Source organism: Paraburkholderia acidipaludis NBRC 101816 (assembly GCF_000684975.1).
GTDB classification, from domain to species: Bacteria; Pseudomonadota; Gammaproteobacteria; order Burkholderiales; family Burkholderiaceae; genus Paraburkholderia; species Paraburkholderia acidipaludis.
The window spans coordinates 1-87,932 of the sequence record NZ_BAXZ01000011.1 but is presented as its reverse complement, the minus strand read 5'-3'; the positions used below and the strand labels follow the sequence as shown (position 1 = coordinate 87,932).

The 87,932-nt window shown below is 65.4% G+C and carries 88 protein-coding genes, 1 tRNA gene and 1 pseudogene; 57 read left to right on the top strand and 33 right to left on the bottom strand.

What is annotated here, in order from left to right; all coding sequences use genetic code 11:
- Positions 1-537 (bottom strand): annotated as a pseudogene (locus BAC01S_RS15080) (glycosyltransferase family 9 protein); the annotation flags it as partial.
- A gap of 288 nt (positions 538-825) precedes the next feature.
- On the opposite strand from BAC01S_RS15080, the gene BAC01S_RS31375 reads away from it, so the two are divergent.
- From BAC01S_RS31375 to BAC01S_RS15065, 3 genes are all read left to right on the top strand, one after another.
- Positions 826-2,106: an O-antigen ligase family protein gene (locus BAC01S_RS31375; protein WP_084168590.1), complete on the top strand. Its 1,281-nt coding sequence runs from the start codon at positions 826-828 to the stop codon at positions 2,104-2,106.
- Between the two features lie 11 nt (positions 2,107-2,117).
- Positions 2,118-3,044, top strand: a complete 927-nt coding sequence (locus BAC01S_RS15070) for a glycosyltransferase family 2 protein (protein ID WP_027795519.1) — start codon at positions 2,118-2,120, stop codon at positions 3,042-3,044.
- Positions 3,045-3,269: 225 nt separating this feature from the next.
- Positions 3,270-3,581: a DUF4148 domain-containing protein gene (locus BAC01S_RS15065; RefSeq protein WP_027795518.1), complete on the top strand. Its 312-nt coding sequence runs from the start codon at positions 3,270-3,272 to the stop codon at positions 3,579-3,581.
- Between the two features lie 66 nt (positions 3,582-3,647).
- Here BAC01S_RS15065 and mnmH read toward each other — a convergent pair whose 3' ends face one another.
- From mnmH to upp, 10 genes are all read right to left on the bottom strand, one after another.
- The gene (gene mnmH / locus BAC01S_RS15060) at positions 3,648-4,697 is read right to left on the bottom strand and encodes a tRNA 2-selenouridine(34) synthase MnmH (protein ID WP_027795517.1); all 1,050 of its coding nucleotides are present in this window, start codon (positions 4,695-4,697) and stop codon (positions 3,648-3,650) included.
- Between the two features lie 86 nt (positions 4,698-4,783).
- Positions 4,784-6,253: a ribonuclease G gene (rng, locus tag BAC01S_RS15055; RefSeq protein ID WP_027795516.1), complete on the bottom strand. Its 1,470-nt coding sequence runs from the start codon at positions 6,251-6,253 to the stop codon at positions 4,784-4,786.
- 9 nt (positions 6,254-6,262) lie between these two features.
- Positions 6,263-6,886: a Maf family protein gene (locus BAC01S_RS15050; RefSeq protein ID WP_027795515.1), complete on the bottom strand. Its 624-nt coding sequence runs from the start codon at positions 6,884-6,886 to the stop codon at positions 6,263-6,265.
- Positions 6,887-7,033: 147 nt separating this feature from the next.
- Positions 7,034-7,504 (bottom strand): 23S rRNA (pseudouridine(1915)-N(3))-methyltransferase RlmH, encoded by a 471-nt coding sequence (gene rlmH, locus BAC01S_RS15045; RefSeq protein ID WP_027795514.1) that lies wholly within the window; start codon positions 7,502-7,504, stop codon positions 7,034-7,036.
- 19 nt (positions 7,505-7,523) lie between these two features.
- Positions 7,524-8,105: a ribosome silencing factor gene (gene rsfS / locus BAC01S_RS31370; protein ID WP_043202342.1), complete on the bottom strand. Its 582-nt coding sequence runs from the start codon at positions 8,103-8,105 to the stop codon at positions 7,524-7,526.
- A gap of 2 nt (positions 8,106-8,107) precedes the next feature.
- Positions 8,108-8,830, bottom strand: a complete 723-nt coding sequence (locus tag BAC01S_RS15035; RefSeq protein WP_027795513.1) for a nicotinate-nucleotide adenylyltransferase — start codon at positions 8,828-8,830, stop codon at positions 8,108-8,110.
- A gap of 18 nt (positions 8,831-8,848) precedes the next feature.
- Entirely contained in the window at positions 8,849-9,820 is a 972-nt protein-coding gene (gene hemF / locus BAC01S_RS31365; protein WP_043202341.1) for an oxygen-dependent coproporphyrinogen oxidase, read from the bottom strand.
- Between the two features lie 295 nt (positions 9,821-10,115).
- Positions 10,116-11,390 (bottom strand): phosphoribosylamine--glycine ligase, encoded by a 1,275-nt coding sequence (gene purD, locus BAC01S_RS15025; RefSeq protein WP_027795512.1) that lies wholly within the window; start codon positions 11,388-11,390, stop codon positions 10,116-10,118.
- Between the two features lie 106 nt (positions 11,391-11,496).
- On the bottom strand, positions 11,497-12,225 hold the full coding sequence (locus tag BAC01S_RS15020) for a YebC/PmpR family DNA-binding transcriptional regulator (protein WP_027795511.1): 729 nt from the start codon (positions 12,223-12,225) through the stop codon (positions 11,497-11,499).
- 450 nt (positions 12,226-12,675) lie between these two features.
- The gene (gene upp / locus BAC01S_RS15015) at positions 12,676-13,326 is read right to left on the bottom strand and encodes a uracil phosphoribosyltransferase (RefSeq protein WP_027795510.1); all 651 of its coding nucleotides are present in this window, start codon (positions 13,324-13,326) and stop codon (positions 12,676-12,678) included.
- A 250-nt stretch (positions 13,327-13,576) separates the two neighbouring features.
- Here upp and BAC01S_RS15010 point away from each other — a divergent pair, with 250 nt between their 5' ends.
- The 16 genes from BAC01S_RS15010 (at position 13,577) to BAC01S_RS14935 (ending at position 30,484) form a co-directional block, all read left to right on the top strand.
- Positions 13,577-14,356, top strand: coding sequence for an SDR family oxidoreductase (locus tag BAC01S_RS15010; protein WP_027795509.1), 780 nt, complete (start codon positions 13,577-13,579; stop codon positions 14,354-14,356).
- A gap of 82 nt (positions 14,357-14,438) precedes the next feature.
- Positions 14,439-14,828 (top strand): methylglyoxal synthase, encoded by a 390-nt coding sequence (locus tag BAC01S_RS15005; RefSeq protein ID WP_027795508.1) that lies wholly within the window; start codon positions 14,439-14,441, stop codon positions 14,826-14,828.
- 49 nt (positions 14,829-14,877) lie between these two features.
- The gene (locus BAC01S_RS15000; protein WP_027795507.1) at positions 14,878-15,852 is read left to right on the top strand and encodes a quinone oxidoreductase family protein; all 975 of its coding nucleotides are present in this window, start codon (positions 14,878-14,880) and stop codon (positions 15,850-15,852) included.
- Positions 15,853-16,040: 188 nt separating this feature from the next.
- A complete protein-coding gene (locus BAC01S_RS35580) occupies positions 16,041-16,166 on the top strand; it encodes a hypothetical protein (protein ID WP_027795506.1) in 126 nt (41 codons plus the stop codon).
- Positions 16,163-16,255: a K(+)-transporting ATPase subunit F gene (kdpF, locus tag BAC01S_RS14990; RefSeq protein WP_027795505.1), complete on the top strand. Its 93-nt coding sequence runs from the start codon at positions 16,163-16,165 to the stop codon at positions 16,253-16,255. The genes BAC01S_RS35580 and kdpF overlap by 4 nt, the downstream gene beginning before the upstream one ends.
- Positions 16,252-18,057: a potassium-transporting ATPase subunit KdpA gene (gene kdpA / locus BAC01S_RS14985; RefSeq protein ID WP_027795504.1), complete on the top strand. Its 1,806-nt coding sequence runs from the start codon at positions 16,252-16,254 to the stop codon at positions 18,055-18,057. Before kdpF ends, kdpA begins: the two co-directional genes overlap by 4 nt.
- Before the next feature lie 16 nt (positions 18,058-18,073).
- Positions 18,074-20,161 (top strand): potassium-transporting ATPase subunit KdpB, encoded by a 2,088-nt coding sequence (gene kdpB, locus BAC01S_RS14980; protein WP_027795503.1) that lies wholly within the window; start codon positions 18,074-18,076, stop codon positions 20,159-20,161.
- Between the two features lie 29 nt (positions 20,162-20,190).
- Positions 20,191-20,781 carry a potassium-transporting ATPase subunit KdpC gene (gene kdpC, locus BAC01S_RS14975; RefSeq protein ID WP_027795502.1) on the top strand — a complete coding sequence of 197 codons (591 nt, stop codon included), beginning with the start codon at positions 20,191-20,193 and terminating at the stop codon, positions 20,779-20,781.
- A 156-nt stretch (positions 20,782-20,937) separates the two neighbouring features.
- Positions 20,938-23,796, top strand: coding sequence for a DUF4118 domain-containing protein (locus BAC01S_RS14970; protein ID WP_027795501.1), 2,859 nt, complete (start codon positions 20,938-20,940; stop codon positions 23,794-23,796).
- Positions 23,789-24,487, top strand: coding sequence for a two-component system response regulator KdpE (kdpE, locus tag BAC01S_RS14965; RefSeq protein ID WP_027795500.1), 699 nt, complete (start codon positions 23,789-23,791; stop codon positions 24,485-24,487). Before BAC01S_RS14970 ends, kdpE begins: the two co-directional genes overlap by 8 nt.
- A 104-nt stretch (positions 24,488-24,591) precedes the next feature.
- Positions 24,592-24,912, top strand: coding sequence for a quaternary ammonium compound efflux SMR transporter SugE (gene sugE, locus BAC01S_RS14960; RefSeq protein WP_027795499.1), 321 nt, complete (start codon positions 24,592-24,594; stop codon positions 24,910-24,912).
- A gap of 165 nt (positions 24,913-25,077) precedes the next feature.
- Positions 25,078-25,692 carry a DUF4126 domain-containing protein gene (locus tag BAC01S_RS14955; protein WP_027795498.1) on the top strand — a complete coding sequence of 205 codons (615 nt, stop codon included), beginning with the start codon at positions 25,078-25,080 and terminating at the stop codon, positions 25,690-25,692.
- Between the two features lie 149 nt (positions 25,693-25,841).
- The gene (locus BAC01S_RS14950) at positions 25,842-28,349 is read left to right on the top strand and encodes an ABC transporter permease (protein ID WP_027795497.1); all 2,508 of its coding nucleotides are present in this window, start codon (positions 25,842-25,844) and stop codon (positions 28,347-28,349) included.
- A gap of 133 nt (positions 28,350-28,482) precedes the next feature.
- Positions 28,483-28,893, top strand: coding sequence for a group II truncated hemoglobin (locus tag BAC01S_RS14945; RefSeq protein WP_027795496.1), 411 nt, complete (start codon positions 28,483-28,485; stop codon positions 28,891-28,893).
- A 254-nt stretch (positions 28,894-29,147) separates the two neighbouring features.
- Positions 29,148-29,879, top strand: coding sequence for an alanyl-tRNA editing protein (locus BAC01S_RS14940; protein ID WP_027795495.1), 732 nt, complete (start codon positions 29,148-29,150; stop codon positions 29,877-29,879).
- The gene (locus BAC01S_RS14935) at positions 29,876-30,484 is read left to right on the top strand and encodes a DUF924 family protein (RefSeq protein ID WP_027795494.1); all 609 of its coding nucleotides are present in this window, start codon (positions 29,876-29,878) and stop codon (positions 30,482-30,484) included. The genes BAC01S_RS14940 and BAC01S_RS14935 overlap by 4 nt, the downstream gene beginning before the upstream one ends.
- Before the next feature lie 26 nt (positions 30,485-30,510).
- Here the strand turns inward: BAC01S_RS14935 and BAC01S_RS14930 are convergent, their stop codons facing one another.
- The 10 genes from BAC01S_RS14930 to BAC01S_RS14885 all read right to left on the bottom strand — a co-directional run bounded on the left by BAC01S_RS14930 (position 30,511) and on the right by BAC01S_RS14885 (position 38,220).
- Entirely contained in the window at positions 30,511-31,257 is a 747-nt protein-coding gene (locus tag BAC01S_RS14930) for an SDR family oxidoreductase (protein WP_027795493.1), read from the bottom strand.
- Positions 31,258-31,303: 46 nt separating this feature from the next.
- Positions 31,304-31,888 carry an LOG family protein gene (locus tag BAC01S_RS14925; protein ID WP_027795492.1) on the bottom strand — a complete coding sequence of 195 codons (585 nt, stop codon included), beginning with the start codon at positions 31,886-31,888 and terminating at the stop codon, positions 31,304-31,306.
- Complete coding sequence (locus BAC01S_RS14920; protein ID WP_027795491.1) at positions 31,885-32,610, bottom strand: TetR/AcrR family transcriptional regulator; 726 nt, start codon at positions 32,608-32,610, stop codon at positions 31,885-31,887. The genes BAC01S_RS14925 and BAC01S_RS14920 overlap by 4 nt, the downstream gene beginning before the upstream one ends.
- A gap of 183 nt (positions 32,611-32,793) precedes the next feature.
- Entirely contained in the window at positions 32,794-33,414 is a 621-nt protein-coding gene (locus tag BAC01S_RS31360; protein WP_084168593.1) for a diacylglycerol kinase, read from the bottom strand.
- Between the two features lie 163 nt (positions 33,415-33,577).
- Positions 33,578-34,609 (bottom strand): glycosyltransferase family 4 protein, encoded by a 1,032-nt coding sequence (locus BAC01S_RS14910; RefSeq protein ID WP_027795490.1) that lies wholly within the window; start codon positions 34,607-34,609, stop codon positions 33,578-33,580.
- A 118-nt stretch (positions 34,610-34,727) separates the two neighbouring features.
- Complete coding sequence (locus BAC01S_RS14905) at positions 34,728-35,675, bottom strand: UDP-2,3-diacylglucosamine diphosphatase (protein ID WP_027795489.1); 948 nt, start codon at positions 35,673-35,675, stop codon at positions 34,728-34,730.
- Between the two features lie 114 nt (positions 35,676-35,789).
- Positions 35,790-36,296: an RDD family protein gene (locus BAC01S_RS14900; RefSeq protein WP_084168592.1), complete on the bottom strand. Its 507-nt coding sequence runs from the start codon at positions 36,294-36,296 to the stop codon at positions 35,790-35,792.
- Between the two features lie 124 nt (positions 36,297-36,420).
- On the bottom strand, positions 36,421-37,194 hold the full coding sequence (locus BAC01S_RS14895) for a DUF3106 domain-containing protein (RefSeq protein WP_027795487.1): 774 nt from the start codon (positions 37,192-37,194) through the stop codon (positions 36,421-36,423).
- 16 nt (positions 37,195-37,210) lie between these two features.
- The gene (locus BAC01S_RS14890; protein WP_027795486.1) at positions 37,211-37,660 is read right to left on the bottom strand and encodes a DUF3619 family protein; all 450 of its coding nucleotides are present in this window, start codon (positions 37,658-37,660) and stop codon (positions 37,211-37,213) included.
- Positions 37,657-38,220 carry an RNA polymerase sigma factor gene (locus tag BAC01S_RS14885; RefSeq protein WP_027795485.1) on the bottom strand — a complete coding sequence of 188 codons (564 nt, stop codon included), beginning with the start codon at positions 38,218-38,220 and terminating at the stop codon, positions 37,657-37,659. The genes BAC01S_RS14890 and BAC01S_RS14885 overlap by 4 nt, the downstream gene beginning before the upstream one ends.
- 345 nt (positions 38,221-38,565) lie before the next feature.
- On the opposite strand from BAC01S_RS14885, the gene BAC01S_RS14880 reads away from it, so the two are divergent.
- The 6 genes from BAC01S_RS14880 to BAC01S_RS14855 all read left to right on the top strand — a co-directional run bounded on the left by BAC01S_RS14880 (position 38,566) and on the right by BAC01S_RS14855 (position 45,661).
- A complete protein-coding gene (locus BAC01S_RS14880; RefSeq protein ID WP_027795484.1) occupies positions 38,566-40,350 on the top strand; it encodes an acetolactate synthase 3 catalytic subunit in 1,785 nt (594 codons plus the stop codon).
- Between the two features lie 113 nt (positions 40,351-40,463).
- The gene (ilvN, locus tag BAC01S_RS14875; RefSeq protein WP_027795483.1) at positions 40,464-40,955 is read left to right on the top strand and encodes an acetolactate synthase small subunit; all 492 of its coding nucleotides are present in this window, start codon (positions 40,464-40,466) and stop codon (positions 40,953-40,955) included.
- Between the two features lie 90 nt (positions 40,956-41,045).
- Entirely contained in the window at positions 41,046-42,062 is a 1,017-nt protein-coding gene (gene ilvC, locus BAC01S_RS14870; RefSeq protein WP_027795482.1) for a ketol-acid reductoisomerase, read from the top strand.
- 148 nt (positions 42,063-42,210) lie between these two features.
- Entirely contained in the window at positions 42,211-42,864 is a 654-nt protein-coding gene (locus BAC01S_RS14865) for a phosphatidylserine decarboxylase (protein ID WP_027795481.1), read from the top strand.
- 11 nt (positions 42,865-42,875) lie between these two features.
- The gene (gene pssA / locus BAC01S_RS14860; protein WP_027795480.1) at positions 42,876-43,754 is read left to right on the top strand and encodes a CDP-diacylglycerol--serine O-phosphatidyltransferase; all 879 of its coding nucleotides are present in this window, start codon (positions 42,876-42,878) and stop codon (positions 43,752-43,754) included.
- A 362-nt stretch (positions 43,755-44,116) separates the two neighbouring features.
- The gene (locus BAC01S_RS14855; protein WP_027795479.1) at positions 44,117-45,661 is read left to right on the top strand and encodes a 2-isopropylmalate synthase; all 1,545 of its coding nucleotides are present in this window, start codon (positions 44,117-44,119) and stop codon (positions 45,659-45,661) included.
- Between the two features lie 102 nt (positions 45,662-45,763).
- Here BAC01S_RS14855 and BAC01S_RS14850 read toward each other — a convergent pair whose 3' ends face one another.
- On the bottom strand, positions 45,764-46,273 hold the full coding sequence (locus tag BAC01S_RS14850) for a hypothetical protein (RefSeq protein ID WP_043202340.1): 510 nt from the start codon (positions 46,271-46,273) through the stop codon (positions 45,764-45,766).
- Positions 46,274-46,510: 237 nt separating this feature from the next.
- On the opposite strand from BAC01S_RS14850, the gene BAC01S_RS14845 reads away from it, so the two are divergent.
- The 28 genes from BAC01S_RS14845 to BAC01S_RS14715 all read left to right on the top strand — a co-directional run bounded on the left by BAC01S_RS14845 (position 46,511) and on the right by BAC01S_RS14715 (position 73,713).
- Positions 46,511-47,821 (top strand): branched-chain amino acid ABC transporter substrate-binding protein, encoded by a 1,311-nt coding sequence (locus BAC01S_RS14845; RefSeq protein ID WP_084168591.1) that lies wholly within the window; start codon positions 46,511-46,513, stop codon positions 47,819-47,821.
- A 152-nt stretch (positions 47,822-47,973) separates the two neighbouring features.
- On the top strand, positions 47,974-48,243 hold the full coding sequence (gene rpsO / locus BAC01S_RS14840) for a 30S ribosomal protein S15 (protein WP_027795476.1): 270 nt from the start codon (positions 47,974-47,976) through the stop codon (positions 48,241-48,243).
- A 364-nt stretch (positions 48,244-48,607) separates the two neighbouring features.
- Positions 48,608-50,770: a polyribonucleotide nucleotidyltransferase gene (gene pnp / locus BAC01S_RS14835; RefSeq protein ID WP_027795475.1), complete on the top strand. Its 2,163-nt coding sequence runs from the start codon at positions 48,608-48,610 to the stop codon at positions 50,768-50,770.
- Positions 50,771-50,903: 133 nt separating this feature from the next.
- Positions 50,904-51,929 (top strand): NAD(P)H-quinone oxidoreductase, encoded by a 1,026-nt coding sequence (locus tag BAC01S_RS14830; RefSeq protein WP_027795474.1) that lies wholly within the window; start codon positions 50,904-50,906, stop codon positions 51,927-51,929.
- Positions 51,930-52,046: 117 nt separating this feature from the next.
- Positions 52,047-52,829: a triose-phosphate isomerase gene (gene tpiA, locus BAC01S_RS14825; protein WP_043202337.1), complete on the top strand. Its 783-nt coding sequence runs from the start codon at positions 52,047-52,049 to the stop codon at positions 52,827-52,829.
- A gap of 100 nt (positions 52,830-52,929) precedes the next feature.
- The gene (gene secG, locus BAC01S_RS33850) at positions 52,930-53,352 is read left to right on the top strand and encodes a preprotein translocase subunit SecG (protein ID WP_084168589.1); all 423 of its coding nucleotides are present in this window, start codon (positions 52,930-52,932) and stop codon (positions 53,350-53,352) included.
- Positions 53,353-53,465: 113 nt separating this feature from the next.
- Positions 53,466-53,550: transfer RNA gene (locus tag BAC01S_RS14820), tRNA-Leu, on the top strand.
- Between the two features lie 158 nt (positions 53,551-53,708).
- Positions 53,709-54,068: an NADH-quinone oxidoreductase subunit A gene (gene ndhC, locus BAC01S_RS14815; RefSeq protein WP_027795472.1), complete on the top strand. Its 360-nt coding sequence runs from the start codon at positions 53,709-53,711 to the stop codon at positions 54,066-54,068.
- A gap of 74 nt (positions 54,069-54,142) precedes the next feature.
- Positions 54,143-54,622: a NuoB/complex I 20 kDa subunit family protein gene (locus tag BAC01S_RS14810; RefSeq protein ID WP_006052903.1), complete on the top strand. Its 480-nt coding sequence runs from the start codon at positions 54,143-54,145 to the stop codon at positions 54,620-54,622.
- A 21-nt stretch (positions 54,623-54,643) separates the two neighbouring features.
- A complete protein-coding gene (locus BAC01S_RS14805; RefSeq protein ID WP_027795471.1) occupies positions 54,644-55,249 on the top strand; it encodes an NADH-quinone oxidoreductase subunit C in 606 nt (201 codons plus the stop codon).
- A 9-nt stretch (positions 55,250-55,258) separates the two neighbouring features.
- Positions 55,259-56,512, top strand: coding sequence for an NADH-quinone oxidoreductase subunit D (locus BAC01S_RS14800; RefSeq protein ID WP_027795470.1), 1,254 nt, complete (start codon positions 55,259-55,261; stop codon positions 56,510-56,512).
- Positions 56,513-56,665: 153 nt separating this feature from the next.
- A complete protein-coding gene (gene nuoE, locus BAC01S_RS14795) occupies positions 56,666-57,151 on the top strand; it encodes an NADH-quinone oxidoreductase subunit NuoE (protein WP_027795469.1) in 486 nt (161 codons plus the stop codon).
- Positions 57,148-58,476, top strand: a complete 1,329-nt coding sequence (gene nuoF / locus BAC01S_RS14790) for an NADH-quinone oxidoreductase subunit NuoF (RefSeq protein ID WP_027795468.1) — start codon at positions 57,148-57,150, stop codon at positions 58,474-58,476. The genes nuoE and nuoF overlap by 4 nt, the downstream gene beginning before the upstream one ends.
- 149 nt (positions 58,477-58,625) lie before the next feature.
- A complete protein-coding gene (nuoG, locus tag BAC01S_RS14785; RefSeq protein ID WP_027795467.1) occupies positions 58,626-60,959 on the top strand; it encodes an NADH-quinone oxidoreductase subunit NuoG in 2,334 nt (777 codons plus the stop codon).
- Positions 60,960-62,024, top strand: a complete 1,065-nt coding sequence (gene nuoH, locus BAC01S_RS14780) for an NADH-quinone oxidoreductase subunit NuoH (RefSeq protein WP_027795466.1) — start codon at positions 60,960-60,962, stop codon at positions 62,022-62,024.
- Positions 62,025-62,035: 11 nt separating this feature from the next.
- Positions 62,036-62,524: an NADH-quinone oxidoreductase subunit NuoI gene (gene nuoI, locus BAC01S_RS14775; protein WP_027795465.1), complete on the top strand. Its 489-nt coding sequence runs from the start codon at positions 62,036-62,038 to the stop codon at positions 62,522-62,524.
- Positions 62,525-62,698: 174 nt separating this feature from the next.
- Positions 62,699-63,373: an NADH-quinone oxidoreductase subunit J gene (locus BAC01S_RS14770; RefSeq protein ID WP_027795464.1), complete on the top strand. Its 675-nt coding sequence runs from the start codon at positions 62,699-62,701 to the stop codon at positions 63,371-63,373.
- Positions 63,374-63,390: 17 nt separating this feature from the next.
- Positions 63,391-63,696, top strand: a complete 306-nt coding sequence (nuoK, locus tag BAC01S_RS14765) for an NADH-quinone oxidoreductase subunit NuoK (RefSeq protein ID WP_027795463.1) — start codon at positions 63,391-63,393, stop codon at positions 63,694-63,696.
- A gap of 11 nt (positions 63,697-63,707) precedes the next feature.
- Positions 63,708-65,765: an NADH-quinone oxidoreductase subunit L gene (nuoL, locus tag BAC01S_RS14760; protein ID WP_027795462.1), complete on the top strand. Its 2,058-nt coding sequence runs from the start codon at positions 63,708-63,710 to the stop codon at positions 65,763-65,765.
- A gap of 15 nt (positions 65,766-65,780) precedes the next feature.
- Complete coding sequence (locus tag BAC01S_RS14755; RefSeq protein WP_027795461.1) at positions 65,781-67,280, top strand: NADH-quinone oxidoreductase subunit M; 1,500 nt, start codon at positions 65,781-65,783, stop codon at positions 67,278-67,280.
- Positions 67,281-67,304: 24 nt separating this feature from the next.
- Positions 67,305-68,777 (top strand): NADH-quinone oxidoreductase subunit NuoN, encoded by a 1,473-nt coding sequence (gene nuoN, locus BAC01S_RS14750; RefSeq protein ID WP_043202329.1) that lies wholly within the window; start codon positions 67,305-67,307, stop codon positions 68,775-68,777.
- The gene (locus BAC01S_RS14745; RefSeq protein WP_027795459.1) at positions 68,777-69,079 is read left to right on the top strand and encodes a DUF2818 family protein; all 303 of its coding nucleotides are present in this window, start codon (positions 68,777-68,779) and stop codon (positions 69,077-69,079) included. Before nuoN ends, BAC01S_RS14745 begins: the two co-directional genes overlap by 1 nt.
- 85 nt (positions 69,080-69,164) lie before the next feature.
- Positions 69,165-69,755 (top strand): NUDIX domain-containing protein, encoded by a 591-nt coding sequence (locus BAC01S_RS14740; protein WP_027795458.1) that lies wholly within the window; start codon positions 69,165-69,167, stop codon positions 69,753-69,755.
- A gap of 132 nt (positions 69,756-69,887) precedes the next feature.
- Complete coding sequence (locus tag BAC01S_RS14735) at positions 69,888-70,322, top strand: DUF1178 family protein (protein WP_027795457.1); 435 nt, start codon at positions 69,888-69,890, stop codon at positions 70,320-70,322.
- Between the two features lie 62 nt (positions 70,323-70,384).
- Entirely contained in the window at positions 70,385-71,593 is a 1,209-nt protein-coding gene (locus tag BAC01S_RS14730; RefSeq protein ID WP_027795456.1) for an acyl-CoA dehydrogenase family protein, read from the top strand.
- A gap of 10 nt (positions 71,594-71,603) precedes the next feature.
- The gene (locus BAC01S_RS14725; protein WP_027795455.1) at positions 71,604-72,743 is read left to right on the top strand and encodes an acyl-CoA dehydrogenase family protein; all 1,140 of its coding nucleotides are present in this window, start codon (positions 71,604-71,606) and stop codon (positions 72,741-72,743) included.
- A gap of 29 nt (positions 72,744-72,772) precedes the next feature.
- Complete coding sequence (locus tag BAC01S_RS14720) at positions 72,773-73,246, top strand: MaoC family dehydratase (protein ID WP_027795454.1); 474 nt, start codon at positions 72,773-72,775, stop codon at positions 73,244-73,246.
- On the top strand, positions 73,243-73,713 hold the full coding sequence (locus BAC01S_RS14715) for a MaoC family dehydratase (RefSeq protein WP_027795453.1): 471 nt from the start codon (positions 73,243-73,245) through the stop codon (positions 73,711-73,713). Before BAC01S_RS14720 ends, BAC01S_RS14715 begins: the two co-directional genes overlap by 4 nt.
- A gap of 88 nt (positions 73,714-73,801) precedes the next feature.
- Here the strand turns inward: BAC01S_RS14715 and BAC01S_RS14710 are convergent, their stop codons facing one another.
- The gene (locus tag BAC01S_RS14710) at positions 73,802-74,503 is read right to left on the bottom strand and encodes a glutathione binding-like protein (RefSeq protein WP_027795452.1); all 702 of its coding nucleotides are present in this window, start codon (positions 74,501-74,503) and stop codon (positions 73,802-73,804) included.
- Between the two features lie 39 nt (positions 74,504-74,542).
- On the opposite strand from BAC01S_RS14710, the gene BAC01S_RS31355 reads away from it, so the two are divergent.
- Complete coding sequence (locus BAC01S_RS31355) at positions 74,543-74,914, top strand: hypothetical protein (RefSeq protein WP_052408753.1); 372 nt, start codon at positions 74,543-74,545, stop codon at positions 74,912-74,914.
- 74 nt (positions 74,915-74,988) lie between these two features.
- Here the strand turns inward: BAC01S_RS31355 and BAC01S_RS14700 are convergent, their stop codons facing one another.
- The 4 genes from BAC01S_RS14700 to BAC01S_RS14685 are packed head-to-tail and all read right to left on the bottom strand — an operon-like array spanning position 74,989 to position 78,962.
- Complete coding sequence (locus tag BAC01S_RS14700) at positions 74,989-76,248, bottom strand: acyl-CoA dehydrogenase family protein (protein ID WP_027795451.1); 1,260 nt, start codon at positions 76,246-76,248, stop codon at positions 74,989-74,991.
- 51 nt (positions 76,249-76,299) lie between these two features.
- Positions 76,300-77,406, bottom strand: coding sequence for a phosphotransferase (locus BAC01S_RS14695; protein ID WP_027795450.1), 1,107 nt, complete (start codon positions 77,404-77,406; stop codon positions 76,300-76,302).
- Positions 77,407-77,422: 16 nt separating this feature from the next.
- Positions 77,423-78,160 (bottom strand): histidine phosphatase family protein, encoded by a 738-nt coding sequence (locus BAC01S_RS14690; protein WP_027795449.1) that lies wholly within the window; start codon positions 78,158-78,160, stop codon positions 77,423-77,425.
- Positions 78,161-78,173: 13 nt separating this feature from the next.
- Entirely contained in the window at positions 78,174-78,962 is a 789-nt protein-coding gene (locus BAC01S_RS14685) for an oxepin-CoA hydrolase, alternative type (RefSeq protein WP_027795448.1), read from the bottom strand.
- Between the two features lie 172 nt (positions 78,963-79,134).
- Between BAC01S_RS14685 and BAC01S_RS14680 the strand changes: the two genes are divergently transcribed.
- Positions 79,135-79,776, top strand: a complete 642-nt coding sequence (locus BAC01S_RS14680; RefSeq protein ID WP_027795447.1) for a glutathione S-transferase family protein — start codon at positions 79,135-79,137, stop codon at positions 79,774-79,776.
- Positions 79,777-79,893: 117 nt separating this feature from the next.
- Here the strand turns inward: BAC01S_RS14680 and BAC01S_RS14675 are convergent, their stop codons facing one another.
- Both BAC01S_RS14675 and BAC01S_RS14670 read right to left on the bottom strand, forming a co-directional pair.
- Entirely contained in the window at positions 79,894-81,084 is a 1,191-nt protein-coding gene (locus BAC01S_RS14675; protein WP_027795446.1) for a pyridoxal phosphate-dependent aminotransferase, read from the bottom strand.
- 124 nt (positions 81,085-81,208) lie between these two features.
- The gene (locus tag BAC01S_RS14670; protein WP_027795445.1) at positions 81,209-81,715 is read right to left on the bottom strand and encodes a putative toxin-antitoxin system toxin component, PIN family; all 507 of its coding nucleotides are present in this window, start codon (positions 81,713-81,715) and stop codon (positions 81,209-81,211) included.
- A gap of 52 nt (positions 81,716-81,767) precedes the next feature.
- Between BAC01S_RS14670 and yaaA the strand changes: the two genes are divergently transcribed.
- Both yaaA and BAC01S_RS14660 read left to right on the top strand, forming a co-directional pair.
- Positions 81,768-82,559, top strand: a complete 792-nt coding sequence (gene yaaA, locus BAC01S_RS14665) for a peroxide stress protein YaaA (RefSeq protein WP_027795444.1) — start codon at positions 81,768-81,770, stop codon at positions 82,557-82,559.
- Between the two features lie 15 nt (positions 82,560-82,574).
- Positions 82,575-83,738, top strand: a complete 1,164-nt coding sequence (locus BAC01S_RS14660; RefSeq protein ID WP_027795443.1) for a M14 family metallopeptidase — start codon at positions 82,575-82,577, stop codon at positions 83,736-83,738.
- A 79-nt stretch (positions 83,739-83,817) separates the two neighbouring features.
- Here BAC01S_RS14660 and BAC01S_RS14655 read toward each other — a convergent pair whose 3' ends face one another.
- The 4 genes from BAC01S_RS14655 to BAC01S_RS14640 all read right to left on the bottom strand — a co-directional run bounded on the left by BAC01S_RS14655 (position 83,818) and on the right by BAC01S_RS14640 (position 87,718).
- Positions 83,818-84,480, bottom strand: a complete 663-nt coding sequence (locus tag BAC01S_RS14655) for a BspC domain-containing protein (RefSeq protein ID WP_027795442.1) — start codon at positions 84,478-84,480, stop codon at positions 83,818-83,820.
- 211 nt (positions 84,481-84,691) lie between these two features.
- Entirely contained in the window at positions 84,692-85,366 is a 675-nt protein-coding gene (locus BAC01S_RS14650) for an energy-coupling factor ABC transporter permease (RefSeq protein ID WP_027795441.1), read from the bottom strand.
- 9 nt (positions 85,367-85,375) lie between these two features.
- Complete coding sequence (locus tag BAC01S_RS31350; protein ID WP_043202326.1) at positions 85,376-86,305, bottom strand: helix-turn-helix transcriptional regulator; 930 nt, start codon at positions 86,303-86,305, stop codon at positions 85,376-85,378.
- Positions 86,306-86,503: 198 nt separating this feature from the next.
- Entirely contained in the window at positions 86,504-87,718 is a 1,215-nt protein-coding gene (locus tag BAC01S_RS14640) for a DUF2863 family protein (protein WP_027795440.1), read from the bottom strand.
- Between the last annotated feature and the right edge of the window lie 214 nt (positions 87,719-87,932).

The window sequence follows — 87,932 nt, the reverse complement described above, 5'->3', positions numbered from 1 at the left end:
CGTGTCCGCGCTGTGGCCGAGCGAAAATACGTCGTTGACGCTCGCGTAGCTGAAGCGGATCTGATTGCGATCGGGGCCGTTGAAGTGCTGGTACAGGCACGCGTAAGGCAGCTTGCCGAAGTACTGCGTCTTCAGGCGGATCGACGGCAGGTTGTACTCGGATAGCAGGACGGCGTCGTAGCGGCTCGCATCGACTTCGAGCGGGTCGCCGTAGACGTGGCCGAATATGTCGTCTTCCCTGAAGAGCGGCACGTGCGGCGGCAGCGCGAGAAGATCCAGACGAATACCGCTGTCCTTGAGCAGTGCACGGCCGGCCAGGTCCATGGTTGCGTCGCCGAAGTTGCGTTTGGCGTAGATCCATAGCACGCGCTGCGAGCGGTCGAGATGCGGCCGTTCGAGCCGCAGTTGCCGATGCGTTTTCAGCAGCAGTTGCTTGTGCAGGTACTTCTTCGCGATCTTGAACCGGCTGTTGCGGCTGAGAAACACGTCCGGTTCGTGCGGCACGCCCGCATACGGAATGACGGTGGAACGGGCCACGACGTCGTCCAGCCAGCGGGCCGGCGAAAACCATGAAGTGTTCGGACGGGACGGCTGCAACACGGGGCCTTGACGTTATCCACGGGAAGCTGCGAAGTTTAACATGGTGCTGGCCGCGGCACGGGTGCCGCCGCGGGGAGCTTTCGGCGCGCGGCGGCCGGCGCTGCGAACTGGGTGAAGATGAAGGCGCGAGTGCACTATGGGTACAATAACGGGTTTCTCATCCGGCTTCCCACGCATACAGTTTGCGGCGTGAGGTACCACTATTATTGATAATCGCAGTGCGCAATGCCGACACCTGTTACGAATGACTCCCGACGCACGGTGCCCGGCGACTGGCTGACTGCGTTCCTGCTGCTGACTTATCCGGCTTTTGCCATGCTGGTGCATGGCGGTGCGAGCGCCATGACGATCGGCGTGGCGGTGCTTTCGATTGCGACGCTGCTTTTGCGGCCCGCCGGCACGCCTTACGGTTATGCGCGTCCCGAAGGACTCGGGCTGTCCGTCTGCATCGCGCTGATCGCGCCGGTTGCAGCCGTGGCGCTTAGCACGCTGTCGCATGGGCATCCGCTGCTCCGTACCTGGGATTCGCCATCGCGGTTTTTGCTGGCCGTTCCGGTTTTCCTTGTGCTGCGCCGCGCGCCGCAGCAGGTTCTCTCGTGGGCGGATCTATCTTTCACGCTCGGCGCCCTGGCGGCGCTGGCGATTGCGCTCGTGATGCCGCGCGACTGGGGTGACGGCCGGGTTGGCAGCGCTTTCCTGAATCCGATTCATTTCGGGGATCTCTCGCTTGCGCTCGGCGTGCTGTCGACGGTTGCGCTGAACTGGTGGCGCAAGGACAAAGCGTTCGTGCGCGTGCTCAAGATCGCCGGGATTTTTGCGGGCCTTGCGGCCTCGCTGGTTTCGGGGGCGCGCGGCGGCTGGCTCGCGATTCCCATCGTGGCCGTGCTGATCCTGTGGGAGCGCGGCCGCGGCAAGTCCGTCCACTGGAAAGTGCTAATGCCGGTTGCCATTGCCGCGCTGCTCGCGCTCGTCTACGGCAGCTCGGGCACGGTGCGCGACCGCATCGACATGATATCGTCCGACCTGACGCAGTACACGCACGGCAACCGGGACACCTCGGTCGGCGTGCGCCTTCAGCTGTATGACGCGGCGTGCGAGCTGATTCGCCAGCATCCGGTGCTGGGCCTCGGCGGCGACGGCTTTCGCGACGCCATGAACTCGCTTGCCCGGCAAGGTGCGCTGACGCCGCTCGCGGCCCAGTTCGGCGAGGGCGAAACGCACAATCAGTTGCTGGCCTATCTCGTCAATTACGGCGTGGTGGGGGGGATCGCGCTGCTCGCCATCTACATCGTGCCCGCGGCCTTTTTCGCGAGCCGGCTCAAATCGGCGTCGGCTACGGCGCGCCGCACGGCGCTGATGGGGCTTGCGTTCGTCGTCATGTTCTTTGTTTTCGGCTTGACGGTGGAGACTTTCGACCTGAAAAGCACGGTGTCCTTCTATGCGGGCATGCTGGCCGTTCTGGCGGCGATAGTCGATCGCATGGATATCCTGTCGGACCCTACATAATTCGAAATGCCATGTTCAGCATCCTGATTCCGACCTGGAACAACCTGCCGTACCTGAAGCTGTGCGTGGACAGCATCCGGCGCCATTCCGCCTTCGAGCACGAAATTCTGGTGCACGTCAACGACGGCAGCGACGGCACGCTCGATTGGGTTCGCGAGCAGGGGATTCGCCATACCTGGAGCCTCGGCAACGTCGGCGTGTGCCTCGCGGTCAACGACGTTGCGCGTCTTGCCACGACCGAGTGGATCCTGTTCATGAACGACGACATGTTCTGCACGCCGGGCTGGGACACGGCCTTCGTCGAAACATTGCGCGGGCTCGGCCAGGTGCCGGCTTATCTGGCGTCGCAGATCATCGAGCCCACCGATACCGGTAACGCCCTCGTGACCGTCGCCAACTTCGGCGCTGGTCCGGACGATTTCAACGAAGCGGGACTGCTGGATTTCGCGGCGAAGATGAACACGGCCGACCGGGACGGCATCGCACTGCAGCCGACCTTGGTGAGCCGCGAACTCTGGCTGCGCGTGGGCGGCTACAGCATCGAGTTCGGACCCGGCATGAGCAGCGACGACGACTTCCTGATGAAGCTCTGGCTGGTCGGCTGCCGGGTGTTTCGCTCGGTTGGCGCGAGCCGCGTCTACCATTTCGGAACCCGTACGACCGGGCGCATTCGCCGCAATCGCGGCGGGCGCGAATTCCTGATGAAGTGGGGCGTCACGCAGCGCGATTTCAAGCGCAACTACCTGAGCCGCACGGCGAGTTCCGCCGCGGCCGCGCTCCCGAACGTGCCGCGCCCCGGTTTCGTCAGCCGCCTCAAGCGGGTGCTCTATGCGTTCGGCCTTTATCCCACCGAGGACCTCGAAGCCTGGGAGCCGAACCTGCCGGCGCAGTTGCAGCATACCGCCTCGTTGACGGAGCGCGGCGAGCCTCGCCGCTGACGGTTGCGCCGGCAACGACGAGCGGCAAGTCGGCTGGCGGGCTGGCGGCAGCGGCAGTGTGTCTCCCGTGCGGCGTGCCGATTGTGTCGATTCTTCGGCGAACTGGAACGGTATTTTAGATGGATAGGGGTTAACCCTCGAATTCGATCCTCCTAGACTGCATACATCGGTCGCATGCACATACCCGTCGCATCGCGGCCGGATCAGTCAAATGGAGGTCGTACCGTGAAGTCCCTGATTCAAGCCGTTGCTGTTGCCGCCGCCCTCGTGGTTCCCGCCGCTTCGTTCGCGCAGTCGAATTCGTCCGCTGGTTCGTCCGCTGGTTCGTCCGTTACGCGCGAGCAGGTTCGTGCCGAAATCGTGCAGCTCGCCCAGGTGGGTTACCGTGTTGGCCACGACGACAACGTCCACTATCCCGAGAACATTCAGGCAGCCGAAGCGCGCGTGGCGTCGCTGAACGGCAGCGGCGGCTACGGCGGCGTGGCCAGCGGCACCTCTCAGGCCGGCGGCTGTGCAGCCGGAGCCGTTAGCCGGTAACGCACTATCGAGCCACCGGGCGCATCGGTGGCCTCTCGCTATGCGCTTCGCGCCGGCTCCAGGTGATTACGCCTTGCCCAGTTCTTCGAGCAGCGCTTTCGCCTGCGTGACGAGGTTGGCCTGCATCGGGTGGAATGAAAAGCGCGGCGCCTTCTCCAGCTTCTCGAAGTTACGCCGGCTGCTGCGCGTATAGGCGGGGTCGTAGTGCTCGACGACGAGCGTTTCGGTGAGCGTCTCGCGCTGTCCTGCTTCGAGCAAGCCGCACCATGACTCGATCCTGTCGCGCCCGTGGAGCGGCACGAGCTTGAGCAACTGCTCGCGGAAGTAGCCGGGTTCGTCCAGCAGATGGCCGTACTCGTTCAGAAGGAGTGCGCAACGTTCCTCGCGCGTCACTTCCACCACGACGCAGGGGGCCGCATGGATGCCCGCGATGAACGCTTCCGGCAGCGTGATCGTGCCGATGCGCCGGCTTTCCGCTTCCACGAACACGGGCTGCGCGGAATCGAACGTGCGCAGCGTTTGCACGAGCACCGTATCGAACGCCTTTTGCGAGGGCTGCGCCCGTTCGGGCAATGCGCCGAGCAGCGAGCCGCGATGTGCCGCGAGCCCTTCCAGATCGAGCGTTTGCGCGCCGGCCGCGCCGAGCGCCTGCAGCAGGCGCGTCTTGCCGCTGCCGGTGGGCCCTGCGAGCACGATGTAGCGGAACCGGTCGGGCAGCGTGCCGAGCGCCTCGATGACGGTATGGCGGTAGGCCTTGTAGCCGCCTTCGAGCTGGCGGGCGCGCCAGCCGATCATGTTGAACATCGCCGTCATCGAGCCCGACCGCTTGCCGCCGCGCCAGCAGTAGATGAGCGGCCGCCAGTTGCGCGGCCGGTCGGCGAAGATCGTGTCGAGATGGTGCGCGATGTTGCGCGCGGCGATGGCCGCACCCACGCGCGTAGCGTCGAACGGCGACGCCTTGTAGAGCGTGCCGACGATCACGCGCTCCTCGTTGCTCATCACAGGCGCGTTGACGGCGCCGGGGACGTGATCTTCGGCGTATTCGAGCGGCGTTCTCACGTCGATGATTTCGTCGAACTCGCCGATTTGCTCGATGGTGACGCGCTGGTGATTCAAACTGCGGGACTCCGTGGGACGTTGGGGCAGCGCGGTGGGGGCGTACGCGCGACGAGCGCAGGTCTAAACGGCCGGTGACATGAGTTCTACATCAGCACGATGTCGTACTGTTCCTGACTCAAATTCGACTCCACCTGCAGCGACACCGGCTTGCCGATGAAATCGATCAGCATGGCCAAATGTTGCGACTCCTCTTCGAGAAACAGGTCGATCACCTGCTGCGAAGCGACCACGCGGAACTCGCGCGGATTGAACTGGCGCGACTCGCGCAGGATCTCGCGCAGCACGTCGTAGCAGACCGTGCGCGAGGTTTTCACCTGGCCTTTGCCGAGGCAGGTGGGGCACGGCTCGCACAGCACGTGTGCCAGCGATTCGCGCGTGCGCTTGCGCGTCATCTCGACGAGCCCCAACTGCGAGAAGCCGTTCACCGTCACGCGCGTGCGGTCGCGCGCCAGTGCCTTCTTCAGCTCGCCCAGCACCTGCTCGCGGTGCTCGAGGTTCTCCATGTCGATGAAGTCGATGATGATCACGCCGCCCAGGTTGCGCAGCCGCAGCTGCCGGGCGATCGTGTGCGCCGCTTCGAGGTTGGTCTTGAAGATCGTGTCGTCGAAGTTGCGTGCGCCGACGTAGCCGCCCGTGTTCACGTCGATCGTCGTCATCGCCTCGGTCTGGTCGATCACGAGGTAGCCGCCCGACTTCAGGTCCACGCGCCTCGACAACGCACGCTGGATCTCGGCTTCGATGTTGTAGAGGTCGAAGAGCGGCCGCTCGCCGGTGTAGTGGTGCAGCTTCGGCGAAACGGCCGGCGTGAATTCCCGCGCGAATTCCGTGAGCTTCTGGAAGGTCTCGCGCGAATCCACCTGCACGCGCGTCGTCTCTTCGTTCACGAAGTCGCGCAGCACGCGCTGCGCGAGGCTCAGGTCCTGATAGAGCAGGCTCGTTGCGGGCAGGCGCTGCGCCTGCGCGACGATGGTCGCCCAGGTCTTGCGCAGGTAGGCGACGTCGGCGGCGAGCTCTTCGCTCGTGGCATCTTCGGCGATGGTGCGGACGATGTAGCCGCCTTTCTCGTCGGCGGGCAGCACGGCGGTCAGGCGCGCGCGCACGGCTTCGCGCTCGGCCTCGCTCTCGATCTTCTGCGAAATGCCGATGTGCGGCTCCTGCGGCAGATACACGAGCGTGCGCCCGGCAATGCTCACCTGTGTCGAGAGGCGCGCGCCCTTCGTGCCGATCGGGTCCTTCACGACCTGCACCATGAGCGTCTGTCCTTCGAAGACGGTCTTTTCGATCGGCTGATGATGAACGGCCTGGTGCGCTTCGCCGGCAATGCGCGGATGCCAGATATCGGCGACGTGAAGGAAGGCGGCGCGCTCGAGGCCGATGTCGATGAAGGCCGACTGCATGCCCGGCAGCACGCGCACGACCTTGCCGAGATAGACGTTGCCGACGCGCCCGCGCGAGAGCGTGCGCTCGACATGAAGCTCCTGTACTGCGCCTTGCTGGACCAGCGCGACGCGCGTCTCCTGGGGAGTGACGTTGATCAGGATTTCTTCGTTCATGATGTTGTTCTAGAAGTCGATGCGCGCCGCGCGCAGCAGCGCGGCTGTTTCGAATAATGGCAAACCCATGATACCCGAATAGGACCCGTCGATTCGCTCGACGAACTCGGCCGCGCGCCCCTGGATGCCATAGGCGCCGGCCTTGCCGAACGGTTCGCCGCTCGCGACATAGCGGGCGATCGCGGCCGCTTCGGCGGGGGCGAAGCGCACGTGCGAGCGCGAGAGCGCGACGGGCAGACAGGTGCCTTCGGCATTGACGACGGCCACCGCCGTGAGCACTTCATGCTCGCGGCCGGCAAGCCGTTCGAGCATCGCGAACGCTTCGGCGGCGTCGTGAGGTTTGCCGAGGATGTGTCCGTCGATCGTGACCGTGGTGTCGGCGGTGAGGATGGGCGCGTGCGCATGCGCGCCGGCCACGAGGCGGGCGCGGGCTGCGTCGGCCTTCGCCGCGCACACGCGCGTCACGTAGTCGGTTGCCGCTTCGCCGGGCAGCACGGCTTCTAGCGCTTCGGCGTCCTCGTCGGGGCGCGGCAGGAGAAGCTCGAAACGCACGCCGAGCTGCGCGAGCAGCTCCTGGCGGCGTGGGCTTTGCGAGGCGAGATAGACGTACGGATAAGTCGCGGTAGAGGACATCGGAGCGTCTCTGGCGGTGGCGAAAACCGGATGGGTCGGGCACCGGCGTCGCGCGGCGGATGCCGCGCAACGGCGGGCTGCGTCAAGACGGCGTGCGGCGGACGGCAACGGCGTGTCATGTCGCAGTGCAATATACCGCCGCCGCAATTACACGCGATGATAGGGGTGATTCTGCGTAATGGTCCAGGCGCGGTAAAGCTGCTCGGCCAGCAGCACCCGCACCATCGCGTGGGGCAGCGTGAGGCTCGAGAGGCGCAGCAGCAGGTCGGCGCGCGCCTTCAGTTGCGGGTCGAGCCCGTCCGCGCCGCCGATCAGGAACGCCACGTCGCGCCCGTCCTGCTGCCACCCGGGCAATGCTTCTGCGAGCTGCATCGTGGTCCAGTCGCGCCCGCGTTCGTCGAGCGCGACAATGCGCGCGCTCTTCGGCAGCGCCGCTTCGATCCGCGTGCGCTCCGCGGCCATCACGCTTTCGGCGGAGCGGCCCGACGAACGCTGCTCGGGCTTCACTTCGCGCAACTCGATGCGCAGCTCGGGCGGCATGCGCTTCGTGTATTCCTCGAAGCCCTCGGCGATCCAGTCCGGCATCTTGTGGCCGACGGCGACGATATGCAGTTTCATCGGGCAGACGCGGCGGGGTTCACTTGCCGGCGCTGCGGCGCGCGGCCGTCTTGCGCGCGGGGGCGCGGGCGGGCGTTGCGGCCGATTTTGCCGCCGGCTTCGCGGCGCTCTTCTTTGCCGCAGGCCGGGCTGCGGACTTTGCGGCGGCTTTCTTCGCGGGCGCCTTTTTCTTGGCGGCGACCGGCGCTTCGTCCTCGATGTCCTCTTCGTCTTCGTCCATCGGCTCGCTCGGGCGCGCGCCCGAGAATCCGGTGTTGTTCGAGAGCTTGATGCGCACCGGCTTGTCGCCCCAGATTTCTTCGAGGTTGTAGTACTGGCGCAGTGCGGGCTGCAGGATGTGGACGATGGCGTCGCCGCAATCGACGAGCACCCATTCGCCAGTGTCCTCGCCTTCCGTGCTGACGATATCGCCGCCGGCTTCCTTGACCTTCTCGCGCACGCTGTTGGCGAGCGCCTTGGTCTGGCGGTTCGAGGTGCCGCTCGCGACGATCACGCGGTCGAACAGCTCGGTCAGATGGCTGGTGTTGAACACCTTGATGTCCTGTGCCTTGACGTCTTCGAGGCCGTCAATGATGACGCGTTGCAGTTTGCGGATGTCCATGTTTACCCGTGGTACAGATGATGTTGAAGAATATAGTCCCACACGGCCGCGGGAACGGGCGCGGCCGTGTGCGTGCCGCTGGCGCCTTCGCGGGCGCCATCCTGGCGTGCCTCGCGGCATGCGCGGATGCGCTGGCGGATTTCGGTGGCCGAAACGTCGTAGGCGAGCTGTTCGTCGATCACGACGTGGCCGTGCGGCGTGGCCGCGAGCGCGGCGGGCGCTGCACGGCGCGCTGCGACTTCTGCGGCCACTTCGCGCGGCAGCGTCGCGAAATCGAAGCCGGGGCGGCTCGCCACGCCCAGGTGAGCAAGCTCGAAGAGCTCGCGCCACGCCTGCCAGGAGTCGAGATGCAGCAATTGATCGGCGCCCATCAGCAGCGTGAGCGAGCAGTCCGCGTTGCCTTCGCGCGCGCGAAAGCGCCGCAGCGTCTCGACCGTGTAGGTGGGGCCGTCGTGCTCGATCTCGTCGGTGTCGACCGTGACCGTGACGCCCGGCAGCACGAGCGAGCCGGCGGCGGCGCGCGTCATCGCGAGCCGGTGGACGGCTGCGCTCACCTCCGGTTTCTGCCACGGCTGGCCGGCCGGCAGCAGAACCAGCTCCGTGAGGTCGAGCAGTTCGGCAAAGCGCCGCGCGAGCGCGAGATGGCCCTCGTGGATCGGGTCGAAGGTGCCGCCGAAGAGACCCACGCGGCGCGCGAGCGGGCGGGGCGGGGAGGCTGGCTTCACAGTGCAGGCATCACGGTGTCAGATCCAGTCGCGCGCCGGCAGGAAGTCGGCGTAGAGCCGCGCCTCGGGCGTGCCCGGCTGCGGCTGCCAGTCGTAGCGCCAGTTCGCCGTGGGCGGCATCGACATCAGGATCGATTCGGTGCGTCCGCCGCTTTGCAGACCGAAATGCGTGCCGCGGTCCCAGACCAGATTGAATTCGACGTAGCGGCCGCGCCGGTACGCCTGGAAATCGCGCTCGGCTTCCCCGTATGGCAGGGTGCGGCGCTTTTCGATGATCGGCAGGTAGGCCGCGAGGAAGGCTTCGCCGACGCTCCTCGTGAGCGCGAACGCTGGCTCGAAGCCGTCCTCGGCGTAGTCGTCGAAGAAGATGCCGCCCACGCCGCGCGCTTCGTTGCGGTGCTTCAGGAAGAAGTAGTCGTCGCACCAGCGCTTGAAGCGCGGGTACAGATCCCCGCCCCACGGGGCGACCGCGTCGCGGCAGACGCGGTGGAAGTGCTGCGCGTCCTCCTCGAAGCCGTAGTACGGCGTGAGGTCCATGCCGCCGCCGAACCAGAATACCGGGGCCTCGCCGGCCTTCGTGGCGAGCAGCATGCGCACGTTCATGTGCACGGTCGGGCAGTACGGATTGCGCGGGTGCAGCACGAGCGAGACGCCCATCGCCTCGAAGCCGCGTCCGTTGAGTTCGGGGCGTGCCGCCGTGGCCGAGGGCGGCAGGGCGTCGCCCGCGACGTCGGAGAAGCCGATGCCGGCGCGCTCGAAGAACCGGCCGCCTTCGAGGATGCGCGTGCAGCCGCCGCCGCGCAGCTTTTCGCCCGGCGCGCGCTGCCAGCGGTCGGTGGCGAACGGCGTACCGTCGAAGGCGCCGAGCGCGTCGGCGATCTGCGTCTGCAGGCCCGAGAGCCACGCGCGAACAGCCGCGCTGTCGGCGCGGCCGGCGCTATCGGGAGTGGCGCGCTCATCTTGTGCGCCGGGGCGGGTCGAATCGGTCATCGGTGAAAAGGCGGGCGGCGTGCCCTGATCGTACGGGCGGCGTCGCGGGTTGGTCGCGGGTTGCTTCCGGGGCCGGCATCGCGCGTTCCTGCGAGCCTGGCGGGGCCGACAGCGGCAGTGTAGCGCCGATCGGGCCGGTGCCGGATCGCGGCACGGCGGTCTCCGTGGTGCCCGCGATACGACGGGGCCGGGTGCGGCCAGCGTACCCCGGGAACTGCGTGCTAAAGCGACGGCGGGAAAGCGGCGGCGCTCGTGCCGGCGCTCTCCCGCGCGGCACGATCCCGGCCGGTTGCGCTTACTGCTTGCGGCCCACCGCGCGGTAGCCGATGTCGTGGCGATACTGCATGCCGTCGAAGGAGATCCGGTTGACGGTCTCGTAGGCCACCGACTGGGCGCTGCGCACCGAATCCGCGAGGCCCACGACGCACAGCACGCGGCCGCCCGAGGTGACGAGCTTGCCGTCCGTGAGCTGCGTGCCCGCGTGGAAAGTCACCGAGTCGGCGGTTTCGGCCGGGATGTCGCTGATGCGGTCGCCCTTGCGCGGCGTATCCGGGTAATTGTGCGCGGCCAGCACGACGCCGAGCGCTGTGCGCCGGTCCCATTCCAGCTCGACCTGGTCGAGCGTGCCGGCAATGGCGTGTTCGAAGACCTTCGGGAAGTCGCCCTTCAGGCGCGCCATGATCGGCTGCGTTTCCGGGTCGCCCATGCGGCAGTTGAATTCGAGCGTCTTCGGGTTGCCCTGCGCGTCGATCATGAGGCCGGCGTAGAGGAAGCCCGTGAAACGGTTGCCTTCCTTCTCCATGCCGGCCACGGTCGGCAGGATGATTTCGCGCATCACGCGCGCGTGCAGCTGCGGCGTGACGATGGGCGCGGGCGAGTAGGCGCCCATGCCGCCCGTGTTCGGGCCCTGGTCGCCGTCCTGCAGGCGCTTGTGGTCCTGGCTCGAAGCGAGCGCCAGCACGTGCTTGCCGTCCACCATGACGATGAAGCTCGCTTCCTCGCCCGCGAGGAATTCCTCGATCACGACGCGCGCGCCGGCGTCGCCGAGCTTGTTGTCGGCGAGCATCGAGTCGATGGCCTGGTGCGCCTCTTCCAGCGTCATCGCCACGACCACGCCCTTGCCCGCGGCGAGGCCGTCGGCCTTGATCACGATCGGCGCCCCGTTTTTGTCGACATAGGCGTGCGCGGCCGTCGCGTCCGAGAAGGTCTCGTAGGCGGCGGTGGGAATGTGGTGGCGCTTCATGAACGCCTTGGCGAAGTCCTTCGAGCTTTCGAGCTGCGCGGCTTCCTTCGTCGGGCCGAACACCTTCAGGCCGCGCGCGCGGAACACATTGACGATGCCGGCCGCGAGCGGCGCTTCCGGCCCGACCACGGTGAACGCGACCTGCTCGCGCTCGGCGAAGTCGGCGAGCGCGTGGATGTCCGTGATGTCGACGTTGGCGAGCCGCTCGTCCTGCGCGGTGCCGCCGTTGCCCGGTGCGACGTAGACGAGCTGCACGCGCGGCGCCTGGGCGAGTTTCCACGCCAGCGCATGTTCGCGGCCGCCAGAACCGACGACGAGTAACTTCATGTGTATCCCCGAAAGACCAGAACCAGAAACAGTTGCGGCCGGCGCTTGGCGTGCCGGCCGTGGAAAACGCGGGCGGGGCGCATGCCCTTGCGCGTCGGCGCGCTGATTACTCCTCGGCGATCGACGCGTTGGTGTACACCTCCTGGACGTCGTCCAGGTTCTCGAGCGCGTCGAGGAGCTTCTGCATTTTCACGGCGTCGTCGCCCGTGAATTCGACTTCCGTCTGCGGCTTCATGGTCACTTCGGCCATTTCCGCCTTGAAGCCCGCGGCTTCGAGCGCGGCCTTCACCTTCGGGAATTCGAACGGCGGGCACACCACCTCGATGCTGCCGTCGTCGTTGGTCACGACGTCGTCGGCGCCGGCTTCGAGCGCGGCGTCCATCAGCTTGTCCTCGGCCGTGCCGGGCGCGAACACGAACTGGCCGACGTGATCGAACATGAACGCCACCGAGCCGTCCGTGCCCATGTTGCCGCCGAACTTCGAGAAGGCATGGCGCACTTCGGCGACGGTGCGGGTGCGGTTGTCGGTCATCGTGTCGACGATGATGGCCGCGCCGCCGATGCCGTAGCCCTCGTAGCGGATTTCCTCGTAGTTCGCGCCGTCCACGCCGCCCACACCGCGCTGGATCGCGCGGTTGATGTTGTCCTTGGGCATGTTGGCGTCGTAGGCCTTGTCGACGGCCAGCCGCAGGCGCGGGTTCGTATCGGCATCGCCGCCGCCCATGCGCGCCGCCACCTGGATTTCCTTGATGAGCCGCGTCCAGACCTTGCCGCGCTTGGCGTCAGCAGCGGCTTTCTTGTGCTTGATGTTGGCCCATTTCGAATGACCCGCCATACCTTTCTCCGTCGCATGCGCCGGCGCGGGCGCGTGCAGTGTGCAATATGCAGTTGTCGATGCGTGTTCGCGGGCGCGGCCCTCGCGCGCAACGCCCGCGCAATACGGTTGCGCGGCGCGCGGCCGGGGTGCCCAGGAGTGTCTTGTCCGCCGGTTAGCCCACCCGTGCGCGGCGCGGCCCCGCGCGAAACCCCGCCGGCGGCGCGTCCCGGCCGGCTTCGTCTCGCCTCGTTCGGCTTTGTCCTGCTTTGTCCGCTTTGTCCTGTTCCGTAGCGCCAGGGCCGATTGGCTCGCGAAAGCGCGGCGAACGCCCCGGATGCCCGTTCAGGTGGATCTGAATTTTATCACGCCGCGACCGTCCGGCCTTGCCCCCGGATGCGGGAAAAGCCGGATTGCGGGGCTGCGTGCGGGTGCGTGAGTGGGGGCGCTGGTGGCGGTGCCGCGCCGTTCCTAGTTCTTCGTGCCGAACAGGCGGTCGCCGGCGTCGCCCAGGCCGGGCACGATGTAGGCGTGTTCGTTGAGGTGCGAGTCGAGCGACGCCACGTAGAGCTTCACGTCCGGGTGGGCCTTCTGGAACACCTCGACGCCTTCGGGCGCCGCCACGAGCGCGAGGAACGAGATGCGCTCGCCCGTCACGCCGCGGCGCTTGAGCACGTCGATGGCGTGCGCCGCCGAATAGCCGGTCGCGACCATCGGGTCGCACAGGATGAAGTTGCGGTCTTCGAGGTCCGGCAGGCGCACGAGGTATTCCACGGGGCGGTGGTCGTCCGCGCGGTACACGCCGATGTGCCCGACACGCGCCGACGGAATCAGCTCCAGCAGCCCGTCGGACATGCCCACGCCCGCGCGCAGCACGGGCACGATGGCGAGCTTCTTGCCCGCGATCACGGGGGCGTCCACCTCCACGAGCGGCGTCTGCACGCGGCGCGTCGTCATGGGCAGCTCGCGCGTGATCTCGTAGCCCATCAGGAGCGTGATTTCGCGCAGCAGCTCACGGAACGTCCGTGTGGACGTGTCCTTGTCGCGCATATGGGTCAGCTTGTGCTGGATCAGCGGGTGGTCGAGGATGAAGAGATTGGGGAAGCGGCTGTCCTGTTTCATGGCGGGCGCGCGAGGCTGCAAGAGGAATCGGGGGAACAGCCGCAAGTATACGGGAACTGCCTTCTTTCGGACACGCGCGGGACGTCCGCCGGGCCTTGCTCTCGCATGCCCGGCATGCGCGGACGGGACAGGCGCGCGGGCCGCGATTCTTCTAGAATCCCGAAAAGGCGGGGCGGCCGCTTGCGGTGGCCGCTTACGCGTTTTTACGCAATTCGCAATTGTCACGTTTTCCGGATCAGGACCGAATCCTATGGACATGGGCATCGCAGGACGCAGCGCGCTGGTATGCGCGGCGAGCAAGGGCCTCGGCCGCGGCTGCGCCGAGGCGCTGGCGGCCGAGGGCGTCAACGTCACGATCGTCGCGCGCACGCGGGAGACGCTGGAGGAAACCGCCGCGCAGATTCGCGCCAGCACGGGCGTCCGCGTGAACGCCGTGGCGTGCGACATCACGACGGCCGAAGGCCGTGCCGCCGCGCTTGCGGCGTGCGGCGAGCCGGACATCCTCGTCAACAACGCGGGCGGTCCGCCGCCGGGCGACTTTCGCAGCTTCACGCACGAGGCCTGGACGGCCGCGCTCGAAGCCAACATGCTTACGCCGATCGCGCTGATCCAGACGACCATCGACGGCATGATCGCGCGCGGTTTCGGGCGCATCGTCAACATCACCAGCTCTTCCGTGAAGGCGCCGATCGACGTGCTCGGTCTCTCCAACGGCGCGCGCTCGGGCCTGACCGGTTTTGTCGCGGGCATCGCGCGCCAGGTGGCGGCCACCGGCGTGACGATCAACAATCTGCTGCCGGGCGCCTTCGACACCGACCGCATCCAGGCAACGATCGTCGCCCAGGCGAAGGCCAGCAACCGCCCGGTGGAGGAAGTGCGCGAGCGCCGCATCGCGACGATTCCCGCGCGCCGCTTCGGCACGCCCGACGAGTTCGGGCGCGCCTGCGCGTTCCTGTGCAGCGTGCACGCGGGCTACATTACCGGACAGAACTGGCTGATCGACGGCGGCGCTTATCCGGGAACATTCTGAGCCGGCAAGTTTCCGGGCGCCCCCCAACCCTCCCAACCCGACTTCAACGCCACACCACCTGAAACGAAGGAGCATCGAAGCCATGCCAACCCGCGTCGCGCTCATCGCGCACGACCACAAGAAGGACGACATCGTCAAACTGGCGGGCGAATACGCCGATGCCCTGCGCCAATGCGACATCATTGCGACGGGGACGACCGGCTCGCGCATCGAGGCGGCGCATGGCCTGAAGGTCGAGCGCATGCTCTCCGGCCCGCACGGCGGCGACCTGCAGATCGGCGCGCAGCTGGCCGAGGGCCGCGTGGACATGGTGATCTTCCTGCGCGACCCCATGACGCCGCAGCCGCACGAGCCCGACATCAACGCGCTCGTGCGCGCATGCGACGTGCACAACGTACCGTGCGCCACCAATATCTCGACGGCGCGCATGGTGCTCGAGGTGCTGCGGCTGCGTCTCGCCGGCGCGGTTTGAGCGCCGTCAGCCCGCCACCGCCTCAACACTCCACAGTGGAGAAGACACAATGAGCAAAGCGATCCGTATCGAGAAGACCGGCGGCCCCGAGGTCATGCAGTGGGTGGACGTCGAAGCGGGCGAGCCGGGCGAGGGCCAGATTCGCCTGAAGCAGACAGCCTGCGGCCTGAACTACATCGACGTGTACTTTCGCACCGGCCTCTATCCGCAGCCGCTGCCCGCGGGGCTCGGCATGGAGGCGGCGGGCGAGGTGAGCGCGGTGGGGCCGGGCGTGAGCGACCTCAAGGTGGGCGACCGCGTGGCTTACGTCGCGCGGCCGCCGGGCGCCTATGCGCAGGAGCGCGTGTTGCGCGCCGACCAGGTGATTCGTCTGCCCGACGCGATCAGCGACGAGGCCGCCGCTTCGATCATGCTGCAGGGCCTGACCGCGCAATATCTGCTGCGCCGCACGTATCGCGTGAAGGCCGGCGACACGATCCTCATTCAGGCCGCGGCGGGCGGTGTGGGCCTCCTCGTGTGCCAGTGGGCGAAGGCGCTCGGCGCGACGGTGATCGGCACCGTAGGCTCCGACGAGAAAGCGCAGATCGCGAAAGCGCATGGTTGCGACTATCCCATCGTCTATACGCGCGAGGACTTCACGGCGCGCGTGCGCGAGATCACGAATGGCGCGGGCGTGCCGGTGGTGTACGACTCGATTGGCAAGGACACCTTCACGAAGTCGCTCGACTGCCTCGCGCCGCTGGGGTTGTTCGTGAGCTTCGGCAACGCGTCGGGGCCGCTGCCGCCGATCGATTCGTCGGAGTTCGCCGGACGCGGGTCGCTTTTCTTCACGCGTCCCACGCTCTTTAGCTATATCGCCAAACGCAGCGACTACGAGTCGATGGCCGCCGAACTGTTCGAGGTCGTGAGCTCGGGCAAGGTGAAAACGTCGATCAATCAGCGCTACGCGCTCAAGGATGTGGGCCAGGCGCACGCCGATCTCGAAGCGCGCCGCACGACCGGCTCGACGATCCTGATTCCCTGAGTTTTCCTGAGCAACCACCGTTAAGCGATTCGCCGACTCGAGGCGCGCTGGCCTGGCCAGCGCGCCTTTTCGTTATGGCGCCATTTCCGCATGTTTACGAGATTTTTATACCACCCCCTCCACCTTTAATCCGTTCTTGACGTGTAAACCCTTACTGTTCCGGGCATCCGTCAATGGAGAACACGACAATGGATGTGCTGTACATCGGGGGGCTAGCGGTATTCGCGGGGCTCACATATGCGTTGATCGCCGGCTGCGAGAAGCTCATGCAGTACCGGCGCGCCGATCAAGGCGCTACGGGAGCTCGTTCATGACCTGGATTCTGTGGTTGTCGGGGGCAGCAACGCTCTTGCTGTTCGTCTATCTGGTCCATGCGCTGCTGCGCGCGGAGGATATCGAATGAACGGCAACAATCTGCTGCAAGCCGGGATTTTCATCGTCGTTCTGCTCGCGCTTGCCGTGCCGGTCGCGGGCTATATCACGCGCGTGCTCGACGGACGCTCGCGTGTCGTGCGGCTCTTCGCACCCGTCGAGAATCTCCTCTACCGCCTGGCCGGTGTCGATCGCGAGTCCGAGATGGACTGGAAGCGTTATGCGCTCGCCACCGTCTCGTTCAACGCGCTCGGTGCGCTGTTCCTCTACGTATTGCTGCGCGTCCAGGGCTGGCTGCCGGGCAATCCGCAACAGTTCGGTCCGATGACGGTGGACGGTGCGTTCAATACGGCAGTCTCGTTCGTCACCAACACGAACTGGCAGGACTACACGCCCGAGCAGACCGTGAGCTATCTCACGCAGATGCTCGGCCTCACCGTGCAGAACTTCCTTTCGGCGGCGACGGGCATCGTGGTCGTGATCGCACTGATCCGTGGTTTCGCGCGCCACTCCATGAAGACGATCGGCAACTTCTGGGTCGACCTCACGCGCACGACGCTCTACGTTCTCGTGCCGATGGCGGCGATCATCGCTGCGCTCCTGATGAGCCAGGGCATGATCCAGAACTTCAAGTCGTATCAGGACGTGCCGACACTGCAGACCACGACCTACGCCGCGCCCAGGCTTGACGCCCAGGGCAACCCGGTGAAGGACGCGCAAGGCAACGCCGTGACGGTCGACACGAAGGTCACGACGCAAACGCTCGCCATGGGCCCGGTGGCTTCGCAGGTCGCCATCAAGATGCTCGGCACCAACGGCGGCGGCTTCTTCAATGCGAACTCGGCGCATCCGTACGAGAACCCCACGCCGTTCTCGAACTTCGTGGAAATGATCGCCATCCTGATCATTCCGGCCGCGCTCTGTCTCGTGTTCGGCAATGTGATCGCCGACCGGCGCCAGGGGATTGCCGTGCTCGCGGTCATGACGATTGCGTTCGCGGTGGCGGTGGGCTTCGAGCTGAACGCCGAGCAGGCCGGCAACCCCATGCTGACCTCGCTGAACGTCGATCAGCACGCGAGCGCGCTGCAGGCCGGCGGCAACATGGAAGGCAAGGAAACGCGCTTCGGCATCGCGCAGACCGGCATCTTCGTCGTGGCGACGACAGCGGCCTCGTGCGGCGCGGTGAACGCGGCGCACGACTCGCTCACGCCGCTCGGCGGCCTGGTTCCGATGCTGCTCATCCAGCTCGGCGAAGTGATCTTCGGCGGCGTTGGCTCGGGGCTCTACGGCATGCTCGTATTCGCGCTGCTCGCGGTGTTCGTGGCGGGTCTCATGATCGGACGTACTCCTGAGTATGTGGGCAAGAAGATCGAGTCCTTCGAGATGAAGATGGTGGCGATCGTCGTGCTGCTCACGCCGATGCTCGTGCTCGTGGGCACCTCGATCGCCGTGCTGACCGACGCGGGCAAGGCGGGCATCGCCAACCCCGGCGCGCACGGCTTCTCGGAAATCCTGTATGCGTTCAGCTCGGCCGCGAACAACAACGGCAGCGCCTTCGCAGGGCTTTCGGTGAACACGCCGTTCTATAACTGGCTGCTCGCCATCGCCATGTGGTTCGGTCGCTTCGGCACCATCGTTCCGGTGCTCGCCATCGCCGGCTCGCTCGCCGGCAAGAAGCGCATAGCCGTTACCGGCGGCACGCTGCCCACGCATGGCCCGCTCTTCGTCGTGCTGCTGCTCGGCACCGTGCTGCTCGTCGGCGCGCTGACCTACGTGCCCGCGCTCGCCCTCGGCCCCGGCGTCGAGCATCTGATCATGATGGGCGTGCACTGAACAGGACTACTTCAAAATGAATCAGCATAGTGCAACACGGTCCATGTTCGATCCGGCGCTCGTGCGTCCGGCCATCGTGGACTCGTTCCGCAAGCTAAAACCGCGCACCCAGTTGCGCAACCCCGTGATGTTCTGCGTGTACGTGGGCAGCATCCTCACGACGATCCTCTGGGTCGCGGCGCTCATGGGGCAGGCCGAAGCGCCCGCGGGCTTCATTCTCGCCGTCGCGCTGTGGCTGTGGTTCACGGTGCTCTTCGCGAACTTCGCCGAAGCGCTCGCCGAAGGCCGTTCGAAGGCGCAGGCCGCATCGCTGCGCCAGGCCAAGCGCGACGTGATGGCGAAGAAGCTCAACGAGCCGCATCCGAAGGCGCCCATCCGCATCATGACCGCTTCGGACCTGCGCCGCGGCGACGTGGTGCTCGTCGAAACCGGCGACACGATCCCGGCCGACGGCGAAGTGATCGAAGGCGTGGCCTCGGTCGATGAGTCGGCGATCACGGGCGAATCCGCGCCGGTGATCCGCGAGTCGGGCGGCGACTTTTCTTCGGTGACGGGCGGTACGCGCGTGCTCTCCGACTGGATCGTCGTGCGCGTCACGGCGAACCCGGGCGAGGCGTTCCTCGACCGCATGATCGCGATGGTGGAAGGCGCGAAGCGTCAGAAGACGCCGAACGAGATTGCCCTCACGATCCTGCTCGTCGCGCTGACCATCGTGCTGCTGCTCGCTACCGCGACGCTGCTGCCGTTCTCGATCTTCTCGGTCGAAGCCGCGAAGATGGGGCACGTCGTGACGATCACCGCGCTCGTCGCGCTGCTCGTGTGCCTGATTCCGACGACGATCGGCGGTCTGCTTTCGGCGATCGGCGTGGCGGGCATGAGCCGCATGATGCAGGCCAACGTGATCGCCACTTCGGGCCGCGCCGTGGAAGCCGCCGGCGACGTGGACGTGCTGCTGCTCGACAAGACCGGCACGATCACGCTCGGCAACCGCCAGGCGTCGGCGTTCGTTGCCGCGCCGGGTGTCCAGGAAGAAGCGCTCGCGGACGCCGCGCAACTCGCTTCGTTGTCCGACGAAACGCCGGAAGGCCGCAGCATCGTCGTGCTCGCGAAGCAGCGCTTCAACATTCGCCAGCGCGACATGGCGACGCTGCATCCGGTGTTCCTCGCGTTCAGCGCGCAGACGCGCATGAGCGGCGTGGACCTCCAGGGCCGCGAGATCCGCAAGGGCGCGGCCGACGCGATCAAGAACTACGTCGAAGCGAACGGCGGCCGTTTCCCGGCCGAAGTCGAGACGGCGGTGGACGACGTCGCGCGCCGCGGCAGCACGCCGCTCGTCGTGGCGCAGCGCGCGGAAGGCGCGAGCGCCCAGGTGCTCGGCGTGATCGAGCTGAAGGACGTGGTGAAGGGCGGCATCAAGGAACGCTTCGCCGAACTGCGCAAGATGGGCATCAAGACCGTGATGGTGACGGGCGACAACCGCCTGACCGCCGCCGCGATCGCCGCCGAAGCCGGTGTGGACGACTTCCTCGCGCAAGCGACGCCGGAAACGAAGCTCGCGACCATTCGCGAACACCAGGCGCAGGGCAAGCTCGTGGCGATGACCGGCGACGGCACCAACGACGCTCCGGCGCTCGCGCAGGCCGACGTCGCGGTGGCGATGAACACCGGCACGCAGGCCGCGAAGGAAGCGGGCAACATGGTCGACCTCGACTCGAACCCGACCAAGCTCATCGAGATCGTCGAGATCGGCAAGCAGATGCTCATGACGCGCGGTTCGCTGACGACGTTTTCGATTGCCAACGACGTCGCGAAGTACTTCGCGATCATCCCGGCAGCGTTCGCGACCACGTATCCGCAACTGCGCGTGCTCGACGTCATGCATCTGACTTCGCCGGCGTCGGCGATCCTTTCGGCGGTGATCTTCAATGCGCTCATCATCGTGATGCTGATTCCGCTGGCGCTCAAGGGCGTGAAGTATCGGCCGCTCGGCGCGGCGTCGCTGTTGCGCCGCAACCTGCTGGTGTACGGCCTCGGCGGCATTCTCCTGCCGTTTCCGTGCATCAAGCTGATCGACATGGTTCTGGCCGCGTTCGGCTGGGTCTGACCGGCACACATGCACATTCGGGAAAGAACATGAAATCGTTGCAGTTTCCACTAATACGCCCTCTCATCGTGATCTTCGCCGTGCTCACGGCACTCACGGGTCTCGCCTATCCGGCCGTGATGACCGCGTTCGGCCAGGCGGTGTTCCACCGCCAGGCCAACGGCAGCCTCGTCGAATCCGACGGCAAGGTCGTGGGCTCCGAGCTGATCGGTCAGCAGTTCGACGCGCCGCAGTACTTCTGGGGCCGCCTCTCGGCCACCTCGCCGAATCCGTACAACGCGACGAGCTCGGGCGGCTCGAACCTCGGCCCGACCAACCCGGCGCTAGCCGACGAAATCAAAGGCCGCATCGCCGCGCTCAAGGCGGCGGGCACCGATGTTTCGCAGCCGATCCCGGCGGACCTCGTGACCTCGTCGGGCAGCGGCCTCGATCCTGAGATTTCGCCTGCCGCGGCGGCGTATCAGATCGAGCGCGTAGCGAAGGCGCGTCACCTGAATCCGTCGGATGTGCAGGCGCTCGTGGATCACTACACGAAGGGCCGCCAGTTCGGCATTCTCGGCGAGCCGCGCGTGAACGTGCTCGAATTGAACCTCGCGCTCGACGGCAAGCAGGTCGGCTGAGCGTCGCGGTCGCCCCAACCGCACGCCGCGGCAAGCGCGGCGTGCGGTTTGCCGTTTTGTTTGCCATTCAGGCGCCGCGGTGAGACGATCAGCATGACTCATCATGGCACACGCGACTCGCGTGGTCAGAAGCGCACAACCCGAACTCCGATCCGCATGAACCGTCCCGATCCCGACGAACTGCTCGACCGACTCCAGCGCGACGAGGAAAAAGCGCGCCGCGGCAAGCTGAAGATCTTCTTCGGCGCGTCGGCGGGCGTGGGCAAGACCTACGCGATGCTGCAGGCCGCGCGCCGGCGCGCGGAAGAGGGTGTCGATGTCGTCGTGGGCATCGTCGAGACGCATGGGCGCAGCGAGACCGCCGCGCTTACGAGCGGGCTCGACGTGCTGCCGCGTTCGCAGATCGTCTATCGCGGCCGCACGCTCGAAGAGTTCGATCTCGATGCCGCGCTCGCGAGGAAGCCGCAGCTCGTGCTTGTCGACGAACTCGCGCATTCGAACGTGCCCGGCGCGCGCCACATGAAGCGCTGGCAGGACGTCTACGAATTGCTCGATGCGGGCATCGACGTTTATACGACGGTCAATGTTCAGCACCTCGAAAGTTTGAACGACGTGGTCGGGCAGATCACCGGCATCCGCGTCTGGGAAACCGTGCCCGACCGCGTGTTCGACCATGCCGACGAAGTGACGCTCGTCGACCTGCCGGCCGAGGAACTGCTCGACCGCATGCGCGACGGCAAGGTCTATATGCCCGCGCAGGCCGAGCGCGCGGTGCGCAACTTCTTCCGCAAGGGCAACCTCATCGCGCTGCGCGAACTCGCGCTGCGCCGCACGGCCGATCGCGTCGACGCGCAGATGCGCGAGTACCGCGCCGACCGCTCGATCCAGCACGTCTGGCAGGCGCGCGAGCGGCTGCTCGTCTGTGTCGGCCCCGGCGCCGAAGCCAACGCGCTCGTGCGCGCGGCGGCGCGCCTCGCGGCGAGCCTGAAGGCCGACTGGATCGCCGTCTATGTCGAAACGCCGAAGCTCCAGCGCTTGCCCGACGCCACGCGCGAACGCACGCTCGGCGCGCTGAAGCTCGCCTCGGAGATGGGCGCGGAAACGGCCACGCTCGCGGGCGAGGACGCGGCCACGACACTCGCGGGCTATGCGCGGCTGCGCAACGTCTCGAAGCTGGTGGCGGGCGCTTCGCTGCGCACCGGTGTCTCGCGCTGGCTGCGCCGGCCGTTTGGCGAGCGTCTCGCGGAAAAAGCCGGCGACGTCGATCTCACGCTCGTGCGTGCGGCGGCGGGCGACACCACGCTCGCGCGCGAGCCCTCCGGCGCCGGCGCGGCGACGCGCGCGGCGAATGCGTGGCGCGACGCCTTCGCGCCGGGCGGCGGCCATCGCTCGCCGCCGCGCGCGTATGCGGCTGCGCTCGTGATCTGTGCCTGCATCACGCTGGTATCGAGCCAGCTGATCGACCGCATCGACCTCGCGAACCTTGTGATGCTCTACCTGCTCGGCGTGATCTTCACGGCGACGCGGCTCGGGCGCGGGCCCGGCGTGCTGCTTTCCTTCGCGAGCGTGGCGGCGTTCGACTTCTTCTTCGTGCCGCCGCGCATGTCGTTTTCGGTGAGCGACACGCAATATCTGCTGACCTTCATGGGTATGCTGCTGACCTCGCTCGTCATCAGCCACCTCACGTCGAGCCTGCGCCGCGAGGCGAGCATCGCCCAGCGCCGCGAGCAGCGCACGGGGGCGATGTACGCGATGGCGCGCGAGCTGGCGGCGGCGCTGACCACCGAGCAGATCGTCGGCATCGGCAGCCGTCATGTGAGCGAGGTGTTCGGCGCGCGCGTGGCGCTCCTGCTGCCCGACAGCGCCGACAAGGTCCAGCAGAAGATCGAGGAGCCCGATCCGCAGATCATGCTCGACGCCGCGAGCCTCGATACCGACGTAGGGCAGTGGGTGTACGACCAGCAGAAGCCCGCCGGCCGCGGCACCGACACGCTGCCGGCCGCGTTGGCGCGCTACCAGCCGCTCAAGGCGCCCATGCGCACGCGCGGCGTGCTCGCGGTCGTCACGCGCGATCCGCACGAATTGCAGGTGCCCGAGCAGCAGCGCATGTTCGACGCGTTCGCCGCCCAGATCGCGCTCGCGCTCGAACGCGTGCACTACGTCGACATCGCGCGCGACGCGCTCGTGAACATGGAGTCGGAGCGGCTGCGCAACTCGCTGCTCTCGGCCATCTCGCACGACCTGCGCACGCCGCTCACGACGATCGTGGGCTTCTCGTCGATGCTCGCGCAGACCTGGGAGGCGACCGGCGCGCCCGAGGATCCCCGTTCGGGAGAACTGATCGAAGCGATTCACGACGAGGCGCTGCGCATGACCGGCATCGTCACGAACCTGCTCGACATGGCGCGCCTGCAGGCCGGCAGCCTGAAGCTGAACCGCCAATGGACGCTGCTCGAAGAGACCGTGGGCGCGGCGCTCGCTGCGTGCCGGCGCGTGCTCGCGCGCCATCCTCTCCAGGTCAGGCTGGAGGAAGGTCTGCCGCTCCTGCAGCTCGACGCCGTGCTGATGGAGCGGCTCTTCTCGAACCTGCTGGAGAATGCGGCGAAGTACACGCCGCCCGACACGCCGCTCGCCATCGGCGCGCGGCGCGTCGACATCGGCGGCGCGCCGTTCGTGCGCGTGACGATCGACGACAGCGGGCCGGGCCTGCCGGCCGGCATGGGCGAGCGCATCTTCGAAAAATTCACGCGCGGCGAGAAGGAATCCGCCAAGCCCGGCATCGGGCTCGGGCTCGCGATCTGCCGCGCGATCGTCGAGGCGCACGGCGGTACAATCGGCGCGGGCAACCGGGTCGACGACGACGGACGCGTGCTCGGCGCCTCGTTCTGGTTCGCGCTGCCCGTCGAGTCGCCGCCGCCGCTGCCCGCGGACACGGAAGAGGGCGAGCCGGCCGCCGCGTCCCCCGCTCCTGCCGAACTCAAACCCGTAGCCGATTCGAAGCCCTCCCATGAGTGATCCGAACATTGCCGTCGTCCTGATCGAGGACGAGAAGCAGATCCGACGTTTCGTGCGCGCGTCGCTGGAAGGCGAGGGGATCGTCGTCCACGATGCCGAGACGGGCAAGCAGGGCCTCGTCGAGGCCGCCACGCGCAAGCCCGACCTCGTGATCGTCGATCTCGGCCTGCCCGATACCGACGGCCTCGACGTGATCCGCGAGCTGCGCGGCTGGAGCGATCTGCCCGTGATCGTGCTTTCGGCGCGCACCCAGGAAAGCGAGAAGGTGGCGGCGCTCGACGCCGGCGCCGACGACTATCTGACCAAGCCGTTCGGCGTCTCGGAACTGCTCGCGCGGATCCGTGCGCATCTGCGCCGGCGCAACCGCGGCGGCGCGAACGAGGCGCCGCAGGTGAGCTTCGGCGAGGTGACCGTCGACCTGGGCCTGCGCCAGGTGACGCGAGCGGGCGCGCCGGTTCATCTGACCCCCATCGAGTACCGCCTGCTCGCTACGCTCGTGCGCGACGCGGGCCGCGTTCTCACGCACCGGCAACTGCTGCGCGAGGTGTGGGGGCCGTCGCACGTGGAGAGCAGCCACTATCTGCGCATCTATATGGCGCATCTGCGCCAGAAGCTCGAGCGCGACCCGGCGCAGCCTGAACATATCGTCACCGAAACGGGCGTGGGTTATCGGCTGGTGGGCGTGCAATGAGCAGGGAAGGACGACCGGCGTTATAATTACAATTCTGTAAGGACGACCTTGCAGTTTTTTATTCCGTTCGGGGACGACCCCATTTTCAACAGGGAGCGTCCCGTATGTCCTGGTTCCTTCTCCTCATTGCCGGCCTGCTCGAAGTGGCATGGGCCGCGGGTCTCAAGTCGTCCGACGGCTTCACGCGGCTGTGGCCGTCCGTATTCACCATCGTCACCGCGCTCGGCAGCTTCGGGCTGCTGGCCATGGCCATGCGGCAATTGCCGCTCGGCACGGCCTACGCCGTGTGGACCGGCATTGGCGCGGTGGGCGCCTTCCTATTCGGCATTGTCGCCATGGGCGAGACGGTTTCCGTCGCGCGTATCGCGAGCGCCGCGCTCATCGTGCTCGGGCTCGTGGGACTCAAGCTGTCGTCGTCGGCCTGAAAGCGGGGCGACTGGCGAGGTATGCGGCGCCGCGCCTGTTGCTTCTGCGGCAAACCGACCTGCGGTGCAGCAAAATGCGTAGCTATAATGGAATGGTCATAGCCCCATAACATTGCTGCGCGCCGCAGGCGCGATGGCTCTCCGTGCCACGCGAGGAGACAAGCCATGCTGGAACCACTTTCGCTTGCCGCGGGCCTGTCGTGGGGCAGCGGCCTGCGCCTCTATCTCACGGTGTTCATGGCCGGGGTGATGGAGCGCCTCGGCCTGATCCATTTGCCCGACACCTTGGCCGTTCTCGGTTCGCCGTGGGTGATCGGCGTCGCCGCCGCGCTCACCATCCTCGAATTCCTCGCTGACAAGATTCCCGCGTTCGATTCGCTCTGGGACGCGCTCCACACCTTCATTCGCATTCCCGCCGGCGCCGTGCTCGCCGCGGGCGCGATGGGGCACGCGGATCCGACCGTGCTCGCGATCGCCGCGCTGGCGGGCGGCACGCTCGCCGGCACCGCGCATCTCGCCAAGGCCGGCACGCGCGCGCTCATCAACCTCTCGCCGGAGCCGGTCTCGAACGTCGTCACGTCGAGCACCGAGGATGGCATTACCTTCGTTGGCCTGTTGCTGGCGTTCTTCGTGCCGCTCCTGTTTCTCGTGCTGCTCGCCGGCTTCCTCGTGCTTGCCGCATGGGCGCTGCCGCGCCTGTGGCGCGGTGTGCAAGGCGGCTTTCGCGGCATGGCGGCGCATATGGTCTCGCGCTTTTCCCTGCGGAGCCGTCACGATTGAGCGGTACTGCTCATTCTTCGTCCTCCGCGAAGCTCCCGCTTAGCGAGGGCGGCCCCGGGTTGCCGCGGCCGCAGGCGCCTCGTCCGGGTGCTACCCCGCAGACGCAGGCGGCTCCCGGCGTCCTCGATATCCTGCGTCTGGCTGCCCGCATGACCGCGCGCGACTGGCGCGCGGGTGAGCTGACGATGCTGCTCCTCGCGCTGGTGCTGGCGGTGGCGGCGCTCGCCAGCGTGGGCTTTCTCGCCGACCGGCTCGATCGCGGGCTCGAACGCGACGCGCGCCGTATGATCGCCGCCGATTTCATCGTCCGCGCCGATCATCCCGTCGATCCGATGTTTCTGCGCGAGGCCCGGTCGCTCGCGCTGCGCACCGCGACCACGGCGATTTTTCCGAGCATGGTGAGCGCCGACGCGGCCAACGGTCAGCCGCTCTCGCGCCTCGCGGCGATCAAGGCGGTATCGCCGGAGTATCCGCTGCGGGGGGCGCTGCGGATCGAGACCGAGCCCGGCATCCCCGATCGCGAGGCCGAGGGCATCCCGCCGCCCGGTACGGTCTGGGTGGACGACGAATTGCTCGACGCGCTCAAGCTGCATATCGGCAGCACCGTGAAGGTGGGCAACCGCAACTTCATCGTGGGTGCGGTCATCACGCGCGAACTGGACCGCGGTTTCTCGTTCGTCAACTTCTCGCCGCGCCTCATGATGCGGGCCGACGAGCTGGCTTCCACAGGCCTCGTCACCTATGGCAGCCGTGTCGTGTACCGGCTGCTCGTCGCGGGCGTCGATCCTGCCGTCGCGCAGTTCGCCGCGTGGGCGCATGCGCGCGCGGACGGCGGCAAGATGCGCGGTGTGGGCCTCGAATCACTGCACGACGGCCAGCCGCAGGTGCGCGAGACGCTGGACCGCGCGCGCCACTTCCTCACGCTCGTCTCGCTGCTCACCGCGCTGCTCGCCGCCGTGGCCATCGCGATGGCCGCACACCGTTACACGCGGCGGCATCTCGACAGTTGCGCCGCCATGCGGTGCCTCGGCGCGAGCCAGCGCACGCTGCGCGTGCTCTTCGTCCTCGAATTTCTCGGCCTTGGCCTGCTGGGCGGGGCCGTCGGCGTCGCGCTGGGCTATGCGGGCCACTACGCGCTGCTGATCTGGCTCGGCAATCTGATCAGTGTCCAGTTGCCGTATCCAGGGCCGTTGCCGGCGCTGGAAGGTGTTGCGGCCGGCCTCGTGCTGCTGCTCGGCTTTGCGTTGCCGCCGCTGTTGCCGCTCACCCGCGTGCCGCCCGTGCGCGTGCTGCGCCGCGAGTGGGGCGAGGCGGGGCGCACCGCGTGGGCCGCCTATGGCGTGGGCATCGTGCTTTTCGCGGGACTCCTCGTGATCGCGGCGGGCGAGCTCAAGCTCGGCGGCATCGTGGCGGGCGGTTTCGCGATCGGGCTCGTCGTTTTCGCGGGCGTCGCGCGGCTCGCGCTGTGGTGCGCGGCGCGCCTCGCGCGCAGCGAGCGCCTCTCCGGCCAAGTGCGCGCCGGCCTCGGCTGGCGGTACGCGCTGGCTTCGCTCGAGCGGCGCCCCGGCGCGAGCGCGCTGCAAATCACCGCGCTTGCCATCGGCCTCATGTGCCTCCTGCTGATTGCGATGACACGCAACGACCTGATCGACGGCTGGCGCAAATCGACCCCGCCCGATGCACCGAACGAATTCCTCATCGACATCCAGCCCGATCAGCACGACGCCGTGGCGGCCTGGCTGAGCGCGCACGGCTTTGCGGATGCCGCGCTCGAGCCGATGGTGCGCGGCCGGCTCATCTCGATCAACGGCAAGCCCGTGGATCCCGAGCACTACAAGAGCGAGGACGCGAAGCGTCTTGTGGACCGCGAGTTCAATCTCTCGTACACGACCCACCTGCCCGACGACAATCGCATTACCGCCGGCAACTGGTACGGCGAAACGAGCGCGCCGCAGCTTTCGATCGAGGCGGGACTCGCGAAGCTGCTGGACGTGAAGCCGGGCGACGTGCTCAAGTTCGACGTGACGGGGCTCGAAGTGACGGCGCCCGTGACGAGCGTGCGCAAGCTCGACTGGGGTTCGTTCAAGGTCAACTTCTTCGTGCTGATGCCGCCCGCGCTGCTGCGCGACTTTCCGGCCACCTACATCACGAGCTTCCATCTGCCGGATACGCGGCGCAGTGTCGTGGATTCTCTCGTGGCGCAGTATCCGAATGTCACGGCCATCGACATCGCCCCGATCCTCGCGCAGATTCAGCGCATGCTCGAGCAGGTGATCGGCGCCGTGCAGTTCCTCTTTCTCTTCACGCTGGCGGCCGGCGTGCTGGTGCTGTGTGCCGCGCTGGCCGGCACGCGCGACGAGCGCATGCGCGAGTCGGCGCTGCTGCGCGCGCTGGGGGCGTCGCATCAGCAGGTGCGCGCGGTGCAGGTGGCGGAATTCGTCGCGGTGGGCGCGCTGGCGGGACTCATGGCGGCCGTCGGTGCCCAGATCGTGGGCTCCCAGCTCGCCACGCACGTGTTCCAGTTCTACCTGCCGTTCGATCCGTGGCTCGTGCCCGCGGGCATCGCGGCGGGCGTGGCCTGTGCGGGCGTGGGCGGCTGGATCAGCCTGCGCCACGTGCTCGCCCGGCCCGCGCTGCAATCGTTGCGCGACGCGTGAGCAGCGGCTTGAGCGTCGCGCCTGCGCCAGAGCGGCGCGCCGCTGTCGCCGCGTCGCTATGCGAAAATCGTCGTTTCGGCCGGCGTATCGCTACGCCGGCATCGCTCTCAACGTTTTTGCATCGATTTTCCGTATGACCGATCCAGCCGACGAAGCGCCGCAGCAGCCTGCGGCCTTCGAACTCGTCGGCGGCGAGGCGCGTGTGCGCGAGCTCGTCGACCGCTTCTACGACCTGATGGACCTCGAAGCCGATTTCGCGGGCATTCGGGCCTTGCATCCACCGACGCTCGACGGCTCGCGCGACAAGCTGTTCTGGTTCTTGTGCGGCTGGCTTGGCGGCCCCGATCACTACATCGAGCGCTTCGGCCATCCGCGTTTGCGCGCGCGGCATCTGCCGTTTGCGATCGCCTCGTCGGAACGTGACCAGTGGCTGCGCTGCATGGCCTGGGCGATGGAGGACGTCGGCTTGCCCGAGCCGCTGCGCGAACGCCTGCTACATTCGTTTTTCGACACGGCCGACTGGATGCGTAACCGCCCGGGTTGACGTCCGGGGGGATGTCATTCGCCGGGGCCATTCCGGCGCGATTGGCCCGGCTTGCCCGCCGGTACAGTCCGGCAGGGCACGCGGCAACTGCATTTCGGCACGCCTCGCGGGCGGCTCATAATGTGGCGCTGGTGCGATAAACAGCTTTGCATGGGACCGCACCAAGCGCTAAAGCGCCAAGTGCGGTCTACAGCTTTGCATGGGACCGCACTAAGCGCTAAAACGCCAAGTGCGGTCGACAGGAGACTTGAAGCATGACTACCCGCGCATTGTTTCGCGAAGATGCCTATCTGACGCACTGCGACGCAACGGTCGTCGCCGTGGGAGAGGACGGCGTGCGTCTGGATCAGACCGTGTTCTATCCGCTCGGCGGCGGCCAGGCCGGCGACACCGGGGCGCTCGTGCTCGGCGACGGCTCGCGCATCGAGATTGCCGACACGCGCAAGGCGAAGTTCGAGGGCGCCACCCCGGACGACGCCCTGCACGTGCCCGCGCCGGGCCAGGAGGCCTTGCTTGCGCGTCTTGCCGCGGGCGAGGCGGTGCGTGCCGAGATCGACTGGGCGCGCCGTCATCGCCACATGCGGCTGCATACGGCGAGCCATCTGATGTGCGCGGTGCTGCCGTATTCCGTAGACGGCTGCAGCATCACGACCGACTATGCGCGCCTCGATTTCGCGACGATCGAGCCGATCGAGCGCGAGAGGGTGGAGGCACGGCTGGCGGAGCTGGTGGCGGGCGCGCATCCGGTCGCGACCGAGTGGATCACCGACGAGGAAATGGCGGCGCGTCCCGAACTCGTGCGCACGATGAGCGTGAAGCCGCCGATGGGCCTCGGGCGCGTGCGGCTGTTGCGTATCGAGAGCGTGGATCTGCAGCCCTGCGGGGGCACGCATGTGCGCAACACGAGCGAGATCGGTGCGCTGCGCGTGGCGAAGCTCGAGAAGAAGAGCGCACGCACGCGGCGTCTCGTGCTGGAGCTCGCATGACGCAAGGCGAGGCCTTGCCCGATGCGCGAGACGTGCTGGACTTCTGGTTCGGCGCGCCGGGGTCGCCCGAATACGGCACGGCGCGCAAGATGTGGTTTCGGAAGAGCGAAGCGTTCGATGCGCGGCTGCGCGAGCGCTTCGGCGTTTTGCTGGATGCAGCGTGCGCGGGCGAGCTCGACGCGTGGGCCGCGACGCCTGAAGGCACGCTCGCGCTCGTAATCGTGCTCGACCAGTTCTCGCGCAACTGCCATCGCGGCACGCCGCGCGCGTTCGCCGCCGACGGCCGTGCCCTTGCCATGGCCCGGCGCCTCGTGGCAAGCGGGGAAGACCGCAGGCTTCCTACGCTCTATCACCGCGTGTTCGCCTATCTGCCGTTCGAGCATGCCGAATCGATGGATGCGCAGCGCGAGTCGCTGCGCCTCTTCGGGGAACTGCGCGGCGAGCTGCGGCACGACCCGCAAGGCAAGAGCTACTACGACTATGCCGCGCGCCACGCAAGCGTTGTCGAGCGCTTCGGACGCTTTCCGCACCGCAATGCGCAACTCGGGCGCGCGTCGAGCGAAGCCGAGCTGGCTTTCCTGCGCGAGCCCGGTTCGTCGTTCTAGCGTTCTACGGAGAGGGGCGCACGGGCTCAGCGCCCGCCGCTCACGTCGATGAGCGCGCCGCTCACGTACGACGCGGCATCGCTCAGCAGCCATACGATCGCTTCGGCCACTTCGTCGGCGCTGCCGGGACGGCCGAGCGGCGTTTGCGCCCCGAGCACGGCCGCGCGCTCGGGGCGTCCGCCGCTCGCGTGGATCTCGGTGTCGATGAGGCCGGGGCGCACCGCGTTCACGCGCACGCCCTGCGGGCCGAGTTCCTTGGCAAGGCCGATCGTCATCGTGTCGATGGCGCCTTTGGAGGCGGCGTAGTCGACGTACTCGCCGGGCGAGCCGAGCCGGGCCGCCGCCGACGACACGTTCACGATGACACCGCCGTCGCCGCCGCGATCCTTCGACATGCGCCGCGCCGCTTCGCGGGCGCACAGGAACGCGCCGTAGACGTTCACGTCGAACACGCGCTTCATGCGCTCGGCGCTCATGTCGGCGAGCGGCGTGGACGGCGCCACGATGCCCGCGTTGTTGACGAGCGCGTCGATGCGCCCGTAGGCGCGCTCGAGCGTCTCGAACATCGCGACCACGTCGGCCTCGTTCGACACGTCGCCGTGCAGCACGCGCGCATGGCCGCCCGCGCGGCCGACTTCGGCAGCGGTTTCGTCGGCGGCCGGTTCGTTATGCTGATAGTTGACGCCCACGGCCCAGCCGCGCGCGCCAAGGAGCCGTGCGGTCGCGCGGCCAATGCCGCGGCTCGCGCCGGTGATCAGGACGACCTTGCTCATCGGTGTGTCCCCATCGTATGCAGGGTTGGAATACGATCGGGTCGGCCTAGACCTTCTCGCGCATATCGGACCACTTGTCCTGCGCGGGCGCGCGGTAGCGTTCCAGCTTCTCGATGAGCACGGCGGGATCGCTGTCCACCTGCAGCAGGTCGAAGTAGGTCTGGCGCATGAAGCCCTCGCGCACCGTATGCTGGAGCAGCGCGATGAGCGGATCGTAGAAGCCGTCGATGTTGAGCACGGCGACCGGCTTGTGGTGATAGCCGAGCTGCGCCCACGTGTAGACCTCGAACAGCTCTTCGAGCGTGCCCGCGCCGCCGGGCATGGCCACGAACGCATCCGCGAGATCGGCCATCATCTTCTTGCGATGATGCATGTCGGGTACGACGTGCAGCTCGGAGAGGCCCTCGTGGCCCACTTCCTTGTTCACGAGCAGCTCGGGTATCACGCCGATCGCGCGGCCGCCTTCGGCCATCACGGTGTCGGCGATCACGCCCATCAGGCCCACCTTGCCGCCGCCATAGACTAGGCCGAGGTCCGCCGCGACGAGCGCCCGGCCGAAGGCGCGGGCCGCTTCGGTGTAAACGGGGCTGGCTCCGTGCGAGGAGCCGCAATAGACACAGACCGCTTTCATTCGCGCACGTCCTTGTTGTCGCGCGCCGCGCCGTCGCGCGGCGGCAGATAGTCGTAGAACTCGCGCTTTTCCAGCTTGCCGGAGACGAGGTCGTCGAAGAGCTGGCGCGCGCGTCCGCGCAGGTACGGCGCCATCAGCGAAACGATCTGCACGCTCACCTGGTGGAGCTCGTCGCGGATCGCTTCCTGGTCGTTGTACTTGCGCGGGTTCATCACGAACTGGTAGGAGAGCCAGTAGGTGGCGATCACGCCGATGTTGGTCGCCGTCACGTCGATCTCGGCGGGCGTGGCCACCATTTCGCCGTCGGCCACGAGCTGCTCGCAGAACTGCTTCGCGAAGTGCACCTTGTGGCTGATGATCTGCTTGAAATGCATCTCCAGCGTGCGGTTGCGCGCAAGCAGGTCGTTCAGGTCGCGGTAGAGGAAGCGGTAGCGCCACGTGAAGTCCACCATGTACTGCAGATAGGCCCACATCTCGTCGATGGTGGCGCGATGGTCCTCGGGAAAGCGCAGACGCTTTTCGATCTCCTGCTCGAACTGGCCGAAGATGCTGTTGATGATGTCGTCTTTGTTGCGGAAGTGGTAGTACAGGTTGCCTGGACTGATTTCCATTTCCTCGGCGATGGTCGTCGTGGTGACGTTCGGCTCGCCGATCTCGTTGAACAGCTTCAACGAGAGTTCGAGTATCCGTTCGCGTGTGCGGCGGGGAGTTTTGGCTTCCATGTCGTCCGGCCCAGAAAGTGCCGGGCTCGCGCGCCGCCGCAGGGTTGCTGCCGCGCGAACCGCCCGGACACGGTTGGTCTTTTTAAGACTATCGAACGATTATAAACCGACGATTCGGCCTGTAAGGAACCGCAACGGGGGCGGGGCGCGGGCGCCGATGCGCCCGGCATCCCAGGGCGGGGTTTACAGCGAGGCGAGCCAGTGCACGAACGGTGGGCCGAAGAGCGGTACGAGGATCAGCCCCCATGTCATCACGCACAGGACGAGCGCCACCGTGACGGCCGCACTGCCGAGATCCTTGGCGCGTTTCGAGAGCTCGTTGCGCTCGAGGCCGATGCGGTCGATGGCGTTTTCGATGCTCGAATTGATGAGCTCGACGATCAGGACGAGCATCACCGAGCCGAGCAGCAGCACGCGGGCCACGGGTTCCACCGGGATGACGAGGCCGATCGGCAGGAGAATGGCCGCGAGCGTGAGCTCCTGGCGGAATGCGCTTTCCTCCTCGATCGCCACGCGAAAGCCCGCAATCGAGTTCTTGAGCGCATGCCAGGCGCGCGTGACGCCGCGATTGCCCTTGTACGGATTGAACGGCGGCGGCGCGAGCGGATCGTCCGGGCCGAGCGGTTCGTGGGGTTCGTGCGGATCGGCGGGCTCGGCCGCGTCGTGGTGCGAGAGCGGCGGTTGGGGCGCCTCGTCCACGGCCGTGTCTGCCGCGTGGTCTGGATGAGCGGACGCGGCGCGCCGCTGCACCGCGACGGCGGCGGGCTGGGCGGATCCCTGCGGTAACGGCGAGCGTGGCGGCATGGCGGTGCGGGCGGGCGCACCAGTATCGCACGCCGCCCGGGTCGTTGCGCCGGACGCATCCGCCGCGGCAACCGCTTTGGGCGCGTTCGTGGGCGGATCCTGCGTGCCCTCGTCGGTGGGCACGCGCGCTATCGAGGGCCGGGTCATGGCGAACCTCCCGGCTTCAGGCCGTGGCGCTCGATTCCTGCATCGTCGTGCGCGGCCGCGGCTTGAGGTGCGAGGCGAACTGCTCGGACGCGGCGCGCCACGAGAAGCGTTCGGCCCATTCGCGCGCCGTCGCGCGGTCGATCTTGAGCGCTTCGAGGCAAGCCTCGCGCAGATCCTCGTTCATCGCGCCCGCATGGCCGTTGCCGAGCACGTCGATCGGGCCCGTCACCGGATAGGCGGCGACCGGCGTGCCGCACGCGAGCGCCTCGAGCAGCACGAGCCCGAAGGTGTCGGTGCGGCTCGGGAACACGAACACGTCGGCGGCGGCATAGACCTTCGCCAGTTCGGGCTGGCTCAGCACGCCGAGGTAGTTCGCCTGCGGGTAGCGCGACTTAAGCTCGGCGAGCGCCGGGCCTTCGCCGCAGACCCATTTCGAGCCCGGCAGATCGAGCTTGAGGAACGCCTCGACGTTCTTCTCCACGGCCACGCGGCCCACATAGAGAAAGATCGGGCGCGCGGTGTTGAGCACCTTCGAATCCATCGGCTCGAAGATGTCGAGATCGACGCCGCGCGTCCACAGCACGACGTTCGTGAAGCCGAACTTCTCCAGGTCGGCCTTTACGACCGGCGTGGGCGCCATCACCGCGAGCGAAGGCTTGTGGAACCAGCGCAGGAAGCGATAGGTGGCCGAAAGCGGAATGCCGAAGCGCGCCTGCACGTACTCGGGAAAGCGCGTGTGATAGGCGGTCGTGTACGGCAGGTCGTGCTCGATGGCGTAGGCGCGCGCGGCGAGGCCGAGCGGGCCTTCGGTGGCGATGTGCAGCGCGTCGGGGCCGAACTCGTCGATGCGCTTGCGCAGATGGCGCTTCGGAAACAGCGAGAGGCGAATTTCGGGGTAAGTCGGGCACGGGATCGTGCGGAATTCCAGCGGCGTAAGCAGGTCGACCTGATGCCCGAGCGCGATCAACTCGCGCGTCGTGTTCTTGAGCGTCCGTACTACGCCGTTGACCTGCGGCTCCCATGCATCGGTCACGATCATTACTTTCATCGGTCCTCGGCCCTCTCGTATTGCGGTGTTGCGGTTGTTCTGGCCCGGCCAGGTCGGTCCGGCTATGGGCACGGGGCGATCCGCGTTCTGGCGGATCGCCGGGCGCGCGTTCAGGCGCTCATGCGCTTACGCGTGCCTTACGCGAGGCGCCTTGCGCCTCGGGGGCCTGCATTACCGTCCAGTAGACGATGCGCAGTTCGCCCTCGACGGTTTCGACGAGCGCCGAGAGGCTTTCCACCCAGTCGCCGTCGTTGCAGTACAGCACGCCGTCGATGTCGCGAATCTCGGCTTTGTGGATGTGGCCGCAGACCACGCCGTCGCAGCCGCGGCGGCGCGCTTCGTCGGTCATCACGCGCTCGAACGACGAGATGAAGTTCACGGCGTTCTTCACCTGGTGCTTGAGGTACTGCGAGAGCGACCAGTACTGGAAGCCCAGCTTCGCGCGGATGCGGTTGAACCAGCGGTTCAGCACGAGGATCAGCGTATACGCCGAGTCGCCGAGGTAGGCGAGCCACTTGGCGTGCTGGATCACGCCGTCGAACAGATCGCCGTGCACGACCCACAGGCGCTTGCCGGCGAGCGTCGTGTGAAATGCTTCGTCGCGCACGTGGATGTCACCGAACGCGAGGTTGCAGAACTGGCGCGCCGCTTCGTCGTGATTGCCCGGGATGTACACGACCTGGGTGCCCTTGCGCGCCTTGCGCAGCACCTTCTGCACCACGTCGTTGTGCGCCTGCGGCCAGTACCAGCCCTTTTTCAACTGCCAGCCGTCGATGATGTCGCCGACGAGGTACAGGTATTCCGACTCGTTGTGACGGAGAAAATCGAGGAGGTAGTTCGCCTGGCAGCCGTTCGATCCGAGGTGGATGTCGGAGAGCCAGATGGTGCGGTAGCGATGCGGGGCGGGATGGTCGTCGTCGTGGGGGCCGGTGGCGGTGTCGCTGGAGAGCGGCGGCGGCGGTGGAGAAAAGGTGGCGCCGCCAGAGCCGGAGTGGAAAGCGGCGGGGTCGGTGGCCGGTCCGGTGGTCTGCCGGAACAGCGTGGTCGCGGTCGGGTTCTGGGCCATGGCTCGCGCTGCGGGTTTGCAATACGCGCATTGCGCCATGCGGGCGTGACGGTGCCGTGACAGTCACAAGATGTTCTTGTTACGCGGTCCTGCGGTGTGGCGAAATGGCCAGAGCTAGCGGGGCACGGCGGCGATGCGCGTGCCCGCGATACGGTCGTGCAGAAATTGGCGGCTGGCGCCGAAGCGTGCGCTCGCGACCCAGAGTGCGAACCAGACGACCTCGAGCAGGAGCGTGCGCGGAATCGAGAGGTTGATGAGCGGATGCAGCGCAAGCGGCGGCAGGAACCAGAGCCAGGCAGCGAGGTAGCGCAGCGTTGCGCGTGGGAGCGAGGGCGGCGTGCCGTGCGGGCCGACCACGCGCAGGCGCCAGGTCTTCATCGGCAGTGTCTGCCCGCCGCGGTGCCAGCAGCCGACGAAGTAGACACCCGCCACGATCGCGATCCAGACCGACAGCAGGTGATGATAAGTGAGGCCGTTGCGCTGGCGCAGGGCGAGGCTGAACGCGAGCCCGGCGATGAAGACCACGCCGAACAGCAGCACGCTTTCGTACAGAAGCGCGGCCAGGCGCCGGCGGATGGACGGAGGCGCCCCGGCGCTCGTGGCGGCGGGGGACGCTTGCATCTCGGCGATGGCGGGTTCGGTCACGGTGGCGCCGGAAATCGGAACAGGGACGGAGACAGGACGCCCCAAGCATACCTGCGAACGCCCCCAGTGCGGCACCCAGGGGAAAGCAGCGGAAGGGGACTTACGAACCTTTGTACGCAGCGGGCGCTTCGGCCGGCGAAACCGGAACGGGCGTGGCCGGTGCGAAGCTCGCGGCCGGCGGGATTGCCGCCGTGGCCGCTGGCGCGTTCATGGCGCCCGGCGCCGAGCCCGGGACCATGCCCGGCGGCGCCGAAGCGGGCGAGTGCGGCTGGTTGCGGCGGTCGCGTTCGTCGACAAGGCGGTCGATGTCGCGGACCTCGCTCTTGGTGCCGCTCGGCGGTGCGCTGACGACCGTGCGGCGCTTGCGCTCGGTCGCGGCAAGCCTGGCCTTCTGCTCGGGCGAAAGCTGCTGATAGTCTTTCCAGGCGCGCTGGCGCGCCTGCGCCGGCAACTCCTTGGACACCTGATAGTTTTCGCGCGCGACGCGCCGCTGCTCGGGGGTCATGCGGACCCACTCGGTCATGCGGTCATGCAATCGCTTTTGCGCATCTGGCGTCAACTTCGGGTAACGACTGGCGATTTTCAGCCATTTCTTGCGGCGCTCGTCGCTGAACTTGTCCCATTCGACGGCGAACGGCGCGAGTGCCGTGCGCTGCGCGTCGGTAAGATTGATCCAGGCGAGCGGACCCTTGCGGCCCGGCAGGGGCGCAAATGCGGTGGCGATCGAGGTTTCTACCGAGGCTCCGCTGGCCGGCGCGCTGGCCGCGACACCGGGCGCGGGCTCGGGGTGAAAGCGCGGATAGGTGGCCACATACGACACGAGTGCCGCGACTACCGATCCGATCGCTACGGCCAGGCCGCGCTTGTAGCTCACCCCGTGCGTCTCCCCGTTAATGCGATCGCGACAGGTAGGCGTTGAAGCCGTGATCGAGATACGCCGTGAGCGGCAGGTCGTCGCTCAGCATGGCGGCGTCGATATCGGCAAGCTCGGCCGTGCGCTGCTGGTCCTCGAAGTACGCGATGGCGAAGAGGCCCGCCACGAGCACGACGAGCGGCCACGCGAGCACGAGGCGCGCGAGCGGCGAGCGGCGGCGCGGTGCGGCAAGACCACCGGGTATTCCAGTGGAAGCGCCAGCAAGAGCGCCGACAGCGGCACCGGCAGGCGCGAGCGCCGGCACGCGCACGAACACCAGCTCGGCCTTCTTGTGGGCGAGCGCGGTACGGCGGGCGGCGGCGAGACGATCCGTAGCGGAGGCGGGCAGGCTGGCGGCACTCTCGTCGAGGGCACGGCGCAGCTCCCGCACGAACTCTAGTTCTTTGTTTTCGAGAGTGGAGCTCATAGCGTGATTCCTTTCGCCTTGAGCGCTTGTGCCAGCGTGTGGGTGGCCCGGGAGCAGTGCGTTTTCACACTGCCTTCGGAGCAGCCCATCGCGGCGGCAGTCTCGGCGACATCCATATCTTCCCAATAACGCATGAGAAACGCCTCCCGTTGACGTGCCGGTAATTTCTGGATTTCTTGATCGATCAGGTTGAGCACCTGTTCCCGTTCCAGCTGCTGCTCGCTGCTTTCTGCGCCCGCGGATCCCTGCTCGGCCTCGAAGGTTTCGAGGGGGTCGAAGTCCTCGTCGTCGGCGTTGCCGAGCGAAGAGAACAGGCTTACCCAAGTATTGCGTACTTTTTGCCGGCGAAAAAAATCATGTGTCGCATTTTGCAGGATGCGCTGAAACAGCAGCGGGAGTTCTGCTGCGGGTCGGTCTCCGTATTTTTCCGCGAGCTTGATCATCGCGTCCTGCACGATGTCGAGCGAGGCGTCGTCGTCCCGCACGGCGTAGACCGTCTGCTTGAACGCGCGTCTCTCGACGCCCGCCAGAAAATCGGCGAGTTCTTTGTCTGATGCCATCCGTTGCGGGGCGCCGCCACCAGAGCGTGCGCGTAATCGTTCGAAAAATGTCGTAAAACTCGCGGATCCTAGCAAATTTTCGCGCTCGCGGGGTAATGGCGCGGCCAAACACCCAGGGTTGCGTCAGCCTTCCGTCAGTCTCGGGTCCTGCACAGGCTGCAAGAATTGCTTGACCAGTGGGGCACGAGCCGCTATCTTCGACGGTTCGCAACATAAGTGACTTGTCTCAATTCGGATGTGGCCCAAGAGGCTCATCTGTCAACTGGACGCGCCGCTTGAACCCGAGCCACAAGCCCGGCAGAGAGCACCCGATCAATTTTTTGCCGAAAATTCGAAAGGTGAATGATGAATATGCCCAGCGCGGAATTCTCCACGTCGGTCCCCCCCGTTTCAAACGAATCTGACCCTCATGGCCAGCAAGGCCAGTCCATCGGCGGAACCGTGCTGATGAAGGCGCTCGCCGACGAGCAGGTCGAATTCATCTGGGGTTATCCCGGCGGCTCGGTACTCTACATCTACGACGAGCTGTACAAGCAGGACAAGATTCAGCACGTGCTCGTGCGCCACGAACAGGCAGCCGTGCATGCGGCCGACGCCTACTCCCGCTCGACCGGCAAGGTCGGCGTGTGTCTCGTGACTTCGGGCCCTGGCGTCACCAATGCGGTGACGGGCATCGCGACGGCCTATATGGATTCGATCCCGATGGTGATCATCAGCGGCCAGGTGCCTACCGCCGCGATTGGTCAGGACGCCTTCCAGGAGTGCGACACGGTCGGCATCACGCGTCCCTGCGTCAAGCACAACTTCCTCGTGAAGGACGTGCGCGACCTCGCCGCCACCGTCAAGAAAGCTTTCTACATTGCGCGCACCGGCCGTCCCGGCCCCGTGCTGATCGACATTCCGAAGGACGTGTCGAAGATGCCGTGCGCCTATGAGCCGATCAAGAACATCGCGCTGCGCTCGTATAACCCGGTCACGAAGGGCCACTCGGGGCAGATCCGCAAGGCGGTTTCGCTGCTGCTGACGGCCAAACGCCCGTATATCTACACCGGCGGCGGCATCATCCTCGCGGATGCGGCGCGCGAACTGAACCAGTTCGCAGACCTGCTCGGCTACCCGGTCACGAACACGCTGATGGGGCTGGGCGGCTATCGCGCGAGCGACCGCAAGTTCCTCGGCATGCTCGGCATGCACGGTACGTTCGAAGCCAACATGGCGATGCAGCACTGCGACGTGCTGATCGCGATCGGCGCGCGCTTCGACGACCGCGTGATCGGCGACCCGGCGCACTTCGCGTCGCGTCCGCGCAAGATCATTCACATCGACATCGACCCGTCTTCGATCAGCAAGCGCGTGAAGGTCGACATTCCTATCGTCGGCGACGTGAAGGAAGTGCTCAAGGAGCTCATCGAGCAGCTTCAGCACGCCGAGCACGGCCCCGATACGGCCGCGCTCGCCGACTGGTGGAAGGACATCGAAGGCTGGCGCGAGAAGAACTGCCTGAAGTTCGATCGCAGCAGCGAGATCATCAAGCCGCAGTACGTGGTGGAAAAGGCGTGGGAGCTCACGGGCGGCAACGCGTTCGTATGTTCGGACGTGGGCCAGCACCAGATGTGGGCCGCGCAGTTCTACCGCTTCAACCAGCCGCGCCGCTGGATCAACTCGGGCGGCCTCGGTACGATGGGCTTCGGCCTGCCGGCGGCGATGGGCGTGAAGATGGCGCACCCGGACGACGACGTGCTGTGCATCACGGGCGAAGGCTCGATCCAGATGTGCATTCAGGAGCTGTCGACCTGCAAGCAGTACGACACGCCCGTGAAGATCATCTCGCTGAACAACCGCTACCTCGGCATGGTCCGCCAGTGGCAGCAGATCGAATACAGCAAGCGCTATTCGCATTCGTACATGGATGCGCTGCCCGACTTCGTGAAGCTCGCCGAAGCATACGGCCACGTCGGCATGCGGATCGAAAAGACCGCTGATGTGGAGCCGGCGCTCAAGGAAGCGCTGCGCCTGAAGGACCGCACGGTGTTCCTCGATTTCCAGACCGACCCTTCCGAAAACGTCTGGCCGATGGTTCAGGCCGGCAAGGGCATCACCGAGATGCTGCTCGGTTCGGAAGACCTGTAACGGTATTTGCACGGCGCCGTGACCATTCCGCGCGGCGCGCGCCCACACAACGGGCGCGCGGGTTCGCGGGAACGCACGGCATCACGCTAACTGGATAAATCGCGGAACCCATCATGAGACACATCATTTCCGTTTTGCTGGAAAACGAGCCGGGCGCGCTCTCGCGCGTGGTCGGACTCTTCTCCGCACGCGGCTACAACATTGAAACCTTGACGGTGGCGCCGACCGAAGACCGTTCGCTGTCGCGCATGACCATCGTTTCCATTGGCTCGGACGACGTGATCGAACAGATCACGAAGCATCTGAACCGCCTGATCGAGGTGGTGAAAGTGGTCGACCTGACCGAGGGCGCCCACATCGAGCGCGAGCTGATGCTGATCAAGGTCAGGGCGGTCGGCAAGGAGCGTGAGGAAATGAAGCGGATGGCGGACATTTTCCGCGGCCGCATCATCGACGTCACCGAAAAGACTTACACGATCGAGCTGACGGGGGCGAGCGACAAGCTCGACGCGTTCATCGAAGCGATCGACGCCACCGCGATTCTCGAAACCGTTCGCACGGGCGGCTCGGGCATCGGGCGCGGGGAGCGCATTCTGAAGGTGTGACGACACCGCGCCATTCGTCGGATTCACCTACTGCAGTACCGGATTTCTCAATTTTTTCGCTTATTTTTGTACTCTCGCCAGGGAACAGACATGAAAGTTTTTTACGACAAGGACGCCGACCTCTCCCTCATCAAAGGCAAGCAGGTCACCATCATCGGTTACGGCTCGCAGGGCCACGCGCACGCGCTGAACCTCAAGGACAGCGGCGTGAACGTGACGGTCGGCCTGCGTAAGGGCGGCGCTTCGTGGAGCAAGGCCGAGAACGCCGGCCTCGCGGTCAAGGAAGTCGCCGAGGCCGTCAAGAACGCCGACGTCGTGATGATGCTCCTGCCCGACGAGCAGATCGCCGACGTGTACGCGAAGGAAGTGCACGCCAACATCAAGAACGGCGCTGCGCTGGCGTTCGCGCACGGCTTCAACGTCCACTACGGCCAGGTGATCCCGCGCGCCGATCTGGACGTCATCATGATCGCCCCGAAGGCGCCGGGCCACACGGTTCGCGGCACCTACTCGCAAGGCGGCGGCGTGCCCCACCTGATCGCTGTCCATCAGGACAAGTCGGGCGCGGCGCGTGACGTCGCCCTGTCGTACGCGGCAGCGAACGGCGGCGGCCGTGCCGGCATCATCGAAACGAACTTCCGCGAAGAAACCGAAACCGATCTGTTCGGCGAGCAAGCCGTGCTGTGCGGCGGTACGGTCGACCTGATCAAGGCTGGCTTCGAAACGCTGGTGGAAGCGGGCTACGCGCCGGAAATGGCGTACTTCGAGTGCCTGCACGAGTTGAAGCTGATCGTCGACCTGATCTACGAAGGCGGCATCGCGAACATGAACTACTCGATCTCGAACAACGCCGAATACGGCGAGTACGTGACGGGTCCGAAGATCGTGACGGCCGAGACGAAGAAGGCAATGAAGCAGGTGCTGACCGACATTCAAACGGGCGAGTACGCGAAGAGCTTCATCATCGAAAACCGCGCTGGCGCCCCGACGCTGCAGTCGCGTCGCCGCCTGACGGCCGAGCACCAGATCGAGCAGGTCGGTGCGAAGCTGCGCGCGATGATGCCGTGGATCGCCGCGAACAAGCTCGTCGACCAGTCGAAGAACTGATCTGACGTTGCCCGGGTGGCCCGGCGGCCAGCGAATATTTCGTAACGCCGCCGCGCTGCCGTCAGTTCCGACAAAAAGCCGCCCAGGTGGGATGAAGCCTGGGCGGCTTTTGCTATCCTACGGTTTTTAAAAAAACACCGAAGCCACCATGAATTACCCTCACCCGATCATCGCCCGCGAAGGCTGGCCGTTCATCGCCATTGCGGCCGTCGTGGCGCTCTTGATCCACGCAGTCGCAGGGTTCGGCCTCGCGTGGCCGTTCTGGCTGATCCTCATTTTCGTCGTGCAGTTCTTCCGCGATCCGCCGCGCCCGATCCCGACCCAGGCCAACGCCGTGTTGTGCCCGGCCGACGGCCGCATCGTCGCCGTCGAAACTGCGCACGACCCGTATGCGAACCGCGAGGCGCTCAAGATCAGCGTGTTCATGAACGTGTTCAACGTGCACTCGCAACGTTCGCCGGTCGATGGGGCCGTTGCGAAGGTCGAGTATTTCCCCGGCGCGTACCTGAACGCGGCCATCGACAAGGCTTCGACGGAAAACGAGCGCAACGCCGTCGTGCTGACGATGGCCGACGGCACCGTCGTCACCTCGGTGCAGATCGCGGGCCTCATCGCGCGCCGCATTCTTTGCTACGTGCGCTCGGGCGAGCCGCTCTCGCGCGGCCAGCGCTATGGCTTCATCCGCTTCGGCTCGCGTGTCGACGTTTATCTGCCCGTGGGCAGCCGTCCGCGCGTGTCGATTGGCGAGAAGGTGTCCGCGTCGTCGACGATCCTCGCTGAACTGCAAACGCAATCGGCCTAAGGAGGGTTGCGATGGCCGGACTCAAACCGCGTCGTCCCCGCAACGGCCCAGGCGGTCCGCTGCCGCGGCCGTTTCGCCGCAACAAGGCATTGCAGGACCCGCCGATGGGCGTCGCCGCCACGCGCCGCGCCGCTCGTCAGCAGTTCCTGAAAAAGCGCGGCATCTACCTGCTGCCCAACGCGTTCACCACGGCCGCGCTGTTTTGCGGCTTCTTCGCCGTGGTGCAGGCAATGAACGTGCGCTTCGAAGTGGCGGCCATCGCGATTTTCGTGGCGATGGTGCTGGACGGCATGGACGGGCGCGTCGCGCGCATGACGCACTCGCAGAGCGCGTTCGGCGAGCAGTTCGACAGCCTTTCGGACATGGTGTCGTTCGGCGTCGCGCCCGCGCTCGTGATGTACGAGTGGGTGCTCAAGGATCTCGGGCGCTGGGGCTGGCTCGCGGCCTTCGTGTACTGCTCCGGCGCGGCGTTGCGGCTTGCGCGTTTCAACACCAACATCGGCGTGGTCGACAAGCGCTTCTTCCAGGGCATGCCCAGCCCGGCGGCCGCGGCGCTGATCGCCGGCTTCGTGTGGCTGTCCACCGACAACCGCGTGCCGGTCAAGCTCGCCTGGCTGCCTTGGGTCGCCTTCGTGCTGACGATCTATGCAGGCGTGACGATGGTGTCGAACGCGCCGTTCTACAGCGGCAAGGCGCTCGACGTGCGGCACCGCGTACCGTTCGCGGCGATCCTGCTCGTGGTGGTGGCGTTCGTGCTCGTCTCGTCCGATCCGCCGCTGATGCTGTTCGGCCTGTTCGTGCTGTACGGCCTCTCGGGCTACGTGTTCTGGGCCTGGCAGGCCGCGCGCGGTCGCGCCAATCCGGCGCGTTCCTCGCCGCGCGACCGGTAGCGCCGGCGCGGTTCACACGATTGGCACGACCGGGCATCGTCCGGCGCATCGTTCAGGATCCGGGGGCCGCTTTTTGCGGCCCCGGTCGCTTCCGGCGCTCGTTGCTACGGCTGGCCCCACCCCCGGGCCTCATCCGATTGCGCTATCGGCCGAATCCGGCTATAGTCGGCGGCATGGCAACGATCTCGTTCCCCCTTCTCTCTCTTCAAGCCGGTGCGCACCTAAGCGCGCTAGCTCTAGCGCGCCTGCCGCGCTGATCTCGCTCGCCCTCCGTAAGCCTCGTTCATTGTCAGCGTCGCCATCGGTGGCGCGAACACCCGAAATCCGTTTTAGACACTGAACAAGTCCCCTGGAGACCCGAAATGGCAGCAGACAAGCTCATCATCTTCGATACGACGTTGCGTGACGGCGAGCAGTCGCCCGGTGCGTCGATGACGAAGGAAGAGAAGATTCGCATCGCGAAGCAGCTCGAGCGCATGAAGGTCGACGTGATCGAGGCGGGCTTCGCGGCCAGCTCGAACGGCGACTTCGACGCGATCCACACGATCGCCGGCATGATCAAGGACAGTACGATCTGCTCGCTCGCCCGCGCCAACGACAAGGACATCCAGCGCGCCGCCGACGCGCTCAAGCCCGCCGACCACTTCCGCATCCACACGTTCATCGCCACTTCGGCGCTGCACATGGAGAAGAAGCTGCGCATGTCGCCCGAGCAGGTGCTCGAGCAGGCCAAGCTGGCGGTGCGCTTCGCGCGCAAGTTCACGAACGACGTGGAATTTTCGCCGGAAGACGGCAGCCGCTCGGATCTCGACTTCCTGTGCCGCGTGCTCGAAGCCGTCATCAACGAAGGCGCCACGACGATCAATATCGCCGATACGGTCGGCTACGGTATTCCCGAACTGTACGGCAACCTCGTGAAGACGCTGCGTGAGCGCATTCCGAACTCGGACAAGGCCGTGTTCTCGGTGCATTGCCATAACGACCTCGGCATGGCCGTGGCGAACTCGCTGGCCGGCGTGCAGATTGGCGGCGCGCGCCAGGTGGAGTGCACGATCAACGGTCTCGGCGAGCGCGCGGGCAATACCTCGCTCGAAGAAATCGTCATGGCCGTGAAGACCCGCAAGGACTACTTCGGCCTCGACCTCGGCCTCGACACCACGCAGATCGTGCCGGCTTCGAAGCTCGTTTCGCAGATCACCGGTTTCGTCGTGCAGCCGAACAAGGCCGTGGTGGGCGCGAACGCGTTCGCGCATGCCTCGGGCATTCACCAGGACGGCGTGCTCAAGGCGCGCGACACCTACGAGATCATGCGCGCGGAAGACGTGGGCTGGAGCGCGAACAAGATCGTGCTCGGCAAGCTCTCGGGCCGCAACGCGTTCAAGCAGCGTCTGCAGGAACTGGGCATTCAGCTCGACAGCGAAGCCGAGCTGAACAGCGCCTTCGCGCGCTTCAAGGAACTGGCTGACCGCAAAGCCGAGATCTTCGACGAAGACATCATCGCGATCGTCACGGAAGAGTCGGCCGAGGCGCAGGAGAAGGAGCACTACAAGTTTCTCTCGCTCGCGCAGCACTCGGAGACCGGCGAGCGTCCGCATGCTCGCGTCGTGTTCTCGGCCGACGGCAAGGAAGTGACGGGCGAGGCGGCCGGTAACGGCCCGGTCGACGCGACGCTCAATGCCATCGAGACCGAAGTGGGCAGCGGCTCCGAACTGCTTCTGTACTCGGTGAATGCGATCACGACCGGTACCCAGGCTCAGGGCGAAGTGACCGTGCGTTTGTCGAAGGCCGGCCGTATCGTGAACGGTGTGGGCACCGATCCGGATATCGTCGCCGCTTCGGCGAAGGCGTATATCTCGGCGCTCAACAAGCTCTACTCGGGCGACAAGCTCAATCCGCAGCGTTCGTAAGCGGCGGCGCGGCCCGTTGCGTCTGCCGCCTCGGGGCGCAAGGCAAACCCCCCGCGCATGAGTGCGCGGGGGGTTTGCTTTTGGGCGAGATATCGCCGCGGATTAGAAGAAACCGCGGCGCTCGTCCGGGTCGTGCAGCGGATCGGGCGTCTTCTGCATGAGCCGAAGAACGCCGTCGTCGTCGAAGTAGAAGCTGTAGAGCATGTACCAGATGTCGTCGTCCAGATACCGGTACGTCCACGTCTGCCGCTTCATCAACGGGTAGTAGGACGTGTCTTCGGGGCGGCCGAAGTTCACGAGCACGTCGGCGCGCGTCCACTTGCCGATCTCGGCGCGATAGAACTCGCTGTTTTGCAGCACCTGGCGCACGTTCACGACCTTGCCGCCCGCGTCGATGTCGGCGGCGACGGTCGTCTCGCCCATCGGCTGGGTTGGCCACATCAGGCGCTTGCCGCCGTTCGGCAGGTCATAGATTTCGCTCGGCGGCCCAAAGCGGGCGATCACGGCCTGCGCGTCGTCGCCCGTATGGAATCGCTGCCAAGGCTGCACGCATCCGGCGAGCGCGAGCGCTCCGAGGCCGGCTGCCAGCGCGCGGGTAAAGCGGTTGAGCATGGAATCTCCCAAAGGCTATGTTCCGAAGAACGCCATTGTTATCAATGCCCTATTTTGACACGCAATGGCGCCTGGGCTTGCGGCATTGACACCCCGCATCCTATGATCCGCGCTTCGTCCGCGCCGGGTATCGCATTGGGCCGCATGGGGGCGGGCGCGACATTGGAGGAAGAGGGGATGAAGGCACGAATCGGTCGAGCGGCGACGGGGCTGCGGGCACAGGTGATCGCGCTTGCGATGACGTTCGGGACTGCGCTTGGGGTCGCGCTTGGGGCTGCGCCTGGGGTCGCACTTGTCGCCGCATCGGCGGGCGCGTCGTCCGCTCAGGCGGCCGAGGCGCAGGATCCGCCAGGCGCGCCGATCCAGCTCGCGTTGATCGAGGGCATGTCGGGACCGTTTGCCGACGCCGGCGCCGCCGTCGAGCGCAGTCTTCGCTTCGGCGTGGAGCGCGTGAACGCGCGCGGCGGCGTGACGCTGCGCGACGGCCGGCATCCGCTCGAGCTGGTCGTGCTCGACAGCAAGGGCAGCGCGGCGACGGCGCTGATCCAGTTGCACGCCGCCGCCGACCGGCACATCGGCTTCGTCCTTCAGGGCAACAGCTCGGCGGTGGCGGCGGCGCTCGTGACAGCCGTCGAGCGCCAGAACGCGCGCGAGCCGGATAACCGCCAGGTCTTCCTCAACTATTCCGCCGACGACCCCGCGCTCACGAACGCGAACTGCAGCTTCTGGCATTTCCGCTTCGACGCTCACGCCGGCATGCGCATGGATGCGCTCGCGGATGTGATCGCCGCCGATCGCTCCATCAGGAGGGTCTATCTGCTGAACCAGGATTACAGCTTTGGTCACGATGTGAGCACGCTCGCGCGCACGGCGCTCACCCGGCGGCGGCCGGACATCGCGATCGTGGGCGACGAATTCCACCCGATCGGCCGCGTCAAGGACTTCACGCCTTACATTGCGAAGATCCGCGCCTCCGGCGCCGACGCCGTCGTCACGGGCAACTGGGGCGACGACCTCACGCTGCTGGTGAAAGCCGCGCGCGAACAGGGGCTCGACGCGAAGTTCTACACGTTCTACGGCAACAGCCTCGGCGCGCCGGCAGCGCTGGGCGACGCGGGCGTGAAGCGCGTGATCGCGGTGGCGGACTGGCATCCGAATGCCGGCGGCAGCGCCTCCGACGCCTGGTATGCCGCATTCCGCGCGCGCTACCCGGCGCCGCGGGACGATTACCCGTTGCTGCGCGTGGAGATGCTGGTCGAGATGCTGGCGCAGGCTATGACCCAGGCCGGCACGGCCGACCCGACCACGGTGGCGAAGGTGCTGGAAGGGCTGCGTTTCATGGGCGACGAAAGCGGCTTCCATCCGATGTGGATGCGGGCCGACGACCATCAGGTGATCCAACCCCTTTATGTGATGCAAATGGACAAGGCGGGCACGCCGGGCGTGCGCTACGACAACGAAGGTTCGGGCTACGGCTTCCGCACGGTGCGGGAATTGGCGCCGCAGCAGACCGTGCCGCCGACGACGTGCCACATGGATCGGCCCTGAGCAGGGCGCCTGGGTTCGCGGCGAATCCGGCCTGTGCTACAATGCGCGCTTCGCCGCAAAAAGATGTGATCCCTGAATGCAGCCCGCGGCGAAGTAAATCCACGGCACGGCCTTTCTTCCGTGACCGCCCGTTAGCTTTAAAGGAAAAGCAAATGTCCGTAGCAGATATCAAGAAGTCCGACATCGTCGCGCAATTCGCGCGCGGCACCGGTGACACGGGTTCGCCCGAAGTTCAGGTGGCCCTCCTCACGTCGCGTATCAACGAACTGACTGGCCACTTCAAGTCGCACGCGAAGGATCACCACAGCCGCCGTGGCCTGCTGCGCATGGTGAGCCGCCGCCGCAAGCTGCTCGACTACCTGAAGGGCAAGGACGCCGATCGTTACCGCGCGCTGATCGAAAAGCTGGGTCTGCGCAAGTAACCGGAAGGTCTTCCAGAAAGATGCCTGTGTCAGTTCCACTGATGCAGGCATTTTGTTTTTGAACGGTCCGCTTCGTGACACCCCGCACCGCTCTCGCGCGAGGCGTGGCGCATGGGCCGGATCGGCAGCACCAGAGTCGCATAAGCGGCTAAAAAACCGCTAAAACAGCAGCATCAGCAGGGCCGGTCCACGGGGCAGAGCTTTGTGTCATTCCAGCGGGTCACGCGCCGGGCGCACGCCTAACCCGCGATTCGCTGGAATGGCATAACACTCCTCTTCCTGCGCGGCACCGGTCCGTGTATTGCCGTGTCGTCTGCCCATGGCAGGCCACGCAGCATAACAACGAGTAAGGAGTGACTAGACCATGACCATGTTCAATAAAGTCGTGAAAGAATTCAAATGGGGCCAGCACAATGTGCGCCTCGAGACGGGTGAAATCGCCCGTCAGGCAAGCGGTGCCGTCATCGTCGACGTCGAAGACACCGTCGTGCTCGCGACCGTCGTCGGCGCGAAGACCGCCAAGCCGGGTCAGGACTTCTTCCCGCTGACCGTCGATTACATCGAAAAGACCTACTCGGCCGGCAAGATCCCGGGCGGTTTCTTCCGCCGCGAAGGCCGTCCGTCGGAAGGCGAAACGCTGATCTCGCGCCTGATCGACCGCCCGCTGCGTCCGCTGTTCCCGGAAGGCTATTACAACGAAGTCCAGGTCGTGATCCACGTCCTGTCGATCAACCCGGAAATCCCGGCTGACATTCCCGCGCTGATCGGCGCGTCGGCCGCGCTGGCGATTTCGGGCCTGCCGTTCAACGGCCCGGTGGGCGCCGCTCGCGTCGCCTACATCAACAACGAGTACGTGTTGAACCCGACGCGCGCCCAGATCAAGGAATCGCGCCTCGACCTCGTCGTGGCCGGCACCGAGCGCGCCGTGCTGATGGTGGAATCGGAAGCGGACCAGTTGCCGGAAGACGTGATGCTCGGCGCCGTGGTGTTCGGCCACGAGCAGATGCAAACGGCCATCGACGCCATCCACGAACTCGTGCGTGACGGCGGCAAGGCCGAGTGGGACTGGCAGCCGGCACCGAAGGACGAGGCGCTGATCGCGCGCGTCACCGACATCGCCTACAACGAACTGCTGGCCGCGTATCAACTGCGCGACAAGCAGCAGCGTTCGACCAAGCTGAAGGAAGTCTATTCGGCAACCTCGAAGAAGCTCGAAGAAGAAGCGGCGGCAGCCGGCACGACCGCGGCCGACAAGGCCACGGTCGGCAACATCCTGTTCGACCTCGAAGCGAAGATCGTCCGTTCGCAGATCCTGAACGGCGAGCCGCGCATCGACGGCCGCGACACGCGCACCGTGCGCCCGATCGAGATCCGCACGGGCGTCCTGCCGCGCACGCACGGCTCGGCCCTCTTCACGCGCGGCGAGACGCAGGCGCTGGTCGTGGCGACGCTCGGCACCAAGGGCGACGAGCAGATCATCGACGCGCTCGAAGGCGAGTACCGCGACCGCTTCATGCTCCACTACAACATGCCCCCGTTCGCGACCGGCGAAACGGGCCGCGTGGGTTCGCCGAAGCGCCGTGAAATCGGCCACGGCCGTCTCGCGAAGCGCGCGCTCGTCGCGTGCCTGCCGAGCGCCGAAGAGTTCGGCTACTCGATCCGTGTGGTCTCGGAAATCACCGAGTCGAACGGTTCGTCGTCGATGGCTTCGGTGTGCGGCGGCTGCCTCGCGCTGATGGACGCCGGCGTGCCGATGAAGGCGCACGTCGCGGGCATTGCGATGGGCCTGATCCTCGAAGGCAACAAGTTTGCCGTGCTGACCGACATCCTTGGCGACGAAGATCACCTCGGCGACATGGACTTCAAGGTGGCGGGTACGGAAGCCGGCGTGACCGCGCTGCAGATGGACATCAAGATCCAGGGCATCACCAAGGAAATCATGCAGGTCGCGCTCGCACAGGCGAAGGAAGGCCGCATGCACATCCTCGGCAAGATGACCTCGGCCGTTTCGGGCGTGAACACGGAATTGTCGGCTTACGCGCCGCGCATGATCACCGTCAAGATCAACCCGGAAAAGATCCGCGACGTGATCGGCAAGGGCGGTTCGGTGATCCGCGCGCTGACGGAAGAAACCGGCACGACGATCGACATCTCCGACGACGGCGTCGTGACCATCGCGAGCACGTCGAGCGAAGGCATGGCCGAAGCGAAGAAGCGCATCGAAAACATCACGGCCGAAGTCGAGGTGGGTCAGATCTACGAAGGTCCGGTCCTCAAGCTGCTGGACTTCGGCGCGATCGTGAACCTGCTGCCGGGCAAGGATGGTCTCCTGCACATCTCCGAGATCGCCAACGAGCGCATCAAGGACATCAACGACTATCTGAAGGAAGGCCAGATCGTGAAGGTCAAGGTCATCCAGACGGACGAGAAGGGCCGCGTGCGCCTGTCGGCCAAGGCGCTGCTGAACGAGGCAGCCGCCAATGGCGGCAACGGCGGCAGTGCACCGCAAGGCGAGCCGCAGCAATAATGCGGTAGCCTGTAACGGCCGGCAGCGCTTTGGCGCGCCGGCCGTTTTTCATGATGGAATGTCTGTATGGCATTGCTCATGCATGGAGCGGGCGCCGCGTGCGCAATGCCATCCAGACTCAGGGGGACGCGAGATGAAGGCTGTCGAGATTACCGAATTTGGTGCGCCGGACGTGCTCAAGCTGACCGAGCGTCCCATGCCCGAGCCGAAGCCGGGCGAAGTGCTGATCAAGGTCGCGGCGGCGGGCGTGAACCGGCCCGACGTGTTCCAGCGCAAGGGTTCCTATGCGCCTCCGCCGGGTGTCTCCGACCTGCCGGGGCTGGAGGTGGCGGGTGAAATCGTCGGCGGGACGATCGACGAGAAGAACAATCCGTTCGGCCTGAAGAGTGGCGACCGCGTATGCGCGCTGATCGCGGGCGGCGGCTACGCCGAATACGCCGTGGCGCCGCTCGGCCAGTGCCTGCCGGTGCCGAAGGGGCTCTCGGACATCGAGGCCGCATCGCTGCCGGAAACCTTCTTCACGGTCTGGACGAACGTGTTCCAGCGCGGCCAGCTTGGCGCGGGCGAGGGTGGCGCGAACGAGACGCTGCTCGTGCAGGGCGGTTCGAGCGGCATCGGCGTGGCGGCGATCCAGATGGCGCATGCGCTCGGTTATCGCGTCTTCGTCACGGCGGGCTCCGACGACAAGTGCCGCGCCTGCGAGCAACTGGGCGCGGAACGGGCGATCAACTATCGCAGCGAAGATTTCGTCGACGTGGTGAAGGCACTCACGAACGATCGCGGCGTGGACGTGATCCTCGACATGGTGGGCGGCGGCTATATGCCGCGCGAGCTGACCGCGCTGGCCGACGGTGGCCGCATTGTCCTGATCGCGACGCTAGGCGGCGCGAAAGCCGAGATCAATCTGCCCGAGATCATGCGTCGGCGACTGACGATTACGGGGTCGACGCTGCGCGCCCGGCCCGTCGATTTCAAGGCGCGGATTGCGCGCGACCTGAAGGAGCGCGTGTGGCCGCTGATCGAGGAGGGCCATATCAAGCCGGTCGTGTTCCGCGTGTTTCCCGCGGCGCAGGCGGCCGAGGCCCATGCGCTCATGGAAAGCAGCGAACATATCGGCAAGATCGTGCTCGATTGGGGCGATCAGGAGCAGCAGGGCTGAATTTCGCCGCCCTTATGGATGACAAAGGGCGCGAACGATGCGTCGCGGTTTGACCCATTTCGATTTCGCGCAGTAAAATTGCGTGTTTTGCGCCCGCTTTTAACAGCAACCGAAACAATGTCGAATCAACGAGCGAAGCTGGTAGTCGGTAACTGGAAGATGCATGGTCGCCTCGCGGTCAACGCGGCGCTGCTCGAAGGTGTTGCGCGTGGCGCCGAGACGCTGCCGCTGGAGGTGCGTGTCGGCGTGTGTGTGCCGCACCCGTATCTCGCGCAGGCTCAGGCGCTGCTTGGCGGCAGCCGGGTAGCCTGGGGGGCGGAGGACATTTCGGCGCACGAGCAGGGCGCGTACACCGGTGAGGTTGCGGCAGGCATGGTCGCCGACTTCGAGGCCGCATATGCGATCGTCGGCCACTCGGAACGGCGCGCCTGTCACGGCGAAAGCTCGGATCTCGTGGCGGCGAAGGCGCAGCGCGCGTTGGCAGCGGGGCTCACGCCCATTGTCTGCGTGGGCGAGACGCTCGAAGAGCGCGAATCGGGCGCGACTGAGAAGGTGGTCGGCGCGCAGCTCGATGCCGTGCTGGCCGTGCTGACGACAGACGAGGCCGCGCGTATCGTTGTGGCGTACGAACCGGTCTGGGCCATCGGCACGGGCCGGAGCGCGACGTCGGAACAGGCGCAGCAGGTGCATGCCTTCTTGCGCGCGCGGCTTGCGGCGAAGAGTGCGCAGGCGGCTGGCGTACTGTTGCTCTACGGCGGCAGCGTGAAGCCGGAGAATGCGGCGGAGCTGTTCCGCCAGACCGACATCGACGGCGGCTTGATCGGCGGCGCTTCGTTGAAGGCAGGAGATTTTCTCGCGATTTGCGCGGCTGCTGCGGCGGGCGCGGATGTCGCGGGTTAAAGGGCTAGGAAGTTGCGCCCGCGCTCTTGAATGAGCGTGCGGGGCGCGTATGCGCAGGCCGTGACCCGGCTTGCGTTCAACCAGGACTCAGGTGAGTGTGATGCTGTATTTGAAAACGTTGATTATCGTCGTTCAGCTTCTGTCGGCGATCGGGGTAATCGGCCTCGTGCTGCTCCAGCATGGCAAGGGCGCGGACATGGGTGCCGCATTCGGTAGCGGCGCGTCGGGCAGCCTGTTTGGCGCAAGCGGTTCCGCGAATTTTCTCTCGCGTACGACCGCGGTTCTCGCCACGGTCTTTTTTGCCTCGACCCTTGCATTAACCTACTTGGGGTCGTATCATGCGAAGCCTTCGGCTGGTGTGTTGGGCGCAGCGGCTCCCGCCCCCGTCGTAGCCTCGGCTCCGGCTGCTGCGTCTGCAAATGCAGCGGTTTCAGCGCCTGTCGCATCCGCTCCGGCAGCAGCGTCGCCGGCAACGGCTAGTGCTCCGGCAGGCTCGGCTCCGGGTAACGATGTGCCGAAATAAATCTGGAAAAACTTGTTTTTGTGCATTGAACAAATCGCTGAGGCAAGTTAGAATTTAAGTCTTGAAGCGATTCGTGGGTTTCAACAAAATTGTCCTCCCGGATTGCATGCAGTGCCGACGTGGTGAAATTGGTAGACACGCTATCTTGAGGGGGTAGTGGCGAAAGCTGTGCGAGTTCGAGTCTCGCCGTCGGCACCAATGTTATTCTACAAAATGCCAGCCACTTGCTTCAGCTCGGGCTGGCATTTTTGCTTCTGACGTCGTGTTCGTTTATTGTTCGCAGCGCGAAGTACGTGAAGTAACCCCGCGGAGCGACATGTTCTGCGGAACCCTGAACCAACCGATAGAGGATAGCCTTGAACCTCGCTGCCTATTACCCTGTCCTGTTGTTCCTCCTCGTAGGTCTTGGTCTGGGCGTAGCGCTGGTCACCATCGGCAAGATCCTCGGCCCCAACCGGCCAGACAGCGAAAAGAACTCACCTTACGAGTGCGGCTTTGAAGCGTTCGAAGACGCGCGGATGAAGTTCGACGTACGCTACTACCTGGTTGCCATCCTTTTCATCATCTTCGATCTCGAAACGGCGTTCCTGTTTCCGTGGGGTGTGGCCCTGCGTGACATCGGCTGGCCGGGTTTCCTGTCGATGATGCTGTTCCTGCTCGAATTCCTGCTGGGCTTCGCCTACATCTGGAAGAAAGGTGGTCTCGACTGGGAGTGACGGGTTAATCGCCGGATAGCGTAAGGGCGGCTCTACAGGCACACTGCGGGCTGTCCGTCTGGAGTGGAAAACACATGAGTATCGAAGGGGTCTTGAAGGAAGGGTTTGTCACCACTACGGCCGACAAACTGATCAACTGGACGCGCACCGGCTCGCTGTGGCCGATGACGTTCGGGCTCGCGTGTTGCGCGGTCGAGATGATGCATGCGGGTGCGGCCCGCTACGACCTCGACCGTTTCGGGGTGGTGTTCCGTCCCAGCCCGCGCCAGTCCGACGTCATGATCGTCGCCGGCACGCTCTGCAACAAGATGGCGCCCGCGCTGCGCAAGGTCTACGACCAGATGGCCGAGCCGCGCTGGGTGATCTCGATGGGGTCGTGCGCCAACGGCGGTGGTTACTACCACTACTCGTACTCGGTCGTGCGCGGCTGCGACCGCATCGTGCCGGTCGACGTCTACGTGCCGGGTTGCCCGCCCACCGCGGAAGCTTTGGTCTACGGGGTGATCCAGCTGCAGGCGAAGATCCGCCGCACCAATACCATCGCACGTCAATAAAGGCCGCGTGCCTCCCACAATATGGCAAGCAAACTCGAGACCCTGAAAGCGAACCTCGAAGCGGCTCTTGGCGCGCGTATCGTCAGCCTCACCGAGGCGCTCGGCGAACTCACGCTGGTCGTGAAAGCGGGCGACTGCCTCGATGTCGCGAAGGATCTGCGCGACAACCCCACGCTGCGCTTCGAGCAGCTCATCGACGTTAGCGGGGTGGACTATCAGACTTACGGCGACGGGGCGTGGGACGGCCCGCGCTTTGCCGCCGTGTCGCAACTGCTCTCGATCACGCATAACTGGCGCCTGCGCCTGCGCGTATTCGCGCCGGACGACGAGGTGCCGATCGTGCCGTCGGTCTTCGAGATCTGGAACTCGGCGAACTGGTACGAGCGCGAGGCGTTCGACCTGTTTGGCATCGTGTTCGACGGCCACCCCGACCTGCGCCGCATCCTTACCGACTACGGCTTCATCGGCCATCCGTTCCGCAAGGACTTCCCGATCTCGGGCTACGTCGAAATGCGTTACGACCCGGAGCAGAAGCGCGTGGTCTATCAGCCGGTGACGATCGAGCCGCGTGAAATCACGCCGCGCGTGATCCGTGAGGATCGGTACGGCGGTCTGAAGAAACAGTAAGAGGGTCGCATGTCAGAGATCAAGAACTACACGCTCAACTTCGGCCCGCAGCACCCGGCAGCACACGGCGTGCTGCGTCTCGTGCTCGAGCTCGACGGAGAAGTGATCCAGCGCGCCGATCCGCACATCGGCCTTCTGCACCGCGGGACCGAAAAGCTCGCTGAAAACAAGACCTTCATTCAGTCGGTGCCGTACATGGACCGACTCGACTACGTGTCGATGATGGTCAACGAGCACGGTTACGTGCTCGCGATCGAAAAGCTGCTCGGCATCGAGCCGCCGGTGCGCGCGAAGTACATCCGCGTGCTGTTCGACGAAGTCACCCGCGTGCTGAACCACCTCATGTGGATCGGCTCGCACGCGCTCGACGTCGGCGCGATGGCGGTGTTTCTCTACGCGTTCCGCGAGCGCGAAGACCTGATGGACGTGTACGAGGCGGTGTCGGGCGCGCGCATGCACGCGGCCTACTACCGTCCGGGCGGCGTCTATCGCGACCTGCCTGACGCGATGCCGCAATACAAGGCGTCGAAGATCCACAACGAGAAGGCGCTCGCGCGCATGAACGAAGCGCGCCAGGGCTCGGTGCTGGACTTCATCGACGACTTCTTCACGCGCTTCCCGGGCTGTGTCGACGAGTACGAAACGCTCCTTACCGACAACCGCATCTGGAAGCAGCGTCTCGTCGGCATCGGCGTGGTGACCCCGGAGCGGGCCATGCAGCTCGGCCTGACGGGTGCGATGCTGCGCGGTTCGGGCATCGAATGGGATCTGCGCAAGAAGCAGCCGTACGAAGTTTATGACCAGATGGATTTCGATATTCCGGTGGGCGTGAACGGCGACTGCTACGACCGCTATCTGGTCCGGGTCGAGGAAATGCGTCAGTCCACCCGCATTGCGAAACAGTGCATTGAGTGGTTGCGCAAGAATCCCGGTCCCGTGATGGTCGACAATCATAAGATTGCGCCGCCTTCGCGCGTGAACATGAAGTCGAACATGGAAGAGCTGATTCACCACTTCAAGCTCTTCACCGAGGGTTTCCATGTGCCCGAGGGCGAGGCCTATGCCGCCGTCGAGCATCCGAAGGGGGAATTCGGCATCTACCTGGTGTCGGATGGCGCAAACAAGCCGTATCGTCTGAAGATCCGTGCGCCGGGTTACGCTCACCTGTCCGCGCTGAACGAAATGGCGCGCGGGCACATGATTGCCGACGCGGTCACGATCATCGGCACGCAGGACATCGTGTTCGGGGAAATCGACCGCTAGGCGGCAAACTGCCGGCGCGCCCGATGGGGAAGGGCGCACGGCGAAATACCGGGAACGCCACGTCTGTCGCAGCGAGCAGGTACACGTAACGCGCGGCGGGTTTGTGTCTGGCGGGAATCGAAACGGTAGGAATTGAAAGAGTCGTGTCTGAAAATGATCTCAGCTGAAGGCCTGAAAGAAATCGATCGCGCGCTGACGAAGTATCCCGCCGATCAGAAACAGTCCGCCGTCATGGCGGCCCTGGCCGTTGCTCAGGAAGAGCATGGCTGGCTGTCGCCCGAGCTCATGCAGTTCGTCGCCGACTACCTCGGCATGCCGCCTGTCGCGGTCCAGGAGGTCGCCACGTTCTACACGATGTTCGAGACGAGGCCGGTCGGCAAGCACAAGATCACGCTCTGCACGAACCTGCCGTGCCAGCTCGGCCCCCATGGCGGCGCCGAAGCGACCGCCGAATACCTGAAGCAAAAGCTTGGCATCGACTTCGGCGAGACCACGTCCGACGGCAAATTCACCCTCAAGGAGGGCGAGTGCATGGGCGCGTGCGGCGACGCACCGGTGCTGCTCGTGAACAACCATCGCATGTGCAGCTTCATGAGCCGCGAGAAGATCGACCAGTTGCTCGAGGAGCTTTCGAAATGACTTCGTTGCACGACCGTCACATCAAACCGCTGATTCTCGCGGGCCTGAACGGCGAGAACTGGCACCTCGAAGACTACGTTGCGCGCGGCGGCTACAAGCAGCTGCGCCGCATTCTCGAAGAGAAGATTCCGCCCGAGCAGGTGATCGCCGACGTGAAGGCCGGTGGTCTGCGCGGCCGCGGCGGCGCGGGCTTTCCGACCGGCCTGAAGTGGAGTTTCATGCCGCGCCAGTTCCCGGGCCAGAAGTACCTGGTCTGCAACTCGGACGAGGGCGAGCCCGGCACGTTCAAGGATCGCGACATCCTGCGCTGGAACCCGCATGCCGTGATCGAGGGGATGGCCATCGGCGCGTATGCGATGGGCATCACCGTGGGCTACAACTACATCCACGGCGAGATCTTCGAGGTCTATCGCCGCTTCGAGGCTGCGCTTGAAGAAGCGCGCCAGGCGGGCTTGCTCGGCGACAATATTCTGGGCACGGACTTCTCGTTCCAGCTGCACGCGCACCACGGTTACGGCGCGTACATCTGCGGCGAGGAAACCGCGCTGCTCGAGTCGCTGGAAGGCAAGAAGGGCCAGCCGCGCTTCAAGCCGCCGTTCCCGGCGAGCTTCGGCGTGTACGGCAAGCCCACCACGATCAACAATACCGAGACGTTCGCGGCGGTGCCGTTCCTGCTGACGGTCGGCCCGCAGACGTACATGGAGCTCGGCAAGCCGAACAACGGCGGCACGAAGATCTTCTCGATCTCGGGCGACGTGGAGCGTCCGGGCAACTACGAGATCCCGCTCGGCACCCCGTTCGCGACGCTCATGGAGCTCGCCGGCGGCATGCGCGGCGGCAAGAAGCTCAAGGCCGTGATTCCGGGCGGCTCGTCGGCGCCGGTCATTCCGGGCGACATCATGATGCAGACCGACATGGACTATGACTCGATCGCCAAGCAGGGCTCGATGCTCGGCTCGGGCGCGGTCATCGTCATGGACGAAACGCGCTGCATGGTGCGCTCGCTGCTGCGCCTCTCGTACTTCTATTACGAAGAGTCGTGCGGCCAGTGCACGCCGTGCCGCGAAGGCACGGGCTGGCTCTATCGTGTGGTTCATCGCATCGAGCACGGCCTTGGCCGCCAGGAAGACCTGGACTTGCTGAACTCGGTGGCGGGCAACATCATGGGCCGTACGATCTGTGCGCTCGGCGATGCGGCGGCCATGCCCGTGCGCGGCATGCTCAAGCATTACTGGGACGAATTCGAATATCACGTGCATAACAAGCGTTGCCTCGTCGGCGGACATGCCGACTCGCACGCGGCGTCGGAGACGGTGGCCGCCTGAAGGTGCCCGACGGCAAAGGCAGGCGAAACGAGAGGCGAGCACGTTGGGCGCGAGCCGCGTAGCAGGATGCAACGGGGCAGACCGCGACAGGCGTGAAAGCGTGATTGAGCGGTAACAGCGCGGTAACAGGTTAGGGACGATTAACCATCATGGTTGAACTTGAAATAGACGGCAAGAAGGTGCATGTGCCCGAGGGCAGCATGGTGATCCAGGCCGCGCAGCGGGTGGACACCTACATCCCGCACTTCTGCTATCACAAGAAGCTGTCGATTGCGGCCAACTGCCGGATGTGTCTTGTCGATGTCGAGAAGATGCCGAAGGCCGTGCCTGCCTGCGCGACCCCGGTGTCCCAGGGCATGGTCGTGCGCACGTCGTCCGAAAAGGCCGTGCAGGGCCAGCAAGCCGTGATGGAGTTCCTGCTGATCAACCACCCGCTCGACTGCCCGATCTGCGACCAGGGCGGCGAATGCCAGCTGCAGGATCTGGCCGTGGGCTACGGCAAGTCGGCTTCGCGCTACAGCGAAGAAAAGCGCGTGGTGTTCCACAAGAACGTGGGCCCGCTCATCTCGATGGAAGAGATGTCGCGCTGCATCCACTGCACGCGCTGCGTGCGCTTTGGCGACGAGATTGCCGGCGTGATGGAGCTCGGCATGCTCGGCCGCGGCGAACACTCGGAAATCACGTCGTTCGTCGGCAAGACGGTGGACTCGGAACTCTCGGGCAACATGATCGACGTGTGCCCGGTCGGCGCGCTCACGAGCAAGCCGTTTCGCTTCTCGGCGCGCACGTGGGAGCTCTCGCGCCGCAAGTCGGTGAGCCCGCACGACTCGACCGGCGCGAACCTCATCGTCCAGGTCAAGAACAACCGCGTGATGCGCGTGCTGCCGTACGAAAACGAAGCGATCAACGAGTGCTGGATCTCGGACAAGGACCGCTTCTCGTATGAAGGCCTGAACAGCGAGGACCGCCTGACCCGCCCGATGATCAAGCAGGGCGGCGAGTGGGTTGAAACCGACTGGCAGACGGCGCTCGATTACGTTGTGAAGGGCATCAACGGCATCAGCGACGAGCACGGCGAGAACATGATCGCCGCGCTGGCCAGCCCGCACAGCACGACGGAAGAACTCTACCTGCTCAAGCAGCTCGCGGACGCGATCGGCACGCCGAACGTCGACTTCCGCCTGCGCCAGAGCGACTTCTCGGCGCCGGTGACGGGCGCGCCGTGGCTCGGCACGAAGATCGCCGATCTGTCGTATGCCGATTCCGCTCTCGTGATCGGCTCGTTCCTGCGCCGCGACCACGCACTCTTCGCTGCGCGCTTGCGTCAGGCCGCGAAGGGCGGTGCCCAGGTCGCGCTGCTGCAGGCTACGGCCGACGGCTCGCTGATTCCGGGCGCGCAACGCATCGTCGCCGCGCCTTCGGCATGGCTCGACGAGCTGGCCGGCATTGCCGCCGCCGCAGCCGAGGCCAAGGGCGTCGCATTGCCGGAAGCCTTCGCGGGCACGCAGGCGAGTGACGGCGCGAAGCAGGTCGCCGCTTCGCTTGCGAGCGGTGAGCGCCGCTTCGTGCTGCTCGGCAATGCCGCCGTCCAGCATCCGGATTTCGCGCGCTTGCACGCCGCGGCGCAGTTCATTGCCGAAACGACCGGCGCGACGCTCGGCTTCCTCACCGAAGCGGGCAACACGGTTGGCGCGTATCTCGTGGGCGCACTGCCGGGCAACGGCGGCCTGAATGCACGCGAAGCATTCGAACAGCCGCGCAAGGGTTATCTGCTGCTCAACGTCGAACCGGAGTTCGACACGGCGAATCCGGCCGTGGCGCGCGCCGCGCTCGGCCAGGCCGAAATGGTCGTGATGTTCTCGCCGTTCAAGACGGGCCTGGAATACGCCGACGTGCTGCTGCCGATCGCGCCGTACACCGAGACCGCCGGCACGTTCGTGAACGCCGAAGGCACGGTGCAGCCGTTCAACGGCGTGGTGCGTCCGCTTGGCGAGACGCGTCCCGCATGGAAGGTGCTGCGCGTGCTGGGCACGCTGCTGGGCGCCCACGGCTTCGAATACGACACGTCGGAAGAAGTGCGCCGCAAGGCACTGGGCGATGGCGATTTCTCGCAGCACCTCTCGAACAAGGCGGGTGCACCGGTCGCGAAGGGCGCCGCGGCGAAGGCAGCAGAAGGCCGCTTCGAGCGCATTTCCGACGTGCCGATTTACCACGCCGACCCGCTCGTGCGCCGCGCCGAGTCGCTGCAGCTCACGACGGCCGCGCGCGTGGCCAACACAGTCGGCCTGCCTGCCGCGCTGTTCGACCAGCTCGGTCTGAGGGAAGGCGATGCGGTGCGCGTGCGTCAGGACGACCTGTCGGTCACGGCGCCGGCTACGCGCGATGCGAATCTTGCGCCGACGGTGGTGCGCGTGTCGGCGGCAACGCCGGCCGGCGCGCAGCTCGGCAGCCTGTTCGGTGAACTGCTGGTGGAGAAGGCCTAAATGAGCTTGTTCGATACGATCAATGCAGGCGGCAGCCAGCTGCTCGGCTTGGCATGGCCCACCGTGTGGGCGCTGGTGCGCATTCTCGTCGTCGCGGTGGTGATCCTGCTGTGCGTGGCGTACCTGATCCTCTGGGAGCGCAAGCTGATCGGCTGGATGCACGTGCGCCTCGGTCCGAACCGCGTGGGCCCTGCCGGTCTCCTGCAGCCGATCGCCGACGTGCTGAAGCTGCTGCTCAAGGAAGTCATCCAGCCCGCGCAGGCCAGCCGCTGGATCTACATGGTCGCGCCGATCATGGTGGTGGTGCCGGCCTTCGCCGTGTGGGCCGTGATCCCGTTCCAGGCGGGCGCGGTGCTCGGCAACATCAACGCGGGCCTGCTCTACGTGATGGCGATCTCGTCGATCGGCGTGTACGGCGTGATTCTCGCAGGCTGGGCGTCGAACTCGAAGTACGCGTTTCTCGGCGCCATGCGTGCCGCGGCGCAGATGGTCTCGTATGAAATCGCGATGGGCTTCGCGCTCGTCGTCGTGCTGATGGTCTCGGGCAGCCTGAACCTCTCGGACATCGTCCAGGGCCAGATGCGCGGCATGTTCGCGAGCTGGGGCATCACGTTCCTCTCGTGGAACTGGCTGCCGCTCCTGCCGATGTTCGTCGTCTACTTCATCTCGGGCCTGGCTGAGACGAACCGCCACCCGTTCGACGTGGTGGAAGGGGAGTCGGAAATCGTCGCGGGCCACATGATCGACTACTCGGGGATGGCGTTCGCGCTGTTCTTCCTCGCCGAGTACATCAACATGATCGTGATCTCGGCGCTGGCTTCGGTGCTGTTCCTCGGCGGCTGGAGCGCGCCGTTCGGTTTCCTCGACTTCATCCCGGGCGTGTTCTGGCTCGTGCTGAAGGTCTTCTGTCTCCTTTCGGTGTTCATCTGGGCGCGCGCGACCTTGCCGCGCTACCGTTATGACCAGATCATGCGTCTGGGCTGGAAAGTGTTCATTCCGGTCTGCGTGGTGTGGCTGATCGTCGTCGGCTTCTGGTACATGTCGCCGTTGAGCATCTGGAAATAAGGGGCGACGCAATGAACGCTATCCAAAACTTCTTCAAGACGTTTTTTCTGACCGAGATTCTCAAAGGTCTCGCGCTGACTGGCCGTTATACCTTTAAGCGCAAGTTCACCGTGCAGTTCCCGGAAGAAAAGACACCCATCTCGCCGCGCTTTCGCGGCCTGCACGCGCTGCGCCGCTATGAAAATGGCGAAGAACGGTGCATCGCGTGCAAGCTATGCGAAGCCGTGTGTCCCGCGCTCGCGATCACGATCGAATCCGAGGTGCGCGAGGACAACACGCGCCGCACGACGCGCTACGACATCGACCTGACGAAGTGCATCTTCTGCGGTTTCTGCGAAGAGAGTTGCCCGGTCGATTCGATCGTCGAAACGCACATTCTCGAGTATCACGGCGAGAAGCGCGGCGATCTGTATTTCACGAAGGAAATGCTGCTGGCTGTCGGCGATCGCTACGAAGCGCAGATCGCAGCAAACAAGGCAGCGGATGCACCGTACCGTTGATTTTCAGTTTGACGCTGCATCGGCCCGCGGTGGGGCCGGCTGCGGGGAAGGGCTGTGCCGGAAAACGGCGCCTTTCCCCAGCCCGAAACACCGCGGCGCGACGCTCCCTGGTCTGGCCGCCAGTCTGCGCCGCGCAACCCGCCTTACGATGGCCCCAACGATGAACCCGTAATCATGGAATTCACGACCGTCCTGTTTTACATCTTCGCGCTGCTGCTGACGTTGTCAGGGCTGAAGGTGATCACGTCGCGCAACCCCGTTGCGTCGGCGCTCTTCCTCGTCCTGGCGTTCTTCAACGCGGCCGCGATCTGGATGCTGCTCGAGGCCGAATTCCTCGCGATCCTGCTGGTGCTCGTCTACGTGGGCGCGGTGATGGTGCTGTTCCTGTTCGTCGTGATGATGCTGGACATCAACGTCGACGTGCTGAGCCGCGACTTCAAGCGCTTCATTCCGGTGGCGACCGTGGTGGGCGCGATCATCGTGATCGAGACCGCGCTGATCCTCTGGCACGGCTACGGCGCCACCACGACGCCGGTGCCCGATACCTCGGCGGCGGCGGCAACGGCGGTCTCGAACACGCACCTGATCGGCAAGATCATCTACACCGACTACATCTTCGCCTTCGAAGTGGCGGGTCTCGTGCTGCTCGTGGCGATCGTCGCGGCGATCGCGCTGACCGTGCGCGAGCCGAAGGACTCGAAGCGCCAGGACGTCGCGAAGCAGGTGAGCGTGCGCCGGCAGGACCGCGTGCGCCTCGTGAAGATGCAGCCGGAGAAGGAAGTGCCGGAAGCGGCGCAGGCAACCGACGGCGCCGCCGCGGGCGATGCCCCGGCCGGTACCAAGGCTTAAGCGCGGAGGAGCGAACCATGTTGACCCTGGCCCATTATCTCGTGCTCGGCGCGATCCTCTTCGCGATCTCGATCGTCGGCATTTTCCTGAATCGGCGCAACGTCATCATCATCCTGATGGCGATCGAGCTGATGCTGTTGGCGGTGAACACGAATTTCGTCGCGTTCTCGCACTATCTGGGTGATATACACGGACAGATTTTCGTGTTCTTCGTGCTAACGGTTGCGGCCGCGGAAGCCGCGATTGGTCTGGCTATTCTTGTGACTCTGTTCCGCAGCCTCGACACGATCAACGTCGAGGATCTCGATCAGCTCAAAGGCTAAGGCAGGCTGCTATGGCAACAACACTCAACGAATCCCTGTTGCTGGCGATTCCGCTGGCACCGCTTGCTGGCTCGCTGATTGCCGGTCTCTTCGGCAAGACCGTGGGCCGCGCGGGTGCGCATACGGTCACCATTCTCGGCGTCGCGATCGCGTTCGTGCTCTCGTGCATCACGCTGCTCGACGTGCTCGGCGGCGCGAGCTTCAACGCGACCGTGTACGAATGGATGTCGGTTGGCGGGTTGAAGTTCGAAGTGGGCTTCCTCGTCGACTCGCTCACGGCGCTCATGATGGTCATCGTGACCTTCGTGTCGCTGATGGTGCACATCTACACCATCGGCTACATGGCGGACGAGGACGGCTACCAGCGCTTCTTCTCGTACATCGCGCTGTTCACGTTCTCGATGCTGATGCTCGTGATGAGCAACAACTTCCTGCAGCTGTTCTTCGGCTGGGAAGCGGTGGGCCTCGTCTCGTACCTGCTGATCGGCTTCTACTTCAAGCGTGAAAGCGCCATCTACGCGAACCTGAAGGCGTTCCTCGTGAACCGCGTGGGCGACTTCGGCTTCCTGCTCGGCATCGGCCTCCTGCTCGCCTACGGCGGTTCGCTGAACTACAGCGACGTGTTCGCGAAGGGTCACGAGCTGTCCACGCTGACGTTCGCGGGCACCGACTGGAATCTGCTCACGGTGGCCTGTATCTGCCTCTTCATCGGCGCAATGGGCAAGTCGGCGCAGTTCCCGCTGCACGTCTGGCTGCCCGACTCGATGGAAGGCCCCACGCCGATCTCCGCGCTGATTCACGCGGCAACGATGGTGACGGCCGGTATCTTCATGGTCGCGCGCATGTCGCCGCTCTTCGAGCTTTCGGACACGGCGCTCTCGTTCATCGTCGTGATCGGCGCCATCACCGCGCTCTTCATGGGCTTCCTCGGCGTCGTCCAGAACGACATCAAGCGTGTGGTCGCGTACTCCACGCTTTCGCAGCTCGGCTACATGACGGTGGCGCTCGGCGTTTCCGCCTATCCGGTCGCGATCTTCCACCTGATGACGCACGCCTTCTTCAAGGCGCTGCTGTTCCTCGGCGCGGGTTCGGTCATCATCGGCATGCATCACGACCAGGACATGCGCAACATGGGCGGCCTGCGCAAGTACATGCCGATCACGTGGATCACCTCGCTGGTCGGTTCGCTCGCGCTGATCGGTACGCCGTTCTTCTCGGGCTTCTATTCGAAGGATTCGATCATCGACGCGGTGAAGGTCTCGCACCTGCCGGGTTCCGGCTTCGCGTACTTCGCGGTGGTCGCGAGCGTGTTCGTGACGGCGTTGTACTCGTTCCGCATGTATTTCCTCGTGTTCCATGGCGCCGAGCGCTTCCGCGGTCCGAAGCATCCCGAGTCGCCGATGGGCATCGAAGCGGCGCAGGCGGCGGCACACGGCGATCATGGCCACGACCACGACGATCACCACGCGCACGAGCCGCACGAGTCGCCGTGGGTGATCTGGGTGCCGCTCGTCCTGCTCGCGATTCCTTCGATCATCTCCGGCGCGTACGCGATCCAGCCGTTGCTTTACGGCGGGTTCTTCTCGCCTGGCGTGGCGTTCCAGAACGTTATCTTCATCGGCCAGAACCATCCGGGACTTGCCGACATGGGGCAGGAATTCCAGGGTTGGGCCGCGATGGGCGCGCATGCGTTCTCCGGCCTGCCGGTGTGGCTCGCGCTCGCGGGCGTGGTGGTGGCGTGGTTCTTCTATATGAAGCGCCCGGATCTGCCGGCCGTCGTGTCGCGCACTTTCTCGCCGGTCTACAAGCTGCTGGCTAACGCGTATTACCTCGACAAGATCAACGAAATCGTCTTCGCTCGCGGAGCGGTCGCGATCGGTCGCGGTCTGTGGAAGGAGGGCGATGTCGTCGTGATCGACGGCGTCGTGAACGGGAGCGCCAAGTTTATCGGCTGGTTTGCAACTGTTATTCGATTCCTGCAATCCGGCTACATTTACCACTACGCATTCGCCATGATCATTGGTATGCTCGGCCTCCTGACCCTGTTTGTAACGCTCGGCGGCAAATAAGGCGAGGGAAACTGAATGCATGCATATCCGATTCTAAGTATTGCGATCTGGCTGCCGATCCTGTTCGGCATCGTAGTTCTTGTAGTGGGCTCCCTGCGGAGCTCGAGCGCGGACCGCTGGCTCGCGCTCATCGGTTCTGTGCTGAGTTTCCTTGTCACGCTTCCGCTCGTTTCGGGCTTCGACACGACCACGGCTGCCCTGCAGTTCGAGGAGAAGTCGGTCTGGATCGAGCGGTTCAATATTAGTTATCACTTGGGCATCGACGGCATCGCGATGTGGTTCGTCGTGCTGACGTCGCTCATGACCGTGATCGTCGTGATCGCGGGCTGGCAGGTTATCCAGAGGAACGTCGCGCAGTACTATGCGGCGTTCCTGATCCTGTCGGGCCTGATGATCGGCGTTTTCTGCGCCGCCGACGGTCTGTTGTTCTACGTGTTCTTCGAAGCCACGCTGATTCCGATGTACATCATCATCGGTATCTGGGGCGGCCCGAATCGCGTGTACGCGGCGTTCAAGTTCTTTCTCTATACGCTGGCCGGCTCGTTGCTGATGCTGGTCGCGCTGCTGTACATGTACCGCGAGACGCACACGTTCGACCTCGCCACGTGGCAGGCCGCGAAGCTCCACATGACGCCGCAGATCCTGCTCTTCATCGCGTTCTTCTTTGCCTTCGCGGTGAAGGTGCCGATGTTCCCGATCCATACGTGGCTGCCGGACGCACACGTGGAGGCGCCCACGGGCGGCTCGGTCGTGCTGGCCGCGATCATGCTGAAGCTCGGCGCGTACGGTTTTCTGCGCTTTTCGCTGCCCATCACGCCCGACGCGAGTCACTATCTCGCGCCGTTCATCATCACGCTGTCACTCATTGCGGTCATCTATATCGGACTGGTCGCAATGGTGCAGGCGGACATGAAGAAGCTGGTGGCGTACTCGTCGATCGCCCACATGGGATTCGTCACGCTCGGCTTCTTTATGTTCGGCCCGTCCCAGCAACTGGCGATGGAAGGCGCGATCATCCAGATGATCTCGCACGGCTTCGTTTCGGGCGCGATGTTCCTTTGCATCGGCGTGCTGTACGACCGCATGCATACGCGCCAGATCTCCGACTACGGCGGCGTCGTCAACACGATGCCGAAGTTCGCCGCGCTCGTGATGCTGTTCGCCATGGCCAACTGCGGCCTGCCGGGCACGTCGGGATTCGTCGGCGAGTTCATGGTGATTCTGGCGGCCGTGCAGTTCAACTTCTGGATCGCGTTCGCGGCAGCGTTCACGCTGATACTCGGCGCGGCCTATACGTTGTGGATGTACAAGCGCGTGTACTTCGGCGCGGTCGTGAACGATCACGTCCGCGAGCTGAAGGACATCGACCGCCGCGAGTACTTCATGCTGGCAGTGCTCGCGCTGCTGACGCTTTTCATGGGCATCTACCCGAAGCCCTTTACCGATGTGATGCACGTTTCAGTGGATAACCTCCTCTCTCACGTCGCAGTGTCGAAGCTGCCGCTGTCACAGTAACACCGAGCGGAGGACTTAAAGATCATGCCAAACGCCCCTATGAACGCACTGCTGCCCGACGCGCTGGTGATGACCGCCATCATCGTCGCGTGGCTCAACGACACGTTCACCGGTCCCTCGGGCCGCAAGACGACGTACTACATCGCGTTGCTGTCCACGCTCGTGGCCGGCATCTGGTTCGCGATGAACGCGTTCGATCCGCACGTGTATTACTACTTCTCGCGCATGTACGTGGTCGACGCGTTCGCCAGCGCGATGAAAGCGGTCGTGTCGCTCGGCTACGCCGTGTCGATCGTCTACTCGCGCAAGTACCTGGAAGACCGGGACCTGTTCCGGGGCGAGTTCTTCCTGCTTGGCATGTTCTCGCTGCTCGGCCAGATCGTCATGATCTCGGGCAACAACTTCCTCACGCTCTATCTCGGCCTCGAGCTGATGTCGCTCTCGCTCTACGCCGTGATCGCGATTCGCCGCGACACCGGCCAGTCGAACGAAGCCGCGATGAAGTACTACGTGCTGGGCGCGCTTGCTTCGGGCTTCCTGCTGTACGGCATCTCGATGCTCTACGGCGCGACCGGCTCGCTCGAACTGAACGAGGTGCTCAAGGCCGTGGCGTCGGGCCACATCAACGACATCGTGCTGCTGTTCGGCGTGGTGTTCGTTGTCGCGGGCGTGGCGTTCAAGATGGGCGCGGTGCCGTTCCACATGTGGGTGCCTGACGTCTATCAGGGCGCGCCAACGGCAATGACCCTGCTCACCGGCGGCGGCCCGAAGGTCGCGGCGTTCGCGTGGGCCGTGCGCTTCCTCGTGATGGGTCTCTTGCCGCTCGCCGTCGACTGGCAGGAAATGCTGATCATCCTCGCCGCGCTTTCGATGATCGTCGGCAACATCACGGGTATCGTCCAGCGCAACGTCAAGCGCATGCTGGCGTACTCGGCGATCTCGAACATGGGCTTCGTGCTGCTCGGCCTGCTGGCCGGCATCGTGGACGGCAAGGCGGGCGGCGCGGCCAGCGCCTACAGCTCGGCCATGTTCTACAGCATCATCTATCTGCTGACGACGCTCGGCGCGTTCGGTATCGTGATGCTGCTCACTCGCCGCGATTTCGAAGCCGAAACGCTCGACGACTTCAAGGGCCTGAATCAGCGCAGCCCGGTGTTCGCGTTCGTCATGCTGCTCATGATGTTCTCGCTCGCCGGCATTCCGCCGACGGTGGGCTTCTACGCGAAGCTCGCCGTGCTCGAAGCGACGATGGACGCCGGCCTGACCTGGCTCGCGATCCTCGCCGTGATCACGTCGCTGTTCGGCGCGTTCTACTACCTGCGTATCGTCAAGCTGATGTACTTCGATGCGCCGACCGACACGGCGCCGATCGAAGGCCACGCGTTCAACCGGGCGCTCCTCACGGTCAACGGGGCGGCCGTGCTGGTGCTCGGCATCCTTCCTGGTCCGCTGATGTCGCTCTGCCTGCGAGCCGTCGCGCATACGCTGCCGTTGTAATGTCGGCAGCGGGCTGGTTCATCGTGCTGTTGGCGCTTGCCGGCGCCAACCTGCCGTTCGTCAATCAACGGCTGTTCGGCGTCGTGTCGCTACGCACCCGGAAAAAGAGTGCGTGGCTGCGCATCGTCGAACTGATCGTGCTGTATTTCGTGGTCGGCGCGTTCGGGTTCCTGCTCGAGGCGCGTGCCGGCAACCGGTTCGACCAGGGCTGGCAGTTCTACGCCATCACGTTCAGCCTGTTCGTGGTGTTCGCGTTCCCCGGCTTCACCTGGCAATATCTCGTCAAGCGCCGCACGGCGTAATCTGCGTCCAGCGCGCCTCGTTTTGTCACGAGGCGCGGGCACTCTCTTTGCATTGCCGCACCTGTGCGCTATCCAGAGGCTCAAAATGGCTGAACATCAGAAACACGAACCGGCACTCGCCGAGACGTGCGTGGAAAGTACGACGCTCTATTCGGGCAACTTCCTGACCCTCAAACGCGACACGGTAGCGTTGCCCGACGGCAAGCACGCGACGCGCGAATTCGTCGTGCACCCGGGCGCGGTGATGGTGATCCCACTCTTCGACGATGGCCGTGTGCTGATGGAGCGTCAATACCGCTATCCGCTCTCGCGCGTGATGACCGAGTTTCCGGCCGGCAAGCTCGACCCGCAGGAAGGGGCGCTGGCCTGCGCGAAACGCGAACTCCAGGAGGAGACGGGCTATACGGCGCGCGAGTATATCTATCTGACCCAGATTCACCCGGTCATCTCGTACTCGACGGAATTCATCGACATCTATCTCGCACGCGGTTTGACCGCGGGCGAGGCGAAACTCGACGAGGGCGAGTTCCTGGAGACATTCACGGCGACCGTGCCGGAACTGCTCGAATGGGTGCGCAACGGAAAGATCACCGACGTCAAGACGATCATCGGCACGTTCTGGCTCGAGAAGGCACTCTCGGGAACCTGGCCGCTGGGCAAGATCGAGCAGGGTTGAGGGCATGAGCGGCGCAAGCTACGCAGCGCTACAATAAATGGTTACGCCGAGAACGGCCTGCCGGAAAATTTACGAACGGTCGTTCATAAATCGTCATTTTGCGCTACACTCGTTGCCAAGCCCCGATTCCCCATGAAGGTTCTCGATTTACAGTGCCCAGACGGCCATCGGTTCGAAGGCTGGTTCGCGTCCGCTGACGACTTCGAGTCGCAGCTCTCCCGCAAGCTGGTCGAATGTCCGCTGTGCGGCGCCAAAGAAGTGAGCCGCCTGCCGTCCGCCCCCCGGCTGAATCTGTCGGGTGTCACCGAGGCAAGCCAGCGGCCCGCCCCGGACGGAGCGGCGCATTGGCAGGCAAAGGCGATGCGTGCACTGCGCGAGGTCCTGGAGAAGACGGAGAACGTGGGCGACCGTTTCGCCGAGGAGGCGCGGCGTATTCACTACAACGAAGCGCCGTCGCGCAACATCCGCGGGGTCGCTTCCGCGGAAGATGCGCAAGCCCTCGCCGAAGAAGGCATCGACGTGATGCCGCTGCCGGTTCCGGCCGCGCTGAAGGACTCGCTGCAGTAGCCATGCGGGTCTTCGCCGCGGCGCGGGTTTGTCGCACCGGCCGCGGCCAGGAGACACTGCGCATGGATCTCGATTATTCCCCCGCCGACGACGCATTCCGCGCCGAAATCCGCGCCTGGCTCGAGGCTAACGTGCCTCAAGCCGCGCGCGAGAAGATTCTCAACCACAAACGTCTGAGTCGCGACGACATCGCGAGCTGGCACAAGCTGCTCGGTCAACGCGGCTGGTCCGCGCCCGCGTGGCCCGTGGAGTACGGCGGCCCGGGCTGGAACACCGCCCGGCGTCATATCTGGGACGAAGAATGCGCACGCATCGGCGCGCCGCCGGTGCTGCCATTCGGCGTGTCGATGGTCGCGCCGGTGATCATGAAGTACGGCAACGAAGCGCAGAAGCGCTACTACCTGCCGCGCATCCTGGCGGGAACCGACTGGTGGTGCCAGGGCTACTCCGAGCCCGGCTCCGGGTCCGACCTCGCTTCGCTGCGCACGCGCGCCGTCCGGGTCCAGGACGATTCGGGCGATCACTACGTCGTGAACGGCCAGAAGACCTGGACCACGCTCGGCCAGCACGCCGACATGATGTTCTGCCTCGTGCGCACCGACCCGGCCGCGAAGAAGCAGGAAGGGATCTCGTTCCTGCTGATCGACATGAAGACGCCAGGCATTACCGTGCGTCCGATCATCATGCTCGACGAAGAGCATGAGGTGAACGAAGTGTTCTTCGAGGACGTGAAGGTCCCCGTCGAAAATCGGGTGGGCGAGGAGAATCGCGGCTGGACCTATGCGAAGTACCTGCTCGGCCACGAGCGCACGGGCATCGCTCGCGTGGGCGCCTCGAAGCGCGAACTCGCATTCCTCAAGAAGCTCGCGCTCAAGCAGAAGAAGAACGGCAAACCGCTGCTCGAAGATCCGCTCTTCGCGGCGCGCGTCGCGGCCGTCGAGATCGAGCTGATGGCGCTGGAGGTGACCGTCGAACGCGTGATCGCGAGCGAAGGCGCCGGACGCGGGCCCGGCCCCGAGGCGTCCATGCTCAAGATCAAGGGCACCGAGGTTCAGCAGGCGCTGACCGAGCTGATGGTCGACGCGGTCGGCCCGCTCGCCGCCCCGTTCGATCCGGCTTTCCTCGAAGGCGAAGATGCCCACGCAGCGGGCGGCGACGACGACGCGGCCCCGCTCGCGGCTTACTACTTCAACTATCGCAAGACGTCGATCTACGGCGGGTCGAACGAAATCCAGAAGAACATCATCTCGCAGATGATCCTGGGGCTTTGAGGAGCGGCGCATGAACTTCAATTTCACCGAAGAGCAACAGCAACTCACCGACGCATTGCGTCGCTATCTCGACAAGAACTACGGTTTCGAAGCGCGCCAGGCGATCGTGAAGACGCCCGAAGGCGTCTCGGCCGATCACTGGAGCGCGTTCGTCGAACTCGGTCTCACGGCGCTGCCGGTGCCGGCGGAGCAGGGCGGCTTCGACGGCACGCCGTTCGACATGCTGGTCGTCATGCAGGAGCTCGGCCGCGCGCTCGTAGTCGAGCCGTATTGGGCGACGGCCGTGGGCGTCGAGGCGCTCAGGCTCGCGGACCACGGAAACCAAGGCGCGCAACCGGAGAACGCGCAGCTGCTCGAACGCGTGGCGTCGGGCGAGGCGCGTCTTGCCGTTGCGTTCCACGAGCCCAATGCGCGCTACGACCTGTTCTCGATCGAGACCACGGCCAAGGAAACCGGCAACGGCTTCGCGCTTTCGGGCGCCAAGTCCGTCGTTCAGCATGGCGCTCAGGCCGACTACTGGATCGTGCCGGCGCGTCTTGGCGGCGAAATCGCACTGTTTGTCGTGGCCCGCGACGCCGGCGGGGTCGCGGTGAGCGATTACCGCACGATCGACAATCAGCGCGCCGCGACGCTGAAGTTCGACGGCACGCCCGCGCGGCGCCTGGGCGATGCTTCGGTGGGCGCGGCAACGCTCGGGCAGATCGCCGACTACGCGACCTTCCTGCTGTGCGCGGAAGCCGTCGGCGCGATGGATGCGCTCAATCATGCGACCGTCGAGTACACGAAAACGCGGCAGCAATTCGGCGTGCCGATCGCGCGTTTTCAGGCCCTCCAGCATCGCATGGCAGAAATGCTGATCCATGCCGAGCAGGCGCGCTCGCTCACGTATCTGGCCGCGGCGCGTTACAGTAGCGAGTCGCCGGAAGAGCGCCGCCGCACGATTTCGGCCGCGAAGGTGCGGGTGGGGCAGGCGGCGCGTTACGTCGGCCAGCAGGCCGTGCAGCTGCACGGCGGCATGGGCGTCACCAACGAGGTCGCCGCGGCGCATCTGTTCAAGCGCCTCACGATCATCGACACGACGCTTGGCGACGTCGATCATCATCTGGAGCGGTTTGCCGCGCTGCCGGGCTTTGCGAAGGCGGCGGCGTGAGCGCCGCGGCAGCAGCGAGGGAAGCAACGATGGGTTTGAGCTACGAAGACCTGGAAGTGGGCAAGACGTATGAAGTCGGCTCGCATACCTTCACGCGCGACGAGATCGTGCATTTCGCGGAGCAGTTCGATCCGCAGCCGTTCCACGTGAGCGAGGCGGGCGGCGATGCGTCGATGTTCGGCGGCCTCGTGGCGAGCGGCTGGCACACGTGTTCGGTCATGATGGGCATGCTCGTGCGCCACTTCCTGCGCGACTCGACTTCGATGGGCTCGCCTGGCGTCGACGAGATTCGCTGGCTCAAGCCGACGCGCGTTGGCGATACGCTGACGATGAAGAACACCATCGTCAGCAAGCGCGTGTCGGAGAGCAAGCCCGATCGCGGTATCGTCGAAACGCGCTGGGACGGCGTCAATCAGCACGGTGAGATCATCGTGACCGTGCGCTCCAAAGGGCTGTTCGGGTTGCGCCATCCCGGCGCGAGCCAAACCGGGAGCGCATCATGAGCGAGAGCGGTGTCGTGCAGATCGCCGATCTTGCCGCGCTGCGTGCGCTCGCGGGCGGCGCGCCGTTCGTGAGCGGCTGGATCGAGGTGGGCGAGCCGCAGGTGCTGGGCTTTGCCGATGCCACCGGCGACCATCAGTGGATTCACGTTGACGCGGAACGTGCCCGCCGCGAGTCGCCGTTCGGCGGTCCGATCGCGCATGGTTTTCTCACGCTTTCGCTGATTCCCGCGCTGCTCGAGCAGACGGTGCAGATGCGCCAGCGCATGGGCGTCAACTACGGGCTCAATCGCGTGCGCTTCACTTCACCGGTGCCCGTGGGGGCGAAGGTGCGGGCGCGTTTTGGCGTGAAGGAGGTGAGCGAGGTTGGCGGCGATGGCGTGCAGGTCACGTGGCACGTGACCGTCGAGCTTGAAGGCAGCGAGCGGCCCGCGTGCGTCGCGGAGTTTCTCACGCGGCATTTTTTCTGAGCGCATCTGCGCGCAATGAATGAAGAAGGGGTGTTCGGCCGCGAAGGCCGGACACCCCTTTTTTGCAGGCTTCGTTGGCGCGCGAGGCTCAGTGCTTCTTGTACTGCGTCGCGCCGAACAGCACCTCGCGTGCTTTATCGTCGGTAATGGGCTTGCGCGCCGAAGCGAGCACTTCGACGCCGCGCTTGACCGCCGGGCGCGCCGCAATGGCTTCGTGCCAGCGCTTCACGTTCGGCAGTGCGTCGAGGTCGATACCCTGGTTTTGCCACGAACGCGTCCACGGGAACGCGGCGATATCGGCGATGGTGTAGTCATTGCCCGCCAGATACTCGGTCTTGCCGAGCTGCGTATCCATCACGTTGTAGAGCCGCTTCGCTTCGTTCGTATAGCGATTGACGGCGTACTCGATCTTCTCCGGCGCGTAGATACGGAAATGGTGCGCCTGGCCGAGCATCGGCCCGAGGCCGCCCATCTGGAACATGACCCACTGCAGCACGTCGTAGCGCGCGGCGAGATCCTCGGGCATGAACTTGCCGGTCTTTGCGGCGAGATAGATGAGGATGGCGCCCGATTCGAACAGCGAAAACGGCTTGCCGTCCTCGCGCGCCGGACCTTCCGTATCGACGATCGCCGGAATCTTGTTGTTCGGGCTGATGGCGAGGAAGTCGGGCTGGAACTGGTCGCCCGCGCCGATATCGACCGGATGCACCCGGTATTCGAGGCCGGTCTCCTCCAGCATGATGTGGACTTTGTGGCCGTTCGGCGTGGCCCAGCTGTAGACGTCGATCATCGTGGCTCCATGGCGCGATAGAAGGGCGGCGGGAGCGCCTTGGGCGCCTCGCCGAATCTCGCGGAAATTAGCATAGTTCGGCAGGCGCTGCTGAGCAGGGACGAGGACGCGGTCTCGCTGGGGCTCGTCGGCCGGTTCTGGCGGCCCGATTTCGGGCTCGTCGCGATTGCCGACGCCGAGGCTTTTCTGAGCGGGAGTCGTCCTGACGTGGCGAAGCTGGTGTTGCGGTTCGAGGCGCAGCCATGCGGGCCGGACCGTTACCGGCTGCGCACGGAAACGTTCGTCTATTGCCCGACGTGGCGCACACGCATGGCGATGACGCCTTACTGGCTGGCGATACGCGCGGCGAGCGGCTGGATCCGGCGGCGTGCGCTGGCGCGCGTGGAGCGCTCGTTCGCGGCGACTAGCTGACCTGTTGCCGTAGACGGCGTCGAGAGGGCGCCTGCCCGGCGCGTGGATCGCAGCCGGGCAGGCAGCGCGCGGTTTCAGGAGCGCGTGACCGGCATCTCGACGCGCGAGGCCGCATCGGCGTCCATATGCTTTGCCAGTTCGAGCTTGGCGATGGCATTGCGGTGGACCTCGTCCGGGCCGTCCGCGAAACGCAGCGTGCGCGCCGAGGCATACGCGTAGGCGAGCGGGAAGTCCCCGCTCACACCCGCCGCGCCGTGCACCTGCATCGCCCAGTCGATGACCTGGCAGGCCATGTTCGGCGCCACCACCTTGATCATCGCGATCTCCCCGCGCGCGCCCTTGTTGCCGACCGTGTCCATCATGTACGCGGTCTTGAGCGTGAGGAGGCGCGCCTGGTCGATCATGCAGCGCGCTTCGGCAATGCGTTCCTGCGTGACCGTCTGCTGGGCCACCGGCTTGCCGAACGCCACACGCGTCAACGCGCGCTTCGCCATCAGTTCGAGGGCGCGCTCGGCAAGGCCGATCAGGCGCATGCAGTGATGGATGCGGCCCGGCCCGAGACGCCCCTGAGCGATCTCGAACCCGCGGCCTTCGCCCAGCAGGATGTTCGAGGCTGGCACACGGACGTTTTCGAGCGCGATCTCCATGTGGCCGTGCGGGGCGTCGTCGTAGCCGAACACCGTAAGTGGGCGGCGCACGGTGATGCCGGCGGTGTCGGCGGGCACGAGGATCATCGACTGCTGCGCGTGGCGCGGCCCCTCGGGATCGGTCTTGCCCATCAGGATGTAGATCGCGCAGCGCGGGTCGCCGGCGCCCGACGACCACCACTTCGTGCCGTTGATCACGTACTCGTCGCCGTCACGTTCGATGCGGGTCTGGATGTTGGTCGCGTCGGACGAGGCGACGTCGGGCTCCGTCATCAGGAACGCCGAGCGAATCTGGCCTTCCAGCAGCGGCTGGAGCCACTGGCGCTTATGCTCCTCGGTGCCGTAGCGCTCGATGGTCTCCATGTTGCCCGTGTCGGGCGCGCTGCAGTTGAACACCTCCGGCGCCCAGTACACGCGGCCCATGATTTCACACAGCGGCGCGTACTCCAGGTTCGTCAGGCCTGCGCCTCGCGTCGAATCGGGCAGGAACAGGTTCCACAGACCCGCCTCGCGCGCCTTGATCTTCAGCTTCTCGACGATCCCGGTCGGCACCCACGCGTTGCCGTTCGCGCGATTGCGCTCGACTTCCGCGTGATAGACGGACTCGTTCGGGTAAATGTGCTCGTCGAAAAACGCGAGCAGTCTCTTGCGCAGTGCCTCAACCTTCGGGGTGTAATCGAAGTTCATCTGTGACCTCGCCTTGAAATGATCTGTCGTGCCGCTATCGTTGCCGTGACGTCAACGGACTTGCTGTGCGTAATGCCATGCGAGTTCCGCCATGGGCCGCGCGCGGCTGCCCGCGTCGGCGGCCTGGGCGCTTGCCGCCGTGCCGTCCACCACGCGTTTCATGATGCCCTGCAGGATCGCGGCGATGCGGAACATGTTGTAGGCCAGGTAGAAGTTCCAGTCGCCGCGAATCTCGAGGCCGGTGCGCTCGCGATAGCGTCGTACGTAGTCCTCTTCGTCCGGAATGCCGAGCGCGGCCCAGTCGAGCCCGCCTATGCCGCGAAACTGCGCCGGATCGACGTGCCAGGCCATGCAGTGATACGAGAAGTCGGCGAGCGGGTCGCCCAGTGTCGAGAGTTCCCAGTCGAGCACGGCGAGCACGCGCGGCTCGGTGGGGTGGAAGATCAGGTTGTCGAGCCGGTAGTCGCCGTGTACGACCGAGACGCGCGAGCCCGTGTCGTCGGGCGTGTGCTGCGGCAGCCACTCGATCAGGCGATGCATCGCTTCGATCGGCTCGGTTTCCGAAGCCTGGTACTGGCGGCTCCAGCGATCGATCTGGCGTGCGAAATAATTGCCGGGCTTGCCGTAATCGCCGAGCCCGATTGCCTCCGGCTTCACGTTATGCAGCGCGGCGATCACGCGATTCATTTCCTCGTAGATCGCCGCGCGTTCCGCGCGCGTCATGCCGGGCAGCGACTGGTCCCACAGCACGCGGCCCTCGACGAACTCCATCACGTAGAACGCGCGGCCGATCACGGCTTCGTCCTCGCACAGCGCGAGCATCTTCGCGACGGGCACGTCGGTGTTGCCGAGCGCCGCCATCACGCGGTATTCGCGCTCGATGGCGTGCGCCGACGGCAGCAGCCTGGCTTTCGGCCCCGGCTTGGCGCGCATCACGTAGGTCCGCGTCGGCGTGACGAGCTTGAACGTGGGATTCGATTGGCCGCCGGCGAACTGCTCGACCGTCAGCGGCCCGGCGAACCCTTCGACGCGCGCGGCAAGCCAGGCGGCGAGCGCCTCGGTGTCGAAGCGCTGGCGTTCCGCGACGGGGCGCGTGCCCTCGAATGCCGAGTAGTCGGGCTGCTTCGGGGTGTCTCCATCCGGGGTGGCTTGCGCCATATTTGTCTCCCTCATGCTATTGGGGCGCGGTGCGCTGGCCCTGCGGGCGGTAGCGCAAAAATTGCGCGTAGAGCATTTCCATCGACGTGTTGCGCACGTCGCGGTGGAGCGGCGACGGCGGCGAGAAATTGAGCAGGCGCACGACCCAGTCGGCGGGTGCCGGGCCGACGTCGAGCGCGTTGATGCAGCCGGTGGCCTGCGCCAGATGTCCGAAGAACGTGCGGCCGCCCGCCGTGATCGCATGCGAAAGGATCGCGCGGTTCACGCCGCCGTGCAGCACGAGCAGCGCGGTATCCCAGGAGGGATCGGCGCGCAGCTTCGCGACTTCGGGCAGCACGCGGTCGAGCAGCTCGCCTACCGTTTCGCCGCCGAGAAAGCGCGTGGTTTCGGGCACGATGCCGTCGAACACGCGCAGGAAGGCGTTTTCCACCTCGTCGGGCGGGATTCCGGCGAGACGTCCGCCGCGTATCTCTTCCCATGCAGGCTGGACTTCGAGCTCGATCTGCTGACCTGTTTCGGCGAGCACGAGCTGTGCCGTCTCGACCGTGCGCCTGAGGCCGCTCACGATGACGCGGTCGAAGCGCAGCGCCTGCGACGCGAACGCCCGGCCGGCGGCCGTTGCCTGAGCGCGGCCGTTTTCGTTGAGCGGCACCGTGTCGGGGTCGATCGCGCGGCCCGAGTCGTCGAAGTAGGTGACGTCGCCGTGCCGCATCAGGAAGATGCGTCGGCGCGTGGGCAACTGGAAATCGCTCATTGACCGGATCGCTTTACTTGTAGACCGGAGCGCGCTTTTCGAGGAACGCCGTGATGCCTTCCAGCCCGTCACGATGATGCAGCGAGGCGACGAAGCTCTCGCGCTCGGCCGCGAGCTGGTCGGCGAGCGGCTGGGTTTCCGCCGCATTGACGAGGCCCTTGATGCGCATGGCCGAGTTCGGCGAGACCTTTGCGAGGTCGTCGGCCCAGGCGAGCGCGGCGTCGAGCGCTCCGTGCGGCTTCGCCAGGCGATTCACGACGCCGAGCTCTGCCAGACGCGCCGCGCCGATCGGCTTGGCCTCCAGCATCAGCTCGGTCGCGAGCGCACGGGGCAGCGCGCGCGCGAGGAACCACGAGCCGCCGCCGTCGGGCGTGAGGCCCACGCGCGAATACGACATGACGAACTTCGCGTCTTCGGCGGCGACCACGAGGTCGGCGGCCAGCGCGAGCGAGAAGCCGGCGCCTGCCGCCGCGCCTTCCACAGCGGCGATAATCGGTTTGCTGCACTGGCGCATCGCCGTGACCCAGTTCGCGAGCGCGTCGATGCTGGCCGCCTGCACCGACGGATCCTTCGCGCGGTTTTCGAGCAGTCGGTTCAGATTGCCGCCCGCGCAGAAGAAATGGTCGGCGCCGGTCAGCACGATCGCGCGCAGCGAGGCATCGCGCTCGGCGGCGTCGAACGCTTCGATGGCGGCGGCGTACATGTCGGGATGCAGCGCATTGCGCGCGCCGGGATTCGACAGCGTCAGGACGAGCGTCGATTCATGGCCTTGCGGCCGGGTGCTGCGAAGTTCGGCGCTCATGCGCGGGCCTCGTGCGGTTCGTTGGTGTTGCCGGATGTCTCAATGTTGAAATGATGGGAAGTCATAGGAAACTTCGCTCCATGATTGTCCTAGAATAGCACGGTCGTACATTTTCACGAAAACAGATCGGCGACGTGTATCGGCAGTCGCCTGGCCCCAAGGAGGAATGAGGATGATCAAGCTGCATGGATTCGCGCTCTCGAACTACTACAACAAGGTCAAGCTCGTACTGCTCGAGCACGATATTCCCTTCGAGGAGGTTTTCAACAGGCTCCCGCTCGACGAGGCCTTGCTTGCGCACTCGCCCGCAGGAAAGGTGCCGTTCGTCGAAACGGAGCATGGCTTTCTGTGCGAATCGGCGGTCATCATCGAGTATCTGAACGCCCGCTACCCCGAGAAGCGGATTTTCTCCGCGGATCTGTGGGAGGCTGCGAAGGAGCGCGAACTGATCACCTTCGTCGAAACGCACCTCGAACTCGAAGCGCGCGAGCTTTACAGCGAAGCGTTCTTCGGCGGCAAGGTGAGCGACGAGGTCAAGGCGACGGCGCAAAAGCGCCTGCGTCGCTATCTCGCGGCCTTCAGGCATCTCGCGAAGTTCACGCCGTATGTGGCGGGCGAGCGGTTCGGCGTGGTCGACGCGGCGGCCTACGTGAGTTTGCCGCTCGTCGCGAGGGCGACGCAGCGGGTCTATGGCGAGGATATGGTGGTCGAGGCCGGCATCGACTGGAAGCCGTACGCGCAACTGGTGGGTGAGCGGCCGTCGGCGCAGCGCGTCAACGCGGATCGCAAGGCGTATATCGACGCGAACTCGTAAAGGCAGTGCAACGGTCGCGCTGCGTACGCGGTGCGCCTCGCGTGCGCAGCGCCTCGCTGCGTCGCGCGATGATCGGGAACGCCATGCCGTTCGCGGATTCATCGCGCGTGGATGCCGTTAGAGTCGCGCGAGCCGTTCGAGCGCGGCCGCGAGCGTGCTTTCCTGCTTTGCGAAGCAAAAGCGCACGACGCCCGATTCGTGCGGTTCGCGATAAAACGCCGACACGGGGATCGCGGCCACGCCGATCTCGGTCGTGAGCCACTTCGAGAACTCGGCTTCGGAAAGGCTGCTGATCGCCGAGTAATCGACGCACTGGAAGTACGTGCCCTCGCACGGCAGCAGCTTGAAGCGCGTGTTCGCGAGGCCCGCGCGGAAGAAGTCGCGCTTCTTCTGATAAAACGCCGGCAGTTCCAGATACGGCTTCGGGTCGCGCAGATACTGCGCCAGCCCTACCTGCATCGGCGTATTCACCGTGAACACGTTGAACTGGTGGACCTTGCGGAATTCCGCGGTGAGCGGCGCGGGAGCGGCGACGTAACCCACTTTCCAGCCGGTCACGTGATACGTCTTGCCGAAGCTCGACACGATGAAGCTGCGTGCCGCCAGTTCAGGATAGCGCGCGACGCTCTCGTGCGGCGCGCCGTCGTAGACCATGTGTTCGTAGACTTCGTCGGAGAGGATCAGCACGCTGGTGCCGCGCACGATGGCTTCGAGCTTGCGCATGTCCTCGGCGCGCCATACGGTGCCCGTCGGGTTGTGCGGCGTGTTGATGAGGATGAGGCGCGTCTTCGGCGTGATGGCGGCGGCCAGGCGGTCGAACGGAATGGCGTAGTCGGGCGCCTCCAGCGTGACGAATACCGGCTTGCCGCCCGCGAGTTCGATCGACGGCAGATAGCTGTCGTAGGTCGGCTCGATCACGATCACTTCGTCGCCGGGATGCACGGCGCACAGGATCGCCGTGAGGATCGCCTGGGTCGCGCCCGCCGTCACCGTGATCTCGCTCGCCGCGTCGTAACGACAGCCGTACACCTGGGCGATCTTGTCGGCGATAGCCTCGCGCAGCGCGGGCACGCCCGCCATCGGCGGGTACTGGTTGTGGCCGCTGCGCATGGCCTGCGCGACGGCATCGACGATGCGCGTGTCGCAGTCGAAGTCGGGAAAGCCCTGGCCCAGATTGACTGCCCCTTTTTCCGCGGCGAGCGCGCTCATCACCGTGAAGATCGTCGTGCCGACGTTCGGCAGACGCGAAGGAAATGAGGGCGTGAGCGGCGTGGAGGACGATTCGTTCGACGGATGCGGTGCGTTCATGGCGCGGGCGGGCAGTGGATTGGGGTTGGACCGGAAAGCCTGATTTTAGGCAAATCGGCGCGGGTTCGCGCGGGCGGCCTGGGGATGCCCTTGCGGATGCCCTGCGGGAACCCGTTTGCTGGCCTCAGGTAGTGGCGGCTCCCGTGCCGTCGAGCCGCGCTTCAAGTCCCGTTTCGGCCACGAAGACGCCGGGCGTTGCCACCCGAAAGCCGAAGTCGCGCGCCATGCGCCGCGCGAGCTTGAGCACGGCGCGATCCTTCGAGACGAGCCATGCAGCGCCGCTTGCGCGCGCGAGTTCGAGAAACTTCTGGTCGTCCCGATCGCGGCATTGCGGCAGGGGTCTCGCATCGTCGGGCAGCGCGGGCGGCACGATTTCACGCGCGAGGCGCGCGACGGCGGCGAGCGCCTCGGCCTTTTCGATGCCGCGTTCCGCGAACTGGGGGTAGTCGAGGACGTACGTGAGCTCGGCGAGGCAGCGTGCGTCGATCACGGCGCCCAGCGCGCCGCTTTCGAGGCCGGCGCGTATCGGCCGCGTATGCGGATCGTCGAACACGAGGATGTCGATCCACACATTCGAATCGAGGACTACGGAGATTGCCTGGGCGCGCGCCTGGGGCGGAAAACCGGTCATTCTGGACATTCGCTACAATCGGGCTTTCGCCTTTGAACATTGCAAGCGTTCTATGATAATCGTTCTGTCGCCGGCCAAATCGCTTGACTATGACACACCGGCGCACGTCGAAACCCATACGATCCCCGACTTCGTCGACGACGCGGCTGAACTGATCGACGGCCTGCGCCGTCTGTCGCCGCAGCAGATCGGCACGCTCATGAGCATTTCCGATCCGCTCGCGCGGCTGAATTTCCAGCGTTACGCCGACTGGTCGAAGCAGTTCAGTCAGTCCAACGCGAAGCAGGCCGTGCTCGCGTTCAACGGCGATGTGTACGAGGGTTTCGACGCCCGCTCGCTCTGCGCCGCCGATCTCGACTACGCGCAGCAGCACGTGCGCGTGCTCTCGGGCCTCTACGGCCTGCTGCGTCCGCTCGATCTGCTGCAGCCGTATCGCCTCGAAATGGGCACGCGTTTCGAGAATGCGCGCGGCAAGGATCTCTATGCCTTCTGGGGCGAGCGCATCACGCACGCGCTGAACGCCCAGTTCGACCACAACGCCGGGCGCACGAAGGGTGCGCGCGTGCTCGTGAACTGCGCGTCGAACGAGTATTTCAAGTCGGTCAAGCCAAAGAAGCTGGCGGCGCCGGTCATTACGCCGGTGTTCGAGGACTGGAAGGGCGGCCGCTACAAGGTCATCAGCTTCCACGCAAAGCGTGCGCGCGGCCTGATGGCGCGCTATGCGGTGGAGCACCGCATTTCCGAGCCTCAGGCGCTCAAGGGCTTCGACGTCGAAGGCTACGCATTCGATGCCGACGCATCCAACGACTTGACCTGGGTATTTCGCCGGCGCATTGCCGAATAAGCGAGAGGAATCGCCATGACACTATCCATTACCAGCCAGTTCGATGCCGGCGCGATCGAAGTCCTGTCGTGCGAGCGTGCCGACGATATTCGCCTGCGTGTGCGATCCGACAATCAGTCGGAGTTCGCGCAGTGGTTCTACTTCCGGCTTTCGGGCGCACGCGGCGAGCGCTGCGTGATGACGTTCGAGAACGCGGCGGCCTGCGCATTTCCCGAGGGATGGCGAGACTACCAGGCGGTGGCGAGCTATGACCGCGTGAACTGGTTTCGCGTGCCGACCTCGTATGACGGCCAGAAGTTCACGATTGATCACACGCCCGATTTCGACCGCGTCTATTACGCGTACTTCGAGCCGTACAGCGAAGAGCGTCATTCGGAGTTCCTCGGCGCGCTGCAGCAACTGCCGCACGCCACGCTGACGGAACTCGGACAGACGCGAGAGGGGCGGCCCATGTCGCTGCTTACGCTCGGCACGGCGGGCGACACCACGCCGGAAGGCAAGCCGAAGAAGACGGTCTGGATCATCGCGCGCCAGCATCCGGGCGAGACGATGGCCGAGTGGTTCGTCGAAGGGCTCGTGAAGCGGCTCGCCGGTTGGGGCGACTGGGTGGGCGACCCCGTGGCGCGCAAGCTCTACGACCGCGCGGTGTTCCATATCGTGCCGAACATGAACCCCGATGGCAGCGTGCACGGCAACCTGCGCACGAATGCGGCCGGGGCGAACCTGAACCGCGAATGGATGGAGCCCGACGCAGGGCGCAGCCCGGAAGTGCTGGTGGTGCGCGAGGCGATCGAGGCCACGGGCGCCGATCTCTTCTTCGACATCCACGGCGACGAGTCGCTGCCGTACGTATTCGTTGCGGGCTCGGAGATGTTGCCGGGTTTCACCGAGCAGCAGCGCATCGAGCAAAAGGCATTCATCGACGCGTTCAAGATCGCGAGCCCCGACTTCCAGGACAAGCACGGCTACGAAGCGAGCCGCTATCGAGAGGACGCGCTCAAGCTCGCGTCGAAATACATCGGCCACCGCTACGGCTGTCTCTCGCTGACGCTGGAGATGCCGTTCAAGGACAACGCCAACTTGCCGGACGAGCGCGTGGGCTGGAATGGCGAGCGGAGCGCTGCGCTTGGCGCGGCCATGTTGCAAGCCATCCTGCATCACGTCGAGACATTCGCATAACGCGCAGGGCAGGCCAGAAAAAGGGGGAAGCGGCGTGGGCCGCTTCCCCCTTTTTTTGTTGATCCGCGCCGGTGAGCGGCTATTGGGCCGTCGTTGTTTTTTTCGAGGTGGTTTTTTTCGAGATGGTCTTTTTCGAAGTGACCTTCTTCGAAGATGAACCCGGTTTGCGGCTCGACTTGTTCGATGCGCCTTTCTTCGAGGTCTTGCCGGTCGACTTCTTCGTCGAGTGCTTGCCATGCCCATGCGCATTGCTGTGCGGCGACCCGCCGGGCTCCGCACGGGCACGCGCCGGCGGCACGGGGTCGTTCCAGCTGAAGGCAAGCATTTGATTGCCCACGTAGCCGCAGCGGAACTTGAGGTCGTAGGGCGAGGCGTTGCTGTCGTGCGGAATCCCGATGCCGTCGACCGTCACGATCGTGTCGACCTTGACGCGCTGCTTACCTTCGTCGAACGAATCGTTCCACGGGGTGACGGTGGCGTGCGCGGTATCGAACGATGAGGGGGGGAACTCGACGTGGTCGAGCGCCGTCGAGGTGCTGGCGACAAAGTTGCCATGCGCGGCGCAGTCGGCGACCAGCGGATCGGCATGCATCTGGTTGATGTAGGTGTTGACCAGGTCGTTGTGCTGATCGAGTTGATCGGCTTTGGCGGGCAGTGCGAAGGCAAGCGTGAGGCTCGCGGCGCATGCTGCCAGTCGGCCGGCCATCGTCAGCAGCCGGCGAGATGCGGAATTGCGGTCCATCTGGTTAGTGTCGAAGCGGGTGGGACGTCAGGCTCCATAAGAGCTTGCGATGCGTGGGCGAGTTCAATTCTGAAACAATTATTTTGCGCCTACGTAAGGCCGCGCCGTTGCCGGGGCGGTGTGACTGCGAGGCCGCTTCATGCCGCGGCGCCATGTGCGATACGAGGACCGGGTGTAGCGCAGGGTCGAGCTGGCTTTGTCGAGGGCCTTCTCAGGTGCGTGGGCCGCCTAGCCGGTATCGCCGCACATCGTAGGTCGTCACCCAGGCGGGTCGATAGACCGCGATCAGTGCCGTAGCCATGCCGGTAAACCAGGCCTCACCGGATGCCAGCAGGAACACGCTGAAGGCATAGCCGAGAGGCACGACGACCATCGAGCCGCCGGTCAGGGCGATATGAGCGCCGAGCGCGAGATACGCGGCACCGGCCACGGCAATCGCCGGGGAGACGAAGCCTTGGCCTACGATAAACATAAGGAGATTGCGCGGTAGCCACGCGATGCAGGCCCGTTGCAGCAGGGCCGAAACGCCAACCGGGAAGGCGCCGAATATGAGAAAGGTAAGCGCGACGCCATCCCAGGGCGTGTCGAAGACGAGCGCCGCGAGTGCGACGACCGCAGCCATCGCAACAAGTGCGAGGTCCCAGTCGAACAGCGTCACGACGAGCGTTGCGCCGAGCAGATGCAGCACGGTGCCGTCCTCGAGCCATGCATTGCTCGCCCACAGCACGGATACGGCTACGACGATCGCGAGCCATACGTGCTGGAGCGTGGCGTCCTGGAGACGCTTGAACGGGTTGTTCCATACCGCGAGCGCGAGCAGGCCCACGGCGGCAATCCACCCACCGATGACGACCCACAGCGGAAGCGGCGTATACAGGAACCCCATGGCTTCATATTACTCGTTGGATGACAAAACGTGTGTGCCGGGTGGCTCTGGCGGATTGTCGTCGGTGCTCTCGCTGTCCGGGCCGGGTTCGCTGCACTGCGCGAATCCGGCTTCTCCCCACGGGCAATCGGGTTCCGCAGCCATTGCCAGCGGTGGGGTGGTGTCGTCTGTCAGCAACGGATACCGAAACGAATCGGCTTCGCGCGGCCGCAGCGGCACTGGGCCATGCTCGCCGTGCACGGGCTTGGGCGCGTGGTCCATCTGGGCACGCAGCACCTCGAGCTGGTTTGCGAGCAGGCCGTTGTAGATCGCTACGGCTGCCGCCCGGTTGGGTGCGCCAAGCTGCTGAAAAATGCTGGTCAGGTGGATCTTGACGGTGCCTTCGCTGATGCCGAGTGCGCGGGCGATCATCTTGTTCGTATTGCCCATGTGGACGCAACGGAGGATCTGCTGCTGACGCGGCGACAGATGGGCCATGGGGCGGCGCGGGCGCGTCGTCGTGTCGCTTCTCGCAGGCTGGTGCGCCGGGGGTGGCGATGGCCATGGCGCGGCGAGCAGGACATCGGCCGGCAGATGGTTGCCGCCAAGCAGGATGAGTTCGAGCAGTTTGACGATCAAGATTGAATCGGTGGTCCGGCGGATGATCCCGCGCGCGCCTTCGGCCAGCAGGTCGCGGACAGCGCCGGGAGGCGTTTCCGCATCCACGATGACCGCAATCGGCAGACTACGGTTGCGGTTCGCGAAATTCCGGAGTTCGCCCGCGCGAATGCCGGCGTGCCAGTCAACCACGAACAGATCCGGTGTGAACCGCTGCATGGCGCGTTCGGCACTGCGCCAGTCGGGCGCATCGTTAAAGCGTGCGCGACGGTCGATTTGTCTAAGCAGGGCCTTGAGCCCCTCGCGCCGTTCGGCATCCGGATTAAATACTGCGAACCGCATGGACAAGCCCTCCTGTTTTTTTGAAGCCCTCTCGAAATGAATGCACAGCGCATTTGCTGAGCACGCCGCTTGGCGAGGAACCACGTCACCATGATGACAAAAAGCTTGCGGCGTGGCGGCCTGTCCAGATGGCATAAGACAAATGGCAAAAAAAAGTCCCGCGCACAGGCGGGACCGAGTAGGAATATGACGTGTCGCTTAGTGGAAATGTGGCTGCACGGGCTCAGCATCTTCTGGCATCTCGGCGTGGACAATCTCGCCGAGCGGGTCTGCATAGAGCGGTACGCCGCAGTCGTCGCAATATTCCGGCTCGAAGCGGCCGGCATGACGGCGAATATCGGTGATGCCCGATTCCTTCAGCAGCGCCACGATTTCCTCTAGCGGGCCGCTGCCGGCACCTTCTTCTGTCGGTTCCTCGTCGATCTCGGTGTCGCCGTTTTCACGCCCGTACAACGGCCAGACGACGCCGTAGAGAACGTCGTTGCTACCGCGGCGCGTAAAGCCGATGCGATATTCGTCGATGCGACGCTCGCCGAAGCCCGCGACGACCGCGCGCAGGTCTTGCGCGCCGCCGCCGATCGTGTCGAGCAGGTAACGGACCGCCGTGCGGATCGTGTGGGGGCGAACGCGTTCGTCCGCGTCGCGGCAGGCCGAGTAGTACGCATCGGGCAGCAGACATTCGAACTCGCAGCCCGGCATCACGACGGCGAGATTGGCGCCACCTTGGGTTGCCCACTGTTCGAGGCACTGGCCGCGCTCGATGCGCGAGCTGTGTTCCTCCTCCTGCCAGCGGAAGAGCGGGGCGCCGACCGGTGCCGCCACAACGGCGAGCAGGAAGCGTGGGTCGGCAAGGATGGGGGACGTCTCCGGCAGCTCGCCGGCGCTGATTTTTGCGGCGGCGCCACCTAGCGCGGCGTGTGAAAGCTGCTGGGCGAGGCGCCAGGTCTCGACGTGATGGCGCGGCAACTGGTCGATGCTGTAAAGGTAGGGGGCCATCGCCACGCGCGTGTCGCTCGCCAGCACGTGCGCCTGAAGATGGTTCCGAAGGGCGTCGGCATTGTCGGCCTTCAGCGGGCCCGACGGGATGACATAGCGTGTCCAGGCGAGCACCGGCGCGGCAATGAGCAGTGCCTCATATTGCGTGCCTTCGTGCTCGACGATGAACGATTCGCTATGCGTTTCGGCCATGTCCGCCAGAGCGCCGTAGGCGTCCGGATGGTTTTGCTGCAGATGATCGAGCGCGGCGTCGAGCGTCGTCTGGTTACCGTTGCGCACGATCTTCGCTAGTAGCGTGTCGAGCTTGGCCTCCCAGAAGCGGTCTTCGGTACGGCTGCCCGAGGCGAACAGGGCGAGCGACAGGCCGACGAGTTTGTCGGCGTCTGGAGGAAGGCGTTTGGCGATTCGCGAGCGCATAAATCTGTGAGTTGAAATGCAGAGAACCTCACATTCTAGTCGGTTCCGTGCGCGCCATCGGTTTGCGCCGCAGCATCACGACAGGCGTATATGCCTATATGGCGTGGAGCGCGGAGAGAGTAGGGCGAGACCAAGGTGGGATCGGCTTCATCCAGATGGCCTGGCCGATCGGCAGGTGCGCTGCGCGTTGCGTAGATAGCCAGGTCAAAAAACT

Coding starts and splice junctions, on each gene's coding strand:
- BAC01S_RS31350 (WP_043202326.1), bottom strand. CDS start 86,305: ATGCGGTTCGCAGTATTTAATCCGGATGCCGAACGGCGCGAGGGGCTC.
- BAC01S_RS14800 (WP_027795470.1), top strand. CDS start 55,259: ATGTCAGAGATCAAGAACTACACGCTCAACTTCGGCCCGCAGCACCCG.
- yaaA (WP_027795444.1), top strand. CDS start 81,768: ATGATAATCGTTCTGTCGCCGGCCAAATCGCTTGACTATGACACACCG.
- rpsO (WP_027795476.1), top strand. CDS start 47,974: ATGTCCGTAGCAGATATCAAGAAGTCCGACATCGTCGCGCAATTCGCG.
- BAC01S_RS14935 (WP_027795494.1), top strand. CDS start 29,876: ATGACGCAAGGCGAGGCCTTGCCCGATGCGCGAGACGTGCTGGACTTC.
- BAC01S_RS14920 (WP_027795491.1), bottom strand. CDS start 32,610: ATGGAAGCCAAAACTCCCCGCCGCACACGCGAACGGATACTCGAACTC.
- rng (WP_027795516.1), bottom strand. CDS start 6,253: ATGAACGAAGAAATCCTGATCAACGTCACTCCCCAGGAGACGCGCGTC.
- BAC01S_RS14720 (WP_027795454.1), top strand. CDS start 72,773: ATGGGTTTGAGCTACGAAGACCTGGAAGTGGGCAAGACGTATGAAGTC.
- BAC01S_RS14905 (WP_027795489.1), bottom strand. CDS start 35,675: ATGGCCCAGAACCCGACCGCGACCACGCTGTTCCGGCAGACCACCGGA.
- ilvN (WP_027795483.1), top strand. CDS start 40,464: ATGAGACACATCATTTCCGTTTTGCTGGAAAACGAGCCGGGCGCGCTC.
- BAC01S_RS15005 (WP_027795508.1), top strand. CDS start 14,439: ATGCCAACCCGCGTCGCGCTCATCGCGCACGACCACAAGAAGGACGAC.
- BAC01S_RS14710 (WP_027795452.1), bottom strand. CDS start 74,503: ATGATCGACGTCTACAGCTGGGCCACGCCGAACGGCCACAAAGTCCAC.
- kdpB (WP_027795503.1), top strand. CDS start 18,074: ATGAATCAGCATAGTGCAACACGGTCCATGTTCGATCCGGCGCTCGTG.
- BAC01S_RS15070 (WP_027795519.1), top strand. CDS start 2,118: ATGTTCAGCATCCTGATTCCGACCTGGAACAACCTGCCGTACCTGAAG.
- BAC01S_RS14830 (WP_027795474.1), top strand. CDS start 50,904: ATGAAGGCTGTCGAGATTACCGAATTTGGTGCGCCGGACGTGCTCAAG.
- BAC01S_RS14955 (WP_027795498.1), top strand. CDS start 25,078: ATGCTGGAACCACTTTCGCTTGCCGCGGGCCTGTCGTGGGGCAGCGGC.
- BAC01S_RS15020 (WP_027795511.1), bottom strand. CDS start 12,225: ATGGCGGGTCATTCGAAATGGGCCAACATCAAGCACAAGAAAGCCGCT.
- kdpE (WP_027795500.1), top strand. CDS start 23,789: ATGAGTGATCCGAACATTGCCGTCGTCCTGATCGAGGACGAGAAGCAG.
- nuoK (WP_027795463.1), top strand. CDS start 63,391: ATGTTGACCCTGGCCCATTATCTCGTGCTCGGCGCGATCCTCTTCGCG.
- BAC01S_RS35580 (WP_027795506.1), top strand. CDS start 16,041: ATGGATGTGCTGTACATCGGGGGGCTAGCGGTATTCGCGGGGCTCACA.
- BAC01S_RS14865 (WP_027795481.1), top strand. CDS start 42,211: ATGAATTACCCTCACCCGATCATCGCCCGCGAAGGCTGGCCGTTCATC.
- secG (WP_084168589.1), top strand. CDS start 52,930: ATGCTGTATTTGAAAACGTTGATTATCGTCGTTCAGCTTCTGTCGGCG.
- BAC01S_RS14770 (WP_027795464.1), top strand. CDS start 62,699: ATGGAATTCACGACCGTCCTGTTTTACATCTTCGCGCTGCTGCTGACG.
- BAC01S_RS14730 (WP_027795456.1), top strand. CDS start 70,385: ATGGATCTCGATTATTCCCCCGCCGACGACGCATTCCGCGCCGAAATC.
- BAC01S_RS14900 (WP_084168592.1), bottom strand. CDS start 36,296: ATGCAAGCGTCCCCCGCCGCCACGAGCGCCGGGGCGCCTCCGTCCATC.
- BAC01S_RS14945 (WP_027795496.1), top strand. CDS start 28,483: ATGACCGATCCAGCCGACGAAGCGCCGCAGCAGCCTGCGGCCTTCGAA.
- sugE (WP_027795499.1), top strand. CDS start 24,592: ATGTCCTGGTTCCTTCTCCTCATTGCCGGCCTGCTCGAAGTGGCATGG.
- BAC01S_RS14810 (WP_006052903.1), top strand. CDS start 54,143: ATGAGTATCGAAGGGGTCTTGAAGGAAGGGTTTGTCACCACTACGGCC.
- BAC01S_RS14805 (WP_027795471.1), top strand. CDS start 54,644: ATGGCAAGCAAACTCGAGACCCTGAAAGCGAACCTCGAAGCGGCTCTT.
- pssA (WP_027795480.1), top strand. CDS start 42,876: ATGGCCGGACTCAAACCGCGTCGTCCCCGCAACGGCCCAGGCGGTCCG.
- BAC01S_RS14735 (WP_027795457.1), top strand. CDS start 69,888: ATGAAGGTTCTCGATTTACAGTGCCCAGACGGCCATCGGTTCGAAGGC.
- nuoI (WP_027795465.1), top strand. CDS start 62,036: ATGAACGCTATCCAAAACTTCTTCAAGACGTTTTTTCTGACCGAGATT.
- BAC01S_RS14855 (WP_027795479.1), top strand. CDS start 44,117: ATGGCAGCAGACAAGCTCATCATCTTCGATACGACGTTGCGTGACGGC.
- BAC01S_RS14685 (WP_027795448.1), bottom strand. CDS start 78,962: ATGAGCGCCGAACTTCGCAGCACCCGGCCGCAAGGCCATGAATCGACG.
- BAC01S_RS15050 (WP_027795515.1), bottom strand. CDS start 6,886: ATGTCCTCTACCGCGACTTATCCGTACGTCTATCTCGCCTCGCAAAGC.
- BAC01S_RS14640 (WP_027795440.1), bottom strand. CDS start 87,718: ATGCGCTCGCGAATCGCCAAACGCCTTCCTCCAGACGCCGACAAACTC.
- BAC01S_RS14890 (WP_027795486.1), bottom strand. CDS start 37,660: ATGAGCTCCACTCTCGAAAACAAAGAACTAGAGTTCGTGCGGGAGCTG.
- BAC01S_RS14850 (WP_043202340.1), bottom strand. CDS start 46,273: ATGCTCAACCGCTTTACCCGCGCGCTGGCAGCCGGCCTCGGAGCGCTC.
- BAC01S_RS14755 (WP_027795461.1), top strand. CDS start 65,781: ATGCATGCATATCCGATTCTAAGTATTGCGATCTGGCTGCCGATCCTG.
- BAC01S_RS14715 (WP_027795453.1), top strand. CDS start 73,243: ATGAGCGAGAGCGGTGTCGTGCAGATCGCCGATCTTGCCGCGCTGCGT.
- pnp (WP_027795475.1), top strand. CDS start 48,608: ATGACCATGTTCAATAAAGTCGTGAAAGAATTCAAATGGGGCCAGCAC.
- nuoG (WP_027795467.1), top strand. CDS start 58,626: ATGGTTGAACTTGAAATAGACGGCAAGAAGGTGCATGTGCCCGAGGGC.
- BAC01S_RS14650 (WP_027795441.1), bottom strand. CDS start 85,366: ATGGGGTTCCTGTATACGCCGCTTCCGCTGTGGGTCGTCATCGGTGGG.
- nuoF (WP_027795468.1), top strand. CDS start 57,148: ATGACTTCGTTGCACGACCGTCACATCAAACCGCTGATTCTCGCGGGC.
- BAC01S_RS14925 (WP_027795492.1), bottom strand. CDS start 31,888: ATGAAAGCGGTCTGTGTCTATTGCGGCTCCTCGCACGGAGCCAGCCCC.
- hemF (WP_043202341.1), bottom strand. CDS start 9,820: ATGACCGATTCGACCCGCCCCGGCGCACAAGATGAGCGCGCCACTCCC.
- BAC01S_RS14940 (WP_027795495.1), top strand. CDS start 29,148: ATGACTACCCGCGCATTGTTTCGCGAAGATGCCTATCTGACGCACTGC.
- BAC01S_RS31360 (WP_084168593.1), bottom strand. CDS start 33,414: ATGCCGCCACGCTCGCCGTTACCGCAGGGATCCGCCCAGCCCGCCGCC.
- BAC01S_RS14655 (WP_027795442.1), bottom strand. CDS start 84,480: ATGGACCGCAATTCCGCATCTCGCCGGCTGCTGACGATGGCCGGCCGA.
- BAC01S_RS14660 (WP_027795443.1), top strand. CDS start 82,575: ATGACACTATCCATTACCAGCCAGTTCGATGCCGGCGCGATCGAAGTC.
- upp (WP_027795510.1), bottom strand. CDS start 13,326: ATGAAACAGGACAGCCGCTTCCCCAATCTCTTCATCCTCGACCACCCG.
- BAC01S_RS14740 (WP_027795458.1), top strand. CDS start 69,165: ATGGCTGAACATCAGAAACACGAACCGGCACTCGCCGAGACGTGCGTG.
- BAC01S_RS14930 (WP_027795493.1), bottom strand. CDS start 31,257: ATGAGCAAGGTCGTCCTGATCACCGGCGCGAGCCGCGGCATTGGCCGC.
- BAC01S_RS14970 (WP_027795501.1), top strand. CDS start 20,938: ATGAACCGTCCCGATCCCGACGAACTGCTCGACCGACTCCAGCGCGAC.
- BAC01S_RS14695 (WP_027795450.1), bottom strand. CDS start 77,406: ATGGCGCAAGCCACCCCGGATGGAGACACCCCGAAGCAGCCCGACTAC.
- BAC01S_RS14670 (WP_027795445.1), bottom strand. CDS start 81,715: ATGACCGGTTTTCCGCCCCAGGCGCGCGCCCAGGCAATCTCCGTAGTC.
- nuoE (WP_027795469.1), top strand. CDS start 56,666: ATGATCTCAGCTGAAGGCCTGAAAGAAATCGATCGCGCGCTGACGAAG.
- tpiA (WP_043202337.1), top strand. CDS start 52,047: ATGTCGAATCAACGAGCGAAGCTGGTAGTCGGTAACTGGAAGATGCAT.
- BAC01S_RS14680 (WP_027795447.1), top strand. CDS start 79,135: ATGATCAAGCTGCATGGATTCGCGCTCTCGAACTACTACAACAAGGTC.
- BAC01S_RS14745 (WP_027795459.1), top strand. CDS start 68,777: ATGTCGGCAGCGGGCTGGTTCATCGTGCTGTTGGCGCTTGCCGGCGCC.
- BAC01S_RS14675 (WP_027795446.1), bottom strand. CDS start 81,084: ATGAACGCACCGCATCCGTCGAACGAATCGTCCTCCACGCCGCTCACG.
- nuoH (WP_027795466.1), top strand. CDS start 60,960: ATGAGCTTGTTCGATACGATCAATGCAGGCGGCAGCCAGCTGCTCGGC.
- BAC01S_RS14725 (WP_027795455.1), top strand. CDS start 71,604: ATGAACTTCAATTTCACCGAAGAGCAACAGCAACTCACCGACGCATTG.
- BAC01S_RS14690 (WP_027795449.1), bottom strand. CDS start 78,160: ATGAGCGATTTCCAGTTGCCCACGCGCCGACGCATCTTCCTGATGCGG.
- kdpC (WP_027795502.1), top strand. CDS start 20,191: ATGAAATCGTTGCAGTTTCCACTAATACGCCCTCTCATCGTGATCTTC.
- BAC01S_RS14950 (WP_027795497.1), top strand. CDS start 25,842: ATGACCGCGCGCGACTGGCGCGCGGGTGAGCTGACGATGCTGCTCCTC.
- kdpF (WP_027795505.1), top strand. CDS start 16,163: ATGACCTGGATTCTGTGGTTGTCGGGGGCAGCAACGCTCTTGCTGTTC.
- purD (WP_027795512.1), bottom strand. CDS start 11,390: ATGAAGTTACTCGTCGTCGGTTCTGGCGGCCGCGAACATGCGCTGGCG.
- ilvC (WP_027795482.1), top strand. CDS start 41,046: ATGAAAGTTTTTTACGACAAGGACGCCGACCTCTCCCTCATCAAAGGC.
- BAC01S_RS14845 (WP_084168591.1), top strand. CDS start 46,511: ATGACGTTCGGGACTGCGCTTGGGGTCGCGCTTGGGGCTGCGCCTGGG.
- BAC01S_RS14880 (WP_027795484.1), top strand. CDS start 38,566: ATGAATATGCCCAGCGCGGAATTCTCCACGTCGGTCCCCCCCGTTTCA.
- BAC01S_RS14700 (WP_027795451.1), bottom strand. CDS start 76,248: ATGAACTTCGATTACACCCCGAAGGTTGAGGCACTGCGCAAGAGACTG.
- kdpA (WP_027795504.1), top strand. CDS start 16,252: ATGAACGGCAACAATCTGCTGCAAGCCGGGATTTTCATCGTCGTTCTG.
- nuoL (WP_027795462.1), top strand. CDS start 63,708: ATGGCAACAACACTCAACGAATCCCTGTTGCTGGCGATTCCGCTGGCA.
- BAC01S_RS15000 (WP_027795507.1), top strand. CDS start 14,878: ATGAGCAAAGCGATCCGTATCGAGAAGACCGGCGGCCCCGAGGTCATG.
- rlmH (WP_027795514.1), bottom strand. CDS start 7,504: ATGAAACTGCATATCGTCGCCGTCGGCCACAAGATGCCGGACTGGATC.
- BAC01S_RS14910 (WP_027795490.1), bottom strand. CDS start 34,609: ATGAAAGTAATGATCGTGACCGATGCATGGGAGCCGCAGGTCAACGGC.
- BAC01S_RS14885 (WP_027795485.1), bottom strand. CDS start 38,220: ATGGCATCAGACAAAGAACTCGCCGATTTTCTGGCGGGCGTCGAGAGA.
- rsfS (WP_043202342.1), bottom strand. CDS start 8,105: ATGGACATCCGCAAACTGCAACGCGTCATCATTGACGGCCTCGAAGAC.
- nuoN (WP_043202329.1), top strand. CDS start 67,305: ATGCCAAACGCCCCTATGAACGCACTGCTGCCCGACGCGCTGGTGATG.
- BAC01S_RS15010 (WP_027795509.1), top strand. CDS start 13,577: ATGGACATGGGCATCGCAGGACGCAGCGCGCTGGTATGCGCGGCGAGC.
- BAC01S_RS31375 (WP_084168590.1), top strand. CDS start 826: ATGCCGACACCTGTTACGAATGACTCCCGACGCACGGTGCCCGGCGAC.